This is a genomic window from Streptomyces seoulensis, assembly GCF_004328625.1.
Classification (GTDB): Bacteria; Actinomycetota; Actinomycetes; order Streptomycetales; family Streptomycetaceae; genus Streptomyces; species Streptomyces seoulensis.
Window position 1 is genome coordinate 5,334,947 of the sequence record NZ_CP032229.1, and the last position, 113,232, is coordinate 5,448,178.

Genomic DNA, 113,232 nt, shown 5'->3' on the forward strand with positions numbered 1-113,232 from the left:
CCGGGGCTCCACCGCGCAAGCGCCGCGCGACTGAGCGCAGCGGAGAGCCGTTCGTCTGTCAAATAATTACAGATTCTGCGCGACATCTTGCGGCCAGGTGTCGTCGGTGCTTGAGTGTGCGGCGCCCACCGCTCCTGCCTTGAGGGGTCCACCGATGAGAAGCACCGGGTTCCGCCGCACCGTCGCCGCGATCGGCGTCTGTTCCTCGCTCGCCCTCACCGCAGCAGCCTGCGGTGAGGGCGACGACAGCTCCGCGGGCGGCAAGACCCGCATCACCGTCAACTGCGAACCGCCGAAAAGCGCCAAGGTCGACCGCCGGTTCTTCGACGAGGACACCGCCTCCTTCGAGAAGACCCACCCGGACATCGACGTGGTCGCGCACGACGCGTTCCCCTGCCAGGACCCCAAGACCTTCGACGCGAAGCTCGCCGGCGGTCAGATGGAGGACGTGTTCTACACCTACTTCACCGACGCCCGGCATGTGGTCGACATCCACCAGGCCGCCGACCTCACGCCGTACGTCAAGGAACTCAAGAGCTACGGCACCCTCCAGAAGCAGCTCCGGGACATCTACACCGTCGACGGCAAGGTCTACGGCATCCCGCGCACCGGCTACTCGATGGGCCTGATCTACAACCGCGCCCTGTTCAAGAAGGCCGGCCTGGACCCCGACAAGCCCCCGGCCACCTGGGACGAGGTCCGCGCCGCCGCCAAGAAGATCGCCGGACTCGGCGACGGCACCGTGGGATACGCCGACTACAGCGCCCAGAACCAGGGCGGCTGGCACTTCACCGCCGAGCTGTACTCCCAGGGCGGCGACGTCGTCAGCGCCGACGGCAAGAAGGCCACCGTCGACACCTCCGAGGGCAAGGCGGTGCTGCGGAACCTGCACGACATGCGCTGGACGGACGACTCCATGGGCAGCAAGCAGCTCCTGGTCATCAACGACGCCCAGCAGATGATGGGTTCGGGCAAGCTCGGCATGTACCTCTCGGCGCCGGACAACATCCCGATCCTGGTCAAGGAGAAGGGCGGCTCGTACAAGGACCTGGCGCTCGCCCCGATGCCCGGCGGCAAGGGCACGCTCATCGGCGGCGACGGCTACATGTTCAACAAGAAGGCCAGCCCCGCCCAGATCCGCGCCGGCCTCAAGTGGCTCGACCACATGTTCCTCACCCCCGGAGCCGGCTTCCTCGGCGACTACGCCCGCGCCAAGAAGAACGACGCACCGGTCGGCCTGCCCGAGCCGCGCCTGTTCACCGGCGCCGCCGACGCCAAGGACCAGCAGGTCAAGAAGGCCAACGCCAACGTCCCGGTGGAGAACTACCAGTCCTTCCTGGACGGCAACCAGAGCCTGGAGATGAAGATCGAGCCTCCGCACGCCCAGCAGATCTACTCGGTGCTCGACGGCGTCGTCTCCGCCGTCCTCACCAAGAAGGACGCGGACGTCGACCAGCTCCTCAAGGACGCCGGCGGCAAGATCGACAGCATCCTGGCCCGGGGCTGACCACCATGACCAAGACGGCCGAGCGGCTGCCCACGGCCGCCACGCCCCCGGCCCCGCCCCCCGCCCCGGCGGGCGGCGGCCGGGGCCGCCGGGCCCTCGTCGACCAGGTCCGCGCCTACGGCTTCCTCCTCGGCGGTCTGATCTGCTTCGCCCTGTTCTCCTGGTACCCGGCGATCCGCGCCGTCGTCATCGCCTTCCAGCGCTACACCCCGGGCTCCGCGCCCGAGTGGATCGGCACCGCCAACTTCCGCCGGGTGCTGCACGATCCGGAGTTCGGCGCGGCCTGGCGCAACACCCTCACCTTCACCCTGCTCGCCCTCCTCGTCGGCTTCGCCGTCCCCTTCGTGCTCGCCCTCGTCCTCAACGAACTCCGGCACGCCAAGGCGTTCTTCCGGGTCGTGGTCTACCTCCCGGTGATGATCCCGCCGGTGGTCAGCGCCCTGCTGTGGAAGTGGTTCTACGACCCCGGGGCCGGCCTCGCCAACGAGACGCTGCGCGCCCTGCACCTGCCCACCTCGAACTGGTCCAACGGCACCGACACCGCGCTGGTCTCCCTGGTGATCGTGGCCACCTGGGCCAACCTCGGCGGCACCGTCCTCATCTACCTCGCCGCCCTCCAGTCCATCCCCGGCGAGCTGTACGAGGCCGCCGAACTCGACGGGGCCAACCTGCTCCAGCGCATCCGGCACGTCACGGTCCCGCAGACCCGGTTCGTGATCCTGATGCTGATGCTCCTTCAGATCATCGCCACCATGCAGGTGTTCACCGAGCCGTTCGTGATCACCGGCGGCGGCCCGGAGAGCGCGACCGTCACCGTGCTCTACCTGATCTACAAGTACGCCTTCCTCTACAACGACTTCGGCGGGGCCTGTGCCCTCAGCGTGATGCTGCTGGTGCTGCTCGGCGCCTTCTCCGCCCTGTACCTGCGGCTCACCCGCACGGAGGGCGACGCATGAGCACCCGTACCCTCATCTCCCCGGCCACCCTCGCCCGCCCGCGCGGAAAGGCCATCTACTGGACGGTCTTCGGGTCCGTCGTCGTCCTCTTCGCGCTCGCCTTCCTGTTCCCGGTGTACTGGATGGCGTCCGGCGCGATGAAGTCCCCGGACGAGATCGCCCGGACCCCGCCCACGCTCGTCCCCGAGCACTGGCACCTGGACGGCTACACCGACGCCTGGGACCTGATGCAGCTCCCGCAGCACCTGTGGAACACCGTGGTGCAGGCGGCCGGTGCCTGGGCCTTCCAGCTCGTGTTCTGCACGGCCGCCGCGTACGCGCTGTCCAAGCTGAAGCCCGCCTTCGGCAACGTGATCCTCGGCGGCATCCTCGCCACCCTGATGGTCCCGGCGCAGGCGCTCGTCGTACCGAAGTACCTGACCGCGGCCGACCTGCCGCTGATCCACACCAGCCTGCTCAACGACCCGCTCGGCATCTGGCTGCCGGCCGTCGCCAACGCCTTCAACCTGTACCTGCTCAAGCGGTTCTTCGACCAGCTGCCCCGCGATGTGCTGGAGGCCGCCGAGATCGACGGCGCGGGGAAGCTGCGCACCCTGTGGTCGGTCGTGCTGCCCATGTCCCGGCCGGTGCTCGGTGTGGTCTCCATCTTCGCGCTGGTCGCCGTCTGGCAGGACTTCCTCTGGCCGCTGATGGTCTTCTCCGACACCGACAAGCAGCCGATCAGTGTGGCGCTCGTCCAGTTGTCGCAGAACATTCAGCTCACCGTGCTCGTCGCGGCCATGGTGATCGCCAGCATCCCCATGGTGGCGCTCTTCCTCGTGTTCCAGCGGCACATCATCGCCGGGATCAGCGCGGGCAGCACCAAGGGCTGACCCGGCCCCCTCGACACACTCGACAGAAAGGGCACGCACCGTGGCACAGCCCAGCCATGCCCGCAGGCAGGCCGACTGGTGGCGCTCGGCCGTCATCTACCAGGTGTACGTACGCAGCTTCGCGGACGGCGACGGCGACGGCACCGGAGACCTCGCCGGGGTCCGCGCCCGGCTGCCCTACCTCGCCGAACTCGGCGTGGACGCACTGTGGTTCAACCCCTGGTACCTGTCCCCGATGAAGGACGGCGGCTACGACGTCGCCGACTACCGCACCGTCGACCCCGCCTTCGGCACCCTCGCCGAGGCCGAGAAGCTCATCGCGGAGGCCCGTGAGCGGGGCATCCGCACCATCGTCGACATCGTGCCCAACCACGTCTCCGACCAGCACCCCTGGTTCCGGGCCGCGCTCGCGGCCGGCCCCGGCAGCCCGGAGCGCGACCTGTTCCACTTCCGCCCCGGACGCGGCCAGGACGGTGAACTCCCCCCCAACGACTGGCCGTCGCAGTTCGTCGGCTCCACCGAACCGGTGTGGACCCGGCTGCCCGACGGCGACTGGTACCTGCACCTGTTCACCCCCGAGCAGCCCGACCTCAACTGGGCCCACCCGGCCGTCCACCGTGAGCACGAGGACATCCTGCGCTTCTGGTTCGAGCGCGGTGTCGAGGGCGTCCGCATCGACTCCGCCGCCCTGCTCGCCAAGGACCCCGACCTGCCCGACCTCGCCGGTGCCCCCGACCCGCACCCCTTCGTCGACCGCGACGAACTCCACGACGTGTACCGCTCCTGGCGCGCGGTCGCCGACGAGTACGGCGGGGTGTTCGTCGGCGAGGTCTGGCTCCCCGACGCCGAGCGCTTCGCCCGCTACCTCCGCCCCGACGAACTGCACACCGCCTTCAACTTCGCTTTCCTGTCGTGTCCTTGGGACGCGGACCGGCTGCGCGCCGCCATCGACTCCACCCTCGCCGAGCACGCCCCGGTGGGCGCTCCCGCCACCTGGGTGCTGTGCAACCACGACATCACCCGCACGGTCACCCGGTACGGTCGCGCCGACACCGGCTTCGACTTCGCCGCCAAGGCGTTCGGCACCCCCACCGACCTCGCGCTCGGCACCCGCCGCGCCCGCGCCGCCGCCCTGCTCTCCCTCGCCCTGCCCGGCTCGGTCTACCTGTACCAGGGGGAGGAGCTGGGCCTGCCCGAGGCGGACATCCCGGTGGACCGGATCGAGGACCCGATGCACCACCGCTCCGGCGGCACCGACCCCGGCCGCGACGGCTGCCGGGTCCCGCTGCCCTGGTCCGCCGACGCCCCGTACGCCGGCTTCGGCTCGCGCGGGGAGCCCTGGCTGCCGCAGCCGGCGGGCTGGGCGGAGTACGCGGCCGACCGGCAGGAGCGCGACCCGCACTCCATGCTCACCCTGTACCGGGAGGCGCTCGCCGCCCGTCCCGCGTTCGGCGAGGGCCCGCTGACCTGGCTGCCCGCCCCCGAGGGCGTTCTCGCCTTCGCCCGCGCCGACGGCGCCCTGTGCGTGGTGAACCTCGCCGCCACCCCCACCGAACTGCCCGCGCACTCCGAACTCCTGCTAAGCAGCGGCCCCTTGGACGAGTCGGGCCGGCTGCCGCAGGACACGGCGGTCTGGCTGCGCGCCTGAACCGTCCCACCTCCGCACCTGCTATCCCCGGCGCCCCCACCCCTGAAGGGATCAGCACATGCACAGCAGCACCGCCCGACACCTCAAGAGCCTGCCCGCCCTCTGCGCGGCCGTCGCCCTCGCCGCGGGCATGACCCTCGCCCTGGCCCCGGCCGCGCAGGCCGCCTCCGGCGCCGCCCTCCCGTTCACCTCGGTCGAGGCCGAGTCCGCGTCCACGACCGGCACCAAGATCGGCCCCGACTACACCCAGGGCAGCCTCGCCTCCGAGGCGTCCGGACGGCAGGCGGTACGCCTCAACTCCGGTCAGCGCGTGGAGTTCACCGTGCCGCGCGCGGCCAACGCGGTGAACGTCTCCTACAGCGTCCCGGACGGCCAGTCCGGCGCGCTCGCGGTGTACGTGAACGGCGCCCGGATCGCCAAGACGCTTCCCGTGACATCCAAGTACAGCTATGTCGACACCAGTTGGATCGCCGGGGCGAAGAGCCACCACTTCTTCGACAACGCCCGCCTCCTGCTCGGACAGAACGTCCAGGCGGGTGACAAGGTCGCCTTCGAGTCCACCGGCACCCAAGTCACGGTGGACGTGGCCGACTTCGAGCAGGCCGCGGCCGCAGCAACCCAGCCCGCCGGTTCGGTGTCCGTCGTCTCCAAGGGCGCCGATCCCAGTGGCGGTGGCGACTCCACCCAGGCGTTCCGCGACGCGATCGCGGCCGCGCAGGGCGGCACGGTGTGGATTCCGCCGGGCGACTACCGGATCACGTCCTCGCTGAGCGGGGTGCAGAACGTGACGCTGCGCGGCGCGGGGCACTGGTACTCGGTCGTGCACACCTCCCGCTTCATCGACCAGTCCAGCTCCTCCGGCAAGGTCAACCTGCGGGACTTCGCGGTGATCGGCGAGGTCACCGAGCGTGTCGACTCCAGCCCGGACAACTTCGTCAACGGCTCGCTCGGCCCCAACTCGTCGGTGTCCGGCATGTGGGTCCAGCACATGAAGGTCGGCCTGTGGCTGACGGGCGACAACGACAACCTGGTCGTGGAGAACAACCGCATCCTCGACACCACCGCCGACGGCCTCAACCTCAACGGCAACGCCCGAGGGGTCCGCGTCAGCAACAACTTCCTGCGCAACCAGGGCGACGACTCCCTCGCCATGTGGTCCCTCAACGGCCCCGACAGCAACTCCAGCTTCGAGAACAACACCATCTCGCAGCCCAACCTCGCCAACGGCATCGCCATCTACGGCGGCACCGACATCTCGGTGAAGAACAACCTGGTCTCCGACACCAACGCCCTCGGCAGCGGGATCGCCATCTCCAACCAGAAGTTCCTGGACCCCTTCTCCCCGCTGGCCGGCACCATCACCGTCTCGGGCAACACCCTGGTCCGCACGGGCGCCGTCAACCCCAACTGGAACCACCCGATGGGCGCGCTGCGCGTCGACTCCTACGACAGCGCCATCAACGCCACGGTCAACATCACCGACACCACGATCACCGACAGCCCGTACTCCGCCTTCGAGTTCGTCTCCGGCGGCGGACAGGGCTACCCGGTGCGCAACGTCAACGTGACCGGAGCGACGGTGAAGAACACCGGGACCGTGGTCGTGCAGGCCGAGGCGCAGGGCGCGGCCACCTTCAAGAACGTCACCGCCACCCAGGTGGGCGTCGCCGGGATCTACAACTGCCCCTACCCGGCGAACTCCGGCTCCTTCGCGCTCACCGACGGCGGCGGCAACTCCGGCTGGAACAGCACCTGGGCGGACTGCTCGACCTGGCCCCAGCCCGGCCAGGGCAACCCCGACCCCGACCCGGGCCGCAACCTGGCCAAGGGCCGTCCTGCCACCGCGACCGGCTCCCAGGACGTCTACACGCCCGGCAAGGCGGCCGACGGGGACGCCAACACGTACTGGGAGTCGGCCAACAACGCCTTCCCGCAGTCCTGGACGTCCGACCTCGGCTCCGCCTACCCGGTGCGCCGCGTCGTCCTCAAGCTGCCCCCGTCCTCGGCCTGGGGCGCCCGTACCCAGACCATCGCCGTCCAGGGCAGCACCGACGGCTCGAACTTCACCACCCTGTCCGCCGCCAAGGGCTACCGCTTCGATCCGGCGAGCGGCAACACCGTCACCGTCTCCCTCCCCAGCGGCACCAGCCTGCGCCACCTCCGCCTGACCGTCACCGCCAACACCGGCTGGCCGGCGGCCCAGTTCAGCGAGGTGGAGGCGTACCAGACCTCCTGACAGCCCCCATACCGGCCCGCTCCCCAAACGGGGGAGCGGGTTCCGGTGTGTCCGGAACCGTGCCGATTGTCGGCTGAACGCCTATCGTCGTGTCGTGACCTACGCAGCTTCACGGGACGCGGACCCCGAGTCCAACTGGCCGCGCGGCAGCTACCTCGGCCGGCTCACCGAGGCCGCGCTCGGGGATCTGCTGACACTCGGGCGTCCGCGCCGCTTCGGCGCCAGGGACCTGCTGGTCCGCCAGGGCGACACCGACCGGCACACCCTGCTGCTGCTCACCGGCTTCACCAAGGTCACCGCGACCGCGCAGAACGGGCGGGAGTCGCTGCTGGCGATCCGGCTGGGCGGCGACATCATCGGCGAGATGGCGGCGGTCGGCGACATGCCGCGCACGGCCACCGTCACCGCCTGCGGCCCGGTCACCGCGCGGGCCGTGCCCCACGAGACCCTGCGCGCCTTCCTGCTCCGCCGCCCCGACGCCGCCCTGGAGCTGACCGGCATCGTCTCGGAGCGGCTGCGCTGGGCCAACAACCGGCGCCTGGAGTTCCGCGGTTACAACGTGAAGGAGCGGCTGGCCCGCATCCTGGTCGACCTCGCGGCGAGCCACGGACGGCCCGGCCGGGACGGGGTGGAACTCGGATTCACCCTCACCCAGCCGGAGTTGGCGGCCCTCACCGGAGCGGCCGAGCCGACCGTGCACAAGGCGCTCAAGGAGCTGCGGGACGCCGAGCTGATCGCCACCGGTTACCGCACCACCACCGTCCTCGACCTGGACCTGCTGCGCGAGGAGGCCCGGCTGCTGCCCTCGGACCTCGACTGACCCGGCCCCGTCAGCCGGTGAACGCCCGCAGCAGCACACAGAGGCCGGCCGTGATGGCCATCGCCGCCGTGCACGCGATGGCGCCGGCCGCGTAACGGCACTTGGTCACGGTGATCGCCGCCATGAACCGGCACGCCTCCCACAGCTCCGCACTCTGCGGGCCGGGCTGTGCGATCGGCGTGGGCGCGGTGCGCGACAGGGCGCGCACGCTGAACCGGTTGAAGGAGGCCGGGCGCCACAGCCGGGGCCGCAGCACCAGCGCCAGGCACCCCACGCCGGTCACGAAGGCCACCGCGAACAGCACCACCAGCGTGTCCAGCAGCACCCCGCTCGCCGCGTGCTGCGCCCAGGCCGAGCGCGCTGTACGCACCCAGGGTCCGAAGGAGACCACCAGGGCGGCCTGCACCCCGGCGAGCACCCCGGCCTTGCCGTCGGCGAGCTGGTGGGTGGTCTGGAGTGAGGTCAGCATCACGGCCGCGTCCTGCGGTCCGTCCTGCGCCTGGTGGTTCATGCCGTCTCCTCGGTGACGCGCGAGCCCCGAGCCGGGGTGCGACCAGTAACGCGCGCTGGGGCGGAAGCCACCACCTAATTCGACGGGTTCCGGGAAAGGAGCCCGCATCCCGTATTTGTACGGGGTTCCGGGTCGCGCCGGCTGATACGACATATTCCGTGGCGGTCGAAACAACACCGGACCCGAGGCTGTTTCTGTCTCGTTTTCGCAACAGAGGTATCCGTCGATGGGCGGGAATGCAATGCTGCTTGCCCCATCTCGATCGAGGCGTTCCGACGTGCGGGATTCGATCACGTTTCCGAAGGAATAGAACATGAATCGAATGAAAGGATTCTCGCGCCGCCCCCTCTTCTCGGTGGACGCGGAAGGGTACGGCCGGAGCCATCCGAGGCGTCAGCACTGGATGCAGGAAGCCATCCACCAGGTGCTGGGTCAGGCGGCCGTGGAGGTCGGCTTCGAGCGGGAGGCGTGGCAGACGCAGCTCGCGGGGGACTCCGCCTTCAGCGTGCTGGGCGCCGACGAGTCCGAGCCGGTGCTCGTGGACGACTTCGTCCGCCACCTGGACTCCGGTCTGCGCGATGTCAACGACGGCCGCGAGGCCGGGGCCCGGCTGCGGCTGCGGGCCGCGTTCCACTACGGGGTGGCCGTCCCGGCGCGCGGCGGCTTCTCCGACCGGGGCGCGGTGGAGACCGCCCGCATCCTGGACTGCCGGCCGCTGCGGGAGGCGCTGCGGCTCAGCCCGGCCGCGATGCTGGCCACGGCGGTCTCCCGCGAGGTCTTCCACACCGTGATCGGCGGCGCGTACACCACCCTGCGCGCCGAGGAGTTCCGCGAGTTCCGGGTGCGGTCCAAGGAGTTCGACGACGCGGTGTGGATCAGGGTGCCGGGCGGGGACGTGCACGCGCTCCCGCTGCCGGGCGGCGACGAGCCTCCCGCGGCCCCCGCTCCGGCGCCCGCGCGGGCCGACGCCCCGGCGCGGACGCCCGTACCCGGCCAGCACTCCGAAATGGTTTTCGAAGCCCCGGTGCACGGTCCTGTCATCGGCATCATGAATCAGTACCGCCCATGAACAGTGCCGTCCCGTCCCCCGGGAACCCGCCGTCCGGGCCGGCCCCGGACGGGGAAGTGAACAGCTCCATTCCGCCCGCCGCCGGAACCTGGAAAACACCGGGAGCCGAGAGAGAACCCGGCATGGATAAAGTCCAGGGCGCCGATAAAAGGGAATCCGCGCACCCGGTACGCGATACGGAGGCACCGGCCGGGAATTCCGCGACCGCTGGGACTCGGGAGACGGGTGATACCCCCCGAGAGCCGGGAATCCCGGAATCCGCGCAGCCCGGCGCCCGGGAGGTACCGGGCCCGGAACCGGTGGACACCTCAAAAACCCGGGCCCCCGCCGAGGCCGACGAGCAGGTGTCCGCGCTCCACTCCACCTACACCACGGTCAACCAGTACCTGTACGGCAACGTCGGCCGGGGCGGGGTGACCGGGATCGCGGGCGCCGCTGCCGTCCCGATGGGCAGGGCCACCGGGCCCATGCGGCCCGAGGAGATCACCGGGCTGCTCGAACGTTACGCGGAGCCCGAAGCGTTCGCGGACGCCCTCGCCGCCCTCCGCGCGGATCATGTGGTGACCCTGACCGGCGAGTCCGGGACCGGGCGGCGCTCGGGCGCCGTCGCCCTGCTGAAGAAGGCGATGGCCGGAGACGGCCGGGTGATCGTGCTCTCCCCGGACAGCACCCTCGACCAGCTCGCGGACCGCCGCTTCGACGCGGGGAACGGCTATGTGGTGCTGGACCGCGTCCACGACGGCTCCCTCAACGACGCGCAGGCCGACTTCGCCTGGCGCAGGGTGCAGGAACGCGTCCACGACAGTGACGCCCATCTGGTCGTCACCACCCGGCCCCGGCTGGAACGCCGGCTCCCCACGGCGGTCAGCCATGTGCCCTGGGCCGCTCCCGCCACCGAGCAGGTGCTCCGCCTCAGGCTGCGGCTCGGCGGGGTCGCCGAGGAGACGATCGCCGAGGCGGTCAAGCTGATCCGGGTCAACTGCCCTGTCGCCAAGGCCGCCGAGGTCGCCGACGGCATCTGCGCGGGCGGCGCCCCGGAGGAGGTGTGGAACGACTACGACACCGGCACCTACGACACCGTGCGCCGCTGGTTCCACGCGCCCGGCCGCACGATGCGGGAGGTCCTCCAGGTCACCACGGTGGCCTTCGCCGCCGGCAACGGCATCCGTGCCTGCGAGGAGCTGTTCGCGCTGCTCGACGGCCATGTGGGCCGCCAGTTCGCGCGGTCGGCGGCGGGCGGCACGACCAACGCCGTCTCCGTACCGGTCGCCTCCGGCGCCGCGCAGAAGGGGAACGATCTCACCGGGAAGCACGTGAACGGCGCCGAGTCCGCGCTGTACGACAGCCGCCGGGCCATGCTGGACATCGAGCTGCTGACCCTGCGGCAGGTCCCGGTGGGCGCGGTCGTGCGCGAGGTCGTGGAGTTCGCCGCCCCTTCGCACCGGCGCTGGGTGTTCATCGTGCTGTGCTCGCTCTTCGGCTCCGAGTTCTGGAACGGCGTGCAGAAGTGGCTCAGCGGCGTGCTCAGCGAGCCGGACGCGCCCTGCCCGCCGGGCACCGTCTCCGGTGACGAGTTCGAGGTGTCCCTGGCCGCGGGGCTGGCGATGCTCGCCACCAAGGACTTCGAGGAGGTCCTCGGCAAGTACCTGATGCCCTGGGCCCAGGGGCAGGCGGGGCAACGGGGACAGGCCATGGCCGTCTACGTGCTCTGGTACATGTGCCAGAGCGACCTGGGACTGGACACCACCGCCCTCGACATCGCACGCGGCTGGGCACGCTCCACGTCGCCCGAGCTGCGGGGCACCGCCGCGCTGGCCTTCAGCGGCTGGCTCGGAGTGCGGTTCCCCACCGACGCCGTGAAGTGGCTGTGGCACCTCATCGCCAACGAGAACGGTCAGGGTCTGGCCGCCGCCGCGCTGGCGAACCTCTTCGCGCTGCTCGTGTTCCACGACGAGGACACGTCGAGGGTGCTGGGCCTGCTCACCTACCGGCTGGACAAGCACACGAGCAGGTCCGGCCGCTTCCCGCTGAAGACGCTGACCTACGAGGTCGTGGTGATGATCCTCAGCATCCGGGACGCCTCCGGCAGGCCCGTCGCGCTGCGCCACTTCGTGCTGCGGCCCGCTCGGGGGAGTGCGCTCCTGACCCTGTGGGCCAGGGCCTTCTGCTACTGGCCTCTCCGCCCCATGGCCGTCAAGGCGTTCGCCGACCATCTCGGCGCACTCTCGACGCTCACCGATTCGCCCGTGGACATGGGCCGCGCTCTCGGCCGTGGTCTGCGCGAGCGGATGCCCGATCCGAGGGCGCGGCGCGCCCTGTGCATGGACCTGAGGCGGCTCACCGCCAAGAAGCAACCGCAGGACGCGATCCGTGCCCTGCTGGTCGAACTGTGCAAGTGATGAAAGGTGTTCAGATGAGCGACGCCTCGCCCGCACCGTATCCGGTCGTCACGACCCGGACCCTGGAACCACCGGCCGCCCGTGGCTGGCGCGGCATGGGCACCGCCCGGCGCGAGCGCTCGGAGCTGCCCCGCCTCGAACCGCACCAGGTCGCCGTGTACCGGGTGGGGGAGGACTGGGTGGAGAGCCACGGCGACCTCGACCTCCGCTCGGAGACGGCGGTACGGGCCACCTCCGTGGCCGTGGTCGACCGGCGCCGGGACGTGCCGGTGGAAGCCATGATCACCGTGCCCTCGGCCGACGGCACCGACTGCGCCGTACGCGTCCGCTTCCGCTGCACGGCCGAGGACGCCGTGGAGCTGATGCGCGAGGGCGGACCGTCCGACGCCTCCACCGCCCTCGTCTCCTACCTTCAGGGATGCCCGGCGCTGGCCGGGGAGTACGTGCCCCACGGGGACGCGCAGCTCGCCGAGGCCGGGAAGCGGATCTGCGCCAACGTCACCGCCCACGCCCTCACCCAGCCGCCCCGGCTGCCCGGCATGGCGGTCGAGCTGGTCAGCGTCGACCTGCTCAGCCCGGGGCAACTGCGTCAACTCCAGCAGCAGTTGGCGGAACTGGAGTTCACGCGGCAGCGGGACGCCGTGGAGCAGGCGGTCGTCCAGGAGCGCACCCGGCGGAAGCAGGAGCACGAGCAGGAACTCGCCCTGCTGACCCAGCAGCACCAGGAGGAACTCCAGCGGCGCGAGCAGGAGGCCGAGCTGAACCTCGCCGAGCAGCGGGCCGCGTACGAACGCGAGCAGGAGGCGCTCGACGTCGGCCAGGAGGAGCGGTTCGGCTCCCGCTTCGCCCTGTGGCGGGCCTACCGGCGCAAGGAGCTGACGGCCGAGCAGCTCGCCGACCGGCTGGGCAGCGCCGAGCGGGACGTGCGGGATGCCGAGGAGCGCCGGAACGAGACCCAGCGAGCCCTTCAGGAACGGCTGGACAAGCTGCTGCGCGAGGACCTGCGCATCGAGACCGAGCGGGCCGACCGCCGCTGGGAGGTGAAGCGGCAGGAGAAGGCGCGGGAGCTGGAGGCCAACCGCGAGGAGCGGCAGCGGCGCGACCAGCAGCGCCGCGAGGACGCCCTGCGCAAGGAGCGCGACGACCGGCAACGGGTCGATCGCCGCCAGGAGATGAAGTTCGAGCTGTACAAGCGGCTCGTCCACGAGGGCCACACCGCGACCATGCCCATCGACATGCAGCGACTGCTGGAGGAACTGCTCGGCGGCACCCTGGACAGCGTCTCCGGCGATGTCCGCACCGAGGTCGAGGCCGGCGAGCCCACCCCCGACGTTCCTCCGGCGGAGGCCACCACGGACGCGTCCCCTTCCGGGACCGCGAGCGGCGGCGCACGGGACTCCGCCGACGGCGAGCGGTACCCGGAGGACGAGCACGACCCCTACGACGTCGGTCCCGCGGGGAGGGAGGAATATGGCGACTGACCCGGGCACCCGCGGCCCCGGCCGCCTCCTGCGCGCCGGCATAGGCGTCCACGAACCGGTCCTCGACACCGTCCCGTCCGAGCGCCCCGTCTACACCCGATACGGCGGCCTGGTGCTGGCCACCGCGCTGCTGGGCGGGATCTCGGCGGCGGTGGCCCTGGACGCGCTGCTGCAAGGCGCGTCGGTGTGGGCCATGGTGGCGGGCGGGGCGGTGTGGACGGCCTTCGTCTTCCTCGTCGACAGCTGGCTGGTGTCCAGCACCCACGGCAAGACCGGCCGGTCCCGCAACCGGGCCCTGCTGCCGCGCCTCCTGCTGTCCGTCCTGATCGGACTGGCCCTGGCCGAGCCCCTGTTGTTCCAGGTGTTCGCCCCCGAGATGGACAAGTACCTGACCGAGGGCCGGGACCGCGCGGTCGAGACGTACTACGGCCGTCTGCTGGCCTGCAATCCGGTCGACGGCACGACCACCCTGAGCCGGGCGGGCTGCGCCGAGTACCAACTCGGGGTGCGTGGCGCTCCGGTGGCGCTCAAGAACCAGATCGACGCCGTCGAGGCGCAGTTGGGGAAGCTCACCCGGCATGTCGCCGAGGTCGACCGACGGCAGGCGAAGCTGGACGCCGTCTCCAACGAGCTGTGCTCCAAGAAGAACTACAAGCGCGTGCCCGGCGGTCGGGACGTCACCGAGCAGTGCGAGATCGCCCGCAGGCAGGCCGCCGCTTACAGCTCGGGCAACGACATCGACACCGAACGCGCCAAGGCGACGGCGCTGCGCAACCGGATGGACACCCTCACCGACCGGATGAAGCAGTCCACCGAGGAGTACCGCGCCAAGGTGATGGAGAAGGCGCGGGCCGAACGCGCCGACAAGGCGCGGGACTTGCGCGACACCGGACTGCTCGACCGCGCCGAGGCGCTCTGGGCCGTGATGACGAGCGCGTTCTACCCCTGCTATTTCGCCATCGTCCTCCATCTGCTGCTGCTCGTGTTCGACTCCCTGCCGGTCCTGGTGAAGTTCATGGCCGGGGTCAGCGCCTACGACATCGCCCTGCACGACCACCTGGCCGGCGCCCGGCGCGAGCGGGAGGCCGATCGCCGGGCGGACGAGGAGCAGGCGCGGGAGCGGCGGCGCACCGAACTGGCCCTGCTGCGCGCCCGTACCGCGGACGAGCGGGAGGTCGCCGAGCACGAGCTGGCCCAGTCCCGGGTGCGGCGCGAGAAGGAGCGTCGTGCGCTGGTCGAGGAGCTGACCCGCGCCCTCCTCGCCGACCGCCCGGACCGGAATATCCCGGTCCAGGAACAGAATGGTCAGGTACGGATCAAGCCACGGTAAGGTGCCCCGGTGACCACGCAATCGAACATTCCCGCAGGCTCGTACCCCGACGCGGACGGTACGCCCGGCGGCACTCTCTTCACCGAGCCCGTGCTCGTGGTGAACCAGAAGGCCAAGCTCATCGAGCTGACCAACGAGTACAAGGTCATGGACCAGAACGGCCGTGAACTCGGTGCGGTGGTCGAGGTCGGGCAGGGTGTGCTCCGCAAGATCCTGCGGTTCGTCTCCAGCTGGGACCAGTTCCTCACCCACCGGCTGGAGATCCGGGACACCACGGGGCAGCCGCAGCTGCTGCTCACCCGTCCCGCGAAGATCTTCAAGTCGCGGGTGCTGGTGGCCCGTCCGGACGGTTCGCCGGTCGGTGAGATCGTCCAGCGGAACATGATCGGCAAGATCAACTTCGCGATGAACGTGGACGGCCGGCAGGTCGGCGCGATCAAGGCGGAGAACTGGCGGGCCTGGAACTTCGCCATCGTGGACGACGCGGGCACCGAGATCGCCCGGATCACCAAGACCTGGGAAGGTCTGGCGAAGACGCTGTTCACCACGGCGGACAACTACGTCCTCCAGATCCACCGCCCGCTGCCCGAGCCGCTGCGCAGCCTCGTCGTGGCGACCGCGCTCACCGTGGACACCGCGCTGAAGCAGGACTCGCGCGGCCTGGGCTGACAAGGCCGTACATGGGTAGGGGCGGCCGGCGCTTCGAGCGCCGGCCGCCCCTTCGCGTCTACAGCCGCGTCAGCCGTCGTGGCCTCGACCGCCGCCGGGTCAGCCTCGGCTCCCGCGTCGCCGTGCCCGGCTCCAGCGCCAGCACCGCCGCCACCGGATGCTCGTCGTCGTCCGGTCCCGGCGCGGGCGCGGGTACGGGTGCGGCGGCCGGGGTCGCGCGGGTCAGCAGGACCACGCCCCAGGCCGCGAAGGCCGCCCCGGCGAGGGCCAGCAGGATGCCGACGACGCCGCCGTGGAGGCCCTGGCCGAGCAGGGTCAGGCCGATGACCGAGGCGGCCAGCGGGTTGGCCAGGGTGACCACCGCGAGCGGGGCGCCGAGCCCGCCCCGGTAGGCCGTCTGCGACAGCAGCAGGCCACCCGTGGCGAACGCGGCCACCAGCACCGCGACCACGATCACCAGCGGGCTCAGCGCCGGGCCGGTGCCCTCGGTGGCCGCCACCGTCGCGGTCTGGGTGAGTGCGGAGGCGACACCCGAGGCGAACCCGGACGCGGTCGCGTGCCTGAGGCCCGGCCGGGCGCCGGGACGGCTCAGGGCGCCGATCACGGCGAGGGTCGTCGCGGCGACCGCCAGCGCCGAGGGCAGGCTCAGCGCCCGCACCGGCGCCGGACCGGAGGCCGCCATCAGCAGCGCGCCGAGACCGAGCAGCGTCAGCGCCGTACCGCGCCACTCCAGCGCGGTGACCCGGCGGCCGGCCGCCCGTGCGCCGAGCGGCACCGCCGCGACCAGCGTGAGGGCGCCGAGCGGCTGGACCACGGTGAGCGGGCCGTACCGCAGGGCGACGACGTGCAGCAGGGCGGCGCCCGCGTTCAGGCCGACCGCCGACCACCAGGCGCCGGTGCTCAGCATCCGCAGCAGGCCCGCGCCGAGGTTCCGGGAGGCGAGGCGCTCCTGCGCGACGGCCGCCGAGGCGTAGGCGACGGCCGATATCAGGGACAGGCCGACGGCGACCAGCAGCGCGCCGCTCATCGGGCCGGTCCCGCGAGCGCGGTGTCCTGCGGGAGGAGCCGGAGGCGGGGGGTGCCCGCGCTTCCCGGGCCCGCCGTGCGGTGCGGGGAGGGGACCACGGCCAGCGCGGTGACCAGCAGGGCCGTCGCCACGATCGAGTCCAGCCAGTAGTGGTTGGCGGTGCCCACGATCACCGCCAGGGTGATCAGCGGGTGCAGCAGCCACAGCCGGCGCCAGCGGGACCGGGTCGCGGCGATCAGGCCGACGGCCACCATCAGCGCCCAGCCGAAGTGCAGCGAGGGCATCGCGGCGAACTGGTTGGAGAGGTGGTCGCTCGACGGCGGCCCGTACACCGAGGGGCCGTATATCCGGGCCGTGTCCAGCAGGCCGGTGCCGCTCAGCATCCTCGGCGGGGCCAGCGGGAAGGTGAACGCCAGCACCAGCGCCGCGCTCGTCACCAGCGCCAGGACCCGGCGGGCCCAGACGTAGTGGGCGGGGCGGCGCAGATACAGCCAGACCAGGAAGGCGACGGTGGCCGGGAAGTGCACGGTGGCGTAGTAGGTGTTCGCCAGGTGGACCAGGGTGTCGCCGTGCAGCAGCGCGGACTGGACGTCCGTCTCGGCGGGCAGATGGACGGCGCGCTCCAGGTGCCAGACCCGGTGGGCGTCGCGGAAGGCGTCCGAGGTGTGGCCGCCCGCGATCTGTCGCCCGAGCTTGTAGACCAAGAAGAGTCCCGCGACGAGCAGGAACTCCCGCAGAAGCGGAGGCCGGAGCGTTGAGTCCGGTTCCGTTCCGGCGGGCTCGGATCGGGCGTTCATCCCCCGGCCCCCTTCACTGACGGTGGTGCGTGCTGGGTCCGGACGGCTTCCGAACTCAGCGATACGTTTCCGTACCGATACGCCAGTGTACCGATACGGTCGAGTACCGGTACACTGGCGTATCGGTACAGTGCGACACACTGGGATCGGGCAGCACACGCCGGGGACGAGTGAGGGGAAGCCAGGTATGACGTCGCAGGCCGCGGACGAACCGGAGACGGTCGTCGCCTCGCGCCGCTCCAAGCTCACGCCCGAGCGTGAGCAGGAGTTCTTCGACGCCGTGCTCGACCAGATCCGCCACTGCGGCTACGAGTCCGTCACCATGGAGGGCGTCGCCGCCAGCACCCGGTGCAGCAAGTCCACGCTCTACCGGCAGTGGAAGACCAAGCCCCAGTTCGTCGCCGCCGCGCTGCGCGCCAGCCGCAAGGTACGGTTCGCCGGGATTGACACCGGTTCCCTCACCGAGGACCTGCGCCAGGCCGCGCGGGCGGCGGGGGACTGGTCGGGCAAGGACACCCGGCTGCTCCAGTCCCTCGGGCACGCCGTCACCGACGACCGGGAGCTGGCCGAGGCGCTGCGCGAGGCGCTGGTCCACCCGGAGATCGCCGCGCTCCAGGAGATGCTGGAGCGGGGCGTGGCGCGGGGCGAGGTCCCGGCGGGCCACCCCGCGCTGGAGTACGTACCGGCGATGATGTTCGGCGTCCTGCGCGTACGTCCCGTGCTGTGCGGGCAGTACGCCGACTCCGACTACCTGGCCGGGTTCGTGGAGGCCGTCGTGCTTCCCGCGCTCGGTCTGCCGAGAGACACGGCCGAGTAGGCCGGAACAGACCCCAGGCCGCCGTTCACGGGATGACTGAACGGTGACCTGGACGCGCCGCACCGTGGGGACGGGGGCGGCGCACGCCCAGGCCGGGCGGGGTTCCCCTTGAGCGGAGGGGAATTCCGCCCGGCCCGGACTTCTTCAGCGCACTTGTATGGCGGGCCGGGCTCAGACGTCCTGGCCGTTCCCCCCGCCGGACGACACCTTGATCCCCTTGAGGATCTCGTCCATCACCCCCGTGGACTGCCCCACGTCCAGCCCGAAGCGCACCACCAGCATCCGGCTCGGATCGGCGGGCGAGGGGAAGGCGGCCGACTCCACATACCCGTCGGCGCCCTTGCGGGTGACCGCCTTCCAGCGCACCAGATAGCCCTTCTGCCCGGCCACCGTCACCGCCCGCGAGGCCAGCACCTGGTGCGAGGTGATGCCGCCGTAGGAGTTCCCGCTGTACGACTCCTCGGCGCCCGCCGCGACATCCGCCTTGGCGACCGCCTCGGCCGTCTCGCCGCGCGTGCCCAGAGCGCGGGCCGGCGCCGAGTACGCGCCGCCCGCCGTGCAGTTCTTGGAGGTGTCGCCGGGGCACTTGTAGGACTTGTCCGAGGTCACCTGGGCGCCGATGGCGAACGCCTGCCCGGTCCAGCCCTCCGGCACCGGCATGCTGATCCCGTTGACCGGGTCCGGCAGGGTGCCGCCGCCGCGCACCTTGGGCGCGGCCGACCGGTCGGGGGACGGCGACTTTCGAGGTCCGCCCGGTCCCTCCTGCCGGGGCTCCTGTCCCTGCCGGGGCCGCGAGCCGGCCCGGTCGCCGCCGCCGGGGTCCTTGGCCAGCGCGTACACGCCGACCCCGACGCACGCCAGCACCGCGGCCGCCGCCGCGACGGCTATCCCGGTGCGCAGCGCGCGCCGGTTCCCGGCCGGGGGCTGGGCGGGGTACCCGCCGTAGGCGTACGGAGGGTAGGCGGGCGGGGGAGCGGCCTGGGCCGTCCCGGCCGGACGGACCTCGGCCGTCCAGGCGTTGCCGTCCCACCAGCGTTCGGTGGGCGGGGCGTCGTGCGTCTGTCCGGGGTCGGGATACCAGCCGGGAGGAGTCACCTGCGTCATGGGCATACCGTATGAGGAGTCGGTGAAAGCCGGATGAGAGCACCCCGCCGACGGGGCACGCCGCAGGGCCGTACCGATTCAGAGGTTTATCGGAATCGTGGTCAATAAGTGCTCAGCTGAACAGAGTTGACGGATACAAAGGCACAAACCGGCCGGTCGGGTGGGGTGTTCGTCAGCCGGGCCGGAACCCGGCTCACCCAGCGGGGCAACACCTGCCCGGAGCAGGCGCCAATGGCCCGTTCGGGCGGCTACGCTCGTTCTTCGTACGCCGTTCGGACTACCTGTGGAGGTAACGGGATGACGGAGGAGCGGCCACAGGCGGTCGCCTCGGGCTACCTGTGGGAGCGGGAAGCGGAGATCGCCACCGTCACCGAGGCGATCGAGCTGCTGTGCGCCGACCAGTCGTCCGCCGGCAGCCTCCTCCTCTTCCGCGGCGAGGCCGGACTCGGCAAGACCGCCCTGCTCGCCGAGATACGCCGGGTCGCCGAACGCCGGGGCTGCGTGGTCTGGTCGGCCCGCGCGGGCGAGACCCTGGAGTCCGTCCCGTTCCACGTCCTGCGCCAGCTCCTCCAGCCCGCGCTCGCCACCCTCACCCCGGACGAGACCCGCGAACACCTCGCCTCCTGGTACGACATCTCCGGCCCCGCCCTCGGCATCGTGGAACCCGGCGAGGGCAGCCCCGACCCGAGCTACGTGTGCGACGGACTCGTCTACGCGGTGCGCCGCCTCGCCGCCCGCGCCTACCCGCTGGTCCTCCTGATCGACGACGCCCACTGGGCCGACCTGGAGACGCTGCGCTGGCTCGCCGCCTTCGCCCAGCGCATGGCCGACCTGCCCGTGCTCGTGGTGGTCGCCCGCAGGCCCGGCGAGGCCCGGGGCGAGAGCGCCCGCCTGCTGGAGGACATCGCCGCCACCGGGCGTCCCGTCACCAACCTCAGCGCGCTCACCCCGGAGGCCACCGCCGGACTCACCCGCGCCACCGTCGGCCCGCAGGCCGACGACCCGTTCTGCCGCGAGGTCTGGGCCGTCACCGGCGGCAACGCCTACGACACCGTGGAACTCCTCGCCAAGGTCCGCGACCGCGAACTCCAGCCCAGCGAGGACCGCGCCGCCGAACTGCGCGACCTCAACCGCTCCGCGCGCGGCGGCGGACTCGTCAGCCGGCTGCGCGAACTCGGCGTCGAGCCGACCAAGTTCGCCTGGGCGGCCGCCATCCTCGGCACCGGCAGTCCGGTCGGCCTCGTCGCCCGGCTCGCCATGATGGACGCCGGCACCGCCGCCCGCTGCGCCGAGCTGCTCTGCGGCGCCCGTATCCTCGCCGAGGTCGCGCCCGACCCGGCCGCGCCCCAACCGCAGGACACCGCGGTGGAGTTCGTGCACCCGCTGATCGCCTCCGCGGTCTACGACTCCATCACGGACGCGATGCGCACCGCCATGCACGGCATCGCCGCCAACATCGTCACCGAGACCGGCCGCAGCGCCGCCGAGGCCGCCAGGCACCTGCTCAAGGTGCACCCCGAGGGCGACGAGACCCTGGTCGAGCAACTGCGCGAGGCCGCCCGCGAACACCTCGCCGTCGGCGCGCCCGACGCCGCCTGCTCCTGCCTCGAACGCGCCCTGAAGGAACCCCCGTTGCCCGAAGTGCGGGCCCAGGTGCTGTACGAACTCGGCCGCGCCAGGCTGCTGTCGGCACCCGCGCTCACCATCGAGCACCTCCGCGACGCCCTCGCCGCCCCCGGACTCGACAGCGCCCAGCGCGTGGACGCCTCCATCCGGCTCTCCCAAGCCCTCCTGCACAACGACCAGTTGGAGGAGGCCGTCCGCACCGTGGAGGCCGAGGCCAACCGGCACGCGCCGGGCCCGGTGCGGATGCGGCTCCAGGCCGTGCAGTTCACCTGGGAGGCCGTGCACGGCGAGACCGTCTCCCCGGAACGCTCCCGGCGCCTGGCCGAACTCGCCGCCACCTGCGCCGGACGCGACAACTCCGAGCGCGCCCTGCTGATCCTGCGCGGCTTCGACGCCATGACCCACGGCGAGAACGCCGAGCAGGTGGTCGAGCTGTGCGACCGCGCCCTGGTCAACGGCCGCCTCGCGCCCGGCCTCGGCTGGACCGACGACGAGTGGGGCGTCGAACTGCTGATGATGCTCGGCAGCGCCTACGCCCACACCGACCGGCTCGACCGCGCCGAGAGCCTCTTCTCCGAGGCCCTGCGCGCCTACACCCGGGCCGGCTGGCACGGCGGCCACCTCTCGCTGGCCAACGCCTACCTCGGCCTCGCCTACCGCAGGCAGGGCAAGCTCCAGGACGCCGAGGCCGCGCTGCGCGAGGCGCTCCGGCTGGCCGAGCGGGTCGGCCGGGGCCTGCCGCTGTACTGGTCGGCGACCTGCGGCCTGGTCGACACCCTGCTCGCCCGCGGCCATGTCGCCCAGGCGTGGACCGTCGCCGAGAATTACGGCTTCGCCCCGCCCTACCCGTCCACCATCGTGCTGCCCGACATCCGCTCCGTACGCGGACGGCTGCTGCTCGCCGTCGGCCGCACCGAGGAGGGCATCAACGAACTGGAGGCGGCCGAGAAGGCCGCCGCCTCCCGGGGCGGCCACAACCCGGTGCTCGCCCCGTGGGCCGTCGACCTGGCCCGCGCTCTCGCCCCGCACGACCCGGAACGGGCCCGTACCCTCCTCACCGACGCCCGCCGCCAGGCCGAGCGGTTCGGCACCGACACCGCCATAGGAGAGGCCCTGCGCTGCGCCGCCGCTCTGGAGAGCGGCCCGCGCGCCGAACGCCTCGCCGCCAAGGCGGTCGCCTACCTGGAGGCGTCACCCTGCCAGTACGAGCACGCCGCCGCCCGCGTCGAACACGGCATCCTCGCCCGCTCGCGCGCCGAACTCACCCGGGGTCTCGACCTGGCCCAGGCGTGCGGCGCCGACGGACTCGTGGCCCGCGCGAGCGGAGAGCTGGAGCACCTCGGCGACTGAGGCCCCCTCACGCCCCGGGGGCACCGCCCAGGATCTCTGCCAGGTCGTAGCGCACCGGCTCCTCCAGCTGGGCGAACGTACAGCTCTCGGGGGTGCGGTCCGGGCGCCAGCGGCGGAAGCGGGCGGTGTGCCGGAAGCGGCGGCCGTTCTCCATGTGGTCGTACGCCACCTCCGCGACCCTCTCCGGACGCAGCGGCACCCAGGACAGGTCCTTCTTGCCCGACCAGCGGCTCGGCGCCCCCGGCAGCCGGGCCGTCTCGTGCGCCGCCTCCTCCGCCCAGCGCGCCCACGGATGCCCGCTCACGTCGTCCATCCTGAGCGGCGCCAGTTCCTCCACCAGCTCCGCGCGCCGCTTCATCGTGAACGCGGCGGCCACGCCAACGTGCTGGAGCGCGCCCTCGTCGTCGTACAGCCCGAGCAGCAGCGAGCCCACCACCGGGCCGCTCTTGTGCAGGCGGTACCCGGCGACCACCACGTCCGCCGTCCGCTCGTGCTTGACCTTGAACATGGCCCGCTCGTCCTGGAGGTACGGCACCGTCAGCGGCTTGGCCACCACCCCGTCCAGACCGGCGCCCTCGTACTGCTCGAACCAGCGGCGCGCCTCGTCCACGTCCGTCGTCGCGGGCGCCAGGTGCACCGGCGGGCTCACCCCGGCCAGCGCCCGGTCCAGCAGCGCCCGCCGGTCGGTCAGCGGCACGTCCAGCAGGGCGTGGTCGTCCAGCGCCAGCAGGTCGAACGCGACGAAGGACGCCGGGGTCCGCTCGGCCAGGGTGCGCACCCGCGAGTCCGCCGGATGGATGCGCTCGGTCAGCGCGTCGAAGTCCAGATGGCCGTTGCGGGCGATCACGATCTCCCCGTCCACCACGCAGCGGGCCGGCAGCCGCTCCTTCAGCGCCGCCACCAGCTCGGGGAAGTACCTGGTCAGCGGCTTGCCGGTCCGGCTGCCCAGCTCCACCTCGTCGCCGTCGCGGAACACGATCGCCCGGAAGCCGTCCCACTTCGCCTCGTAGTGCATGCCCGGCGGGATCTTCGCCACCGCCTTGGCGAGCATCGGCTTCACGGGCGGCATCACCGGCAGGTCCATACGCCGATTCTGCGCGCCCCCACCCGCCACCGCCCGGTGTGCGGGCCGCCCGGGGTACGCCTACGGTGGCCGCATGGGCGATGCGGTGGAACTTCAGGTGGGCGGCCGGACCGTACGGCTGACCCACCCGGAGCGGGTGTTCTTCCCCGCGCACGGCTACACCAAGCTCGACATCGCCGAGTACTACGCGGCGGTCGGCCCCGGCCTGCTGCGCGCCCTGCGGGACCGCCCCACCACCCTCCAGCGCTACCCGGAGGGCTTGGAGGGGGAGTGGTTCTACCAGAAGCGCGCCCCGAAGAACATGCCGTCCTGGATTCCCACCGCCCACATCACCTTCCCCAGCGGACGCAGCGCCGACGAGATGTGCCCCACCGAGGAGGCGGCCGCGGTGTGGGCCGCCCAGTACGGCACGCTCACCTTCCACCCCTGGCCGGTGCGCCGCGACGACGTCGACCACCCCGACGAACTCCGCCTCGACCTCGACCCGCAGCCCGGCACCGGCTACGAGGACGCGGTCCGCGCCGCCTTCGAACTCCGGGCGGTCCTGGAGGAGTTCGGCGGTCTGCGCGGCTGGCCCAAGACCTCCGGCGGGCGCGGGCTGCACGTCTTCGTGCCCATCGAACCCCGCTGGACCTTCACCCAGGTGCGGCGCGCGGCCATCGCCGCCGGCCGGGAACTGGCCCGCCGGATGCCGGAGCACGTCACGGTGAAGTGGTGGAAGGAGGAGCGGGGCGAGCGTATTTTCCTGGACTACAACCAGACCGCTCGGGACCGCACCATCGCCTCCGCGTACTCCGTCCGCCCGCTGCCCGACGCCACCGTCTCCGCGCCGCTGCGCTGGGACGAGGTCGCCGACGCCCGGCCGCGCGACTTCGACATCGTCACCATGCCGCGCCGGTTCGCCGAACTGGGCGACGTGCACGCCGACATGGACGACCACCGCTACTCCCTCGACGGCCTGCTGGACCTGGCCCGCCGTGACGAGGCCGAGCACGGGCTGGGCGACCTGCCGTATCCGCCGGAGTACCCCAAGATGCCCGGCGAGCCCAAGCGGGTGCAGCCGAGCCGGGCGCGGGGGGACCAGGCGCCCTCCTGAGCCCCGAACGGCGCCGGGCCCCGCGGCTATCCTGATCACAGCCGCCGATGAGGAGCACCGAGTGAGCGAGGCAGTGTCGCGTCCCACGCTGGAGGCAGTGGCCGCGCGGGCCGGGGTCTCCCGCGCCACCGTCTCCCGGGTCGTCAACGGCGGCGACGGCGTACGCGACTCGCTCGTCACCCGCGTCCGCCAGGCGGTCGACGAACTCGGCTACGTCCCCAACCAGGCCGCCCGCAGCCTGGTCACCAAGCGGCACGACGCCGTCGCGGTCGTCATCGCCGAACCCGGCACCCGCGTCTTCGCCGACCCCTTCTTCGCCGCCCAGTTGCGCGGCATCAGCAAGGAACTCACCGCCCACGACAACCAGTTGGTGCTGCTGCTCACCGAGGGCCGGGACGACCACGCCCGGGTCGCCCGCTACCTCGCCGGCGGCCATGTCGACGGCGCCCTGGTCTTCTCCCTCCACCTCGACGACCCGCTGCCCGGCCTGATCCGCGACGCGGGCGTCCGCACGGTCTTCGGCGGCCGCCCCGACTGGGACGACGGGGACAGCGGCGGCGCGGTGTACGTCGACAGCGACAACCGGGGCGGCGCCCGCGACGCGGTACGGCACCTCGTCGGCCTCGGCCGGACCCGGATCGCGCACATCACCGGCGCCCTGGACCAGACCTCCGCCGTCGACCGGCTGGACGGCTACCGGGATGTGATGGGGGACGCCGACCCCGAGCTGGTCGTGGAGAGCGACTTCACCCCGGGCGGCGGCGAACACGCCATGCGCGAACTCCTCACCCGCCGCCCCGACGTCGACGCCGTCTTCGCCGCCAACGACCTCACCGCCCTCGGCGCGCTGCGCGTGCTGCGCGCCGAGGGGCGCCGGGTACCCGAGGACGTCGCAGTGATCGGCTTCGACGACATGGCCCCGGTGGCCGAACAGACCGACCCGCCGCTCACCACGGTCCGCCAGGACATAGAGGAGATGGGCCGCATCATGGCCCGCCTCCTCCTAGGCGGCGGCCCGGCCGGCGGGGTCATCCTGCCGACCACGATCGTCCGCCGGGCGTCCGCCTAGGCGGTCTGCGCCGGGTCGCCCTTGATCACCGCGAACTCGTACCCGTGCGGGTCGGCGAGGCGGGCCAGCCGGCCCACGCCGGGGACGCTGGTGGCGGGGAGGCGGACCGACCCGCCGAGCTCAGCAGCGCGGGCCACCAGGGCGTCGGTGTCGTCCGCGCCGAAGTACGGGAGCCAGGAGGCGGCGGTGTCGGCCGGGTCCTCGAAGGTGGGGACGATGCCGCCGAACATGGCGTCCTCGTCGGCGCCGCCGGGGTACAGCGAGGTGTAGACACCGCCGGGGAACTCGACACCGGAGGTCTCCACGCCGAGCACCCGGTGATAGAAGGCCGCGGCCGCCGCCACGTCCGGGGTGTGCAGCTCGACCCAGCAGAGGGCGCCCGGCTCGGTCGCCACGTCCAGGCCCTCCACCGGGTCCGGCTGCCAGACGCGGAACGCGGCACCCGCGCGGTCCTTCAGGCCCGCCACCCGGCCGAGTCCCAGCAGCTCCGTCGGCCAGAACACCACCGTGCCGTGCGCCACCCCGGCGGCCTCGGCGGTGCCCAGCGCGTCCGCGCAGCGGAAGTACACCGTCCAGCCCGCCCGGCCACGCTCCGGGTCCAGCGCCATCGCCCCGGCGACCGTCCTGCCGTCGCGCTGGAGGAGGACGTAACCGCCCGTCTCCGGGCCCGCGGGCGCGGGCTCCCAGCCGAAGAGGCCGCCGTAGAAGGCGAGGCTCGCGGGCAGATCGGGGGAACCGAGGTCGATCCAGTTGGGAGCGCCGTCGGGGAAACGGGTGGTGAGCATGCGTGCCCTCCTCGGGGACCGTGCCGTCCTTGGCCCCGACGAGTCTTCCACCGGCCGGGGAGGATCGCCCCGCGCGCCGCCGTGCGCGGGCGTGTCCGCCCGGAGGATCATCGGGACGGCCCACACGGCGCTTGTCGACACGGCGTTGATCAAACGTTTTTCGGCACCCGGCACGATCCTCGCCATGCACATCGAGACGATCACACCGGCCGATCCGGCCTGGCAGGGCCAGGCCCTGTGCGCGCAGACCGGGGCGGACTTCTTCTTCCCCGAGCCCGGCAGTTCGGTGCGCGAGGCCAAACGGATCTGCGCCCTGTGCGAGATCCGCCCCGCCTGCCTCGACTACGCCCTCGCCCACGACGAGCGCTTCGGCGTCTGGGGCGGCCTCTCCGAACGCGAACGGCTCGCCCTGCGCCGTACGGCCCGCTGAAGCACGGGCCGTACGGGTTTCAGGGCCGGCCTCAGCCGGCCGCCCGCGCCGCCATGCGCGCCTTGCGGGCCGCGAGGCGCTCGTCGAACTTGGCGGCCTCCGAGTCCAGTCCGCCCATGTACACGCCCAGCTCCTCCTGGGCCTTCAGGCCCTCCGGGCCGAGGCCGTCGATCTCCATGATCTTCAGGAAGCGCAGGACCGGCTGGAGCACGTCGTCGTGGTGGATACGGAGGTTGTAGACCTCTCCTATGGCCATCTGCGCGGCAGCGCGCTCGAAGCCGGGGATGCCGTGGCCCGGCATGCGGAAGTCGACCACGACGTCACGGACCGCCTGCATGGTCAGGTCGGGCGCCAGCTCGAACGCTGCCTTCAGCAGGTTCCGGTAGAAGACCATGTGCAGGTTCTCGTCGGTGGCGATGCGGGCCAGCATGCGGTCGCAGACCGGATCGCCGGACTGGTGGCCGGTGTTGCGGTGCGAGATCCGGGTGGCCAGCTCCTGGAAGGCGACGTAGGCGACCGAGTGCAGCATCGAGTGCCGGTTGTCGGACTCGAAGCCCTCGCTCATGTGCGACATCCGGAACCGCTCCAGCGCGTCCGGGTCGACCGCGCGCGAGGCGAGCAGGTAGTCGCGCATCACGATGCCGTGCCGGCCCTCCTCGGCGGTCCAGCGGTGCACCCAGGTGCCCCAGGCGCCGTCCCGGCCGAACAGCGAGGCGATCTCGTGGTGGTAGCTCGGCAGGTTGTCCTCGGTCAGCAGGTTGACGACCAGCGCGACCCGGCCGATGTCGGTGACCTTGGACTGCTCCTTGCCCCACGCCTCGCCGTCCTCGAAGAGGCCCGGGAAGTTGCGCCCGTCGCTCCACGGCACGTACTCGTGCGGCATCCAGTCCTTGGCGACCTTCAGGTGCCGGTTCAGCTCGGTCTCGACCACCTCTTCCAGCGCGAACAGCAGCCGCGCGTCGGTCCAGGCGGACGGGCTGCCGAGGTGAGGGGAGGTGATCGTCACGGGGGTACTCCAAAAAACGGCCGAGCAGAAAAGGGAGATTCGTCGACATAGCCACCCAGAAGGACGGCGTCACGAACCTACGGCTTCGTAGCCTACGTGTCCGTAGGTTACGAAGCCGTAGGTTAAGGCGGGCGTAAGGACCGCCGCCGGTCAGCCGATCTCCTCCCGCGCGGCGTCCCGCAACTCCCCGTCGGCCACCAGCAGCCAGCGGGTGATGCCGATCGAGTCCAGGAACGGCAGATCGTGCCCGGCGACGATCAGCGCACCCTCGTACGACTCCAGCGCCGAGGTCAGCTGGCGCACGCTCGCCATGTCCAGGTTGTTGGTCGGCTCGTCCAGCAGCAGCAGTTGCGGGGCGGGTTCGGCCAGCAGCAGCGCGGCGAGCGCGGCCCGGAAGCGTTCGCCGCCGGAGAGGGTGCCGGCCAGCTGATCGGCCCGTTTGCCCCGGAACAGGAAGCGGGCGAGCCGGGCGCGGACCCGGTTGGGGGTGGCGCCCGGCGCGAACCGGGCCACGTTCTCCGCGACCGTCGCCCCGTCGTCCAGCACGTCCAGCCGCTGGGGCAGGAAGCGCAGCGGCACATGGGCCTCGGCCAGCCCGGCCACCGGGGGCAGCTCCCCGGCGATCGTCCGCAACAGGGTCGTCTTCCCGGCCCCGTTGCGCCCGACGAGCGCGATCCGCTCCGGGCCCCGCAGATCCAACAGGCCCGGCACGCCCGGACCGTGGACCGTCTTCAGCTTCTCCAGCGTGAGCACCTGCCGGCCGGGCGGCACCGCGGTGTACGGCAGGTCGACGCGGATCTCGTCGTCGTCCCGGACCGCCTCCACCGCCTCGTCCAGCCGCTCCCGGGCCTCCGCGAGGCGCTCCTCGTGCATGATGCGGTGCTTGCCGGCGGACTCCTGGGCGGCGCGTTTGCGGGCGCCCATCACGATCTTCGGCTCGCGCTTGGAGTCGGACATCTTCTGCCCGTACCGCTTGCGGCGGGCCAGCTTCATGTGGGCGTCGGTGAGTTCGCGGCGCTGCTTGCGGACGTCGGCCTCCGCGGCGCGCACCGTCCGTTCGGCCGCTTCCTGCTCGACGGCGAGGGCCTCCTCGTAGGCGGAGTAGTTGCCGCCGTACCAGGCGACCTCGCCGGCCCGGAGGTCGGCGATCTGGTCGACCAGGTCCAGCAGTTCGCGGTCGTGGCTGACCACGACGAGGACGCCGGGCCAGGAGGCCACGGCCGCGTGCAGCCGGCGGCGGGCGTACAGGTCGAGGTTGTTGGTGGGTTCGTCCAGCAGCAGGACGTCGGGGCGGCGCAGCAGCAGCGCGGCCAGCCGGAGCAGTACCGACTCGCCGCCGGAGACCTCGCCGACCGTGCGGTCCAGGCCGATGTGGCCGAGGCCGAGTTCGCCGAGGGTGACCAGGGCGCGCTCCTCCACGTCCCAGTCCTCGTCGAGGGTCTCGAAGTGCTCCTCGGCCGCGTCGCCCGCCTCGATGGCGTGCAGCGCGGCCCGCTTGGCGGCGATGCCCAGGGCATCGTCGACGCGGAGGGCGGTGTCCAGGGTGACGTTCTGCGGGAGCAGGCCGACCTCGCCGGACACCCTGACCGTGCCGCCGGTGGGGACGAGCGCGCCGGAGAGCAGTTTCAGCAGGGTGGACTTGCCCGAACCGTTGGCGCCGACCAGCCCCGTGCGGCCGGGGCCGAAGGAGATGTCGAGGCCGTCCAGGACGGGGGTGCCGTCCGGCCAGGCGAAGGTCAGGGAGGTGGCGGAGAGGGAAGACGCGGGTGATGACATACGGGCCTCACGGGTGCCGGGTGCGGTCTGGTCGGGGGAGCTGACGAGACACCGCGGGGCGGAAACCGGAAGCCTTCAGGCACGGGGGGGCCGGGAAAACTGGGCCCGGAGGCCGAGAAGAAGGGCCTGTGCCAGAGGGACGGCTCGTACGCCGAGGTCGAACGCCACGCACACCTCACCGGTGTGAACGCGATGTCTCATGACCTCAGACGAGCAACGTCCTTCTCCTATCGACGGCAACAGAACCGCCGTACACGCTACGAACGGCTGTGAAGCCTGTCAACGCGATTAACGCGGGACCGGTCAGCCCGAGTCCCGCATCAGCTCGGCCAGCCCCCGGTCCAGGTCGAGCTGCAGATGCTCCAGACCCACCGGCACCAGCTCCCCGGCCGCCCGCAGAAAGCGCCGGATCTCTCCGGAGCGCACATGCACCACGGCGGTGCCCTCCGGCGCGTGGAACTCCAGCACGGTCCGGTCGTAACCGTAGGGCCGCACCCGTACGTCCCCCTCGCCCTGCGGCTCGTGCAGCCCGGCGGACAGCAGCTCGCGGGAGAAGGTCCAGCACACCTCCACGCCCGCCAGGGTGGCCGGGGCGGGGAAGGTCATCCGGACGGCGTAGGGGTCGCGCCGGTCGTAGTGCAGGGCGGCGGGAATGCTCGGCATGCGGGGCGCGGCGGCGACCAGACGCGCCTCCACGATTGCCTCGATCACGGTGGACAAAGCCTGTGCTCCCTCGGACGGCTGGACACTGCTCCTCGGCGGGTGGCGGCCCGACACCGGGAGAGACGTCGGAAGCCCTCGTTCCGTGCACACCCGGCCGGAGTGACCTCGGTCACGGTCCGGGGGTGCGAAACGGGTCCGAATCCGGGTACTCGCGTCCCTACCGGACAGCCCGCGAGGGCCGCAGGGCGACGAAGGGAGCGACCATGCCAGCCGGTTCCAGCCCCAAGCGTGAGCGGCAGTACGAGCACATCAAGGAGAGCGAGCTGGACCAGGGGGCGAGCGAGGACCGCGCCGAGGAGATCGCCGCGCGCACGGTCAACAAGGAGCGCGCCCGCGCCGGTGAGTCCAGGACCGCGAGCCGTTCCTCGACCGAGGACATCTCCTCCGGCCGGCGCGGTGGCCTGCGCTCCGGCAAGGGCCCGCAGGGCCCGACGTACGACCAGCTCTACAACGAGGCGAAGCAGCGCGGCATCCACGGCCGCTCCGACATGAACAAGGAGCAGCTCCGGCGCGCGCTGGACGAGAAGAAGTGAGCGGGAGCGGGGTCAGCCCGCGTTCTGCCGGTACCGCGCCAGCTCGGGCGCCGTCTTGGTGGCGGTGAACTCGGTGACGCGGTACTCGCACACCCCGGCGGTGACGAACGGGTCCGCCGCGACGACCGCCTCGATCTCCGCCCGGCTGTCCGCGGCGGCCAGGATCACCCCGCCGTCGCGGGGGTTCTTGCGGCCGGAGGCGAGGAACAGCCCCTTGTCGTACTGCTCGTCCAGCCAGGCCACATGAGCGCTCAGGGCGGCGTCGACGGCGTCGAGCGGGGCGGTGTACGTCAGCTCCAGTACGAACATGATCGCGAGCCTACCCCGGCGCTCGGTATCGTCGGGGCCACCATGATCACCGCAGAGGTTCCCGCCGACTGGCCCGCCACCGAGGCGGAGGCCCGCGCCGTCCAGGACGCCCTGCGCGGCCGTGTCGTCCTCGACGAGCCCGGTCCGCCGCCCGGCACCGGCCATGTCACCGGCGTGGACGTGGCCTACGACGACGCACGCGATCTGGTCGCGGCGGCGGCCGTGGTCCTGGACGCGGCCACCCTCGCCGTCGTCGCCGAGGCGACCGCCGTGGGCCGGGTCGCCTTCCCCTACGTCCCCGGTCTGCTCGCCTTCCGTGAGCTGCCGGCCGTACGGGCGGCCCTGGACGCGCTGCCCTGCCCGCCCGGCCTGGTCGTCTGCGACGGCTACGGCCTCGCCCATCCCCGCCGCCTCGGCCTCGCCGCCCACCTCGGCGTCCTGACCGGGCTGCCCACGATCGGGGTGGCGAAGAACCCGTTCACCTTCACCCACCCCGCCCTCGCCCCGGCGCGGGGGAGCACGGCTCCGCTGCTCGCGGAGGACGAGGAGGAGGTGGGCGCGGCCCTGCGTACGCGCAGTGAGGTCAAGCCGGTCTATGTGTCGGTCGGACACAGGGTCTCGCTGGAGACCGCCGTCGCCCACACTCTCGCCCTCACCCCGAAGTACCGCCTCCCGGAGACGACGCGCAGGGCGGACGCGTTGTGCCGAAGGGCGCTGCGGGATCTCAGCCCGCCGGCTTGATCAGCGGGGCGTCGCGGGACAGCTCGCGGAACCCCAGCCCGTAGTAGAGCCCGCGTGGCTCGGGGCGCCGAGGCAGACGACCGTCGCATGGGTGGCTCCGGCCGCTCGGGCCAGGTGCATTCCGTGGAGCATCATCGCGTGGGCCAGGCCGAGGCGGCGGTGGGCGGGGTGGGTGCCCACCGGTTCGAACTCGACGGTCTGGTTCATGTGGTCGAGCCACATGATCGTGGAGGCGGCCATGGTGCCGTCGAGGGCCTCCACCAGAACGTGCAGGTCGGCCCGGTAGGCCGCCGTCCGCCGGACGCCCTCGTAGCTCTGGGCCGTGTAGGCCGAGGGGGACCAGGCATCCAGGTGGGCCCGCACTGCGGCCCGGGGCCCCGCCTCTTCGGCGGTGCGGAAGCGGAAGCCGGGCGGCAGGACGGGCTGCTCCAGATCGGTGAGGTCCCGCTGGTTGAGCTGGGTCCAGTCGCCGTCGTCGGCGAGCGCCTGGGCGTCGGGCAGGTAGCCGTGGGCCGCCCAGCGGGTCAGGCCGAACTCGTCGGCGGTCGTCGGCAGGGCGGTGCGCTCCAGGGCGGCCGCCACCGTGTCGTACCAGTCGATCACCTCGTCGACCAGCCCCGCGTGATCGGGATGGACCTGGTGGCTCAGCGAGGCGCCGGTGACATCGGTGACCGACCCGTCGTCGCGCCGGACCCGGTGGGGGAGGAAGGCCCAGGCCCACGCCGCCAGCTCGCCACCGGAGAGCCACAGTCGGCGGCGCCAGGTGGAGCCCTGGTCGGCGTGGCCCTTGCCGTACACCCAGGCCAGTTCGCCGTACGAGGCGCCCGCGCCGATCAGGTCCGGGCGGAGGGCGGTGACGCGCTGCGCCAGGCCCTGCATGAGCGGGATGTCCGAGGCTGCCAGGGGCGCGGAGTCCGTCATGGGGCGCCACTGTGCCAGGCCCGGCGGCGCCCCAGGAACCGGTTTTCGCTCAGACGCTCCGCTCGGCCACCACCCGGAACCCGATCCCGGCCGCGCGCAGCCGCTCCAGCAGCGCGTCGCCCATCGCGGTGGCCGGGGTGAGCTGGCCGGAGCGGCCCGGGAGGTCGTCCGTCGCCAGGGACAGGGCCGCCTCCGCGAACATCTTCGCCGTCTCCCCGTAGCCCGGGTCGCCGCCCGTGACCTCGGTGAACACGCGCCGGCCGCCGCCCTCGCCGACGAAGCGGACGCGGAACCAGCTCCGGGCGCGCTTCTCGGCGTCCGGGCCCTCGCCGGGCTGGAGCCGGCCGGAGAGCCAGGAGCGGACGGGGGTGAGCTGGGCCGCCACCGCGAGGACGCCCACGCCCGCGAGCCCCGCCGCCGCGACCGGGAGGTGCTCGACCGCCGCGTAGTGCCGGTAGCGGAAGTCGGGGCCGTAGCGGTCCAGGGACTTGGCGGAGCGGTACACGATCTGCGGGTCGATGGTGGGCAGCGGCAGCGCCCAGGCGCCGACCTCCCCGGCGAACCGGGGCGCGCCCGTCGGGGCGGAGACCCGGCGGTCCATCAGGCGCGGTTCGTGCCGGGCCCGGTCGCGGGCCGCCGCCCACATGCTCCCGGCCCGCGCGAACTGGTTCAGCGCCGAGGCGAGCGTGCCCCCGGAGAAGGTGGCGTTCGCCGTGACGAACCCGTCCACCCGCAGCGGCACCCCCTCGGGAAGCTGCCGCACCGTGAAGTAGGCGCCGAGGTCGTGCGGTACGGAGTCGAAGCCGCAGGCGTGCACCAGCCGGGCCCCGGTCTCGCGGGCGCGGGCGTCGTGGCGGATGAACATCAGGTCCACGAACTCGGGCTCGCCGGTGAGGTCGAGGTAGTCCGTGCCGCTGTCGGCGCAGGCGGCGACCAGTTCCTCGCCGTAGGTGATGTACGGGCCGACGGTCGAGGCCACCACGCGGGACTGTTCCGCGAGCGCCCGCAGGGTGGCGGGCTCGCTCACGTCGGCGCGGAGCACTCCGATGGCCGAGCCGCCGGGCAGTCGCTCGCGCAGCGCCTCCAGCCTGCCGGTGTCCCGGCCAGCGACGGCCCAGCGCAGGCCCTCGGGCGCGTGCGCGGCGAGATACTCCGCCGTCAGCGTGCCGACGAAGCCGGTGGCGCCGAACAGCACGATGTCGTAGGGGCGGTCCGTGTCGGAGGGACGGTCCGTCGATTTCAGCCTGCTCATGACACTCCTTGCCGTGCAGCCCGCGCGACTGTCGGGGGCCGAGGCTAGCGTGAACGGTGCGGGGCCCGGCAGGCGCCCCGTGCGGTGTGCCCGGGGAATCGGGGCGCACCGGGGCACTTCGCTAAGCGCCCGCTCGTTCAGGTCTTGTGCCGGGTGCCCGGTGTTCCTAGCATCACCGGTGTTACATCGTTTGTGTCATACGCGCTTGGGGGCATGACGGCATGACGACGGCAACGACGCCGGGGCAGGGCCCGCTCAGCGGGGTGCGGGTGGTCGAGCTGGCCGGGATCGGCCCCGGCCCCTTCGCCGCGATGCTCCTGGCCGACCTGGGCGCCGACGTGGTCCGGGTGGACCGCCCCGACGGCCCCGGCCTCGGCATCGACCCCGCGCGGGACGTCACCAACCGCAACAAGCGCTCCGTCGTCGTCGACCTCAAGGCCTCCGACGGCCCCGCCCGGGTGCTCGACCTCGCCGAGCGCGCCGACGTCCTGATCGAGGGCTACCGCCCCGGTGTCGCCGAGCGCCTCGGCGTCGGCCCCGCCGACTGCCACGCCCGCAACCCCCGCCTGGTGTATGGCCGGATGACCGGCTGGGGCCAGGATGGACCGCTCGCCGACCGCGCCGGGCACGACGCCTCCTACATCGCCGTCACCGGCACCCTCGGCATGATCGGCCGCCCCGGCGAACCCCCGGCCCTGCCCGCCAACCTCCTCGGGGACTACGCGGGCGGCTCCCTCTATCTCGTCGTCGGCGTCCTCGCCGCCCTGCACCACGCCCGCGCCACCGGCACCGGCCAGGTGGTGGACGCCGCCATCGTGGACGGCACCGCCCACCTCTCCGCCATGATCCACGGCATGCTCGCCGCCGGCGCCTGGCAGGACCGCCGCGCCGCCAACCTCCTGGACGGCGGTTGCCCCTACTACGGCACCTACGAGACCGCCGACGGCGAGTACATGGCGGTCGGCGCCCTGGAACCCCGGTTCTACGCCGAGTTCCTCCGCCTCCTCGGCCTCGACGGCCTGGCCGGCGCCCACCACGACCCGGCCCGCTGGCCCGAGCTGCGCGAACGGATCGCCGCCCGCTTCAAGTCCGGTACGCGCGACGACTGGACCGCCCGCTTCGAGGGCACCGACGCCTGCGTGGCCCCCGTACTGAGCCTGCGCGAGGCCCCACACCATCCCCACCTGGCCGCCCGCGCCACCTTCACCGAGCACGACGGGCTGGTGCAGCCCGCCCCCGCCCCGCGTTTCTCCGCCACCCCCACCCGCGTCCGCACCGGCCCCGCCCTGCCCGGCACCGGCGCCCAGGACGTGGCCCGCGACTGGGACCTCCCCGAAGCCACCGCCTGACACCCTCCCGAAAGGCACACCAGTGACCACCGAAGCGTTTGTGTACGACGCGATCCGCACCCCGCGCGGCCGAGGCAAGGCCAACGGCGGGCTGCACGGCACCAAGCCGGTCGACCTGGTCGTCGGCCTGATCCACGAGATCCGCGCCCGCTTCCCCGGTCTGGACCCGGCCGCCATCGACGACATCGTGCTCGGCGTCGTCGGCCCGGTCGGCGACCAGGGCTCCGACATCGCCCGTATCGCCGCCGTCGCCGCCGGGCTGCCGGACACCGTGGCGGGCGTACAGGAGAACCGCTTCTGCGCCTCGGGTCTGGAGGCCGTCAACACCGCCGCCGCCAAGGTCCGTTCCGGCTGGGAGGACCTGGTGCTGGCGGGCGGTGTCGAGTCGATGTCCCGGGTGCCGATGGCCTCGGACGGCGGCGCCTGGTTCAACGACCCGATGACCAACCTCGCCACCAACTTCGTCCCGCAGGGCATCGGCGCCGACCTCATCGCGACCATCGAGGGCTTCAGCCGCCGGGACGTCGACGAGTACGCGGCCCTGTCCCAGGAGCGCGCCGCCCATGCCTGGAAGGAGGGCCGCTTCGCGCGCTCGGTCGTCCCGGTCAGGGACCGCGCGGGCCTGACCGTCCTCGACCACGACGAGCACCCCCGCCCCGGCACCACCGCCGACTCCCTCGCGGGTCTGAAGCCGTCCTTCGCCGACATCGGCGAGCTGGGCGGGTTCGACGCGGTCGCGCTGCAGAAGTACCACTGGGTGGAGAAGATCGACCACGTCCACCACGCGGGCAACTCCTCCGGCATCGTCGACGGCGCCTCCCTGGTCGCCATCGGCTCCCGCGAGGTGGGGGAGCGGTACGGGCTCACCCCCCGCGCCCGGATCGTCTCCGCCGCCGTCTCCGGCTCCGAGCCCACCATCATGCTCACCGGCCCGGCCCCGGCCACCCGCAAGGCGCTCGCCAAGGCCGGGCTGACCATCGACGACATCGACCTGGTCGAGATCAACGAGGCGTTCGCCGCCGTCGTCCTGCGCTTCGTCAAGGACATGGGCCTGTCCCTGGACAAGGTCAACGTCAACGGCGGCGCCATCGCGCTCGGCCACCCCCTCGGCGCCACCGGCGCGATGATCCTCGGCACCCTCGTGGACGAACTGGAGCGCCAGGACAAGCGGTACGGCCTGGCCACCCTGTGCGTCGGCGGCGGCATGGGCATCGCCACGATCATCGAACGCGTCTGAACTCCCAGCGGAAACAAGCGACTTCTACGGAGACGACTGTCATGACCGAGAGCACCACCATCCGCTGGGAACAGGACGACACCGGTGTCGTCACCCTCGTCCTCGACGACCCCGGCCAGTCCGCGAACACCATGAACCAGGCGTTCCGCGAGTCCCTCGCCGTGATCACCGACCGGCTGGAGGCCGAGAAGGACTCGATCCGGGGCATCATCCTCACCTCCGCGAAGAAGACCTTCTTCGCGGGCGGCGACCTGCGCGACCTGATCCGGGTCACCCCCGACACCGCCCAGGACCTCTTCGACGGCGGCCTCGCCATCAAGCGGAACCTGCGCCGCATCGAGACCCTCGGCGTACCCGTGGTCGCCGCCATCAACGGCGCGGCCCTCGGCGGCGGCTTCGAGATCGCCCTCGCCTGCCACCACCGGATCGCCCTCGACGCCCCCGGCTCCAAGATCGGCTGCCCCGAGGTCACCCTCGGCCTGCTCCCCGGCGGTGGCGGCGTCGCCCGTACCGTCCGGCTGCTCGGCATCACCGACGCGCTGCTGAAGGTGCTGCTCCAGGGCACCCAGTACAACCCGCGCCGCGCCCTGGACAACGGGCTCGTGCACGAGGTGGTCCGGACGCCGGAGGAACTGACCGCGCGGGCCCGCGACTTCATCGACGCCCACCCCGAGTCCCAGCAGCCCTGGGACAAGCCCGGCTACAAGATCCCCGGCGGCACCCCGGCCACCCCGAAGTTCGCCGCCAACCTGCCCGCCTTCCCGGCCTCGCTGCGCAAGCAGACAGGCGGCGCGCCCTACCCCGCGCCGCGCAACATCCTCGCCGCCGCCGTCGAGGGCGCCCAGGTCGACTTCGAGACCGCGCAGGTCATCGAGGCGCGGTACTTCGTGGAGCTGGCCGCCGGGCAGACCGCGAAGAACATGATCCAGGCGTTCTTCTTCGACCTCCAGGCCGTCAACTCCGGCGTCAGCCGCCCGGGGGGCGTCGAGCCGCGCAAGGTCCGCAAGGTGGCCGTGCTCGGCGCGGGCATGATGGGCGCCGGGATCGCCTACTCCTGCGCCCGCGCGGGCATCGAGGTCGTCCTCAAGGACGTCTCGCTGGAGGCGGCGGCCAAGGGCAAGGGCTACTCCGAGCAGTTGTGCGCCAAGGCCGTCGCCAAGGGCCGCACCAGCCAGGAGAAGGCCGACGCCCTGCTGGCCCGGATCACCCCGGCCGCCGACGCGGCCGACCTCGCGGGCTGCGACGCGGTGATCGAGGCGGTCTTCGAGGACACCGCGCTCAAGCACAAGGTGTTCCAGGAGATCCAGTCCGTCGTCGAACCCGACGCGCTGCTCTGCTCCAACACCTCCACGCTGCCCATCACCGCGCTGGCCGAGGGCGTCGAGCGCCAGGGCGACTTCATCGGGCTGCACTTCTTCTCGCCGGTCGACAAGATGCCGCTGGTCGAGATCATCAAGGGCGAGCGCACCGGGGACGAGGCGCTGGCCCGCGCCTTCGACCTGGTCCGGCAGATCAACAAGACGCCGATCGTGGTCAACGACTCGCGCGGCTTCTTCACCTCGCGGGTGATCGGCCACTTCATCAACGAGGGCGTCGCCATGGTCGGCGAGGGGCTGGAGCCCGCGTCGGTGGAGCAGGCGGCGGCCCAGGCGGGCTACCCGGCCAAGGTCCTCTCCCTGATGGACGAGCTGACCCTCACCCTCCCGCGCAAGATCCGCGCCGAGACCCGCCGTGCCGTGGAGGAGGCGGGCGGCACCTGGACCCCGCACCCCGCCGACGAGGTGGTGGACCGCCTGGTCGACGAGTTCGGCCGCCCCGGCCGCAGCGGCGGCGCCGGCTTCTACGACTACGAGGACGGCAAGCGCGCCGCCCTCTGGCCGGGCCTGCGCGAGCACTTCACCAAGCCGGGGTACGAGATCCCGTTCGAGGACATGCAGGAGCGCATGCTCTTCGCCGAAGCCCTGGACACCGTACGGCTGTTGGAGGAGGGCGTCCTCACCTCCGTCGCCGACGCCAACATCGGCTCCATCCTCGGCATCGGCTTCCCCGGCTGGACCGGCGGCGTCCTCCAGTACATCAACGGCTACGAGGGCGGCCTGCCCGGCTTCGTGGCCCGTTCGCGCGAGCTGGCCGAGCGGTACGGGGAGCGGTTCACGCCTCCGGCGCTGCTGGTGGAGAAGGCGGAGAAGGGCGAGACCTTCACCGACGCGCGCTGACGCCTTCCGCAAGGTGCGCCCTCCGGGGAGCCAGGCCCCCCGGAGGGCGCCCCTTGCCGCTCACGCGAACGTGCGCCGGTAGGTCTGGGGGCTGACGCCGGTGGTGCGCTTGAAACGGTCGCGGAAGGTGGTGGGGGAGGCGAAGCCGACCTGATGGCCGATGCGTTCGACGGAGTGGGCCGTGGTCTCCAGCAGGTGCTGCGCCTGGCGGACGCGGGCGCGGTGCAGCCATTGCAGCGGGGTGGTGCCGGTCTGGTCGCGGAAGCGCCGGATCAGGGTGCGCGTGCTGGTCCCCGCGCGCTCCGCGATGTCGGCGAGGGTGAGGTCGCGGGCCAGGTTCTCCCGCAGCCAGGCGAGCAGCGTCTCCCACTCGGAGCCCTGCGGGGTGGGAACGTGGTCGTGGACGATGAACTGGGCCTGGCCGCCCTCGCGTTCCAGCGGCATCACCGACAGGCGGGCCGCGTCGGCGGCGACGGCCGAGCCGTAGTCACGGCGGATCATGTGCAGGCACAGGTCCAGGCCGGCGGCCGCGCCCGCCGAGGTGAGGAACTGCCCGTTGTCGACATAGAGGACGTCCGGGTCGACGTCGACGGCCGGGTAGGTGGCGGCCAGGAGGGCGGCCGCACGCCAGTGGGTCGTGGCGCGCAGGCCGTCCAGCAGACCGGTGGCGGCCAGGGGGAAGGTGCCCACGCAGACGGAGGCGATCCGCGTGCCGTCGGCGGCGGCCGCGCGCAGCGCGTCCCGTACGGCGGGGGAGAGCGGGGCGGTGGGTTCCGCGACACCCGGCACGATGATCGTGTCCGCGCCGTCGAGACCCGCCAGCCCCCAGGGGGCGCGTACGGCGAAGGCCCCGGCGTCGATCTCCTCGCGCTCGGCGCACACCCGGACCTGGTAGCCGGGCCGCCCGTCCGGCAGACGGGACCGGGAGAACACCTCGATCGGCGTCGACAGGTCGAACGGGATCACCCGGTCCAGGGCCAGGACGGCGACGGTGTGCATGGCAAGAACGTACCTCTCCGCAGCCTGGACGGTGTCGCTGCCTTCTCGGACAACCCATGTTCAGCGCCCTGAGGAGCCCGCCGAAAGCCTTTGGCGTTTTCCCGTCGAACCTTGTCATTAGTGCCACTGGGCGATCACGGCGGCGACCGGTTGACTTCGGGTGTCCGAAGGAGAACGACCCGAGGGGACCCCCCATGCACGCCCAGATCGTCCTGTTCGACGGCTTCGATCCGCTCGACGTCATCGCCCCCTACGAGGTGCTGTACGCCGGCGGCACGGCGTCGGACGGCGCGGTGACCGTCGAGCTGGTCTCCGCCGAGGGTCCCCGCGAGGTGGTCAGCGGCACCGGAGGGCTGACCCTGCGCGCCACCGGAGCCGTCGACCTCGAACGCGCGGACCTGCTCCTGGTACCCGGCGCCTCCGGGCGCGTGGGCGAACCCGGCGAGGTGCCGGACGAGGAGTCGGCCGAGGAGAGGGCCGCCGGTGAACCGGAGCGGGACGAACTGAGCGCCGTACTGCTGGCCCGCACGCTGACCACCGGGCTCCCCGCGCTCCTCGGGCGCGCGATGGACGATCCGGGCATCACCGTGGCCACCGTCTGCGGCGGCTCGCTGGTCCTGGCCATGGCGGGCCTGCTGGAGGGGCGGCACGCGACCACCCACCACCTGGGCCTCGACCTGCTGGACGCCACCGGCGCCCACATGGTCCGCGCCCGCGTCGTGGACGACGGCGACCTGATCACCGGCGCCGGGGTCACCTCCGGGCTCGACCTGAGCCTGTACCTGCTGGAGCGCGAGGTGGGCCCCCGCATCGCGCACGCCGTCGAGGAACTCTTCGCCCACGAGCGGCGCGGCACCGTCTGGCGGGCCAAGGGGCCGACCCCCGCCGCGCTCTGAGCTTCGCCCTCCCCGCACCATCAGAAGGAACATCAGCATGTCCGTAGCAGGCACCTGGCATCTGTCCGTCTCCACACCCGTCGGCCGGATCAAGGCCGTGGTGGACCTCCACGAGCGGGACGGACTCCTGACCGGCGTCGCCCGGGGAGCCGGCGAGGAAGTGCCGCTCCGTGACGTCACGCTCGACGGCGACCGGCTCACCTGGAAGCAGGCCGTCACCCAGCCCCTGCGGCTGAACCTGGCGTTCGACGTCACGGTCGACGGCGACACCCTCCGGGGCACCTCGCGGGCCGGCCGCCTCCCCTCCTCGAAGGTCACCGGCGAGCGCCGTCCGGACGGGGAGCAGCCGGCATGACCAAGGTGCTCCTCTCCCTGCACGTCCTGGCCGCACTCCTCGCCGTGGGGCCGGTCGCCGTCGCCGCGAGCATGTTCCCCCCGACGCTGCGCCGTGCCCTCGCGGGCCCCGACGACGGCGAGGGCACCGCCCGGACGACCCTGCGGACCCTGCACCGCATCTGCCGCGTCTACGCGGGCATCGGCGCCGCCGTCCCGCTCTTCGGCTTCGCCACGGCGGGCAGCCTCGGTGTCCTCGGCGACGGCTGGCTGATCGCCTCGATCGCGCTGACCGCGGCGGCCGCCGCACTCCTGGCCCTGTTGATCCTGCCCGCCCAGGACCGTGCGCTGGACGGGGACCCGAACCCCGTGGCCCCGGGCCGGCTCGCCATGCTCACCGGCGTCTTCAACCTGCTGTGGGCCACGGTCACCGTCCTGATGATCATCCGCCCCGGCTCCACCACGGGCGCGTGAGCCGGGCCGGCGCCTAGGGGGTGTCCGGAAAGTCGTTGAGCCAGAGGCGGAGGCAGGCAAGGGTGACCATGGCCCGGTAGTGAATGGCTCGTTTGTCGTAGCGTGTGGCCAGGGCCCGGTTCTGCTTGAGGCGGCTGAAGCAGCGCTCGATGACGTTGCGCCGCCGGTAAGCGGCTTTGTCGAGGCGGCAGCGGCTCTCGCCGCGGCGGATGCGTCCGTTGATCTGGTCGATGCGTTCCGGGATCGCTGCCGCGATGCCGCGTCGTCGCAGGTAGGCGCGGATCTTGCGGGCCGAGTAGCCTTTGTCCGCGACGACGCGGCCGGGCCGGGTGCGCGGCCGGCCCGGCCCAGGACGCGCGATCTTGATCTGGTCCATGACCGGCTCGAGCTGAGTGCAGTCGTTCACGTTCCCGCCCGTCAGCGTGAACGCCAGGGGCCGGCCCAGGCCGTCGCAGGCCAGGTGGATCTTGCTGGTCAGGCCGCCCCGCGACCGGCCGAGCGCCTCGCCTTCCCAGGGCCCCCTTTTCGGGCCCCGGCGGCGTGCTGATGGGCCCGGACCGTGGTCGAGTCCACGCACACAACCGTCCAGTCGACCCGCCCGACGGCGTCGGAGTGCTGCTGGACGTGGGCCAGCAGACGGTCCCACGTGCCGTCGGCGGACCAGTTCCGGAACCGTTCGTAGACCGTCTTCCAGGGCCCGTACCGCTCGGGCAGGTCACGCCAGGCAGCCCCGGTGGACAGCTTCCACAAGATCCCGTTCACCACCTGCCGCCGGTCCCGACCAGGCCTGCCCATCCGACCCGGCGCCAGCAACGGAGCGATCAACGCCCACGACTCATCGGTCAGTTCATGCCTACGCACCACGAACGGACCAACGAGCCACCGACTTTCCGGACACCCCCTAGGGGGTGTCGTTTGGATCAGGTCGGCCGAGACTGACTGCGCCTCTCGGCATGATCCAGCGACAGGCCCTAGGTGTATTGACCCGCAGCGTTGTTGACGCGGCTGATCGGTGGGTGGCCTCCGAGTGCGGTGTGGCAGCGGTGGTGGTTGTCGGTGTGGAGGAAGTCTGCCAGGGCGTCGGTGCGTTCGGTGTTGGTGGTGTAGGGCCGCTGGTAGGCCCATTCGTCGAGCAGGGTGCGGTTGAAGCGTTCGACCTTGCCGTTGGTCTGCGGCCGGTAGGGGCGAGTCAGCTTGCCGGCCGCACCGATCTCGGTGAGCACCTTTTTCCAGGCCAGGCCCTTGCGGTAGGCCCAGGCGTTGTCGGTCAGGACCCGCTCGATCCGGTCGATGCCCTGGGCGTGGAAGAAGGCGGCCGCGCGGGTCAGGAAGCCCGCGCAGGTCGCGGCTTTCTCGTCGGGGTGGATCTCGCTGTAGGCCAGGCGGGAGTGGTCGTCGACGGCGGAGTGGACGTAGTCGAAGCCCATGCCGCGGATCGGGCGGCCGGCCTCGCGGCCGTTGGTCTTGTGGCCGCCGCCGTCGGGGATCCGGCCCAGCTTCTTCACGTCCACGTGGATCAGCTCGCCCGGCCGGTCACGCTCGTAACGGCGGATGACGGTGCCGGTCGGCCGGTCGATCCAGGCCAGCCGGTTGAGGCGGTGGCGGGTCAGGATCCGGTGCACGGTCGAGGTGGGAAGGCCCACGATCGGGCCGATCCGGGCCGGGCCCAGCTTGCGGCTCTGCCGCAGGTCGCAGACGCGGTCTTCCACCGCGGACGCGGTCCGGTGCGGTGTCGTGTGAGGCCGGCTGGAGCGGTCCTGCAGTCCCGCCTCGCCCTCGGTCCGCCACCGGCGGATCCATTTATGGGCGGTGGCGCGGGAGATACCCATCTCGGCGGCCACATGAGCGACCGGACGGCCTGAGCGGACACGTTCGACCAGCAGCCTCCTACCGAAGACGGTCAGCCGGGCATTACGGTGGGGCACGAAGACCTCCGTGCGGTGAGTTCCTAGACAGCTCCCACCACACCGGAGGTCTTCGCCATGTTCAAGACCACAGCCGTGTCAACAACGCTCGTGATCAATACACCTAGGGGGTGTCCGGAAAGTCGGTGGCTCGTTGGTCCGTTCGTGGTGCGTAGGCATGAACTGACCGATGAGTCGTGGGCGTTGATCGCTCCGTTGCTGGCGCCGGGTCGGATGGGCAGGCCTGGTCGGGACCGGCGGCAGGTGGTGAACGGGATCTTGTGGAAGCTGTCCACCGGGGCTGCCTGGCGTGACCTGCCCGAGCGGTACGGGCCCTGGAAGACGGTCTACGAACGGTTCCGGAACTGGTCCGCCGACGGCACGTGGGACCGTCTGCTGGCCCACGTCCAGCAGCACTCCGACGCCGTCGGGCGGGTCGACTGGACGGTTGTGTGCGTGGACTCGACCACGGTCCGGGCCCATCAGCACGCCGCCGGGGCCCGAAAAGGGGGCCCTGGGAAGGCGAGGCGCTCGGCCGGTCGCGGGGCGGCCTGACCAGCAAGATCCACCTGGCCTGCGACGGCCTGGGCCGGCCCCTGGCGTTCACGCTGACGGGCGGGAACGTGAACGACTGCACTCAGCTCGAGCCGGTCATGGACCAGATCAAGATCGCGCGTCCTGGGCCGGGCCGGCCGCGCACCCGGCCCGGCCGCGTCGTCGCGGACAAAGGCTACTCGGCCCGCAAGATCCGCGCCTACCTGCGACGACGCGGCATCGCGGCAGCGATCCCGGAACGCATCGACCAGATCAACGGACGCATCCGCCGCGGCGAGAGCCGCTGCCGCCTCGACAAAGCCGCTTACCGGCGGCGCAACGTCATCGAGCGCTGCTTCAGCCGCCTCAAGCAGAACCGGGCCCTGGCCACACGCTACGACAAACGAGCCATTCACTACCGGGCCATGGTCACCCTTGCCTGCCTCCGCCTCTGGCTCAACGACTTTCCGGACACCCCCTAGGGGGTGTCTTGTCGATCACGCCGGGCTCGCGACGCCTGGCACCGCACCTCGCCGCGTTGTCGTCGGTCCCCGATGCTCCGCATCGACTCCCTCCTCCGCCTTGCGATGCACGGCACCAGACGCCGCTCCCTGATCCGGCCTGATCGACAAGACACCCCCTAGTCCTCCGAGGTGTGCTCCTCGTCGTCCCCCAGCCACTCCCGCACCTCTTGTCGCAGCGACCGCTGGAACGTGGTCAGGAGGGCCTGGATGACCAGGGGCTGCATGTGGGCGGAGAGGGTGCGGACGTCCTTCGGGGTGTGTTCGGGGACCGCGTCGCGCAGGAGGGAGGAGAGTTCGCGGGCGGCGGCGCGGGAGTGGTCGAGGAGGGTGGTGCGGGCGGCGAGGATGACCTCCTGGGAGAAGGGGAGGTCGAGGAGCTGCACGGCGAGCCGCAGCAGGCCGGTGTCCACCCGCCAGTCGTCCCCCTCGGCGGCCAGCACGTCCATCGCCGCCAGCCGCCGTACGTCCTCCTCGGTCAGCCGGCGCCCCGCGCGGCGGTCCAGCTCGGCGCGGCCGACCGTCTCCACCGCCTCCGGGGCCCAGGAGGAGACGACCGCCCGGTGCACCGCGAGATCCTGGGCGGTGAGGCCGGCCGGGAGCCGGTTGATGTACCGCTCGATCGCCGCCAGCGTCATGCCCTGGAGCCGCAGCTCCTCGATCAGCGCCAGCCGGGACAGGTGCGCACTGCCGTACCGGCCGACCCGCCGGGGGCCGATCTCCGGCGGCGGGAGCAGACCGCGGGTGCCGTAGAAACGCACCGTGCGCACGGTGACGCCGGACCGCGCGGCCAGCTCGTCGATGGTGAGGGTGGGGTCCTCGGCCTCGGTCGTCATCGCAGCAGTATCGCTGTCGCAGCAGGAGTGTGAAACCCGCGAAGGTCATGTGAGAAGTGCCGCTCTGTGACGTGGACCACCGCATATCGGGTGATCTCTCTGGGAAGCTGCTGCCTTGGTCTGTACCGCGACATGATCGTGCGGCGCGGGCCGCCCTGTAAGGAACCGGCCCCTCGTGGTCCGGGAGTACCAGAGAGTGGAACGACCCGTGAGCAAGGACGCCGTTGACTCGGCCCCGGCCGCTGCCACCACGCAAGCGGCCCAGACGCCCGCGGACGCGGGCGACGCCGGTTACAGCAAGGACCTCAAGGCCCGCCACATCAACATGATCGCCATCGGCGGCGCCATCGGCACCGGCCTGTTCCTAGGAGCGGGCGGCCGCCTGCACAACGCGGGCCCCGCGCTCGCCCTGGCCTATCTGGTCTGCGGAGTCTTCGCCTTCTTCGTGGTGCGGGCGCTGGGCGAGCTGGTCCTGTACCGCCCGTCCTCCGGGTCCTTCGTGTCGTACGCGCGCGAGTTCCTCGGTGAGAAGGGCGCCTATGTCGCCGGCTGGATGTACTTCCTGAACTGGTCGACGACCGGCATCGCCGACATCACCGCGATCGCGCTCTACACGCACTACTGGAGCATGTTCACGTCCATACCGCAGTGGGTGCTGGCACTCGTCGCGCTGGCCGTGGTGCTCGCCGTGAACCTGATCTCGGTGAAGATCTTCGGCGAGATGGAGTTCTGGTTCGCGATCATCAAGGTCGCCACCCTGGTGGGCTTCATGCTCATCGGCATCTTCCTGCTGGCCACCCAGCACGACGTGGGCGGTCACCAGCCGGGCGTCAGCCTCATCACCGACCACGGCGGGATCTTCCCGCACGGCATGATGCCGGTCGTCCTGGTGATGCAGGGCGTGATCTTCGCGTACGCCGCGCTCGAACTGGTCGGCGTCGCCGCCGGTGAGACCGCCGAGCCGGAGAAGGTCGTCCCGCGCGCGGTGAACTCGATCATGTGGCGCGTCGGCGTGTTCTACGTCGGCTCCGTCGTGCTGCTCGCCCTGCTGCTGCCCGGCTCGGTGTACTCCGCCGACCAGAGCCCCTTCGTGACCGTCCTGTCCAAGGTCGGCATCCCGGCGGCCGGCGACGTGATGAACCTCGTGGTGCTCACCGCCGCCATGTCCTCGCTGAACTCCGGCCTGTACTCCACCGGCCGCATCCTGCGCTCCATGGCGACGGCCGGTTCCGCGCCGAAGTTCACCGCCCGGATGAACCGCAGCCAGGTCCCCTACGGCGGCATCCTGCTGACCTGCGCGGTCTGCGTGCTCGGCGTCGGCCTGAACTACCTCGTGCCCAGCCAGGCGTTCGAGATCGTGCTGAACGTGGCCTCGCTCGGCATCATCAGCACCTGGGTGATCATCATGGTCTGCCACATGATCTTCGTCCGCCGTGCCCGCGAGGGCCAGGTCACCCGGCCGCACTTCCAGCTCAAGTTCAGCCCGGTCACCGAGATCGTCACGATCGCCTTCCTGCTGGTCTGTCTCGGCATGATGTGGAACGACCCCGAGGTCGGCCGCCGCACCCTCTACCTGATCCCGCTGATCGCCGTCCTGCTGGTCGCCGGCTGGTTCGGCGTCCGCCGCCGGGTCACCGCGAACACGGACCGGGAGCTGACCGACCTCACGAAGTAGCAGCTCGGGGCCACTGTCAGTGGCTGCCCCTACGGTGGCGTCATGTCGGAGATCCTTTACATCCGGGATGACGCCACCGTTCCGTGTGCGGAGGGCCCCAAGGTGATCGCCCATGTCTGCAACGACATCGGCGGCTGGGGGAGGGGCTTCGTCTCCGCGCTGTCCGCGCGCTGGCCGGAGCCGGAGGCGGCCTACCGGGCCTGGTACCGGGGCCGCGCGGCGAACGACTTCGGTCTGGGCGCCGTCCAGCTCGTCGAGGTGGGCCCGCGCCTGTGGGTGGCCAACATGATCGGCCAGCACGGCATCAGGGTGCGCGGCAAGGGCGTCCCGGTGCGGTACGAGGCGATCGACACCGCGCTCGGACGGCTCGCCGACCAAGTGATCGAACTCGGTGCCTCCGTGCACATGCCCCGCATAGGCTGCGGTCTGGCGGGCGGCGAGTGGCCGCGCGTGGAGCCGCTCGTGCGCGGGCGGCTGCTGGGCCGGGGCATCCCGGTGACCGTGTACGACCACGGGGAGGGCGGCGCATGACCGACGTGCTGGTGCTGGGCGGAGCCGGGGTGGACACCATCGTCCGGGTGCCCGAGCTGCCATTGCCCTTTGCCGACAGTTATCCCGTCGACACCGGTGTGCACACCCGCGCCGGGCAGACCGGTGACTTCGTCGCGCTGGGCCTGGCCGCGCTGGGCCTCGACGTGCACCACCTCGACCTGATCGGCGACGACCCCGAGGGCGACCTCGTGCGGGCCCTGCACCGGGAGCGCGGCATCGCCCTGACCGCGCTGCCCCAGCCCGCCGGCACCAAGCGCGCCGTCAATCTGGTCGGCCCCGACGGCCGCCGCCTCTCCCTGTACGACACCAGCCGCGCCCGCCCCGGCGACCGCTTCCCCGACGATGTGCTGCGCCCCCTCGCCAAGGCCGCCCGGCACGTCCACGTGACCATCACCCAGCCCTGCGCCGAGGCCCTGCCCCTGCTCCGGGAGACGGGCGTGCCCCTTTCCACCGACCTGCACGACTGGGACGGCGAGAACCCGTACCACGAGCCGTACGCCCTCGCCGCCGACGTGGTCTTCCTCTCCGCCACCGCCCTCACCGACCCCGAGCGCACCATGCGCCGGACAGCGGAGCGCGGCCGGGCCCGGATCGTCGTCGCCACGGCGGGCGCCGAGGGCGCGTATCTGCTGGCCGACGGCGAGCTGACCCACGTCCCGCCCATGACCCCGCCCGCCCCGGTGGTCGACTCCAACGGCGCGGGCGACGCCTTCGCCGCCGCCTTCCTCTACGGCCGCCTCGCCGGGGAGACACCCGAGCGCTGCGCCCGCTACGGCGCGGCGGCGGGCGCGTACGCCTGCACCGTCCCGGCCACCCGCACGGACGCGATAGGCCGCGACGGCCTCCTCGGAGAGGGCGCCGTCACGGCCTAGGCCTAGGACGAGGCTCAGTGCGCGTGCACGTCGTTCGTCGCCTCGATCTTCTTCCACGACTTCGGCTGGGCGGCCTTCGCCGTCAGTGACCGGGCCGACGAGGCCGAGCCCCGCGCCTCCGGCTTGGACGGCTGGAACAGCCAGGTGTCGAAGAGCGCGGCCAGCGGCTTGCCGGACACCTGCTCGGCGTACTTCTGGAAGTCGGCCACCGAGGCGTTGCCGTAGGCGTGCTCCTTCGGCCAGCCCTTCAGCAGGGCGAAGAAGGCGTCGTCGCCGATCTTCTCGCGCAGCGCCTGCACGGCCAGCGCGCCCCGGTCGTAGACCGCGAGGTCGAACTGCGCGTCCGGGCCCGGGTCACCGGGCTTGACGGTCCAGAACGGGTCGTCCGCCGGGTGCGAGGCGTACACGTAGTCCGCCAGCTCGCGCGTGGTGCCCTCGCCCTCGTGCTCGGACCAGAGCCACTGCGCGTACCGGGCGAAGCCCTCGTTGATCCAGATGTCCTTCCAGCCCTTGAGCGACACGTCGTCGCCGTACCACTGGTGGGCCAGCTCGTGCACGACCACCGAGGTGTTGGAGCCGGCCGCGAACTGCTTGGGGCTGTAGTAGACGCGGGTCTGGGTCTCCAGCGCGTACCCGGTGGTGGTGTTCGGGACGTACCCGCCCGCCGAGGAGAACGGATACGGCCCGAAATAGCCGCTCAGCCAGTCCACCAGCTCACCGGTGCGTTCCACGCTGGCCCGCGCCGCGCCGTCGTTCGCGCCGAGGTCCTTGCTGTACGCGTTGACGACCGGCACCCCGCCCTCGGAGGTGGACGTGGTGATGTCGAACCGGCCGAGCGCGAGGGTGGCCAGATAGGTCGCCTGCGGCTTGTCCTGGCGCCAGTTGTAACGGGTCCAGCCCAGCTTCGAACTGGTCGACGCCAGCGTGCCGTTGGAGATCGCCTGGGTGCCGTCCGGCACCGCCACCGACACGTCGTAGGTGGCCTTGTCGCTGGGGTGGTCGTTGCTCGGGAACCACCACCAGGCCGCCTCGGGTTCGTCCGCCGCGACGGCGCCGTCCGGGGTGCGGTGCCAGGTGTTGAAGCCGTACGCGCTCTTCGTGGACGGCACCCCGCTGTAGCGGACGACCACGGTGACCTGCGTGCCCTTGGCCAGCGGGGTCTTCGGCGTGACCACCAGCTCGTGCTCGCCGGACCTGGTGAACGCGGCCTTGACGCCGCCCACCCGCACCTCGCTGACGTCCAGCAGGAAGTCCAGGTCGAAGCTGGACAGGTCCTGCGTGGCCTTGGCCAGGATGGTCGCGGTGCCCTGCAGCTCGTCCGTCTTCGGCTGGTACTGGAGCCTCAGGTCGTAGTGCGAGACGTCGTAGCCGCCATTGCCGTACTGCGGGTAGTAGGGGTCGCCGATGCCCGGGGCGCCGGGGGCGGACGACGCGGCCGATGCCGGGATCGCCAGCAGGAGGGAGGCCGCGGCCAGGGCGCCCGGCGCGAGGATTCTGCGGTGCACGTCAGCTCCAAGTCTTCTGGACAGGAAGTCTGTTCGGAGCCTATTCAGTCCCGGCCGCTCCTGGCGTGTCCACGACCGCTGCTGTCACACGATCGCCATTCAGCCGTCACGCGTCCCGGTGACCACCGAAAGGCCCTCTTCTGTACGGGAGTTGCCGGAGGTAGCGTCCGCCCATGCCGATTCGCTCGCTCTGGAGAACCCTCGCGGTCCTGGCCGTCGGTGCGCTGACGGCCGTCCTGCTCGCCCCGACCGCCGCCCAGGCGGCACCGCGCGAGAGCAGGCCCGTCTACTCGTACGCCGACGCCGTCCGTGAGTCCGTCTGGGTGGACACCGGCCTGGACGAGGACGGCGACGGCCGCACCGACCGCGTCGCCGCCGACATCGTCCGCCCCTCCGAACCCGCCCGCGCGGGCCGCAAGGTGCCCGTCATCATGGACGCCAGCCCCTACTACTCCTGCTGCGGACGCGGCAACGAGAGCCAGCTCAAGACGTACGACGCGCAAGGCCACGTCGTGCAGATGCCGCTCTTCTACGACAACTACTTCGTGCCGCGCGGCTACGCGTTCGTCGGGGTCGACCTGGCCGGCACCAACCGGAGCGACGGCTGCGTGGACGTCGGCGGCCGCTCCGACATCGGCTCCGCCAAGGCCGTCGTGGACTGGCTCGGCGGCCGGGCCCGCGCCTACACCAGCCGCACCGGAGGGACCCGGGTCAAGGCGAGCTGGACCACCGGCGCCACCGGCATGATCGGCAAGAGCTGGGACGCCACCATCGCCAACGGCGTCGCCGCCACCGGCGTCAAGAACCTCAAGACCATCGTCCCGATCAGCGGCATCTCCTCCTGGTACGACTACTACTTCGCCCAGGGCGCCCAGCTCTACGACGGCGGCCCCGACGACCTCGCCGGGTACGTGGAGCGCGAGGGCGTCCACTGCGCGGCCGTGCAGAAGAAGCTCGCCGACGGCAGCCCCGAATCCGGCGACTGGACCCGGCTGTGGACCGAGCGGGACTACGTGAAGGACGCCGGGAAGGTCCGCGCCAGCGTCTTCCTGGTGCACGGCATGCAGGACCTCAACGTCCGCACCAAGCATTTCGGACAGTGGTGGGACGCGCTGGCGAAGCACGGCGTGGAGCGCAAGATCTGGCTCTCCCAGACCGGCCACGTCGACCCCTTCGACTACCGGCGCGCCGCCTGGGTCGACACCCTGCACCGCTGGTTCGACCACGAGCTTCTCGGCTACGACAACGGCATCGACCGCGAGCCCATGGCCGACATCGAGCGCCACCCCGACCGGTGGACCACCTCCGCCGTCTGGCCCCCGCGCGACACCCGGACCACCACGCTGTACCCGGCCCGTGGCAGCGCGCCCGGCGTCGGCGCCCTGGGCCTCCACCGCGCCCCCGGCACCGAGACCTTAACCGACGACCCGAGCCGGAGCGATACCGACTGGGCGGCCGACCTCACCAGGTCCACGCCCGACAAGGCCGCCTTCATCACCCCGGCCCTCACCGGCCCGCTGCGGATCTCCGGCTCCTCCCGGGTGACCGTCACCGTCACCCCGAGCACCGCCTCGGCCCACCTGTCCGCCGTCCTGGTCGACCTCGGCCCGGACACCATCCGCGACTACGCCGACGGCGGCGAGGGCATCACCACCCTCACCGACCGCACCTGCTTCGGGGAGAGCACGGCCGGGGACAGCGCCTGCTTCAAGGCGACCGCCGCGAAGACGGCCGCCGTGGGCGCCACCGTCGTCAGCCGGGGCTGGGCCGACCTCGGCCACCACGCCTCGCTCGCCAAGGGCGTCCCGCTCACCCCCGGCCGCGCCTACACGATGACCCTCGACCTCGCCGCCACCGACCACGTCGTCCCCAAGGGCCACCGGCTGGCCCTGGTCGTCGCGGGCACCGACAAGGACCTCATCGAACCGCCCTCCACCCGCCCCACCCTCACCCTGGACCTCGCCCGCACCACCGCCCGGCTCCCGCTCACCGGCGGCCCGGCCGCCCTGGACCGCGCCACCACCGCACCGCCCGCCGGGCGCACCCTCACCGTCGTCGGCACCCCGCGCTGCCTCACCGGCCACGGCGACGGCTGCGCCGGGGGCCGGCAGAGGTAGACACCGGACCGGGCGAGGGTGCGACGATGGCACCCTCGCCCAGGTCACCGGTCGGTCGGAGTGCTCATGCCAGTCGTCACCGAGCTGACGTACTACCCCGTCAAGGGCTGCGCCGGCGTACCCGTCGACCAGGCGCGGCTGACGCCCGCCGGGCTCGCGCACGACCGCAGCTTCATGGTGGTCAGCGAGGAGGGCGTGTTCCGTACCCAGCGGCGCGACCCCCGGCTGACCCTGATCCGGCCGGGCGTCACCCACGACGGCGCTCGACTCACGTTCCACGCGGACGACTTCGAGCCGCTCACCATTGATGTCGACGCGTCCGGCGCCGCCCGGGCCGTCGAGCTGTTCGGCACCGCCTACCGGGGGATCGACCAGGGTGACACGGTGGCCGGCTGGCTCTCCTCGGTGCTCGGCGCACCCAGCCGGCTGGTGCGGGTACCGCCCGACCACGACCGGGTGACCGACGGCCGCACACCGGGCACCTCCGGGTACGCCGACAGTTCCGCCGTGCACCTCATCTCCCGCGCCACGCTCGCCCTGCTGAACCGGAAGCTCGGGGAACGCGGCGCGGAGCCGCTGCCGATGAACCGCTTCCGCCCCAACATCGTCGTCGACGGCTGGCCCGAGCCGCACACCGAGGACCGCGCCCACCACCTCACCCTCGGCTCGGCCGAACTCGGCTACACCAAGCTCGCCGTCCGCTGCGCCGTCACCATGGTCGACCAGGACACCGCCGCCCGCTCCGGCCCCGAGCCCCTGCGCACCCTCGCCGGCTACCGCCGCGCGGACCGGGGCGGGGTCGTCTTCGGCGCCAAGTACGCCGTGCTGCGCCCCGGCAAGGTGTCCGTGGGGGACGAGGTGGTCGTCGGGGAGTGGGGAGAGCCGGAGAGGTAAGCGGCGGTACGGCCCGTACGCCCTCGACCACGCGTACGCCCGCCCGCCGGAGGGGGCCGGTCCCGGGCGGGCCGGGGCGGGGAGGCGAGCGCCTGTGCGGACCGCTGCCCGTGCCGTACGCGGGAATACTCATCTCATGTCACCCGTCTACGCCACCTTCGGACTGGAACCGGCGACCCGCGTCGGCGCCGTGCTCGCCGACGGCGGTTACCAGGTCCACCGCGACTTCGTGGACTTCGTCGTCGACGGCAGCCCGCTGCTGTTCCGGCTCGCCGACCTCGACGCCGTGTCGCCGCTCGCCTCCGACCTCCCGCCCGCCGTGCTCGACGCCCAGGTGCGCGCCCTGCTGCTGGAGGACGAACCCCCGCTGCCCGGCGGCCGGTTCGTGCTCTACGGCTGCCCGGAGTGCGCCGACCTGGGGTGCGGTGCCGTCACCGTCGTCATCGAGCGGGACGGCGACGACTACCGCTGGCGGGACTTCGCCTGGCAGACCGGCGAACACGTCGACCTCGACCGCGACGGCTACCACGGCACCGGCCCCTATCGCTTCCACGGCCCGGCCTACCGTGCCGCCCTCACCGCCCTGTTGGACGGCACCCCCGCCGGCCCGTCGCACCGGGTACTGCTCATCGGCCCCCGCGTCGGCCTCCTCGCCAAGCTCGCGGCCGCGCTGCGCGGGATCGGCATCGGCGCCGACATCGCCCCGGACGCCACCGACGTCCCCGACGAGGAACTCCGCTCGTACGGAGCCGCATTGACCGTCTCGGGGGCTCAACGGGAGGCCCTGCGCGAGACGTTCGCGCGGACCGGTACCGCCCTCGTGGACGCGCCCGCCCCGGTCCTCCCGGTCCTCGTCGCCCAGCTCCAACAGGCCCTCGACCGGGCCCCGGGAGAGCGCCGCCGCCTCACCGCGCTGACCGCGACCCCGGACGCCGCCGAGGTCGAGGTGAGCGCGCCGGGCCGCGTCCAGCTCACCGCGTACCGGGTCGACCGGCTCCGCCGCACCCAGGCCCGTACCGTGCTGGACGCCGTGCTCGGTCCCGGGCACCACCGGCTGCCGCTGGACCCGAGGACCGTCAGGGGCGAGGCGTACCTCGTGGCCCGCACCTCCGGCGGGGTGCTGGTGACTGCGGTCCGGGGCACGTCGGCCCGCGACTAAAATCGGCGTCCTGATGACTGCCACCCTCGTCGCCAAGAACCTCGCCGCCGGCCACGGCGACCGCTCCCTCTTCACCGGGCTCGACCTCGTCGTCGCCCCCGGGGACGTGATCGGGCTGGTCGGCGCCAACGGCGCGGGCAAGTCCACGCTGCTCAGGCTCCTCGCCGGGCTCACCGCGCCCGAGGAGGGCGAGCTGCGGCTCTCCCCGCCGACCGCGACCGTCGGCCACCTCCCGCAGGAGCCGGAGCGCAGGGAGGGCGAGACCGTGGGCGGGTTCCTGGCCCGCCGCACCGGCGTCGCCGAGGCCCAGCGCACCATGGACGAGGCCACCCAGGCCCTGGTCGACGGCGCGCCCGGCGCCGACGACGCGTACGCCACCGCGCTGGACCGCTGGCTTGGCCTGGGCGGCGCCGACCTGGAGGAACGTGCCCAGGACGTGACCGGCACCCTCGGTCTCGCCGTCGGCCTGGACCGGCCCATGACCTCCCTGTCCGGCGGCCAGGCCGCCCGCGCCGGACTCGCCTCCCTGCTGCTCTCCCGCTACGACGTCTTCCTGCTGGACGAGCCCACCAACGACCTCGACCTCGACGGCCTGGAGCGGCTGGAGCGCTTCGTCGGCTGCCTGCGCGCGGGCACCGTCGTCGTCAGCCACGACCGCGAGTTCCTCACCCGCACCGTCACCAAGGTCCTCGAACTCGACCTGGCCCAGGGGCAGATCAACCTCTACGGCGGCGGCTACGCGGCCTATCTGGAGGAGCGGGACGTGGCCCGCAGGCACGCCCGCGACGACTACGAGGAGTACGCCGACAGGCGCGCCGCCCTCCAGGACCGGGCGCAGACCCAGCGCTCCTGGATGGACAAGGGCGTCAAGAACGCCCGGCGCAAGGCGGGCGGCGACAACGACAAGGTCGGCCGCAAGTTCCGCAGCGAGTCCAGCGAGAAGCAGGCCGCCAAGGCCCGGCAGACCCAGCGCATGATCGAGCGCCTGGACGTGGTGGAGGAGCCGCGCAAGGAGTGGGAGCTGCGCATGGAGATCGCCGCCGCCCCGCGCTCCGGCGCCGTGGTGGCGACGCTGCGGGACGCCGAGGTCCGGCGCGGTGACTTCACCTTCGGCCCGGTCTCGCTCCAGATCGACTGGGCCGACCGGATCGCGGTCACCGGGGCCAACGGCGCGGGCAAGTCCACCCTGCTGGGCGCGCTGCTCGGCCGGGTCCCGCTGGACTCCGGTGACGCCACGCTGGGCTCCGGGGTGCTGGTCGGCGAGGTCGACCAGGCCCGCAAGCTGTTCCACGGCTCCGAGTCGCTGCTCGACGCCTTCCAGGCCGCCGTCCCGGACACCGAGCCGGTCGAAGTACGCACCCTGCTGGCCAAGTTCGGGCTCAAGTCCGACCACGTACTGCGCCCCGCCGCGTCCCTCTCGCCGGGCGAGCGCACCCGTGCCGCCCTCGCCCTGCTCCAGGGCCGGGGCGTCAACCTGCTGGTGCTGGACGAGCCGACCAACCACCTCGACCTGCCCGCCATCGAGCAGCTGGAGTCGGCGCTCGACGCCTACGAGGGCACGCTCCTGCTGGTCACCCACGACCGGCGGATGCTGGACGCGATCAAGGTGACCCGCCGCCTGGAGGTCGCGGACGGCAAGGTGACCGAACGCTGAACCCCGCTTCCGGCCCGGCGTCGACGCCGGGCCGGAAGCGGGGCAGGGGTCAGCGGCGGCCCTTCTTCGGGTCGACCAGACCGGCGCGGCGCAGCGCGTCCGCCATGGCGCTGTTGGCCGGCGCGGGGGCGGGGCGGCCGCCCCGGTCCTTGCCGCCGCCGTTCCCACGGCCCTGGCCGCCCTGACCGCCTTGGCGCCGGCCCTGACCGCTCTGGCCCTGACCGCCCTGGCCCTGGCGCTGCTTGGGCGGGCGCGCGCCGCCGCGCTCCTGCGGGGCCGCCTCGTCGTCCAGCCGCAGCGTCAGCGCGATCCGCTTGCGCGGGATGTCCACGTCCAGGACCTTCACCTTGACGATGTCACCCGGCTTGGCGACGTCGCGCGGGTCCTTGACGAACGTCTTCGACATCGCGGACACATGCACCAGGCCGTCCTGGTGGACGCCGATGTCCACGAACGCGCCGAAGGCGGCCACGTTCGTCACCACGCCCTCCAGCACCATCCCGGCGGACAGGTCGGAGATCTTCTCCACGCCCTCCTTGAAGGTGGCCGTCCTGAACGCCGGACGGGGGTCGCGCCCCGGCTTCTCCAGCTCCTTCAGGATGTCGGACACGGTCGGCAGACCGAAGGTGTCGTCCACGAAGTCGTCGGCCCGCAGCGAGCGCAGCACACCGGTGTTGCCGACCAGCGAGGCCACATCCTGCCCCGTGGTCTTCACCATCCGGCGCACCACCGGGTACGCCTCCGGGTGCACGCTGGAGGAGTCCAGCGGGTCGGTGCCGCCCCGGATGCGCAGGAAGCCCGCACACTGCTCGTACGCCTTCGGGCCCAGCCGGGACACCTTCTTCAGCTGCGCGCGCGAGGTGAACGGGCCGTTCTCGTCGCGGTGCGTCACGATGTTCTCCGCCAGCGTGGCGGAGATGCCGGACACCCGCGAAAGCAGCGGCACGGACGCGGTGTTGACGTCCACGCCGACGCCGTTCACACAGTCCTCGACCACCGCGTCCAGCGAGCGGGACAGCTTCACCTCGGAGAGGTCGTGCTGGTACTGGCCGACTCCGATCGACTTCGGGTCGATCTTCACCAGCTCGGCCAGCGGGTCCTGCAGACGCCGGGCGATGGAGACCGCGCCGCGCAACGACACGTCCATGCCGGGCAGTTCACGCGAGGCGTACTCCGACGCCGAGTACACCGACGCGCCCGCCTCGGAGACCATCACCTTGGTGAGGTTCAACTCCGGGTGCTTGGCGATGAGTTCGGTGGCCAGCTTGTCGGTCTCGCGGGAGGCGGTGCCGTTGCCGATGGCGACCAGGTCGACCGTGTACTCCTTGGCCAGCCGGGCCAGCTTGGCGATCGCCTCGTCCCACTTGTTGGCGGGCACGTGCGGGTGGATCACATCGGTGGCGACGGCCTTGCCGGTCGCGTCGACCACGGCGACCTTCACCCCGGTACGGAAACCGGGGTCCAGGCCCAGCGTGGCACGGGTGCCGGCCGGGGCGGCCAGCAGCAGGTCGCGCAGGTTGGCGGCGAACACGTCCACCGCCTCGTCCTCGGCGGCCGTACGCAGCCGCAGCCTGAGGTCGATGCCGAGGTGCACCAGCAGCCGGGTGCGCCAGGCCCAACGGACCGTGTCGCCAAGCCACTTGTCACCGGGCCGGCCCCGGTCCGCGATGCCGAACCGGTTCGCGACGATGCCCTCGTACGAGGACCTGCCCTCCGTGGGCTCCTCCGGCTCCAGGACGAGGTCGAGGACCTCCTCCTTCTCGCCGCGCAGCATCGCCAGAACGCGGTGCGAGGGAAGCGCGGTGAACGGCTCGGTGAAGTCGAAGTAGTCGGCGAACTTGGCGCCCGCCTCCTCCTTGCCGGCCCGCACCTTGGCGGCCAGCCGGCCGCGCGTCCACATCCGCTCGCGCAGCTCACCGATCAGGTCGGCGTCCTCGGAGAACCGCTCCGTCAGGATCGCCCGCGCGCCCTCCAGCGCGGCCTGCGCGTCCGCGACGCCCTTGTCCGCGTCCACGAACGCGGCCGCGGCGGCCGCCGGTTCCACCGACGGATCGCTCAGCAGCCCCTCGGCCAGCGGCTCCAGCCCGGCCTCCCGCGCGATCTGCGCCTTGGTGCGCCGCTTCGGCTTGTACGGCAGGTAGATGTCCTCCAGGCGCGCCTTGGTCTCGGCACCCCGGATGCGCTCCTCCAACTCGCCGGTGAGCTTGCCCTGCTCGCGCACCGACTCCAGGATCGCGCTCCGGCGCTCCTCCAGCTCGCGCAGATACCGCAGCCGCTCCTCGAGGGTACGCAGCTGCGCGTCGTCCAGGAGTTCGGTCGCCTCCTTGCGGTAGCGGGCGATGAAGGGCACCGTCGAACCGCCGTCCAGCAGCTCCACCGCGGCCTTCACCTGCCGCTCCCGTACGCCGAGTTCCCCGGCGATCCTGCTTTCGATGGACCCTGTGAGGGGTGTCGTCACGATCCCGTACCGCCTTCTGACGCCGAACGTTGCGCGGCAATTGTGGCAGGTGGCGCGGAGATGCGGACGACAGGGCGCACCGGGCGCCCCGTGTCAGGCCCGGCCGCTGGAGGCCCCGCCGAACAGTCGGGCGAGCGCCCGGAACGGCAGGGTGACGACAGTGGCGATCGCCCCGCCTATCTGGCGCAGCACATCGGCGATGGCACGGAACATGAGAGAACTCCAATCCACCCGGCGGGGTTGCCCGGTCCGCCCCGGGTACCCCGGCACTGTTTCCGTACGCCGGATGCGTCCGGCCGATCTCACAGCTGGTTCCGGCCGGCGGATCGGTCGGCGGACACGGGTGGCAGGAAAGGTGGGGTGTCCGTCATTGCGGCCACGCCGGGGCCCGCCGAAGAATTGTCCGTATGCCGAAGCCCCCGCGCACCGTGCGGCCCGGTGCGCACCTCCAGCGGCCTGATGCTGGTACCCGATCTGGCACTCACCTCCGCACCCGACCCGCACGCCCTGCTGGTTCCCGGCGGTGCGGGCACCCGCCGTCCGGATCCGGCGCTCGTGGAGTGGCTGCGCGCCCGCGCACCGGGAGCGACGCGCCTGGTCTCCGTGTGCACCGGCGCCCTCCTGCTCGCCGCCGCCGGACTGCTCGACGGCCGCCGCGCCACCACACACTGGGCGTACTGCGACCGGCTGGCCCGCGACCACCCGGCCGTCACGGTGGAACCGGAGCCGATCTATGTGCGCGACGCACATGTGGCCACCTCGGCCGGCGTCACCTCGGGCATCGACCTGGCACTGGCGCTGGTGCAGGAGGACCTGGACCGGGAGACCGCGCTCACCGTCGCCCGCCACCTCGTGGTCTTCCTGCGCAGACCCGGCAACCAGGCGCAGTTCAGCGCCCAGCTCGCCGCGCAGACCGCCTCCCGCGAGCCGCTGCGGGAGGTCCAGCGCTGGATCACCGAGCACCCCGAAGCCGACCTCTCCGTCGACGCCCTCGCCATCCGCGCCAGGCTCTCCCCGCGCCACTTCGCGCGCGCCTTCACCGCCGAGACCGGCACCACACCGGGCCGCTACGTCGACCGGGTCGGGCTGGAGCACGCCCGCAGGCTCCTGGAGGACACCTCCGCCTCGGTCGAGAAGGTCGCCCGCGCGAGCGGCTACGGCACCCCCGAAGCCATGCGCCGCGCCTTCGTCAAGGCACTCGGCACCGCCGCGACGGAGTACCGCCGCCGCTTCCACCCCGTGCTCCCGCGCTGACCTCGGCGCACCCGTCGAAAGGACCGTCATGCAGATCGCCGTCGTCCTCTACGACCGTTTCACCGCCCTGGACGCGGTCGGACCGTACGAGATGCTGGCCCGCACACCGGACACGGAGACCGTGTTCGTCGCCGAGCAGGCCGGGCCTGTGCGCACCGACACCGGCAAGCTCGCCCTGGTCGCCGACCGTTCCCTGGCCGAGGTGACCAGCCCCGACGTGCTGGTGGTGCCGGGCGGGCCGGGCCAGAGCGCGCTGATGGAGCACGGCCCGCTCCTGGACTGGCTGCGCGAGGTGGACGCCACCAGCACCTGGACCACCTCGGTGTGCACCGGCTCGCTGCTGCTGGGGGCCGCCGGACTGCTTCAGGGCCGCCGCGCCACCTCGCACTGGCTGGCCGTCGGGGAACTGACGCGCCTGGGCGCCGAACCCGTGAGGGAGCGCGTGGTGACCGACGGCAAGTACGTCACGGCCGCCGTGGTGTCCGCCGGGATCGACATGGGCCTCACCCTGCTCGGCCGGCTCGCGGGCGACGAGTACGCCCAGGCCGTGCAGCTCGCCAACGAGTACGACCCGCACCCGCCCTACGACGCCGGTTCACCGGACAAGGCGCCCGCCCACCTGGTCGACGCCCTGCGCGAGCGGAGCCGGTTCATCCTGTCTTAGGCACGCCCCAGGTGAAGCGGGGTTCCCGGCGCTCCAGGAAGGCGGTCACGCCCTCCTCGGTGTCGGGGGAGGCGAGGGACTGGGCGGTCCAGTGGGCGTCGCGGCCGGTGCGGCCGTCGGCGTACTCCTTGGCGGCGGCCTGGGTGAGGAGGGAGCGGGTGGCCAGGGTGGCGGTGAGGGCGGCGACGCGCTTGTCCAGGTCGCCCTCCGGCAGCACCTCGTCCACCAGGCCGGTGCGCAGCGCGCGGTCGGTGCCGATCAGCTCGGCCGAGAACAGGAGGTACTTCGCGGTGGCCGGGCCGACCAGGGACACCAGACGGCGGGTGGAGGAGGCGGGGTAGACGATGCCGAGCCGCGCCGGGGTGACGCCGAACAGCGCGCCCTCCTCGGCCAGCCGGAGATCGCAGGCGGCCGCGAGCTGGGCCCCGCCGCCCACGCAGTGCCCCTTGACCGCGGCGAGCGTCGGCTTGGGGAACGCGGCCAGCGCCTCCTCGGCGGCCACCGCGAGACCCTGCGCCTCGGTGGGCGAACCCCGCAGCGTGGAGATGTCCGCGCCCGCGCAGAAGGTCCCGCCCGCCCCGGTGAGCACCAGCGCGCGCACCCCGGGATCGACGGCCAGTTCCGCCAGCAGCAGGGGCAGCGCCCGCCACATCGCGGCCGTCATGGCGTTGCGCTTGGCCGGGTGGCGGATGACGACGGTGGCGACGCGGTCGGCGACCTCGTGCGACAGCTCGGGCTCCATGCGGCGGATGCTATCCGCGGGCGCCGGTCCCGGCCGGGTGAGTTAGCTCGCACCACCCGAGGGACAAAAGGAGAGAAGAACAGCAAACAGGGGCGATCAAGGAGGCGGCGATGGCCAGATCCGGCAAGACCGGGGCGAGGGGCGCGAGGGGACTGAGCCGGAGTTTCAGCTGGCTCGCGGTGCTCGGGGTGATCCTGGTGATCGCCGGGATCGTCGGCCTGGTGTACACCGGGGTGGCCACCCTGACCTCGATGATCCTCTTCGGCTGGCTGCTGCTGATCGGCGGCGTGGTGGGCCTGCTGCACGCGGTGCAGGCGCGCGGCACCAACTTCTTCTGGCTCGGTGTCATCGTGGCCGCGCTGAACATCGCCGCCGGGATCGTCGTCATCCGGATGCCGCACGCGGCCGCCGACGCCCTGACCATGTTCGCCGCGCTGCTGTTCCTCGCGGCCGGCCTGTTCCGGCTGGCCGGCAGCCTGATCGTGCGCGGCCCGCAGTTCGGCTGGACCCTGCTGCTCGGCGCCTTCGACCTGCTGCTCGGCATCCTGGTGCTGGTCAGCTGGCCGGGCAGCAGCCAGTACGTCATCGGCTGCTTCTTCTCGCTGGCCCTGCTCTTCGACGGCCTCGGCCTGATCGCCGCCGGGTACGGGGGCCGCCGGGTGGTCGGCATGATGGGCGAAGGGACCACCGCCTGAGACTCCGCCGTCCCGGCGCCCCGTACAGACTTGACCAACCCGTACAACCTGAATAGTTCTCGAACCGGACGCCGGGGCGACAGATACGGTCATCGGCGCGACCGCACCGTACGGATGCGGTCGTAACCGTTCGATACCCGCTGACTTGTGTTCAGTCCTCCGGTGCGGACCCCAGCGTTACCAACACTCGACGTGTGGTGACAATCGAGCGCGAGGGTGGCGACCGGACGATGGACAACCACGGGCGCGGAGGTGTGCCGCGCCCCTCGGAGGGCGCCGAGCGCCCGCCCGGACCCCTGCCGTACGAGGGAGTGTGGCGGTTCACCGCCCCCGCCGTGGACGCCTCGGTCCCGCAGGCCCGGCACGCCGTACGGGATCTGCTGCTGCGCCAGGGCGTACCGGTCGCGGACGAAGTGGTGGACGGGCTGCTGCTGATCGTCTCCGAGCTGGTCACGAACGCGGTCAAGCACGCGGCGCTGCTCTCCCCGATGCTCGGGGTCGAGGTGGCCGTCGGCGCCGAGTGGGTCCGGATCTCGGTGGAGGACAACCACCCCTACCGGCCCACCGCGCTGGAGGCCGACCACGGCCAGACCGGCGGCCGGGGCCTGCTGCTGGTGCGCGAGGTGGCGCGCGAGGCGGGCGGCGCGGTCGACGTGGAGCACACGGCGAGCGGCGGCAAGGTGATCTGGGCCGCCCTGCCGCTCAAACCCGCGCTGCCCGGATGAGGGTCCCGCCGGGGCCTACCAGCCCGCGGCAGACCCCGTCAGCTCCTTGATCGCCGGACGCGCCGCGTCCAGCACCGTCATGAACCACGCGGAGAACGGCTCCCGCTCGTGCCGCTCCGCCAGCTCGGCCGCCGTCACGAAGGCGGTCCCGCCGACCTCCTCCGGGTCCGGCGCGAGCGTCTGCTGCACCAGGCCGACGAAGAGGTGGTTGTACTCCTGCTCCACCAGGCCCGACGCCGGGTCCGGGTGGTTGTAGCGCACGGTGCCCGCCTGGGCCAGCAGCGAGGGCGAGACCCCCAGCTCCTCGTGGGTGCGCCGGGCCGCCGCCGCGAACGGCGCCTCACCGGGGTAGGGGTGGCCGCAGCAGGTGTTGGACCAGACACCGGGGGAGTGGTACTTGCCGAGCGCCCGCTGCTGCAGCAGCAGCCGGCCGCGCTCGTCGAAGAGGAACACCGAGAACGCCCGGTGCAGTTGGCCCGGCGGCTGGTGGGCGGCCAGCTTCTCCGCGGTGCCGGTCGTCACGCCGTTCTCGTCCACGAGTTCCAGCAGAATCGGCTCCGCGGTGCCGTTCGGCGAGCTGTGCGTCTCGGTGGCTGGTGTGATCGGCATACCCATCCTTCACGTCGGTCTTCGCACCCCAAGTCTGCCGTACGAAACCGGCACTCCCGGCACTTCGCGGCCCGTCCGCATGTCCTGTACCCGTACGAGTACCTCAGTGACAGAGCCGCGCCTCGTGCTCCGCGTGCCCGCCCGGTTCCAGCTGGAAGGTGCAGTGCTCCACGTCGAAGTGGTCGCCCAGACACCCTTGCAGCTCGTGCAGCATCTTCTCGTGGCCGATGGCGTTCAGCACATCCGTACTCACCACCACATGTGCGGAGAGCACAGGCATGCCCGAGGTGATCGTCCAGGCGTGGAGGTCATGTACGTCCTCCACACCGTCCAGCGCCAGGATGTGTGCCCGCACCTCGGTCATGTCGACGTCCTTGGGCGCCGCCTCCAGGAGCACGTCCAGCGTCTCGCGCAGCAGCCGCAGCGTCCTCGGTACGATCATCAGCCCGATGAGCAGCGAGGCGATCGGGTCAGCGGCCTGCCAGCCGGTGGCCAGGATCACGGCGGCGGAGATGATCACCGCGACCGAGCCCAGCGCGTCCGCGGCGACCTCCAGGAAGGCCCCGCGCACATTGAGGCTCTCCTTCTGCCCGCGCATCAGCAGCAGGAGCGAGACGGAGTTCGCCACCAGGCCGATCGCGCCGAACACCACCATCAGCCCGCCGTGCGTCTCGGCCGGCCGCAGGAACCGCTCCACCGCCTCGACCAGCACATAGCCGCCCACCCCGAGCAGCAGCACACAGTTGGCGAGCGCGGCCAGGATCTCGGCGCGGGCGAAGCCGAAGGTGCGGTGGGTGCTCGGCGGCCGGGCCGCGAAGTGGATCGCCAGCAGCGCCATGACCAGGCCCACCGCGTCGGTCGCCATGTGGGCGGCGTCCGCGATCAGCGCCAGCGAGTCCGCGACCAGACCGCCGATGATCTCGACCACCATGATGGTGAGCGTGATGCCCAGCGCCGCGCGCAGCCTGCCCCGGTACGCGGCCGCAGCCGTACCCGTGGACGGCACATGGCTGTGCGCATGCCCGTGGTCGTGCCCTGCCCCCATGAGAGAACCGCCCTTCAGCGCCGCGCGCCGGCTCGCAAACGAACGCACCGGCTCACAGTGAACAACGGCCGACGGTCACCGGGCAACGCGGCACTGAACACCGTTGTCATATGCTCTGACCTGCGGAAACGATCCGCAGGTCAGAGCCGTACGGTGTCCCTACAGGCCGTGGTGGCGCTGCCAGCCCGCCCACGCCGAGGCGACCATCTCCGGCACTCCGAGCCGGGCCCGCCAGCCCAGTTCGGCCGCCGCCCGCTCGGCGGAGGCGACCGCGCGCGGCGCGTCCCCCGGGCGGCGGTCCTCGGTCACCGGCTCCCGCCGGTCCCCGGTGACCTCGCCGATCAGCGTGATCAGCTCGCGCACCGACACCCCCTCGCCCCGGCCGACGTTCAGCGTCAGATCACCGGCCGGCGCGTCCTTCGAGAGCCGCCGGGCCGCCGCGAGATGGGCCTCGGCGAGGTCGGCCACATGGATGTAGTCGCGGACACAGGTGCCGTCCGGCGTCGGGTAGTCGGCGCCGAAGATCCGGGGCGCCTCGCCGCGGGTGAGCCGGTCGAAGACCATCGGGACGATGTTGAACACCCCCGTGTCGGCCAGCTCCGGCGCGGCCGCGCCCGCCACGTTGAAGTAGCGCAGGCACACCGTGGAGATGCCGTGCGCCCGCCCGGCCGCTCGGACCAGCCACTCACCGGCCAGCTTGGTCTCGCCGTAGGGGTTCACCGGGAGGCACGGGGTGTCCTCGGTGATCAGGTCCACGTCCGGGTTGCCGTACACGGCCGCCGAGGAGGAGAAGACCAGGCGCCGTACGCCCGCGTCCGCGATCGCGTCCAGCAGGGTCGCCAGGCCGCCGATGTTCTCCCGGTAGTAGCGGACGGGCTCCGCCACCGACTCCCCGACCTGCTTGCGCGCCGCGAGATGCACCACACCGGTGATCCCGTGGTCGGCGAAGACCCGCTTCAGCAGGTCCCCGTCCAGCGTCGAGCCCTCGACGAGCGGCACGCCCCCGGGCAGCCGCTCGGGCACCGCCGCCGACAGGTCGTCCAGGACGACCACGTCCTCCCCGGCACCGTGCATGGCCCGCGCCACGTGGGCCCCGATGTATCCGGCTCCGCCGGTGATCAACCACGTCATGCCCGCAGACCCTACGCCGCGCCCCGCCGGACGTCCCCGATGCCCGGATGATCCCCGGATCGCGCGCCGCCCGCCGGGACGCGGTTTGTGGGCCGGCCCTCCGATCCCCGATGATGATCGCGGCACAGGCGGGCGCGGCCCCGGTGGACCGGGCCTGAACGCCCGGTGAACGGGTACACCGGCCCATCCGATAGCCTCTGCCGACATGCCGCCCCGGCGAGCCGCCGGCGAGGGGCGCCCCCCATCACGCAAGCGACGGCGCCGACGCGCCGGACCCAGGGAGTGAATTCGGTTGCCGACCGCCATCGTCACCGGTCAGCCGGTCCCCGGATCGTCCCTAGAAGGCGATCTGCGGTCCCTCGGCTTCGACGTGCGCATGGCCGCCGACACCGCCGAGGCCCGGAACCTGATCGCGGCCGCCCCCGCCGACGGGCGCGTGGCCCTGGTCGACGCCCGCTTCGTCGGCCACCCGCACGCCCTGCGCCTCGGCCTCACCGACCCCCGCTTCCCGCTCGCCGCCGTGCCCGGCGCCGTCACCGCCCAGGGCAGCGCCCGGCAGACGCTGAGCCGGGCCCTGGAGGGGCAGGAGCAGGGCCAGGACGAGACCGGCGGCGGCACCGCCGTCGCCGTGGACAGCCTGCCCGACCGCCTGGTCACCGCCCTCGACGCGGGCGGCACCCCGGTGCACCGCCCCGAGCTGGGCAGCCTGGTCGCCGCCGTCCCCGCCGACCCGCAAGGCCGCAACGAGGCCCGGCAGGCCGTCCTCGCCGTCGACGAGGAGGACGTCCGCCTCAAGTCGGCGGTGAAGTCCCGCGACGGCTTCTTCACCACCTTCTGCATCAGCCCCTACTCGCGCTACCTCGCGCGCTGGTGCGCCCGCCGGGGTCTCACCCCGAACCAGGTCACCACCGCCTCCCTGCTCACCGCGCTGATAGCGGCGGGCTGCGCGGCCACCGGCACCCGCCCCGGCTTCGTCGCGGCCGGCGTGCTGCTGATCGCCTCCTTCGTGCTGGACTGCACCGACGGCCAGCTCGCCCGCTACTCCCTGCAGTACTCCACGCTCGGCGCCTGGCTCGACGCCACCTTCGACCGGGCCAAGGAGTACGCCTACTACGCCGGACTCGCGCTCGGCGCGGCCCGCGGCGGCGATGACGTGTGGGCCCTCGCGCTCGGCGCGATGATCCTCCAGACCTGCCGGCACGTCGTGGACTTCTCCTTCAACGAGGCCAACCACGACGCCACCGCCAACACCAGCCCCACCGCCGCCCTCTCCGACAAGCTGGACAGCGTCGGCTGGACGGTCTGGGTCCGCCGGATGATCGTCCTGCCCATCGGCGAACGCTGGGCCATGATCGCCGTCCTCACCGCGGTCACCACCCCCCGCATCACCTTCTACGTGCTGCTGATCGGCTGCGCGCTGGCGGCGACGTACACCACGGCGGGCCGCGTCCTGCGCTCGCTGACCCGCAAGGCCCGCCGCACCGACCGCGCCGCCCGCGCGCTCGCCGACCTCGCGGACACCGGCCCGCTCGGCGGGGCCCTCGGCCGCGTGCTCAAGCGGGGCCTGCCCGGCCTCGCCGTCCCGGCCGTCGCCTTCCTCGGCGGTGCCGCCGTGGTCGCCTGCTCGGCGCTGACCGGCTTCGGCGGCTGGCTCCCGGTGGTGGGCGCGCTCGTCTACGTCCTCACCTCGGCGCTCGCCACGGCCCGCCCGCTCAAGGGCTCGCTGGACTGGCTCGTCCCGCCGTTCTTCCGCGCCGCCGAGTACGGCACGGTGCTCGCGCTGGCCGCCCGCGCCGACGTCCACGGCGCCCTTCCGGCGGCGTTCGGGCTGGTCGCGGCGGTCGCCTACCATCACTACGACACGGTGTACCGCATCCGCGGCGACGCCGGAGCGCCGCCGGCCTGGCTGGTGCGCGCCATCGGGGGGCAGGAGGGGCGCACGCTGCTCGTCACCGTGCTTGCCGCGCTGCTGACCGCCTCCCAGTTCACCGTCGCGCTCACGGTCATCGCCGTGTGCGTCGCTCTGCTGGTGCTCGTGGAGAGCATCCGCTTCTGGGTGTCCGCTGGGGCGCCCGCCGTCCACGACGAAGGAGAAACCGCATGATCGGCCTTGTGCTGGCGGCCGGCGCCGGACGGCGTCTGCGCCCCTACACCGACACCCTCCCCAAGGCGCTGGTGCCGGTGGGCCCGGAGGGCGACGAGGAGTCGCTCACCGTCCTCGACCTCACCCTCGGCAACTTCGCCGAGGTCGGCCTGACCGAGGTCGGCGTCATCGTCGGCTACCGCAAGGAGGCCGTGTACGAGCGTCGGGCGGCTCTTGAGGCCAAGTACGGCCTGAAGATCACGCTGATCGACAACGACAAGGCCGAGGAGTGGAACAACGCCTACTCCCTGTGGTGCGGCCGGGACGCCCTCAAGGACGGCGTGATCCTCGCCAACGGCGACACCGTGCACCCGGTCTCCGTCGAGAAGACCCTGCTCGCGGCCCGTGGCGACGGCAAGAGGATCATCCTCGCGCTGGACACCGTGAAGTCCCTGGCGGACGAGGAGATGAAGGTCGTCGTGGACCCCGACAAGGGCGTCCAGAGGATCACCAAGCTGATGGACCCGGCCGAGGCGACCGGTGAGTACATCGGCGTGACCCTCATCGAGGGCGACGCGGCCGAGGAGCTGGCCGACGCGCTGCGCGCCACCTTCGAGCGCGACCCGCAGCTGTACTACGAGGACGGTTACCAGGAGCTGGTGAACCGGGGCTTCAAGATCGACGTCCAGCCCATCGGCGACGTCTCCTGGGTCGAGATCGACAACCACGACGACCTCGCCAAGGGACGGGAGATCGCGTGCCAGTACTGACCCGGCTCATCCCCTCGCCGGTCGTCGTCGACATCCGCCCGGGTGCTCTCGCCGACCTGGCGAGCATCCTCGCCGACGAGCGCATCTCGCACTCCGGCCGCCTCGCCGTCGCCGTCAGCGGCGGTTCCGGGGCCAAGCTGAAGGAGCGGGTCGCCCCGCAGCTGCCGGGCGCCACCTGGTACGAGGTGGACGGCGGCACGCTCGACGACGCCGTGCGCCTCGCGGACGACATCCGCGCCGGGCACTTCGACGCGCTGGTCGGCCTAGGCGGCGGCAAGATCATCGACTGCGCCAAGTACGCCGCGGCGCGGGTCGGCCTGCCCCTGGTCGCCGTGCCGACCAACCTCGCGCACGACGGCCTGTGCTCGCCGGTCGCCACGCTGGACAACGACGCGGGCCGGGGCTCCTACGGGGTGCCCAACCCGATCGCCGTCCTGATCGACCTGGACGTCATCCGGGCCGCCCCGACGCGCTTCGTGCGCTCCGGCATCGGCGACGCGGTGTCCAACGTGTCCGCCATCGCGGACTGGGAGCTGGCCAACCGGGTCAACGGCGAGAAGATCGACGGTCTCGCCGCCGCCATGGCCCGCCAGGCCGGCGAGGCCGTGCTCCGGCACCCCGGCGGGATCGAGGACAACGACTTCCTCCAGGTCCTCGCCGAGGCGCTGGTGCTGTCCGGCATCGCCATGTCGGTCTCCGGCGACTCGCGGCCGTCCTCGGGCGCCTGCCACGAGATCAACCACGCCTTCGACCTGCTCTTCCCGCAGCGCGCGGCCAGCCACGGCGAGCAGTGCGGCCTCGGCGCCGCCTTCGCCATGTACCTGCGCGGGGCGCACGAGGAGTCGGCGCACATGGCCGGCGTACTGCGCCGCCACGGGCTGCCGGTGCTGGCCGAGGACATCGGCTTCACCGTGGACGAGTTCGTCCGCGTCGTGGAGTTCGCCCCGGAGACCCGGCCCGGCCGCTACACGATCCTCGAACACCTCGACCTCAAGACTGACCAGATCAAGGACATCTACGCCGACTATGTCAAGGCCATCGGTAGCTGAACTCCGTCCGGTCGTCCACCCCGCGGGGGTGAAGGACCGGCGCAGCGGTGAGCACTGGGCGGGACGCCTCTACATGCGCGAGGTGTCCCTGCGCATCGACCGCTACCTGGTGAACACCAGGATCTCGCCCAACCAGCTCACGTACCTGATGACCGTCTGCGGTGTGCTCGCCGCCCCGGCCCTGCTGGTGCCGGGGATCACGGGCGCCGTGCTCGGCATCGTCGCCACCCAGCTCTATCTGCTGCTGGACTGCGTCGACGGCGAGATCGCCCGCTGGCGCAAGCAGTACTCGCTGGGCGGCGTCTACCTCGACCGGGTCGGTGCCTACCTCACCGACGCGGCGGTGCTGGTCGGCCTCGGGCTGCGCGCCGCCGACCTGTTCGGCAGCGGCCGTATCGACTGGCTGTGGGCGTTCCTCGGCACGCTGGCGGCGCTCGGCGCGATCCTGATCAAGGCGGAGACCGACCTCGTCGGGGTCGCCCGGCACCAGACCGGACTGCCCCCGGTGAAGGAGTCGGCCGCCGAGCCGCGTTCCTCCGGGATGGCACTGGCCCGGCGTGCCGCCGCCGCGCTCAAGTTCCACCGGCTGATCCTCGGTATCGAGGCGTCGTTGCTGATCCTGGTGCTGGCCATCGTGGACCAGGTACGCGGCGACCTGTTCTTCACCCGGCTCGGCACCGCCGTGCTGGCGGGCATCGCGCTGCTCCAGACCCTGCTGCACCTGGTGTCCATTCTCGCGTCGAGCAGGCTGAGGTGAACGGCATGAAGGTCGGCGCGGTCATCATCACCATGGGCAACCGCCCCGAGGAGCTGCGGGCGCTCATCGACTCCGTCGCCAAGCAGGACGGCGACAAGGTCTCGGTGGTCGTCGTCGGCAACGGCTCGCCCGTGCCCGACGTGCCCGAGGGCGTACGCACCGTCGAGCTGCCGGAGAACCTCGGCATCCCCGGCGGCCGCAACGTCGGCATCGAGGCGTTCGGGCCCGGCGGCAGTGACGTCGACATCCTGCTGTTCCTGGACGACGACGGTCTGCTCGCCCGGCAGGACACCGCCGAGCTGTGCCGGGAGGCGTTCGCCGCCGACCCGGAGCTGGGCATCATCAGCTTCCGTATCGCGGACCCGGAGACCGGCGAGACCCAGCGCCGGCACGTGCCCCGGCTGCGCGCCTCGGACCCGATGCGCTCCTCCCGCGTGACCACCTTCCTCGGCGGCGCCAACGCGGTGCGCACCAAGGTGCTCGGCGAGGTCGGCGGGCTGCCGGACGAGTTCTTCTACGCCCACGAGGAGACCGACCTCGCCTGGCGTGCGCTGGACGCCGACTGGATGATCGACTACCGGTCGGACATGGTGCTGTACCACCCGACGACCGCGCCCTCGCGGCACGCGGTGTACCACCGCATGGTGGCCCGCAACCGCGTCTGGCTGGCCCGTCGCAACCTTCCCCTGCCGCTCGTCCCGGTCTACCTCGGCGTCTGGCTGCTGCTCACGCTGGCCCGCCGCCCCTCCGGCCCGGCGCTGAAGGCGTGGCTGGGCGGCTTCAAGGAGGGCTGGACCACCCCGTGCGGCCCCCGCCGCCCGATGCGCTGGCGTACGGTGTGGCGGCTGACCCGGCTGGGCCGTCCCCCGGTGATCTGAGAAGCTCGGGTGGGGCCGCGCGAGCGGCCCCGCCGAGACGAACCGGACGATGTACTCGAAGACGAAAGTTTCCCCCTGTGAGTGAGAGAACCCATGACGGCGGTGTCGCGGTGACCGCGGCCCCGTCGCCCGACGAGAGCCTGCCGGCGGCAGACCTCGCCGCCAAGTACGGGCTCGCGGTGAGCGGTGCCCGCCCCTCGCTCGTCGAGTACGTCCGGCAGCTCTGGGGCCGCCGCCACTTCATCCTCGCCTTCTCCCAGGCGAAGCTGACGGCCCAGTACAGCCAGGCCAAGCTGGGCCAGCTCTGGCAGGTGGCCACCCCGCTGCTGAACGCGGCCGTGTACTACGCGATCTTCGGCCTGATCCTCGACGCCAGCCGGGGCATGTCGCACGACACCTACGTGCCCTTCCTGGTCACCGGCGTGTTCGTGTTCACCTTCACGCAGAGCTCGCTGATGTCGGGCGTCCGCGCGATCTCCGGCAACCTCGGCCTGGTGCGCGCCCTGCACTTCCCGCGCGCCGCGCTGCCGATCTCGTTCTCGCTGCAACAGCTCCAGCAGCTGCTGTTCTCGATGATCGTCGTGTTCCTGGTGGTCATCGGGTTCGGCAACTATCCGCGGCTGTCCTGGCTGCTGATCCTCCCGGCGCTGGTGCTGCAGTTCCTGTTCAACACCGGGCTCGCGCTGATCGTGGCCCGCATGGGCGCCAAGACGCCGGACCTCGCACAGCTGATGCCGTTCATCCTGCGGACCTGGATGTACGCGTCCGGCGTGATGTTCTCCATCAACCACATGCTGGAGGGCAGGCCCGAGTGGATCGTCCGGGTGCTCCAGGCGAACCCGGCAGCCGTCTACATGGACCTGATGCGCTACGCGCTGATCGACGGCTACGGCGCCGTGAACCTGCCCCCGCACGTGTGGGCCCTGGCCCTGGGCTGGGCCGTGGTCGTCTTCTGCGGCGGCTTCGTGTACTTCTGGAAGGCTGAGGAGCGGTACGGCCGTGGCTGAGCAGAGCACCGGCGACCGCCGGCCCACCGTCATCGCGGACGAGCTGCACATCGTCTACCGGGTCAACGGCGCCAAGACCGGCAAGGGCAGCGCCACCGCCGCCCTGAGCCGCATCATCAAGCGCGGCGAGCCGCGCGGGGTGCGCAAGGTGCACGCCGTGCGCGGGGTGTCCTTCACCGCCTACCGGGGCGAGGCCATCGGCCTGATCGGCTCCAACGGCTCCGGCAAGTCCACCCTGCTGCGGGCCATCGCCGGTCTGCTCCCGGCGGAGAAGGGCAAGGTCTACACCGACGGCCAGCCCTCCCTGCTGGGCGTCAACGCGGCCCTGATGAGCGACCTGACCGGCGAGCGGAACGTCATCCTGGGCGGTCTCGCCATGGGTATGTCCCGCGAGCAGATCAAGGAGCGCTACCAGAAGATCGTCGACTTCTCGGGGATCAACGACAAGGGCGACTTCATCACGCTGCCCATGCGCACGTACTCCTCGGGCATGGCGGCCCGGCTGCGGTTCTCCATCGCCGCCGCCAAGGACCACGACGTGCTCATGATCGACGAGGCGCTCGCGACCGGCGACCGCGCCTTCCAGAAGCGTTCCGAGGAGCGCATCCGGGAACTGCGCAAGGAGGCCGGCACGGTCTTCCTGGTGAGCCACAACAACAAGTCGATCCGCGACACCTGCGACCGCGTCCTGTGGCTGGAACGCGGCGAACTCCGCATGGACGGACCCACCGAAGAGGTCCTCAAGGAGTACGAGAAGTTCACGGGCAAGTAGCGGCACGCGGCGGCACGTGACGCGGACTCCGTCGGGGCCCTGCCGGAGTGTTCCTCCGGCGGGGCCCGGCGTCTGCAAAGGATGCGTCAACTCCGGTGGTGCGTAGGAATCTTGGCGTCCATCGGTGTGTTGTTGTGATGCGCCGGACACCCCGGGGGACCCTGTCGCGTTGTACAACGTAAGCTGTACCGGTGCCGGAAACCGGCAATCGGGGCGATAATGCGCGACACCCTCCGCCGGGACGCCCCCCGGAGGGTCGGCGGCGTGTCCGAAATAGTGTGTATCGGGTCGGCAGTGTAGAACGGGAGATGTGACGGCAATGGCTACGGAAACTCCCCAGCTCAACGCGAGCCGCGCCGTCCTTGCACCGGGCAGCGCGCAGTGACGGGAACCGACACGGCGACGGCACTGGAACGCGCCACGCTGGACAAGGCCGCGCGCGAGAACTTCCCCGTGGCCCCCTTCTTCCTGCCCCGCGCCTGGCGCACCGACCTCATGGCCGTCTACGGCTTCGCCCGCCTGGTCGACGACATCGGCGACGGCGACCTGGCCCCCGGCGGCGCCGACGCCCGCGCCCTCGGCGTCCCCGAGGAGCGCGCCGGTGACCGCCTCGCCCTGCTCGACGCCTTCGAGACCGACCTCGGACGGGTCTTCGACGGCACCCCGCACCACCCCCTGCTGCGCCGCCTTCAGCCCACCGTGCGCCGCCGCGGTCTCACCCCCGAGCCCTTCCTCGGCCTGATCGCCGCCAACCGCCAGGACCAGCTCGTCACCCGGTACGAGACCTACGACGACCTGCTCGCGTACTGCGCGCTCTCCGCCAACCCGGTCGGCCGCCTGGTGCTCGGCGTCACCGGCACCGCGACCCCGGAGCGCGTCCGGCGCTCCGACGCCGTGTGCACCGCGCTGCAGATCGTCGAGCACCTCCAGGACGTCGCCGAGGACCTCGGCCGCGACCGCATCTACCTGCCCGCCCAGGACATGAAGCGTTTCCATGTCCAGGAGAGCGACCTCGCCGCCCCGAGCGCCGGCGCGTCCGTACGCGCCCTGGTCGCCTTCGAAGCCCGACGCGCACACGATCTGCTGAATGAAGGCGCCCCCCTCGTGGGTAGCGTCCACGGCAGACTGAAGCTGCTGCTCGCGGGATTCGTGGCGGGAGGAAAGGCGGCGGTCCGGGCGATCGCGGCCGCCGATTTCGACGTACTTCCCGGCCCGCCCAAGCCCGGCAAGCTCCAGCTGCTGCGTGAGGCGGGCACGACCCTGCGAGGAGAGGGGTGATCCGGGCAGTGGAGGCTTCGCAAGCCGTGTCCGCACCGGTACTCGCCGCCTATCGCTACTGCGAGACGGTCACCGGCCAGCAGGCCCGCAACTTCGCCTACGGCATCCGGCTGCTGCCGACGCCCGAGCGCCGCGCGATGTCGGCGCTCTACGCCTTCTCCCGGCGCGTCGACGACATCGGCGACGGCGAGCTGCCCGGCGCGGTGAAGGTGGAGCGCCTGGAGGACACCCGGGCGCTGCTCGGCCGGGTCCAGGCGGGCGAGGTCGAGGAGGACGACACCGACCCGGTGGCCGTCGCCCTCGCCCACGCCTCCGGGGTCTTCCCGATCCCGCTCGGCGGCCTGGACGAGCTGATCGACGGCGTCCAGATGGACCTGCGCGGTGCGACCTACGAGACCTGGGACGACCTCAAGGTCTACTGCCGCTGCGTGGCCGGTGCCATCGGACGCCTCTCGCTGGGCATCTTCGGCACCGAACCCGGCGCACGCGGCGTCGAGCGCGCCCCCGAGTACGCGGACACACTGGGGCTCGCCCTCCAGCTCACCAACATCCTGCGGGACGTGCGCGAGGACGCCGAGGGCGGCCGCACCTACCTGCCCGCCGACGACCTGGCCAAGTTCGGCTGCTCGGCCGGGTTCGCCGGACCCACTCCGCCCGAGGGCTCCGACTTCGCGGGCCTGGTGCACTTCGAGGTCCGCCGCGCCCGCGCCCTGTTCGCCGAGGGCTACCGGCTGCTGCCCATGCTGGACCGCCGCAGCGGCGCCTGCGTCGCCGCCATGGCCGGGATCTACCGCCGGCTGCTCGACCGCATCGAGCGCGACCCGGAGGCCGTGCTGCGCGGCCGAGTCTCGCTGCCCGGCCGCGAGAAGGCGTACGTCGCCGTGCGGGGCCTGTCCGGCCTCGACACCCGGCACGTCTCGCGGCAGACGCTCAGGGGGCGCGCCTGATGACGGCCGAGGCCCAGGAGGCGGCTCCGGCGGCCCGGCCGCGGCGGGCAACCCTCGCCCGCGGCGTGGCGTCCCTGACAGCGACGACCGAACGTGCACGGTTCAACCAGCACGCGCGGCACGCACGGAAGGACGCGGCATGAGCGAGGCCCCCCGCCCGGCACGGGCGCACACCGGCTCCACCGGCCGGGACGCCGTCGTGGTCGGCGGCGGACTCGCCGGGGTCACCGCCGCCCTCGCGCTCGCCGACGCGGGCGTGCGCGTCACCCTGCTCGAAGGCAGGCCCCGGCTCGGCGGGCTCGCCTTCTCCTTCCAGCGCGGCGACCTCACCGTGGACAACGGCCAGCACGTCTACCTGCGCTGCTGCACCGCCTACCGCTGGTTCCTCGACCGGATCGAGGGCTCCGCGCTGGCCCCGCTGCAGAACCGGCTCGACGTCCCCGTGGTCGACGTCGACAAGCCCGAGGGGCGGCGGCTCGGCCGGCTGCGGCGCGACCCGCTGCCCGTACCGCTGCACCTGGGGCGGAGCCTGGCCGCGTACCCGCACCTCTCGCTCGCCGAGCGGGCCTCGGTGGGGCGGGCGGCGCTCGCGCTCAAGGGGCTCGACCCCACCGACCCGGCCCTCGACGACCAGGACTTCGGCACCTGGCTGGCCCGGCACGGCCAGTCGGCGCGCGCCATCGAGGCGCTGTGGGACCTCGTCGGAGTCGCCACCCTCAACGCGGTCGCGGGCGACGCCTCGCTCGGACTCGCCGCGATGGTGTTCAGGACCGGTCTGCTGTCCGAGCCCGGCGCGGCCGACATCGGCTGGGCGCACGTCCCGCTGGGCGACCTGCACGACAAGCTGGCCCGCAAGGCCCTCGACTCCGCCGGTGTCCGTACCGAGCTGCGCACCCGCGTCACCTCCCTCTCTCAGAACGCGGACGGCCGCTGGAGCGTTCAGACCCCCGGCGAGACCATCGACACCGACGCCGTCGTCCTCGCCGTACCCCAGCGCGAGACCCACGACCTGCTCCCCGCCGGCGCGCTCGACGACCCCGGCCGGCTGCTGCGCATCGGCACCGCGCCGATCCTCAACGTGCACGTGGTGTACGACCGCCCGGTGCTCGCCCGGCCCTTCCTCGCCGCGCTCGGCACGCCCGTGCAGTGGGTGTTCGACCGCACCGCCGCCTCCGGGCTGCGCGAGGGCCAGTACCTGGCGCTGTCCCAGTCGGCCGCCCAGGACGACATCGACGCCCCCGTCGCCGACCTGCGCGAGCGCTATCTGCCCGAGCTGGAACGGCTGATCCCCGGCGCCCGCACCGCGCGGGTACGGGACTTCTTCGTCACCCGCGAGCGCACCGCGACGTTCGCCCCCACCCCGGGCGTCGGGCGGCTGCGCCCCGGCGCCCGCACCGAGGCTCCCGGCCTGTACCTGGCCGGCGCGTGGACCGCCACCGGCTGGCCCGCGACCATGGAGAGCGCGGTCCGCAGTGGCGTGAGCGCGGCCGACGCCGCGCTGGACGCCCTGGGCCGGCCCCGCCCCCGCCACCTCTTCCAAGTCGAGGAGGCGGCCTGATGCTCGTTCAGCACAGCCCGGAGGGGCCCCGCACCCCCGGTACCGCAACAAGAGGAGAGACTGTGCCCACTGTGCCGCCCCCGGCCTCGACAGCCGCCGCAGCGGTGGACGTGACCGCACTGCTGGAGCGCGGCCGGACCCTGGCCACCCCGGTCCTGCGCGCCGCCGTCGACCGGCTGGCGCCCCCCATGGACACCGTCGCCGCCTACCACTTCGGCTGGATCGACGCCGCCGGGAACCCGGCCGCCGGTGACGGCGGCAAGGCCGTGCGCCCCGCCCTCGCCGTGCTCTCCGCCGAGGTCACCGGCGCCGCCCCCGAGGCGGGCGTGCCCGGCGCGGTCGCCGTCGAGCTGGTGCACAACTTCTCGCTGTTGCACGACGACCTGATGGACGGCGACGAGCAGCGCCGCCACCGTGACACCGTCTGGAAGGTGCACGGCCCCGCCCAGGCCATCCTGGTCGGCGACGCCCTGTTCGCCCTCGGCAACGAGGTGCTGCTGGAACTGGGCACCGTCGAGGCCGGCCGCGCCACCCGCCGGCTGACCACCGCCACCCGCGCCCTGATCGACGGCCAGGCCCAGGACATCTCCTACGAGCACCGCGACCGCGTCAGTGTCGAGGAGTGCCTGGAGATGGAGGGCAACAAGACCGGCGCCCTGCTGGCCTGCGCCTCCTCCATCGGCGCCGTCCTCGGCGGCGCCGACGACCGCACCGCCGACGCGCTGGAGCGCTACGGCTACCACCTCGGCCTGGCCTTCCAGGCCGTCGACGACCTCCTCGGCATCTGGGGCGACCCGGAGTCCACCGGCAAGCAGACCTGGAGCGACCTGCGCCAGCGCAAGAAGTCCCTGCCCGTGGTGGCGGCCCTGGCCGCCGGGGGCCCGGCCTCCGAGCGGCTCGGCGAGATCCTCGCCGCCGACGCCAAGAGCAGCGACTTCGCCGCGTTCTCCGAGGAGGAGTTCGCGGCCCGCGCCGCCCTCATCGAGGCGGCGGGCGGCCGCGAGTGGACGGCGGACGAGGCACGGCGTCAGCACGCCGTCGCCATCGAGGCCCTGCACGCCGTCGACATGCCCGACCGGGTGCGGGACGCCTTCACGGCGCTCGCCGACTTCGTCGTCGTCAGGAAGAGATGATCACTATCGGCCGAATAACCCTCGCGTAGTCGCCGGCCGGTGCGACGCGATCAGCGGCACACCGGCCGACGGCGGACCCACAGCAGCACGACTCGAACGACTGCACAAAGGGGAAGCCATGACAGCGACGACCGACGGAAGCACCGGGGCCGCCATCCCGCCCCGCGCTGCCGCGGCCAGCGACACCGACAGCACCGACCCCCTGGCGGCCGGGGTACCCGAGGCCACCGAACGCGCCGTCGCGCGCGCCACCGAGTACCTGCTGGCCCTGCAGGACCCCGAGGGCTGGTGGAAGGGCGACCTGGAGACCAACGTCACCATGGACGCCGAGGACCTCCTGCTGCGCCAGTTCCTCGGCATCCGCGACGAGGCGACCACCCGCGCCGCCGCCCTGTTCATCCGGGGCGAGCAGCGCGAGGACGGCGCCTGGGCCACCTTCTACGGCGGACCCGGCGAACTGTCCGCCACCGTCGAGGCGTACGTCGCGCTGCGGCTCGCCGGTGACGCACCGGACGCCCCGCACATGGCGCGCGCCTCGGCCTGGGTGCGCGAGCGGGGCGGCATCGCCTCCGCCCGCGTCTTCACCCGGATCTGGCTCGCGCTGTTCGGCTGGTGGAAGTGGGAGGACCTGCCCGAACTCCCCCCGGAACTCATCTGGTTCCCCACCTGGCTGCCGCTCAACATCTATGACTTCGGCTGCTGGGCCCGGCAGACCATCGTGCCGCTGACCATCGTCTCGGCCAAGCGTCCGGTGCGCCCCGCGCCCTTCCCGCTCGACGAGCTGCACACCGACCCGGCGAACCCCAACCCGCCCAAACCGCTTGCCCCGCTGGCCAGTTGGGATGGCGCCTTCGAGCGGCTCGACCGGGTGGTGCACCGGCTGCGCGGGGCGGTACCGCGCCGGGTGCGCCGGGCCGCGATGAACGCGGCCGCCCGCTGGATCGTCGAACGCCAGGAGAACGACGGCTGCTGGGGCGGTATCCAGCCCCCGGCCGTGTACTCGGTCATCGCGCTGCATCTGATGGGCTACGACCTCAAACACCCGGTGATGCGGGCCGGGTTGGACTCGCTGGACCGGTTCGCGGTCTGGCGGGACGACGGGTCCCGGATGATCGAGGCGTGCCAGTCCCCGGTGTGGGACACCTGCCTCGCCGTCATCGCGCTGGCCGACGCCGGAGTCCCCGCCGATCACCCGAAGCTGCTCAAGGCGGCCGACTGGATGCTGGCCGAGGAGATCCGCCGGCCCGGCGACTGGTCCGTCAAGCGTCCCGAACTCCCGCCGGGCGGCTGGGCGTTCGAGTTCCACAACGACAACTACCCCGACATCGACGACACCGCCGAGGTCGCGCTGGCCCTGCGCCGGGTCAGTCATCCCGTCCCCGACCGGGTGGACGGGGCGATCGCGCGGGCCGTGCGCTGGAACTTCGGGATGCAGTCGAAGAACGGCGCCTGGGGCGCCTTCGACGTCGACAACACCAGCCCCTTCCCCAACCGGCTGCCGTTCTGCGACTTCGGCGAGGTCATCGACCCGCCGTCCGCCGATGTCACCGCGCACGTCGTGGAGATGATGGCGGCCGAGGGGCTCGCCCACGATCCGCGCACCCGGCGCGGCATCACCTGGCTGCTCGCCGAACAGGAGGCGGACGGCTCCTGGTTCGGCCGCTGGGGCGTCAACTACGTATACGGCACCGGCTCGGTGGTGCCCGCGCTGACGGCGGCCGGACTGCCCACCTCGCACCCCGCGATCCGCCGCGCCACGCACTGGCTCCAGCAGGCGCAGAACGACGACGGCGGCTGGGGCGAGGACCTGCGCTCGTACAAGTACGCCCGGGAGTGGAGCGGCCGGGGCGCCTCCACCGCCTCCCAGACCGCCTGGGCGCTGATGGCGCTGCTCGCGGCGGGGGAGCGGGACTCCGAGGCCGTCGAGCGCGGAGTGCGCTGGCTCACCGACACCCAGCGGGACGACGGCTCCTGGGACGAGCCGTACTTCACCGGCACCGGCTTCCCCTGGGACTTCTCCATCAACTACCACCTCTACCGGCAGGTGTTCCCGCTCACCGCGCTCGGCCGGTACCTGCACGGCGACCCCTTCGACAAGGCGCCGCTGGCCACCCGCAGAGGCGTCCGCGCCACGGCCGAAGGGAGCTGAATGAGATCCCGGCCCGCCTCGGCACCGCTGCTGATCGTCTGCGCGCTCGGCATCGAGCACCTCGCCCTGCGCACCGGCGACCGCGGCGGGGCCGGGGGACTGCCCGTCGTCCTGCGTACCGGCATGGGCCCCAGGGCGGCGGAGCGGTCCGTCGCCGAACGGCTCGCCGGTCCGGGGATGGCCGAGGCCGCCGTGCTGGCCACCGGCTTCTGCGCCGGGCTGGCACCGGGCATGCACCCCGGTGACCTGGTGGTCGCCGAGGAGACCCGTGACGCGCGGGGGACCGTCCCCTGCGCGGGCACCGACCTGCTGGTGAAGGAGCTGAGGCGCGCCGTCCCCGGCCGCACCGTCCACACCGGCCCTCTGACCGGCTCCGACCACGTGGTCCGTGGCCCGGAGCGGTCCGCTCTGCTGTCGACCGGCGCGATCGCGGTCGACATGGAATCGGCGGCCACCCTGCGCACCGCCGTCGGCACGGGCGACCGCCCGGTTGCGGCCGTACGGGTGGTCGTGGACGCTCCTGAACATGAACTTGTCCGGATCGGAACGGTACGCGGTGGAATATCGGCCTTCCGCGTCCTTCGTTCCGTTCTTCCCGCGTTTTTCGAATGGCACCGTTCCTTGCCGCTCCCCCGGAGGTGAGCCAGATGGCCATGCCGTTGCGTCAGTCCATCAAGGTCGCTACATACCTGGCCGAACAGAAGCTCCGCAAGCGGGACAAGTTCCCGCTGATCGTCGAGCTGGAACCGCTGTTCGCCTGCAACCTCAAGTGCGAGGGCTGCGGGAAGATCCAGCACCCCGCCGGGGTGCTCAAGCAGCGCATGCCGGTCGCCCAGGCGGTGGGCGCGGTGCTGGAGTCCGGTGCGCCCATGGTGTCCATCGCCGGCGGTGAGCCGCTGATGCACCCGCAGATCGACGAGATCGTGCGCCAGCTCGTCGCCAAGCGCAAATACGTCTTCCTGTGCACCAACGCCATGCTGCTGCGCAAGAAGATGGACAAGTTCACCCCCTCCCCGTACTTCGCGTTCGCGGTGCACATCGACGGGCTGCGCGAGCGGCACGACGAGTCCGTGGCCAAGGAGGGCGTGTTCGACGAGGCGGTGGCGGCGATCAAGGAGGCCAAGCAGCGCGGCTTCCGGGTCACCACCAACTCGACCTTCTTCAACACCGACACCCCGCAGACCATCGTCGAGGTGCTGAACTTCCTCAACGACGACCTGGAGGTGGACGAGATGATGATCTCGCCCGCCTACGCCTACGAGAAGGCGCCCGACCAGGAGCACTTCCTCGGCGTCGAGCAGACCCGCGAGCTGTTCAAGAAGGCGTTCTCCGGCGGCAACCGCAGGCGGTGGCGGCTCAACCACTCCCCACTGTTCCTGGACTTCCTCGAGGGCAAGGTCGACTTCCCCTGCACCGCCTGGGCCATCCCGAACTACTCCCTCTTCGGCTGGCAGCGCCCCTGCTACCTGATGAGCGACGGGTACGTGCCGACCTACCGCGAGCTGGTCGAGGACACCGACTGGGACAAGTACGGCCGGGGCAAGGACCCGCGCTGCGCCAACTGCATGGCGCACTGCGGCTACGAGCCGACCGCCGTCCTCGCCACCATGGGCTCCCTGAAGGAGTCGCTGCGGGCCATGCGCGAGACCGTCTCCGGAAACCGGGAGTGAGGCCATGAGCGCCGTCTCCCTGGGCGTCCCCGAGGTACCGGCCCGCCCTGGCGCCACCCGCCGGGTGTCGCGGCAGATCCAGGTGGGTCCGGTGCCGGTCGGGGGCGGGGCGCCCGTGTCGGTGCAGTCGATGACGACGACGCGTACGTCGGACATCGGGTCGACGTTGCAGCAGATCGCGGAGCTGACGGCGTCGGGCTGCCAGATCGTGCGGGTGGCCTGTCCGACGCAGGACGACGCGGACGCGTTGGCGACCATCGCGCGGAAGTCGCAAATTCCGGTGATCGCGGACATTCACTTCCAGCCGAAGTACGTGTTCGCCGCGATCGAGGCGGGCTGTGCGGCGGTCCGTGTGAACCCGGGCAACATCAAGCAGTTCGACGACAAGGTCCGGGAGATCGCCAAGGCGGCCAGGGACCACGGCACCCCGATCCGGATCGGCGTGAACGCGGGCTCGCTGGACCGCCGCCTGCTCCAGAAGTACGGCAAGGCCACCCCGGAGGCGCTGGTCGAGTCCGCCCTCTGGGAGGCGTCCCTCTTCGAGGAGCACGACTTCCGGGACATCAAGATCTCGGTGAAGCACAACGACCCGGTCGTGATGATCGAGGCGTACCGGCAGCTCGCCGCCCAGTGCGACTACCCGCTCCACCTCGGCGTGACCGAGGCGGGTCCGGCGTTCCAGGGCACGATCAAGTCGGCCGTCGCCTTCGGCGCGCTGCTCTCCGAGGGCATCGGTGACACCATCCGTGTCTCGCTGTCGGCGCCGCCGGTGGAGGAGGTCAAGGTCGGCAACCAGATCCTGGAGTCGCTGAACCTGAGGCAGCGCGGGCTGGAGATCGTGTCCTGCCCGTCCTGCGGGCGCGCACAGGTCGACGTCTACAAGCTGGCCGAGGAAGTCACGGCGGGCCTGACCGGCATGGAGGTCCCGCTCCGTGTCGCCGTCATGGGCTGCGTCGTGAACGGCCCCGGCGAGGCCCGCGAGGCCGACCTCGGCGTGGCCTCCGGCAACGGCAAGGGGCAGATCTTCGTGAAGGGCGAGGTCATCAAGACCGTCCCCGAGTCGAAGATCGTGGAGACCCTCATCGAGGAGGCCATGCGGCTCGCCCAGGAGACCGGCGCCGCTGATCAGGTGAGTTGAGTCAGAGCACGGCACGGACCGAGAGGGGGCCGGCGTGACGATTCTGGAGAGCATCCGGGGACCACGCGACCTGAAGGCGCTGTCGCAGGAAGACTTGGGCGAACTGTCCGGTGAGGTACGCGAGTTCCTGGTGGAGGCGGTGTCCAGGACCGGGGGGCACCTCGGCCCCAACCTGGGCGTGGTGGAACTGACCATCGCCCTGCACCGGGTCTTCGAGTCCCCGACGGACCGCATCGTCTGGGACACCGGACACCAGAGCTATGTGCACAAGCTGCTGACGGGACGTCAGGACTTCAGCAAGCTGCGCGGCAAGGGCGGCCTGTCCGGCTATCCCTCGCGGGAGGAGTCCGAGCACGACATCGTGGAGAACAGTCACGCCTCCACCTCCCTCGGCTGGGCCGACGGCCTCGCCAAGGCGCACCAGGTGCTCGGGGAGCGCGGGCATGTCGTCGCGGTCGTCGGGGACGGCGCGCTGACCGGCGGTATGGCATGGGAGGCGCTGAACAACATCGCCGCCGCCAAGGACCGCCCGCTGATCATCGTCGTCAACGACAACGAGCGGTCCTACGCGCCCACCATCGGCGGCCTCGCCAACCACCTCGCCACCCTGCGCACCACCGACGGCTACGAACAGGTCCTCGCCTGGGGCAAGGAGGCGCTCCAGCGCACCCCGGTCGTGGGCGGCCTGCTGTACGAGGCCGCGCACGGAGCCAAGAAGGGGTTCAAGGACGCCTTCGCCCCGCAGGGCATGTTCGAGGACCTGGGGCTGAAGTACGTGGGCCCCATCGACGGGCACGACATCGGCGCCGTCGAGTCCGCGCTGCGCCGGGCCAAGCGGTTCCACGGGCCGGTGCTGGTGCACTGCCTCACCGAGAAGGGGCGCGGATATCCGCCGGCCCTGGCGCACGAGGAGGACCACTTCCACACCGTGGGCGTGATGGACCCGCTGACCTGCGCCCCGCTCAGCCCCGTCGGCGGGCCCTCGTGGACCTCGGTGTTCGGCGAGGAGATCGTCCGGATCGGGGAGGAGCGCGAGGACGTCGTCGCCATCACGGCGGCCATGCTGCACCCGGTCGGCCTCGGCCCGTTCGCCGCGCGCTTCCCCGACCGGGTCTGGGACGTCGGGATCGCCGAGCAGCACGCGGCCGTCTCCGCGGCGGGCCTGGCCACCGGGGGAGCGCACCCGGTCGTCGCCGTCTACGCGACCTTCCTGAACCGCGCCTTCGACCAGCTGCTGATGGACGTGGCCCTGCACCGCTGCGGGGTGACCTTCGTACTCGACCGGGCCGGGGTCACCGGCGTCGACGGCGCCTCGCACAACGGCATGTGGGACATGTCCATCCTCCAGGTCGTCCCCGGCCTCAGGATCGCCGCCCCACGCGACGCGGCCCAGCTCCGCGCCCAACTGCGCGAGGCGGTCGCCGTGGACGACGCGCCCACCCTGATCCGCTTCCCCAAGGAGTCCGTCGGCCCCGAGATCCCCGCCCTCGGCCACATCGGCGGCATGGACGTGCTCCACCGGGACGACGAGCCCGGCGTACTCCTCGTCGCCGTCGGCGTGATGGCGCCGGTCTGCCTCCAGGTCGCCTCGCTCCTCGGCGCCCGGGGCATCGACTGCACGGTGGTGGACCCGCGTTGGGTCAAGCCCGTCGACCCCGCCCTGCCCGAACTCGCCGCCCGGCACCGGCTCGTGGCCGTTGTCGAGGACAACTCCCGTGCGGCGGGCGTGGGTTCGGCGGTGGCGCTGGCCCTCGGGGACGCCGATGTGGACGTGCCCGTACGGCGGTTCGGCATCCCGGACCAGTTCCTCGCGCACGCCAAGCGGAGCGAGGTGCTGGCCGACATCGGTCTCACGCCGGTGGAGATCGCCGGGCGGATCAGTGCGAGCCTCGCCGTCCAGGACGCCGGCGCCCGGCAGAACCAGGAGAGCTGAATGAGCACGGAGTTCGACCTCGGAGCCCTCCTCGCCGCGCGTGGAGCCGAGCGCTACGACCTGCACACGCGCCATCTCAACCCCCAACTCCCGCGCATGCTGCACACCATCGGCTTCGACAAGGTCTACGAACGCGCCGAGGGCGCCCACTTCTTCGACGCCGAGGGCAACGACTACCTCGACATGCTCGCCGGGTTCGGCGTGATGGGCCTCGGGCGGCACCACCCCGTCGTGCGCAAGGCCCTGCACGACGTGCTCGACCTGAACCTCGCCGACCTCACCCGCTTCGACTGCCAGCCGCTGCCCGGCCTGCTCGCCGAGCGCCTGCTGGCCCACAGCCCGCACCTGGACCGGGTGTTCTTCGGCAACAGCGGCACCGAGGCCGTCGAGACCGCGCTGAAGTTCGCCCGCTTCGCCACCGGCCGCCCCCGCGTCCTGTACTGCGACCACGCCTTCCACGGCCTCACCACCGGCTCCCTGTCGGTCAACGGCGAGAACGGCTTCCGTGACGGCTTCGCCCCGCTGCTCCCCGACACCGCCGTACCGCTCGGCGATCTCGACGCGCTGGCAAGGGAGTTGAAGAACGGCGACGTCGCCGCGCTCATCGTCGAACCGATCCAGGGCAAGGGCGTGCACGAGAGCCCGCCCGGGTATCTCCGCGCCGCGCAGGAGCTGTTGCACCGGCACAAGGCGCTGCTCATCGCCGACGAGGTGCAGACCGGGCTCGGCCGTACCGGCGACTTCTACGCCTACCAGCACGAGGACGGCGTCGAGCCCGATCTGGTGTGCGTCGCCAAGTCGCTCTCCGGCGGCTATGTCCCGGTCAGCGCCACGCTGGGCAAGGACTGGATCTTCAAGAAGGTCTACTCGTCCATGGACCGGGTCCTGGTGCACTCCGCGAGCTTCGGTGCCAACGCCCAGGCCATGGCGGCCGGGCTCGCGGTGCTGTCCGTCATGGAGGACGAGCAGATCGTCGCCCGCGCCCGGACCATGGGCGAGCTGCTGAAGTCCCGGCTGGCCGCGCTCATCGGGAAGTACGAGCTGCTGGCAGACGTGCGCGGGCGGGGGCTGATGATCGGCATCGAGTTCGGGCGCCCCGACTCGCTGAAGCTGCGCGGCCGCTGGACCATGCTCCAGGCCGCCCGCAAGGGGCTGTTCGCGCAGATGGTCGTCGTCCCGCTGCTCCAGCGGCACCGGATTCTCACCCAGGTCTCCGGCGACCACCTGGAGGTGATCAAGCTGATCCCGCCGCTGGTGATCGACGAGGCGGACGTGGAGCGGTTCGTGGACGCCTTCACCGCCGTCATGGACGACGCGCACAGCGGGGGCGGGCTGATGTGGGACTTCGGGCGGACCCTGATCAAGCAGGCGGTCGCCGGACGCTGACCAGTTACTCCGGGCTTTTTGCCTCTGAGGCAAGAAGATTGCCCGACAGGCAAAAGTCGGGCTCAATGGAGGCATGAACGCCTCCGAAGCGGCCTCTCCGGCGGGCCAGGGCGACGACCTGCCCGCCGTGGCGCCGCAACTGCGCGCCCTGCGCCGCCGGGCCGGCCTCACCCTGGAGGCCGCGGCCGGGTCCGCCGGGCTCTCCCCGGCGCACCTCTCCCGGCTGGAGACCGGGCACCGCCAGCCCTCGCTGCCGATGCTCCTGGCCCTCGCCCGTATCTACGGTACGACGGTCTCCGACCTGCTCGGTGAGACGGCCGCCGACCGGGACGCCATCGTGCGCGCCGCCGACATGGAACCCACCCGCGCCGCCGGCTGGACCTACTTCCAGGCCGGCGCCCCCGGCCGCGGCATGCAGGCCCTGCGGGTCCGGGTGCCCTACCGCGCCCAGGGCGACATCGTGCGCGTCCACCCCGGCGAGGAGTGGCTGTACGTCCTCAGCGGCCGGCTGCGGCTGCGCCTCGGGGACGGCGCGCACCTGCTCGCCCCCGGGGACAGCGCCCACTTCGACTCGCTGACCCCGCACCGCCTCAACGCCGACGACCCGGGCGGCGTGGAGCTGCTGTTCGTCCACACCCTGCTGCAGAGCCCCACGGCCACCCTGTGCCTGGGCCATCCGACCGGAGAGCCGTCATGAGTGACATGGAAGAGAAGCTGCCGCGCTCCCTGTGGGTCCGGCTCGTCGTGTACGTCGCCCTCGGCCACGTCCTGGCCGCCTTCCTGTTCCTGCTGTTCTCGCTGGGCGCCAAGAGCTGACGGCCGTGGCGCCCCGCACAGCGGGTCAGTCGACCAGGCGCTCGCGCAGCCGCTCCCGCGCCTGGTCCGAGAGCCTCAGCCCCCGCTCCAGGTAGGCGTCCACCCCGCCCCAGGTGTCCTCGATGCTGTCGAAGGCCGCCGCCAGGTACTCCGCGCGGGCGTCGAACAGCGGGCTCAGCAGCTCCATCACCTCGGGCGTGTACGCGCCGGCCTGGTCACCGCTGCGGCGGACCTTGTAGCGCCGGTGCTTGGCGTTGGACTCCAGGTAGTCGGCGGTGATCGCGTCCCGCTCCACGCCCACCGCCAGCAGCGTCACCGCCACCGAGATACCGGCGCGGTCCTTGCCGGCCGCGCAGTGCATCAGCGCGGGCACGCTGTCCTCGGCCAGCGCGTGCAGCACGCGGGAGTGCTCGGCGGTGCGCTCGGTGACGATCCGCCGGTACGACTCGATCATGCGGCCCGCGGCCTTGCCGTCCGACAGGATCTCCCGCAGCTGGTCCAGGTCGCCGTCGCGCACCATCCGCCAGAACTCGGCACCGTCGGCCGGGTCGCTCAGCGGCACGTTCACATTGCGCACGCCGGGCAGCTCGACGTCGGGACCCTCCAGGCGCTGGTCGGCCGAATTCCGGAAGTCGAAGACCGTGTGCAGGCCCAGGGAGGAGAGGAAGGCCGCGTCCTCCTCGGTCGCGTGCGCCAGATGTCCGCTGCGGAACAGCACCCCGTGCCGCACCTTGCGGCCGTCCACCGTCGGAAGGCCGCCCACGTCACGGAAGTTGCGGACGGCGGACAGCTCGGGTTCGGTCGACGGGACCTGCTGCGTCACGGGTGCTCCTTGAGGGCTCCGCCCCGCCACGCGGCTCGTCGACGGGCGCACCGCTGACGATACGACATCGGATTTCCGCCACTGAGACCCCGTGATCGCCCGTTCAACAGGGTGGCCGCCGGTGCTATTCCACGATTGGCAAATTCTTTAAGCGTGGCTTATCTCACCGTCCGTCAACCCCTGCTTACGGTCGCGTAGGTCACATCCCGGGGTGAATCATGGTCCGACGTGGCAGACGATATGGAGAATGACAACAGGACAGTGATCGGGTCGTACGTGGCGGTGGGGGACAGCTTCACCGAAGGCGTCGGCGACCCCGGCCCCGACGGGGCGTTCGTCGGCTGGGCCGACCGGCTCGCGGTGCTCCTCGCCGACCGGCGCCCCGAAGGCGACTTCAGGTACACCAACCTCGCGGTGCGGGGGAAGCTGCTCGACCAGATCGCGGCTGACCAGGTGCCCAGGGCGGCGGCGCTCGCCCCGGACCTCGTGTCCATCTGCGCGGGGGGCAACGACATCATCCGCCCCGGCACCGACCCGGACGAGACGGCCGAGCGCTTCGAACGCGCCGTGGCCCAGCTCGCGGCGGGCGCCGGCACCGTGCTGGTGGCGACCGGCTTCGACACCCGCGGCGTCCCGCTGCTGAAGCATCTGCGCGGCAAGATCGCCACGTACAACGGGCATGTACGGGCCATCGCCGACCGGTACAACTGCCCCGTGCTCGACCTGTGGTCCCTGAAGTCCGTGCAGGACCGCCGGGCGTGGGACCTCGACCGGCTGCATCTCTCGCCCGAGGGTCACACCCGGGTCGCGCTGCGCGCGGGCCAGGCACTCGGCCTGGAGATCCCGGCCGACCCCGAGCAGGAGTGGCCGGTGCTGCCGCCGCGCGGCACGCTGGAGATCCGGCGCGACGACGTGCACTGGGCGCGTACGCATCTGGTGCCGTGGATCGGGCGCCGGCTGCGCGGCGAGTCCTCCGGGGACCATGTGGTGGCCAAGGGCGCGCTGTCGCCGAGCGACATCAGGATGCGGATCGCGTCGGTGGCGTGAGGTTCGCCGCCGTCCCTGCGACGTGGGGGCGGCGGAACCCGCTTTCATCGTCCGGACGTCGCCTGGACGTCGTCCGGACGCAACGGGGGCGACCCCGCCCGGTGGGGTGAATCCGGAACACTGTTCGGGAACAGTGAGGGCCGCGTGGGCGTTGGGACTTGTGGCCGGGCTCGCCGGCCCTCGGCGGCTCGGGGCCGCCGTAGTCGCCGTCGACCATGGAGCCCTTGAGCGACTCCATCTGGAGGTACCGTGTCCGGTCTGCGTTCCCTGAGCTCCGGGCTCCGCGCGCTACAGCCCGAAGCCTTCGGCGCGGAACCGAGCGGTGAGCGCCTGGCCCGCATCCAGCGCTCCCCGCACTTCAAGGACGGCGTCTTCCAGAACCCCGGCGGCACCGCCCGTACCCGGCCCTCCGGCTCCACGCTGGACCTCGCCAAGGCGTTCTTCGACAAGGACACCCGTCCCGTCCGCGCTCCGCAGGGCACGATCCCGGTGCACCCCACCACGGTGGCCGATCTGGCCAAGCCGCCGGTGAGCGGCGTGCGGGTGACATGGCTCGGACATTCCAGCGTGCTGGTGGAGATCGACGGGCGCCGGGTGCTGTTCGACCCGGTCTGGGGTGAGCGCTGTTCGCCGTTCCCCTTCGCCGGGCCCAAGCGGCTGCACCCCGCCCCGCTGCCGCTGGCCGCGCTCGGCCCGGTCGACGTGGTGGTCATCTCCCACGACCACTACGACCACCTGGACCTGCCCACCATCAAGGCGCTGGCCGGCACGGACACCCTGTTCGCCGTCCCGCTGGGCGTGGGCGCGCACTTGGAGCACTGGGGAGTGTCCCCGGACCGGCTGCGCGAGCTGGACTGGCACGAATCGACCGAGGTCGGCGGGGTGACGCTGACCGCGACCCCGGCCCGCCACTTCTGCGGGCGCGGCCTGCGCAACACCCAGCACACCCTCTGGGCCTCCTGGGTCGTCGCGGGCGAGCGGCACCGCGTCTACCACAGCGGCGACACCGGCTACTTCGACGGCTTCAAGGACATCGGCGCGGCCCACGGCCCCTTCGACATCACGATGATCCAGATCGGCGCTTACAGCCCCTACTGGCCCGACATCCACATGACCCCCGAGGAGGGCGTCCGCGCCCACCTCGACCTCCAGTCCGACACCCCCCACGGCGTCCTCCTCCCCATCCACTGGGGCACCTTCAACCTCGCGATGCACCCCTGGGCGGAACCGGGCGAGTGGACGAAGGAAGCAGGCGAAGCGGCCGGCCAGACCGTGGCCTCCCCCCGCCCGGGCGAGCCCTTCGAACCGGGCGGGCGGGTGCCGACGGACACGTGGTGGAGGTCGGTCTCCGGGCCGATCGCGCGCCCGTGGGACGCGCAGGAGCCGGTGGCGCCCCCGGAGCGGCGCAGCGACGACCTCAACTACAGCGGCTCGTAGAGAAGTCCAAGCGGGCCCCCTCCGAACGGTCGTCAGAAACCGTACGGAGGGGGCCCTTTGGCGTTGCCCTCAACTCGACGGCACCGCCGACTCGATCGCCCTCGGCATCGTGTGGGTGATTTCGTCGCCGAGGCGTTCGAACTCGTTGCGGAGGAAGGGGTCGGCGAGGCGGGCGAGGCCGTGGAACTGGATGGTGGCGTCGTAGGTGATCTCGGTGCCGTCGGGGGTGGGGCGGAGGGTGATGTCGTCGGTGGAGGTCGCTGTCTTGTTGGTGCCGGTGAAGGTGAGGCGGTCCTCGGAGCGGTGGTCGAGGCGGTACTCGAGTTCGGTGCTGCGGCCACGGAACTCGGAGACGTTGTGCCAGGTGGCGCCCTCGGCGGGGGTGCCCGTGCCGCTGGTGCGGGCGCACTCCTGGGTGCCGGGGTCCCAGTCCACGGCGTTCGCGAAGTCGGCCAGGTAGGCGTTCACCGCGGGCAGGGGGCGGGGGACGGTGAAGGAACGTCGGACGTGGACCATGATCGATCTCCAGAGGTCGGGCAGCGGGTCGCCGCTAGGGCCGGGTACCCCCGGACGGCCCGGAACCGACCTCCGGCAGCGTTTCGCCCGAGGTCAGCCTGGCCCGGACCTGGGTGGAGGCGTCCTTGGGTGCCCGTACCGCCAGGGTGTGGCCGTCGCGGGTGGCGCGCACGTCGCCGGTGAGGGCGAGCGAGGTGATGTGGCGGCTGCCCGCCGCCAGGACGTACCAGTGTCCGCGCGGGGACTTCCAGTGCGTCCGCGCCACCACGTGCCGGCCGAACCTGCTGCACACGGCCGTCGACCGCACCCGCGTCACCACCTGCGCGTCCTCGCCCGGCCGGCGCAGGGAGACGGTGATGTTCCCCGGACCCTGCCAGGTGTCCGCCCGCGCGCAGGTCCACACGGCGTGGCCCCCGCCGTCCGGGAGGTCCTGCTCGGCGAAGTCCCAGGCGTTGACCGCCCGCACCCCCGGGCCGCCCGCCGAGTCCAGGTCGCAGCCCGTCTGCCCCCACGCCACCAGCGCGGCCGGCCCGGTGGCCTCGCGCGGCTGCCTGGCGGGCGGGGAGCCATGGCCCGGCAGCGGGGTGTACGTCAGATGCGCGGGCGTGAGTCCGCCGAGGTCGGCCAGGAGGAACGCGTGGTGCTCGGCGATCGCCGGGGACGAGCGCAACTGGAGCGCCGGACGACGCCCGCAGCCGCCGCCCGTCCACCGGGGCACCGGCGCGGTGACCCCGTCCCGCGCCACCGAGAGGGGCCGCGCGGGGGAGTCCGGCCTGGTCAGATCGCGTACCGAGGACTCCGCCACCCACGGCGCCAGCAGATACCGCACCGCGCCGCCCCGCTCGTCCAGCACCACGGCCGCGGCGGTCGTCACGTCGGCGTCGTCCACGCGGGCCAGACTGAGCCGCTCACCGGTGCCCGACTCGGCGTACCGCACCAGGCGTTGGCCGTCGTGGAACACCACCACCGCGTGCCCGCCCACCGACCCGGCGTACAGCAGGCGCGGCGCGCGCGGCGGGGGATCGGCCGGGGTGCCGGGGGCGCGGTCGACCCGCGTGCCGGACGGCGGGTCGGCCCAGACGGCCAGCGCCCGGTCCAGCAGCGCGCGGTCGCGCACCCGGTCCCCGCGCGCGGGCCAGGCGGTGAAGTCCACCCGCGAGGTGTCCGCCCACTCACCGGGCCCGACCCTGACCAGATCGGCCGACCGGGGCTTGCGCGCCGACGTCTCGGACGTGTCCGGCGCCGAGTGCGTGACGGCTGCCAGGCCGCCCACCGTGAGGGCGCCCGCCAGCACGGCGAGCGCGGCCAGCCGCACCCGGCGCCGGCGGCGGACCAGATCGGTGGGGCGGGCGCGCAGGGTGCAGGCGTCGAACTCGTCCGAGGTGAGCACCGCCCCGGCCGCCGCGCCCAGCGAGGCGTCGAGCCGGGCCGCCTGCCGTACCGCCACCTGGGCGTTCGCCACCCCGGCCGCCTCCAGGACCCCGCGCGCGTGGTCGGCGGTGAGGCCCTCCACACGGAGGAGGACGAAGGCGGCGCGGGCCGGGGCGGAGAGGTCGGAGAGGGCCTGGCCGAGCGCCATCTCCTCGGCCCCGCCCGAGCGCGGCGCCAGCCGCAGCCCGAGCACCACCGGCAGCCGGGGCACCAGCAGCCGGGGCGGCCGCGTCCCCTCCGGCCACAGCCGGGGCCGTCGGCACTGGGCCAGCGCCCCGCGCACCACCGCCACCCGCAGCGACCGGTCCGGGTCGGCCCCTGGCACACGGGGCGCCGGTACGGCGGGCGTTGCGTCGGGCAGGCTGCGCTGCACCAGGGAGTGCGCGGCGAGCACCCGGCGGTGCCGGCCGAGGGAGGCCGGGAGGACGAGGTAGGCGAGGCGGACCAGCTCGGTGTACCGCTCGGCGAGTCTGCGCTCGGCGTGCAGCAGGCGGCCGTGCGGGGAACGACTGAGCGAGGACAGGACCATCGGGCGACTGCCTTCCGTGACCGGGGGCGTTCGGAGCTGGTGCTACGGCAAACGAGTGAACGCCGCTCGGGTCACCGTGCGTCTCGGCGGCCCTGTCCAGGCAGAGCGTTTCTCCCGACGGCCTCTCGTGGTGTCCCGTCGCACCCTCGTTCTCACCCTGTGGTCCACTTCGTGGACACCTCTTGGTGGTCAGGCCCGGCTGGGGTAGAAAAGGGCCCCATGAATCCCATGCCGCTGGTGCGACGCCTGGTCATCGACCTGTGCCGACGCCCGGCCGCGTGTTGTCGCTGACCGCCGCTGTCCGCGCGTCTCTGACGGTCCGCTTCGCCCGGTGAGGTGACCCGGCGCGGTCTCCCGGCGAGTTGTGTCTCGCAGGATCGATAACTCCCGCTGCGCAGGCGGCACTTCGCCATACCCGTTCATCCCCGTCACGAGGCCCATGGAGGCCGCCCGTGTCCATTTCCCTGCGCCCGGAGAAGGCCGACCCGCTCCCGGCCGCCGCCGCACCCCGCCCCGCCCGCTCCTCAAGTGCCGTGAAACGCGCGGCACTTCCACTCGGCTCGCTCGTCCTCTTCCTCCTCCTGTGGCAGCTCCTCGCGGTGAGCGGCACCTGGAGCGAGACACTGGTGCCGCCGCCGGCCAAGGTGTGGCGGGCCTTCATCGACGTGTCGACCACGCACGACGGGGTCCGGGGCTACAACGGCACCTATCTGATCGAGCACTTGGACATCAGCCTGCGCCGCATCGCGTTCGGCGCCGGTATCGGCATCGTCGCCGGGGTGGTGTTCGGGCTGCTGATGGGCACCGCCGGCTGGGTGCGCTCGCTGTTCGAGCCCTGGATCACCTTCCTGCGCACCCTGCCCCCGCTGGCGTACTTCTCCCTGCTGATCATCTGGCTCGGCATCAACGAGGAGCCCAAGATCACCCTGCTGGCCGTGGCCGCGTTCCCGCCGGTCGCCGTCTCCACCACCGCGGCCGTGGCCGCCGTACCGAAGGCGCTCACCGAAGCCGCCCGCGCACTCGGCGCCTCGCGCTGGGACGTCGTACGGGACGTGGTCATCCCCTCCGCCCTGCCGGAGACGCTGACCGGTGTCCGGCTGGCCGTCGGGGTCGCCTACTCCTCCCTGGTGGCCGCCGAGTTGGTCAACGGACTGCCCGGCATCGGCGGCATGGTCAAGGACGCCGCCAACTACAACAACACCCCGGTCGTGCTCGTCGGCATCATCGCCATCGGCATCTCCGGCCTGATCATCGACGGCCTGCTGCTACGCCTGGAACGGGCCGTCGTGCCCTGGCGTGGCCGCACCTGAGACACCTTCCAACTCCCGCTAGAGAAACGGCACTTCCATGTCCCACGCTCCGCTCCGCCCGTCCCGCCGCCAGCTGCTCGCGGGGGCGCTCGCCGTCGCCGCCACCGCGGCGGTCACCGGCTGCTCCACCGACAGCTCCGCCTCGGGCTCCGGCTCCGGCAAACGGCTGCGCATCGGCTATTTCGCCTTTCCCAGCGGCGACTTGATCGTGAAGAACAGAAAGCTGCTGGAGAAGGCGCTGCCGGACCACACCGTCACCTGGATCAAGTTCGACTCCGGGGCCAGCGTCAACCAGGCGTTCCTCGGCAAGTCCCTCGACATCGCCGCGCTCGGGTCGAGCCCGTTCGCGCGCGGGATATCCGGGTCCTCGCCGATCCCGTACAAGGTCGCCTGGATCCTCGACGTGGCAGGGGAGAACGAGGCGCTGCTGGCGCGGAAGAGCACCGGTATCTCCGACGTGGCCGGGCTGAAGGGGCGTACCGTCGCCACGCCGTTCGCGTCGACCTCGCACTACAGCCTGCTGGCCGCGCTGGACAAGGCCGGGCTGAAGCCGTCCGACGTCAAGCTGATCGACCTCCAGCCGCAGGCGATCCTCGCCGCCTGGCAGCGGGGCGACATCGACGCCGCGTACGTCTGGCTGCCGACGCTGGACGAGCTGCGCAAGACGGGGAAGCAGCTCACCAGCAGCAAGCAGGTGGCCGGTTCGGGCAAGCCGACGCTGGATCTCGCCGTCGTCTCGGACGAGTTGATCGCCCGCGACCCGAAGGCGATCGACGCCTGGCGCAAGGCCGAGGCGGAGGCGCTGCGGCTGCTGAAGTCCGACCACGAGGGGTCGGTGAAGGCGGTCGCGGCCGAGCTGAACATCAGCGCCGCCGACGCCCGCGCCCAGCTCGCGCAGGGCGTGTTCCTCACCCCGGAGCAGGTGACCTCCGCCGAGTGGCTGGGCACCGACGGCAAGCCCGGCAAGCTGCTGACGTACGTCGGCGACACCGGCCGCTTCCTGGCCGGCCAGAAGCAGATCGACGCGGCGCCCTCCGCGGCCTCCGTCGAGAAGGCGTTCTACCTCAAGGGGCTGCCCGATGTCCTCAAGTGAGCTGACGGAGAAGAAGGTTGAGCCGGACGCGGTCGCGGGCGGTGCCGTCCGGCTCGATCGGGTCACCCATCGGTACGGCGCCGTGACCGCCGTCGGCCCGGTCGATCTCACCGTGCCCACCGGGGAGTTCCTCGTCCTGGTCGGCGCCTCCGGCTGCGGCAAGAGCACCCTGCTGCGGCTGATCGCCGGGTTCGAGCGGCCCAGCGAGGGCACGGTGAAGGTCTCCGGCACCGACCCCCGCCCCGGCGACACGGCGGGGGTGGTGTTCCAGACACCGAGGCTCTTCCCGTGGCGTACCGTGCGCGGAAACCTCGACCTGGCTCTCCGGTACGCGGGCGTCGAACGTGCCCAATGGCCGCAGCGACGGGCCGAGTTGCTGGCGCGGGTCGGTCTGGAGGGCACCGAGGAGCGCCGGGTCTGGGAGATCTCCGGCGGCCAGCAGCAGCGCGTCGCCATCGCCCGCGCGCTCGCCGCCGAGAACCCGCTGCTGCTGCTCGACGAGCCGTTCGCCGCGCTGGACGCGCTCACCCGGGAGCGGCTCCAGGAGGACGTACGCCGGATGGCCGCCCAGGCGGGGCGCACCACGGTGTTCGTGACGCACTCGGCCGAGGAGGCGGTGTTCCTCGGCTCCCGGATCGTGGTACTGACCAAGAGCCCGGGGACCGTCGCGCTCGACCTGCCGATCACCCTGCCGCGCGGTGAGGTGGACGCCGAAGCACTGCGCGGCTCACCGGAGTTCGGGGAACTGCGGGCCGAGGTGGCGCACGCCGTCAAGAGCGCCGCCGCGGCCTGACCGCCGTACGCGACAAGAATCGAGGTCCCGGACGGGGCCCTACCGGAAAGGACACCTGTATGAGCATCCTCAGCGACCGGCCCGTGGCGACGCGGCTGCCGCTCACCGAGCTGGGCCCGAACATCGGCGCCGAGATCGACGGCATCGAGCTGGCCCACCTGGACGACGACGGCGTGCTCGCGCTCCGCGAGGCCCTGGTGCGCCACAAGGTCCTCTTCGTACGGGGACAGCATCTGCTCGACGACGCCGGGCAGATCGAGCTGGGCCGCCGGCTGGGCGAGGTCACGGTCGGGCACCCGGTGCACGACTCCGGCGACGTGGCGCCCGAGGTGTACGCGCTGGACAGCCAGGACAACGGGTTCGCCGACGTGTGGCACACCGACGTCACCTTCGTGCCGCGTCCGCCCGCCATCTCCGTGCTGCGCGCGGTGGTGCTGCCGCCCACCGGGGGAGACACCAACTGGGCCGACAGCCAGGCCGCGTACGAGTCGCTGTCGCCGGGGCTGCGGGCGCACATCGACACCCTCACCGCCGTGCACGACGGCTCCCGCGAGTTCGGGTACTACCTTGCCCAGCGCCGCCAGGGGAAGGGCAACCTGTGGGAGGGCGAGGTGTTCACGCAGCTCACCCCGGTGGAGCATCCGGTGGTGCGGGTGCACCCGGAGAGCGGGCGCAAGGGGCTGTTCGTGAACCCCGGCTTCACCTCGCACATCGTCGGCGTCTCCGAGCACGAGAGCCGGGGCCTGCTCGACATTCTCTACGCACACCTCACCAAGCCGGAACATGTGGTCCGGCACCGGTGGCAGCCGGGTGACGTGGCCCTGTGGGACAACCGCAGCACCTCGCACTACGCCAACCGCGACTACGGAGACCAGCACCGGGTGATGCACCGGATCACCCTGCGCGGGGACATCCCGGTGGGGCCGGGGGCGTAAGCGCACGGGGAGGGGGCTGGCCGGTCGTGGTCCGGGCAGCCCCCTCGTACGTCAGGTACCGACCCGCGCGCAGTCGACCGGTTTCGCCACATCGGCCTCCGGCATATGGGCCTCGGCCACATGGGTCTCGGCCACATGTGGCTCCCGCACATGTGGCCCGTGCCCTCCCACATGTGGCTCCCGCACATGTGGTCCTCCCACATGTGGCTCCCATCCCGCGTCCAGCGCCCGCAGCACCGCCCTCGCCACCGTGTCGTTCTGCCGGAAGGCGGGCGCGTTGGTGCGTGGGCGGGCGAAGGCGGCGATGGCCCGGCTGTCGGTCGGTGCGCCCAGGGCGATCCGGCGCGGGTGCGGCCGGCCCAGGCCGGGGTCGATCAGATGGCCGTCGGCGAGGGACACGGTGATCCGCCCGGACCGGTGCCGGTGCGTGTCGTCGACGACCACCTCCTCCGCCAGCGCCCCGGCGCGGTGCAGGTGCCGCAGCAGCGGGTCCTCGGTGCGGTCCAGGTTCGGACCCGGCAGATATGCCTCGATCAGCGCGGTCGCGTGCACGGTGTGCCCCGGCACCGTGGGACTGGTCGCCGTGAAGGTGCCGGTGGCCTCGTCCGTACCGACCCTGATGTCCGCGCCGAGGAAGCGCACCACACCGGCGCGTGACAGCGCGTCCAGCTCGCGCAGCCGGAAGCCGGGCGGACCGGAGGCGAGGAAGTTGAAGAACCCCTGCCACCAGCCGTCCAGCCCGTCCGCCAGCGAGCGTGCCGTCAGCCGTCCGGAGGCGACCAGGCCGGGCAACTGGCCGTACAGGGAGAGCAGCGCCAGGAACGCGCCCAGGTCGGCGCTGTGCTCCGGGTCCTCGCGGCGGGCCAGGTCCTCGCGGAAGTAGGCGCGCAGGTGCTCCTGGAAGGCGTCCGGGGTGTCGAAGACGAGCCCGTCCAGCGGCCGGTCCAGCGTCTCGAAGTCCAGCCGGTCGGCCGGCTCGGGCACAGCGGTGGCCACCAGCCCGGCCAACTGTGCCGAATACCAGCCGAATTGGTCGTAGGCGGCCAGGAACTCCGGCCAGGGCATGGCGGTGCGCTCGGGGTGGGCGTGGAACAGCTCGTGGTAGTGGCCGAACCCGATCTCCTTGGCCATCAGCGGCCACACATCGCGCCGCAGGTCCAGCGGCTCGCCCCCGGCGGTCAGCGCGTCGACCGCCTCCGGGCCGAAGTAGCGGGGGAGTGGCGGCCGGGGTCCCTGGAGCTGGTAGCCGGTCTTGGCGTGGTACGGCACCCCGCGCCGCGACCCGACGTGCAGCACGGGTTCGCGGCCCGAGGGCAGGTAGGTCAGCGTGCCGTCCGGCTCGGTCCGGTAGGCGCCGCCCCGGCCCTCGGTGAGCAGCACCGTCAGGTCGACGAACGCCAGCCCGAAGCCGCGCAGCACGACGTCCTCACCGGGCCGCAGCCCCGACAGATCGGCGTCGGCGGAGAAGGCGGGCGGCAGATGGAAGCGCCCGTGCCGGCGGGCGAAGTCGGTGTGAACCCGGTGCGCCGGTGCGGGAGTCGAGTCCAGATGCCCCTGGGTCAGTATCACCAGGTCGGCGCGGAGCGGGGTGCTGCGGCCGGCCAGCCGGACCTCCTGGGGGCCGTCCGCCGGGCCGGTGACCGAGGTCGCGGTGGTGCGGTGCCACTCGACGGTGACCGTGGGCGGCAGATCGGCCAGCGCCCGCCGGAACACCCAGTCCAGATAGGCGCTTTGGGCGCGCCGGGTCGGGAAGCCGGCCGGGACCAGGGTGCGGAGTTCGGCGAGCACCTCCGGGTCGGCCGGCTCCGCGTACGGGGCGAAGCGCGGCGCGTCCGGCGCGGCGAACTGGGCGGCCCACTCGGCCAGCGAGGGACCCGGGCGCACCGGGCCGTCCACGGTGGAGCTCTCGTCGGTGAACATGGTGACGTCCTCGGCCATGGAGTTCATCCGCAGCAGCGACGACTGTTCGTCCCGCCAGACCCGGCCCGGACCGGGCGGATGGGGGTCCACCAGATGGACGCGCAACTCATGTGCGCCGGACCAGAGTTCGGGTGCGTTGGCGCCGATGCGCTCCAGCAGTCCGGTGGCGCGCGGTCCCGCGCCGACGATCACCAGGGTGCGGGTGCTCACCGGTCACCGCCGAGGGAGGCGCGGCGGGTCCGGGCACGCAGCACGGTCAGCCAGGGGCCGAGCCGGGCGAGCGGGGCGGGCGCCTGGTCGCGGGCCGCGCCCCGCCCGTAGTACCGCTCGACGTGGTACTGGCCCACGCTGAGCACGGAGGTCACCACGATGTACCAGACGGTGGCGACCAGCAGCAGCGGGATGACCTGATAGGTCCGGTTGTAGATCAACTGGACCGAGAACAGCAGGTCGTGGACGGCCAGCACGCTGACGATGCTGGTGCCCTTCAGGGTGCCGATCAGCATGTTCCCGGCCGTCGGCACGATGGAGCGCATCGCCTGGGGCACGACGATCCGGCGCAGGGTGCGCACTCTGCCGAGGCCCAGCGCCTGCGCCGCCTCGGTCTGCCCGGCGTCCACGGAGAGGATGCCGCCCCGGATCACCTCGGCCGCGTACGCCGTCTCGTGCAGAGTGAGGCCGATCAGCGCGGTCAGGGTCGGCCCGAGCAAGTTCACGGTCTTGACGGTGACGAACTCGGGGCCGAACGGGATGCCGACGCCGAGCGTCGGGTACAGCGCGCCGATGTTGAACCAGAACAGCAGCTGCACCAGCAGCGGGGTCGAGCGGAAGATCCACACATAGCCCCAGCTCAGGGTGCGCAGCACGGGGTTGGCGGAGAGGCGGAGCACCGCGATGCCGGTGCCGAGCAGGAACGCCAGCACCATCACGGCGGCCGTCAGCCACAGGGTGAGCAGCAGCCCGTCGAGCACGGCGGCGGTGGTGAAGTACTGCCCCACCGCCTGCCACTGGAAGGCGTCGTTGCGCACCACGGAGTTCAGCACCATGGCCAGGACCAGCAGCGCGACGGCCGCGGCGATCCAGCGGCCCAGGTGCCGGCGCGGCACGATCCGGGGCAGCTCGGCGTCGTCGGAGGGCGGCGCGGCCGCCGGGGGCTTCAGCAGGGAAGGGGAGGTGACATCGGAAGGCGTGGCCATCGGTAGACGCTCCGGGAGGGAGGTGCGGACGTGGGCGACCGTCCGGTGGCACACGTACTCGCGTACGGTGCGGCCGGTGGCCTGCGTCGTCACGTGCCGCGTCCCTCAACGCGACCGGAGGAGCCCGCCGCGTGGCAGGCCCGTCCGCCGTCGATCGTATGGGTGTACCGCACATGTCTGTCAACCACACAGGAAGCGGTGCCGGTTGTGGTCCGGCATTCGGTCATGGGTTGACGAAAAGCGAGATGCGCTGCTCAATTGACGGCATGGATGCCCAGCAGCGCTTGGTCACGCGCGATCACATCGACTTCGGTCGAGTGTGGTCGTCCTCGTGTTGCGTCTGACTCGGCAGCGGGCCGTCTGACCGGCCCTTTCCCTCCGCCGGCGCAACCCCGGCGCGGGCCGATGCCCACCCTTCCGCGCGCTGCCGCCGCACCGTTCCACCCGACGCCCGTCGTCGTCACGCCGCATTTCTGACGTCACAGATCTGACGTTTCATCAATTTAGTTGTCGAGCACGGCAGTTCAGTCCTGCACGCCTGCGCTCCTCCGCCGGAAAGGCACACTCATGCCCGTGGAGTTCCTCGGCATAGCCGCGACCAACGACGGCTCCGAAACCACCCCGCGCTCGGGCGCGGCCTTCGACAAGGACTACACCCTCCGCCTCGCCCGAGCCCACGAGGACCACGGCTGGGACCGGGTGCTGTTCGCCTACGGCTCCGGCTCCCCGGACCCCGCGCCCGCCGCCGCGTACATCGCCGCCCGCACTGAGCGGCTCCAGCTCCTGCTCGCCCACCGGCCCAACGTCTCGTACCCCACCTTCGCCGCCAAGACCTTCGCCACCCTGGACCAGATCAGCGACGGCCGGCTCACCGTCCACTTCATCACCGGCGGCAACGACCACGAGCAGGGCCGCGAGGGCGACACCCTGACCAAGGACGAGCGGTACACCCGTACCCGCGAGTACATCGGCATCGTCAAGAAGATCTGGACCACCCGCGAGGCGTTCGACCACGAGGGTGAGCACTACCGGTTCCACGACTTCGTCAGCGACGTCTTCCCCGTCCAACAGCCGCGCCCCGGGGTCTCGTTCGGTGGGTCCTCGTCCGCCGCGTACGCCGCCGGAGGTGCCGAGGCCGACATCTACTGCCTGTGGGGCGAGCCGCTGGCCGAGACCGCCGCGCAGATCGAGAAGGTCAAGGCCGCCGCCCGCGAGGCCGGCCGCACCGATGTGCCCCGTATTCAGGTCGCCTTCCGTCCGATCATCGCCCCCACCGAGGAGCTGGCCTGGGAGAAGGCGCACCGCACGGTCGGCGCGATCAAGCAGCGCCGCGAGGCCGGCCTCGTCCGCCACCGCCGGGGCGGCGCCCCCGAGAACGCCGGCTCGCAGCGCCTGATCGCCATCGCCGAGGCCGGCGAGCGCTACGACCGCGCCCTGTGGACGCCGACCGCCGCCGCGACCGGCGGCGCGGGCAACTCGAACGCCCTGGTCGGCACCCCGGAGACGGTCGCCCAGGCCCTGCTCGACTACTACGACCTCGGCGTCGACATCCTCTCCGCGCGCGGCTACGACCTGCTCGGCGACGCCATCGACTTCGGCCGCCACGTCATCCCGATCGTCCGCGAGGAGGTCGCCAAGCGGGACGCCGCCCGCGCGGCCGGCACCGGCCCGCTCACGGCGGTGGGCGAGTGAGCCTGCCCGCCCTCTCCGAGCGGTCGGTCGTCCAGGTGACCGTCGCCGACCCACGGGTACGCCCCCTGCTGCGCGAACTCGGCGAGGAGTACTCCGCCCGCTACGGCAAGGACGCGCACGCGGAACTCGCCCGCTACCCCGACGAGGAGTTCACCGCGCCGCACGGCGGTGTCCTGCTGCTCCTCCTGGAGGGCGGCGAACCCGTCGCGGGCGGCGCCTTCCGCCGGTACGACGCGGGCACCGCCGAACTGAAGCGGATCTGGACCCACTCCGGCCACCGCCGCCGGGGTCTGGCCCGCGAGGTCGTCGCCGAGCTGGAACGCGAGGCGCGCGCCCGCGGCTACCGGCGGATCTACCTGACCACCGGACCCCGCCAGCCCGAGGCCCGCGCGCTGTACCTCAACACCGGCTACCGCCCGCTGTTCGACACCGAGGCCGACCCGGAGTCCATCGGCCCGCTGCCCTTCGAGAAGCACCTCCCGAGACACCCCGACCCCGGGACAGACCTCCGCACCGGAAAGGCCACCGCCCAGTGAAGCTCCCCGGCATCCCCGGCCGCCCGCGCCCGCTCGTGGCCGCCGCCGCGCTCCTGCCCCTGCTGGCCCTGACCGGATGCGGCTCCGGCGACCCCGCCGACGCGACCGCCGCCGGCGGCTCGCCCGCCCCGACCGCCGACCCGGTCGCCGCCGTCCACAAGGTCGGCTCCGCCGCGGCGCTGCTGCCCGCCGACGTACGCGCGGCCGGCACCCTGCGCATCGGCAGCTCGGTCGGCGCGCCGCCCTCCGCGTACTACCCGAACGGCTCCCGCACCCCCCAGGGCCAGGACATCGACATCGCGTCGGCGGTCGCCAAGGTGCTCGGGATCAGGCTGGAGCGGCAGGACGCCTCCTTCGAGACCATCCTCCCCGCCCTCGGCAGCGGCAAGTACGACGTGGGCACCGGCAACTTCGGCGTCACCACCGAGCGTCTGAAGACCATCGACTTCGTCACCTACATCGACGACGGCCAGGGCTTCGCCGTCAAGCAGGGTGACACCTCCTTCGGCAAGAAGATCACCGAACTCACCCAGCTCTGCGGCCGCACCGTCGGCATCAACGCCGGCACCACCTTCGAGGCCACCCTCGCCGCGCGGAAGAGCGTGTGCGCCAAGGCCGGCAAGAAGCCGTACGAGGTGAAGGTGTACTCGGAGAACGGCGCGACGATCACCGCGCTCCAGCAGGGCCGTATCGACGTGATCATGTCGACCATCAACGGACTGCGCTACCAGGCCGCCCAGCCCGCCGCGCACACCGCGTTCCTCGGCGAGTACCACCGGCTCGACGTCGGCTTCGCCTTCAAGAAGGGCTCGAAGCTGACCAAGGCGTTCCAGGCGGCCGTCAACGAGCTGATCAAGAACGGCACTTACGACCGCATCCTCAAGAAGTGGGGCACCACCGGCTCCGCCATCGACAGCTCGCGGATCAGCCCGCCCGAGCACGCCTGAGAAGCGACGGAACCCACCATGACCACCGCCGCCCCCGACACCGCCCCGGCCGCGCCCCGCGTGCCGCCCGCCGCCGCTGACCCGGCCGCCCTCAAGGTCGTCCCCGCCCGGCACCCCGCACGCTGGGCCGGCGCCGCCGCCGTCCTCGTGCTGGTCGCCCAGTTCGCCCACGGGCTCGCCACCAACCCGGTATGGGAATGGCGGGTGTTCGGCGACTACGTGCTGTCCGAGACGATCGTCCAGGCCGTCTGGGTCACCCTCCAGCTCACCGCCTACGCGACCGTACTGGGCTTCCTCCTCGGCACGGTGCTCGCCTTCATGCGGCTCTCGCACAGCCCGGTGCTGCAAACTGTCGCCTGGACCTACATCTGGGTGTTCCGGTCCATCCCGATGATCGTGCAGCTCGTGTTCTGGTTCAATCTGAGCGCCCTGTACGAACGCCTCGGCGTCGGCGTCCCGTTCGGGCCCGTCTTCTGGTCCGTCGACAGCGACAGCCTGATCGGCACCATCGGCGCCGCCGTCATCGGCCTCACCCTGCACCAGGCCGCCTACGCCGCCGAGATCGTCCGGGGCGGAGTCCTCTCCGTCGACTCCGGACAGCGCGAGGCCGCCGCCGCGCTCGGCCTGCCCCGGCTGCGGCAGATCCGCCGGATCGTGCTGCCCCAGGCCATGCGCGCCGTCCTGCCCACCGCGGGCAACGAGATCATCGGCCTCCTCAAGGGCACCTCGGTGGTCTACGTGATGGCGATCGGCGAGCTGTTCTACCAGGTCCAGGTCGTCTACGGCCGCAACGGCCGGGTCATCCCGCTGCTGCTCGTCGCCACCGCCTGGTACGTCCTGCTGACCTCACTGCTGTCGGTCGCCCAGTACCACGTGGAGCGCCGCTACGCCCGGGGCGCCGACCGCACCCCGCCGCCCACCCCGCTCCAGCGGGCCCGCCGTTTCCTGCGCGACCTGCGCGCGGCCGCCGCCCGGCGCGAGGCACCCGTCACCGCACTTCACCTCGGGGGAGAGAGCCGATGAACGACGTCATGGTGGACGTGCGCGGCGTCCACAAGAGCTTCGGCCCGCTGGAAGTCCTGCGCGGCGTCGACCTGACCGTACGGACGGGCGAGGTCACCGTGATCCTCGGCCCCTCCGGCTCCGGCAAATCCACGCTGCTGCGGACCATCAACCATCTGGAGAAGGTCGACAGCGGCTGGATCAGCATCGACGGCGAACTCATCGGCTACCGCCGCGCCGGCAACAAGCTGCACGAACTCAAGGAACGCGACGTCCTCAAGCAGCGCACCCACATCGGCTTCGTGTTCCAGAACTTCAACCTGTTCCCGCACCTCACCGTGCTGGACAACCTCCTCGAAGCCCCCGTCTCCGCACTGCGCCGCCCGAGGAAGGAGGCCGAGGCGACCGCGCGCCGCCTGCTGGACCGGGTCGGCCTCGCCGACAAGGCAGGCGCCTACCCGCGCCAGCTCTCCGGCGGCCAGCAGCAGCGCGTCGCCATCGCCCGCGCGCTCGCCCTGGAGCCCAAGGTGCTCCTGTTCGACGAGCCCACCTCCGCGCTCGACCCCGAGCTGGTCGGCGAGGTCCTGGACGTCATCAAGGACCTGGCCCGCACCGGCACCACCATGATCGTCGTCACCCACGAGATCGGCTTCGCCCGCGAGGTCGCCGACACCGTGGTCTTCATGGACGACGGCACGGTGGTCGAACAGGGGCCGCCCGCAGCCGTGTTGGACGAGCCCCAGCGCGAACGCACCCGCGCCTTCCTCGCCAAGGTCCTCTGACCTCCCCAACTCTTCGTTCCCCCAGGAGATTTCCGCGTGTCCACCACCGCCCGCCGTATCGCCCTCCCCGCACTCGGCCTCGCCTCCGCCCTCGTCCTGGCCGCCTGCGCCAACCCCACCGACGGCGGCACGGCCGAGGTCGCGGCCGGCAAGGGCACCACCACGAAGATCAATCTCAGCCCCGACCAGCACCGGGTCACCACCGGCCGGGTCGCCGCCATCGCCGCCGAGGTCCCGGAGAAGATCCGCAAGAGAGGCACCCTGGAGATCGTCGACTCCTCCAACTCGGCCGCGCCACTGGGCTTCCACGCCACGGACAACAAGACCGTCATCGGCGTCGAACCCGATCTCGCGTACCTCGTCGCCGGAGTCCTCGGGCTCAAGCCGCACCTCGACACCGTCTCCTGGGAGAACATCTTCGTCGGCCTCGACAGCGCCAAGTACGACGTGGGCTTCAGCAACATCACGGTCACCGAGGAACGCAAGGAGAAGTACGACTTCGCCACCTACCGCGAGGACAACCTCGGCTTCGCGACCAAGAAGGGCAGCGGGCTGAAGGTCACCGGCCCCGCCGCCCTCGCCGGGCGGAACGTCGCCGTCTCCAGCGGCACCAACCAGGAGAAGCTCCTGGTCGAGTGGAGCAAGGAGAACGAGAAGGCGGGCCGGGGGCCCATCCACATCAAGTACTACCAGGACGAGAGCGACACCTACCTCGCCCTCCGCTCCGGCCGTATCGACGTCTACGTCGGCCCCAACCCGACCGCCGCCTACCACGCGGCGACCACCGGACAGACCGAGGTCGTCGGCACCTGCTCCGGTGCCGGTGCCACCCTCCAGGGCCTCATCGCGGCCACCACCAAGAAGGACAGCGGACTCGCCAAGCCGCTTGCCGACGCCCTCAACCACGTGATCCAGAACGGTACTTACGCGAAGGTGCTCAAGCGTTGGGGGCTGTCCGACGAGGCCGTGACCAAGTCCGAGATCAACCCGCCCGGCCTGCCCAAGGCCGGGAAGTAGGCGAGGAGGACAGCATGACCCGCGAACTCCATCTCTCCGTCGCCCTCGGCAGCGCCGGGCCCCGGTCCGCCGCCCACTGGACCGGCCTGGTCCAGCTCGCCGAACTCGGCGCCCTCGACTTCGTCACCCTCGACGACTCCCTGGACCCCGCCGACGGCGACGGCCGCCTCGACGCCGTCGCCGTACTGGCCTACGCCGCCGCCCGGACCAGCCGCATCGGCCTGATCCCCACGGTCACCACCACCCATACCGAGCCCTTCCACACCTCCAGCGCCCTCGCCACCCTGGACTTCGTCAGCGAGGGCCGGGCGGGCTGGCTGGTCGACGTCTCCACCACCGGGGAAGCGGCCCGCGCCGTCGGCCGCCGCGACCCCGCCCCCGCCCCCGAGCTGTGGGCGGAGGCGGCCGACGCCGCCGAGGTCGCCGCCCGGCTCTGGGACAGCTGGGAGGACGACGCCGAGATCCGGGACGCGGGGACCGGCCGCTTCATCGACCGGGACAAGCTGCACTACATCGACTTCGAGGGGCCGCGCTTCTCGGTCCGGGGACCGTCGATCGTGCCCCGGCCACCGCAGGGGCGGCCACCCATCGCCGTCGTACTCGACGCACAAGGGCGCGACGGCCGCTGGGAGTTGGCCGCCCGCCACGCCGAGATCGTCCTGCTGGACGCCGCCGGCCCGGCCGCCGCCCGCGAGGCCCGCACCGAACTGCTGAAGCGTGCCGGCCGGAATGACCTGCGAGTGCTGATACGGGTCACCGAAAGCCCGGACAGGCTGCCGGAGTTGCTCGCCGACTGGCACGCCGAGGCCGGTACGGACGGCTTCCACCTCGTCACCACCGACCCCACGGAGGAACTGCCCGCCGTGATCCACGACGTCGTACCCGCCCTGCGCGCCCGCGGGCTGTTCCGCGCCACCCACTCCGGCCGCACCCTGCGCGACCATCTCGGCCTGATTCGCCCCGACAGCCGCTACGCCGTACGGACGGAGACCGCGCTGTGAGCGCCTCAACTCCCGCCGGAAGGAGGCAGATTCATCTCGCCGCCCACTTCCCCGGCGTCAACAGCACCACCGTGTGGCGGGACCCCGGCTCCCGCAGCCAGATCGACTTCTCCTCCTTCCAGCACCTGGCCCGGACCGCCGAGCGCGGCCGGTTCGACTTCTTCTTCCTCGCCGAGGGCCTGCGGCTGCGCGAACGCAAGGGCCGGATCCACGACTTGGACGTGGTCGGGCGCCCCGAGTCGCTGACCGTGCTGAACGCGCTCGCCGCCGTCACCGAGCACCTCGGACTGGCCGCCACCGTCAATGCCACGTTCAACGAGCCCTACGAACTCGCGCGCAGATTCGCCACGTTGGACCACCTGTCCGGGGGCCGGGCCGCCTGGAACATCGTCACGTCCTCCGACGCGTTCACCGGTGAGAACTTCCGGCGCGGCGGCTACCTCGACCGCGCCGACCGCTACACCCGCGCCGCCGAGTTCGTGGAGGTGGCCCGCGCCCTGTGGGACTCCTGGCCGAGCGGCGGTACCCCGCGCACCGTCCGGCACAGCGGGCCCCAGTTCGACATCACCGCCCGCGCCACACTGCCCCACTCGCCCCAGGTGCACCCCGTCCTCATCCAGGCCGGGGACTCCGACGAGGGCCGGGAGTTCGCCGCGCGCACCGCCGACATCGTCTTCAGCCGGCACGGCACCCCGGAGGCGGGCCGCACATTCCACGCCGACGTCAAGGGCCGCCTCGCCCGGTACGGGCGCACCCCGGACCAGCTCAAGATCCTGCCCGCCGCGACCGTCGTCCTCGGCGACAGCGAGGCCGACGCGCAGGAACGCGCCGCGCACATCCGGCGGCAACAGGTCAGCCCGCAGACCGCCATCGCCACGCTGGAGAACGTCTGGGGCCGCGACCTCACCGGCTATGACCCGGACGGACCGCTCCCGGACGTCGAACCGGTGCCGGACGGCGAACTCGCCCAGGGCTGGGCCCACATGGCCGACCGCTTCGGCATCGCGGCCCGCTGGCGGTCCCTCGCCGAGGAGAAGCACCTCTCCATCCGCGAACTGGCCGTCGAACTCACCGCCCGCCAGTCCTTCATCGGCACCCCCGCCTCGGTCGCCGCCGCCATGGACGAACACGTCCAGACCGACGCGGCCGACGGCTTCATCCTCGTGCCCCACCTCACCCCGGGCGGACTCGACGAGTTCGTCGACCGGGTCGTGCCGCTGCTCCAGGAACGCGGCGTGCTGCGCACCGAGTACCAGGGGCGCACCCTGCGCGACCACCTCGGCCTTCCCGCACCGCGTCAGGAGGAGTCGGCATGAGGTTCCAGGTCCTCACCATCGGCGGCCACGCCCCGCACCCCCTGACCGGTGAGCAGGTGCCCGCCGCCGACCGGTTGGCCGAGATCGTGGAGACCGGGGCCGTCGCCGAGGAGCTGGGCTTCGACGCGTACGCGATCGGGGAGCGGCACGCCGGGCCCTTCCTCTCCTCCAGCCCCACCGTGCTGCTCGGCGCGCTCGCCGCCCGCACCTCCCGCATCCGGCTGCTCACCGGCGTCACCGTCCTCGCCATCCTCGACCCCGTACGCGTCGCCGAGGACTACGCCACCCTCCATCAGCTCTCCCGTGGCCGTCTCGAACTCGTCATCGGCAAGGGCGCCGAGGCCGGCCACTTCGACCTCTTCGGCCTGGACGAGGGCCTCCAGTGGGACTACCAGGCCGAGAAGTACGAGCTGCTGCGCAGGCTCTGGTGTGAGGAGGACGTCACCTGGCAGGGCAAGTTCCGCCCGCCCCTGACCGGCGTCACCACCCTCCCGCGCCCGTACGAGGGACGGCCGCCCCGCGTCTGGCACGGCTCCGCCACCAGCCTCAACTCACCCGAGCTGGCCGCCCGTCACGGTGACCCGCTGTTCAGCGCCAACGCCATCCAGCCCCGCGAGGCGTACACCCGGCTCATCGAGCACTACCGGGAACGCTTCGCCGCCCACGGCCACGACCCGGCCGGCGCCTACGTCGGCGCGGGCTCCGGCGGCCTGTTCATCGCGCGCACCAGCCAGCAGGCCGTCGCCGAGTTCAAGGACTTCTACGAGGCCCGCGTCCGCCAGTCGTACAAGCCGCACCTGGCCGGCAAGCCGGGGTACAACACGCCGTTCCGGACCGTGGAGGAGGCCATCGCGGACGGGCCGCACCTCATCGGCAGCCCGCAGCAGGTCATCGACAAGATCCTCGGCTTCCACGCGGCCTACCGGCACGACCTCCAGTCCGTCACCGTCGACGGCTCCGGCCTCTCCCTGCCCCGGCAGACCGACCAGCTCCGCTGGTTCGCCGAGGAGATCGCACCCGTCGTGCGGACGGAAGCGCCCACCACCCTGTGGCAGCAGGCGTAGGGGGTCGCCGCAGCGAGACACCCCCTGGCCGCCCATCGAACCCCGCTTGAAAGGTCCCCCCATGGCAACCGTCCTGTCCATCTCCGGCAGCCCCTCCGCCACCTCCCGCACCGGCCGTCTGCTGCGCCACCTGGACGAGCGGCTGAGCCGCCAGGGCCATCAGGTGGTCCCGCTGGACGTGCGCCGGCTGCCCGCCGAGGCCCTGCTCGGCGCCGATGTCAGGCACCCCGCCATCGCGGCCGCCGCCGAACTGGTCGACCGGGCCGACGGCGTCGTGATCGGCACCCCCGTGTATAAGGCCGCCTACTCCGGGCTGCTGAAGTCCTTCCTGGACCTGCTCCCGCAGTACGCGCTCACCGGCAAGACGGTGCTGCCGCTCGCCACCGGCGGTACCACCGCCCATGTCCTCGCCATCGACTACGCCCTGCGGCCGGTGCTCAGCTCCATGGGTGCCGCCCATATAGTTCAGGGCTGGTTCACCCTCGACAAGGACATAGTGGTGCGTGAGGACGGCACCCTGACCGTCGCCCCCGGCACCGCCGAGGCACTGGCCCAGATCACCGACCAGTTCTCCGTCGCCCTCGGCGGCCGCACCCTGCTGGCCGCGACCGGGTGACGGGTCGGCGCCCACACGGGTCCGTTCAGCCCTTGCCCGCCAGTTCGCCGGTCAGCGTGCTGTGCAGGCGGGCGCTGCGCTCGTCCAGGCCGGTGATCTCGACCGCCGCACCGTGCTCGGCGTACCGCGTCTCCACCGCGTCCAGCGCGGCGACGGACGAGGCGTCCCACACGTGGGCGGCGGACAGGTCGATCACCACCCGGCAGGGATCGGTGGCGTAGGCGAAACGGTCCGCCAGGTCGTCCGCCGAGGCGAAGAACAGGTTGCCGGTCACCCGGTAGACCACCGTCGAGCCGTCCTGGTCCAGGACCGAGGTGACCTCGGCGGACCGGGCGACCCGGCGGGCGAACACGGTCAGGGCGACCAGCGAGCCGACCACCACACCGATCGCCAGGTTCTGGGTGGCCACCACGACCACCACCGTGAGCACCATGACCGCGATCTCCCCGGCCGGCATCCGCCGCAGCGTGCGCGGCGCGACCGAGTGCCAGTCGAAGGTCGCCACCGACACCATCACCATCACGGCGACCAGCGCGGCCATCGGGATCTTCGACACCGCGGGCCCGCAGACGATGCACAGCACCATCAGGAACACCCCGGCCAGGAACGTCGACAACCGGGTACGGGCGCCCGACACCCGGACGTTGATCATGGTCTGGCCGATCATCGCGCAGCCGCCCATGCCGCCGAAGAGCCCGGTCACGATGTTGGCGACGCCCTGCCCGACCGACTCCCGCGTCTTGGAGGAACGGGTGTCGGTGATGTCGTCCACCAGCCGCGCCGTCATCAGCGACTCCATCAGCCCGACCAGCGCCATGGCCAGCGCGTACGGCGCGATCGTGGTCAGCGTGTCCAGGGTGAACGGCACGTCCGGCAGACCCGGCACCGGCAGCGCCGAGGGCAGCGCGCCCCGGTCGCCGACCGTCGGCACCGCGATGCCCGCCGCCACGGTGACCGCCGTGAGCGCCACGATCGACACCAGCGGCGCCGGTACCGCCCGGGTGACCTTGGGGAACAGCGCCAGCAACGCCACCCCGGCCGCGAACAGCGGATACACCGGCCACGGCACCCCGGTCAGCTCCTTGAGCTGGGTCAGGAAGATCAGTACCGCCAGCGCGTTCACGAAGCCGACCATCACACTGCGCGGCACGAACCGCAGCAGCCGCGCCACCCCCAGCGCGCCCAGCACGATCTGGCAGACGCCCGCCAGGATCACCGTGGCGATCAGATACCCGAAGCCGTGCTCCCGGTTCACCGGGGCGATCACCAGCGCCACGGCGCCGGTCGCGGCGGAGATCATCGCCGGGCGCCCGCCCACGAACGCGAGGGTCACCGCCATGGTGAACGACGCGAACAGCCCGATCGCCGGGTCCACCCCGGCGATCACCGAGAACGAGATCGCCTCCGGGATCAGCGCCAGGGCGACCACCAGCCCGCCCAGCACCTCGGTGCGCAGCACCCTCGGATCGGACAGCCAGGAGGGGCGGCGGAAACGGCGCGAGGGCGCGGAGATGCTCAAGACGCGGGGTACCTGTCGGGCTCGGGCGCGCCCGGTACGGCTCCGGGCACAAAGGGGAGAGCCTACCGTGGCGGCCGGTCAAGCCCGTCCGGGCCCGGCCGGGCGGACCTGCGGACCCGATCCGGCCGGGGCATGATGGGTGGACCGACGCAATCCCGGACCCCGAAGGCGGTGCCGACATGCCCGCAGCCACCCTCGCCGAGGTCGTCCACCAGGCCGGCTGGAAGGTCATCCCGCTCGACCTCGCCGGCGTCACGGACCAGGCCGGATTCATGGACCGCGCCACCAAGGCCCTCGACCTGCCCGAGTTCGCCGGACGCAACTGGCAGGCGTTCCAGGACGCCTGCGGCGACATCGGCTGGGGCCCCGAGGTGCCGGGCCGCCTCCTCGTCGTCGTCGGCTGGCGCGACTACGCCAAGGCCCAGCCCGAGCAGTGGGAGAGCGCCCAGCAGGTCCTCGAATCGGTCGCGGGCCGCCAGCAGAAGTACGACTCGACGCTCGCGGTGGTCCTGACCCTGATCTGAGGCCCTCTGATCTGAGGCCCCCTGATCCGAGGCTTCAGTTCTCCACCGGTGCGGGGCCGGTCGCCGGCCGCAGCACCGCGGCGGCCACCGCGCCCGCGACCAGGCCCCAGAGCAGCGCGGCCGGGAGGCCGACCCCCAGGTTGGTGACGATGTACCGCAGCCCCCACTTCGGGCCGCCGTCGACCGTCGCCGCCCGCACCAGCTGCCCCGCGCCCAGTCCCAGGACGGTCGCACAGACCGTGCCGACCGCCATCGCCGGGACCGTGGCCCTGGTGAGCAGGCCGGGCAGCAGCCGGAGCGCCCACCACACCACTACGAGCACCAGCACGTCGGACAACCGGGCGAGCAGCCAGTCCATGACCGGTGTGCCCGAGGGGCCCGACCAGGCGCCGAGCAGCAGCAACTGGCGCAGCAGGTCACCCGGTTCGGAGAAGAACCCACCGCCGTAGGGCGCCGTCTGGATCGCGGCGGCGATCCCCTGGTACGACAACACCAGCAGCGAGAACGCGATCACCGCCGTGCCGGCCGTGGCCGCCCGTCGCGCGCCCCGCGCCGGAACTTCCCGCCGGGGCAGCGGGCCGGCCCCCTTGGCGGCGGCGCGCCCCACCAGCACCGTCGCGGCCGCCGCGACCAGCCCGGCCGGCACCGCGAGTTGGCCACCCTGGGTCATCACGCCCGACAGATTGGGCAGGAAGCGGTAGCCGCCGTGCCCGTACGCGGCGATCTGCCACGGCGCCGAAATCGTCACCGCGAGCATGGCGGACACCTGCGCCCAGGCCCACAACGCGAGCAGCGCGGCGGGCACCCGCCCCGCGACCGGCGGCAGCCACCGCGTCAGCAGCAGCGCCCCGGTGGTGAAGAACACGAAGAGAGCCCCGAACCGGATCTGCCTCCCGGTGTGAAACAGGTCGAGGTAGTGCGTTCCGTCGCCGTCCGGCGCGAACTGCGGCGGGTCGTACGCCCAGGGGCCGAGCCACTGCTGCAGATCGGACACCGCCTCGCCGCCCAGCAGATCGGTACTCCCCTGTAGGCGCAGCGCGTCCGTGCTCGCCCCCGCCCACCACAGCAACGCCGTCAGCAGTACTCCGCCGACCAGCGCCGGTATCGCCGCACGTCCCCAAGTCATCGTTCATCCCCCGTAGTTGTGGCGTGCTCGTGCACACCGGTCAGGCGGGAGCGTACGCGGTGCCGATCACGTACGGATCACGGGGAATGATTTCTTCTGATCGAGGGGGACCGTTTCCTTTTCTCTCTGACGCGTAAATTCACCGGCTTTATCGATCGAATGTACGACGCCTCATACCAGAGCGGGAAGCGAGCCGGGAGACTTTGTCAACTGCCCGCCGCACCTACCGCACAGGCAACTAACGTGAATTCCCGTCGGACACCTCAGGGCCCCTTTCCTTCCCCCTTCTTTCTTTCCGACGTCAGGCCCGCCGGACCAGTACGAGGACGCAGATGTCTCACCTCCGCGCACCGGCCGCCCGTGCCGACCGCCGAGAGGGCGGCCGGCACGGCAGACCGGTCGCCCGACCCGCTCCCGCACTGCCCGAGACGCTCATTCGGCCCCAGCTCATGCGGCTCGCCGTACTCCCGCCCGTCGCGGTCGCCCTCGCCGCCATCGCGGCCGTCGTCCTCACCGACCGGGCCGGCGCGCACACCGGCCCGGTCCTCTGGGCGGTGCTCGCCCTCACCGTCGTGGTCGCCGGGGCCGCCATCGGCGTCGCCGCCGTGGCCGCCGACCGCGCCGCCCGTTCCGTCGGCGACCGCGTCGGCGCCCTGCGCCGCAACACCGCCCGCGGCGAGGCCGACCTGCGCGCCCTGGTCGACGCGCTGCGCCGGGGCGAACCGCCGCCCCGCGGCAAGCC

Annotated in this window: 103 protein-coding genes and 2 pseudogenes (2 of these 105 only partly in view); 75 read left to right on the plus strand and 30 right to left on the minus strand. The window is 72.2% G+C overall.

What is annotated here, in order from left to right; all coding sequences use genetic code 11:
• From D0Z67_RS24465 to D0Z67_RS24495, 7 genes are all read left to right on the plus strand, one after another.
• Positions 1–34: the 3' end of a LacI family DNA-binding transcriptional regulator gene (locus D0Z67_RS24465; RefSeq protein WP_031183567.1), read on the plus strand. It extends 965 nt beyond the left edge of the window; only the last 34 of its 999 coding nucleotides appear in the window; its start codon lies beyond the left edge, outside the window; the stop codon is at positions 32–34.
• 120 nt (positions 35–154) lie between these two features.
• Positions 155–1,507, plus strand: a complete 1,353-nt coding sequence (locus tag D0Z67_RS24470; RefSeq protein WP_031183568.1) for an ABC transporter substrate-binding protein — start codon at positions 155–157, stop codon at positions 1,505–1,507.
• 5 nt (positions 1,508–1,512) lie between these two features.
• Positions 1,513–2,463, plus strand: a complete 951-nt coding sequence (locus D0Z67_RS24475) for a carbohydrate ABC transporter permease (protein ID WP_031183569.1) — start codon at positions 1,513–1,515, stop codon at positions 2,461–2,463.
• A complete protein-coding gene (locus D0Z67_RS24480) occupies positions 2,460–3,335 on the plus strand; it encodes a carbohydrate ABC transporter permease (RefSeq protein WP_031183570.1) in 876 nt (291 codons plus the stop codon). Before D0Z67_RS24475 ends, D0Z67_RS24480 begins: the two co-directional genes overlap by 4 nt.
• A gap of 40 nt (positions 3,336–3,375) precedes the next feature.
• A complete protein-coding gene (locus tag D0Z67_RS24485) occupies positions 3,376–4,983 on the plus strand; it encodes a glycoside hydrolase family 13 protein (RefSeq protein ID WP_031183571.1) in 1,608 nt (535 codons plus the stop codon).
• 58 nt (positions 4,984–5,041) lie between these two features.
• Positions 5,042–7,219, plus strand: a complete 2,178-nt coding sequence (locus D0Z67_RS24490; protein WP_031183572.1) for a discoidin domain-containing protein — start codon at positions 5,042–5,044, stop codon at positions 7,217–7,219.
• A 94-nt stretch (positions 7,220–7,313) separates the two neighbouring features.
• Complete coding sequence (locus D0Z67_RS24495; protein WP_031183573.1) at positions 7,314–8,039, plus strand: Crp/Fnr family transcriptional regulator; 726 nt, start codon at positions 7,314–7,316, stop codon at positions 8,037–8,039.
• A 10-nt stretch (positions 8,040–8,049) separates the two neighbouring features.
• Here D0Z67_RS24495 and D0Z67_RS24500 read toward each other — a convergent pair whose 3' ends face one another.
• Positions 8,050–8,550 carry a Pycsar system effector family protein gene (locus D0Z67_RS24500; protein ID WP_031183574.1) on the minus strand — a complete coding sequence of 167 codons (501 nt, stop codon included), beginning with the start codon at positions 8,548–8,550 and terminating at the stop codon, positions 8,050–8,052.
• Between the two features lie 313 nt (positions 8,551–8,863).
• On the opposite strand from D0Z67_RS24500, the gene D0Z67_RS24505 reads away from it, so the two are divergent.
• The 5 genes from D0Z67_RS24505 to D0Z67_RS24520 all read left to right on the plus strand — a co-directional run bounded on the left by D0Z67_RS24505 (position 8,864) and on the right by D0Z67_RS24520 (position 15,498).
• Positions 8,864–9,619, plus strand: coding sequence for a hypothetical protein (locus tag D0Z67_RS24505; protein WP_131589705.1), 756 nt, complete (start codon positions 8,864–8,866; stop codon positions 9,617–9,619).
• A gap of 299 nt (positions 9,620–9,918) precedes the next feature.
• The gene (locus D0Z67_RS24510) at positions 9,919–12,018 is read left to right on the plus strand and encodes a hypothetical protein (RefSeq protein WP_031183576.1); all 2,100 of its coding nucleotides are present in this window, start codon (positions 9,919–9,921) and stop codon (positions 12,016–12,018) included.
• A 14-nt stretch (positions 12,019–12,032) separates the two neighbouring features.
• Positions 12,033–13,499 (plus strand): hypothetical protein, encoded by a 1,467-nt coding sequence (locus D0Z67_RS29760; RefSeq protein WP_031183577.1) that lies wholly within the window; start codon positions 12,033–12,035, stop codon positions 13,497–13,499.
• Positions 13,489–14,829, plus strand: coding sequence for a DUF4407 domain-containing protein (locus D0Z67_RS24515; RefSeq protein WP_031183578.1), 1,341 nt, complete (start codon positions 13,489–13,491; stop codon positions 14,827–14,829). The genes D0Z67_RS29760 and D0Z67_RS24515 overlap by 11 nt, the downstream gene beginning before the upstream one ends.
• Before the next feature lie 9 nt (positions 14,830–14,838).
• On the plus strand, positions 14,839–15,498 hold the full coding sequence (locus tag D0Z67_RS24520) for an LURP-one-related/scramblase family protein (protein WP_051888142.1): 660 nt from the start codon (positions 14,839–14,841) through the stop codon (positions 15,496–15,498).
• Between the two features lie 58 nt (positions 15,499–15,556).
• Here D0Z67_RS24520 and D0Z67_RS24525 read toward each other — a convergent pair whose 3' ends face one another.
• Together D0Z67_RS24525 and D0Z67_RS24530 are read right to left on the minus strand one after the other, a co-directional pair.
• Entirely contained in the window at positions 15,557–16,525 is a 969-nt protein-coding gene (locus tag D0Z67_RS24525; RefSeq protein WP_031183580.1) for a DMT family protein, read from the minus strand.
• Positions 16,522–17,322 carry a phosphatase PAP2 family protein gene (locus D0Z67_RS24530; RefSeq protein WP_031183581.1) on the minus strand — a complete coding sequence of 267 codons (801 nt, stop codon included), beginning with the start codon at positions 17,320–17,322 and terminating at the stop codon, positions 16,522–16,524. Before D0Z67_RS24530 ends, D0Z67_RS24525 begins: the two co-directional genes overlap by 4 nt.
• 187 nt (positions 17,323–17,509) lie before the next feature.
• On the opposite strand from D0Z67_RS24530, the gene D0Z67_RS24535 reads away from it, so the two are divergent.
• A complete protein-coding gene (locus tag D0Z67_RS24535) occupies positions 17,510–18,139 on the plus strand; it encodes a TetR/AcrR family transcriptional regulator (RefSeq protein WP_031183582.1) in 630 nt (209 codons plus the stop codon).
• A 171-nt stretch (positions 18,140–18,310) separates the two neighbouring features.
• Here the strand turns inward: D0Z67_RS24535 and D0Z67_RS24540 are convergent, their stop codons facing one another.
• Positions 18,311–19,243 (minus strand): DUF2510 domain-containing protein, encoded by a 933-nt coding sequence (locus tag D0Z67_RS24540; RefSeq protein ID WP_031183583.1) that lies wholly within the window; start codon positions 19,241–19,243, stop codon positions 18,311–18,313.
• A gap of 297 nt (positions 19,244–19,540) precedes the next feature.
• Between D0Z67_RS24540 and D0Z67_RS24545 the strand changes: the two genes are divergently transcribed.
• The gene (locus D0Z67_RS24545; RefSeq protein ID WP_031183584.1) at positions 19,541–22,219 is read left to right on the plus strand and encodes an ATP-binding protein; all 2,679 of its coding nucleotides are present in this window, start codon (positions 19,541–19,543) and stop codon (positions 22,217–22,219) included.
• A 7-nt stretch (positions 22,220–22,226) separates the two neighbouring features.
• Here D0Z67_RS24545 and D0Z67_RS24550 read toward each other — a convergent pair whose 3' ends face one another.
• The gene (locus D0Z67_RS24550) at positions 22,227–23,303 is read right to left on the minus strand and encodes an ATP-dependent DNA ligase (RefSeq protein WP_031183585.1); all 1,077 of its coding nucleotides are present in this window, start codon (positions 23,301–23,303) and stop codon (positions 22,227–22,229) included.
• A 73-nt stretch (positions 23,304–23,376) separates the two neighbouring features.
• Between D0Z67_RS24550 and ligD the strand changes: the two genes are divergently transcribed.
• Both ligD and D0Z67_RS24560 read left to right on the plus strand, forming a co-directional pair.
• Positions 23,377–24,399: a non-homologous end-joining DNA ligase gene (gene ligD / locus D0Z67_RS24555; RefSeq protein ID WP_031183586.1), complete on the plus strand. Its 1,023-nt coding sequence runs from the start codon at positions 23,377–23,379 to the stop codon at positions 24,397–24,399.
• 61 nt (positions 24,400–24,460) lie between these two features.
• The gene (locus D0Z67_RS24560) at positions 24,461–25,468 is read left to right on the plus strand and encodes a LacI family DNA-binding transcriptional regulator (RefSeq protein WP_031183587.1); all 1,008 of its coding nucleotides are present in this window, start codon (positions 24,461–24,463) and stop codon (positions 25,466–25,468) included.
• Here D0Z67_RS24560 and D0Z67_RS24565 read toward each other — a convergent pair.
• A complete protein-coding gene (locus tag D0Z67_RS24565; protein ID WP_031183588.1) occupies positions 25,465–26,253 on the minus strand; it encodes a VOC family protein in 789 nt (262 codons plus the stop codon). The genes D0Z67_RS24560 and D0Z67_RS24565 overlap by 4 nt on opposite strands.
• Before the next feature lie 184 nt (positions 26,254–26,437).
• Between D0Z67_RS24565 and D0Z67_RS24570 the strand changes: the two genes are divergently transcribed.
• A complete protein-coding gene (locus tag D0Z67_RS24570; protein WP_031183589.1) occupies positions 26,438–26,683 on the plus strand; it encodes a WhiB family transcriptional regulator in 246 nt (81 codons plus the stop codon).
• A gap of 31 nt (positions 26,684–26,714) precedes the next feature.
• On the opposite strand, the gene D0Z67_RS24575 is transcribed toward D0Z67_RS24570, so the two are convergent.
• The 3 genes from D0Z67_RS24575 to ssgD all read right to left on the minus strand — a co-directional run bounded on the left by D0Z67_RS24575 (position 26,715) and on the right by ssgD (position 30,185).
• Complete coding sequence (locus D0Z67_RS24575; RefSeq protein WP_031183590.1) at positions 26,715–27,689, minus strand: acyl-ACP desaturase; 975 nt, start codon at positions 27,687–27,689, stop codon at positions 26,715–26,717.
• 150 nt (positions 27,690–27,839) lie between these two features.
• Positions 27,840–29,465, minus strand: a complete 1,626-nt coding sequence (locus tag D0Z67_RS24580; RefSeq protein WP_031183591.1) for an ABC-F family ATP-binding cassette domain-containing protein — start codon at positions 29,463–29,465, stop codon at positions 27,840–27,842.
• A gap of 303 nt (positions 29,466–29,768) precedes the next feature.
• Complete coding sequence (ssgD, locus tag D0Z67_RS24585) at positions 29,769–30,185, minus strand: spore wall synthesis regulator SsgD (protein ID WP_031183592.1); 417 nt, start codon at positions 30,183–30,185, stop codon at positions 29,769–29,771.
• Between the two features lie 206 nt (positions 30,186–30,391).
• On the opposite strand from ssgD, the gene D0Z67_RS24590 reads away from it, so the two are divergent.
• Complete coding sequence (locus D0Z67_RS24590; protein ID WP_031183593.1) at positions 30,392–30,721, plus strand: hypothetical protein; 330 nt, start codon at positions 30,392–30,394, stop codon at positions 30,719–30,721.
• A 12-nt stretch (positions 30,722–30,733) separates the two neighbouring features.
• On the opposite strand, the gene D0Z67_RS24595 is transcribed toward D0Z67_RS24590, so the two are convergent.
• Complete coding sequence (locus tag D0Z67_RS24595; protein WP_031183594.1) at positions 30,734–31,030, minus strand: YciI family protein; 297 nt, start codon at positions 31,028–31,030, stop codon at positions 30,734–30,736.
• Between the two features lie 42 nt (positions 31,031–31,072).
• Between D0Z67_RS24595 and D0Z67_RS24600 the strand changes: the two genes are divergently transcribed.
• Positions 31,073–31,771: an endonuclease V gene (locus D0Z67_RS24600; protein WP_031183595.1), complete on the plus strand. Its 699-nt coding sequence runs from the start codon at positions 31,073–31,075 to the stop codon at positions 31,769–31,771.
• On the opposite strand, the gene D0Z67_RS24605 is transcribed toward D0Z67_RS24600, so the two are convergent.
• Both D0Z67_RS24605 and D0Z67_RS24610 read right to left on the minus strand, forming a co-directional pair.
• Complete coding sequence (locus D0Z67_RS24605) at positions 31,772–32,692, minus strand: GNAT family N-acetyltransferase (RefSeq protein ID WP_234312916.1); 921 nt, start codon at positions 32,690–32,692, stop codon at positions 31,772–31,774. It abuts the gene before it with no gap.
• A gap of 49 nt (positions 32,693–32,741) precedes the next feature.
• The gene (locus D0Z67_RS24610; protein WP_031183596.1) at positions 32,742–33,944 is read right to left on the minus strand and encodes a saccharopine dehydrogenase family protein; all 1,203 of its coding nucleotides are present in this window, start codon (positions 33,942–33,944) and stop codon (positions 32,742–32,744) included.
• Positions 33,945–34,165: 221 nt separating this feature from the next.
• Between D0Z67_RS24610 and D0Z67_RS24615 the strand changes: the two genes are divergently transcribed.
• From D0Z67_RS24615 to D0Z67_RS24625, 3 genes are read left to right on the plus strand one after another with little or no spacing between them, the layout of a single operon-like run.
• The gene (locus tag D0Z67_RS24615; protein WP_031183597.1) at positions 34,166–35,293 is read left to right on the plus strand and encodes a CaiB/BaiF CoA transferase family protein; all 1,128 of its coding nucleotides are present in this window, start codon (positions 34,166–34,168) and stop codon (positions 35,291–35,293) included.
• A gap of 22 nt (positions 35,294–35,315) precedes the next feature.
• Positions 35,316–36,530: an acetyl-CoA C-acetyltransferase gene (locus D0Z67_RS24620; RefSeq protein ID WP_031183598.1), complete on the plus strand. Its 1,215-nt coding sequence runs from the start codon at positions 35,316–35,318 to the stop codon at positions 36,528–36,530.
• A gap of 41 nt (positions 36,531–36,571) precedes the next feature.
• Positions 36,572–38,746, plus strand: a complete 2,175-nt coding sequence (locus D0Z67_RS24625) for a 3-hydroxyacyl-CoA dehydrogenase NAD-binding domain-containing protein (RefSeq protein ID WP_031183599.1) — start codon at positions 36,572–36,574, stop codon at positions 38,744–38,746.
• A 60-nt stretch (positions 38,747–38,806) separates the two neighbouring features.
• Here the strand turns inward: D0Z67_RS24625 and D0Z67_RS24630 are convergent, their stop codons facing one another.
• Entirely contained in the window at positions 38,807–39,745 is a 939-nt protein-coding gene (locus D0Z67_RS24630) for a GlxA family transcriptional regulator (protein ID WP_031183600.1), read from the minus strand.
• A 194-nt stretch (positions 39,746–39,939) separates the two neighbouring features.
• Between D0Z67_RS24630 and D0Z67_RS24635 the strand changes: the two genes are divergently transcribed.
• The 3 genes from D0Z67_RS24635 to D0Z67_RS24645 are packed head-to-tail and all read left to right on the plus strand — an operon-like array spanning position 39,940 to position 41,448.
• Positions 39,940–40,641 (plus strand): DJ-1/PfpI family protein, encoded by a 702-nt coding sequence (locus D0Z67_RS24635; protein ID WP_031183601.1) that lies wholly within the window; start codon positions 39,940–39,942, stop codon positions 40,639–40,641.
• A 37-nt stretch (positions 40,642–40,678) separates the two neighbouring features.
• Positions 40,679–40,996: a hypothetical protein gene (locus D0Z67_RS24640; protein WP_031183602.1), complete on the plus strand. Its 318-nt coding sequence runs from the start codon at positions 40,679–40,681 to the stop codon at positions 40,994–40,996.
• Complete coding sequence (locus D0Z67_RS24645) at positions 40,993–41,448, plus strand: hypothetical protein (RefSeq protein ID WP_031183603.1); 456 nt, start codon at positions 40,993–40,995, stop codon at positions 41,446–41,448. Before D0Z67_RS24640 ends, D0Z67_RS24645 begins: the two co-directional genes overlap by 4 nt.
• Before the next feature lie 13 nt (positions 41,449–41,461).
• On the opposite strand, the pseudogene D0Z67_RS24650 reads toward D0Z67_RS24645, so the two are convergent.
• Positions 41,462–42,243, minus strand: a pseudogene (locus D0Z67_RS24650) (IS5 family transposase).
• 176 nt (positions 42,244–42,419) lie between these two features.
• Positions 42,420–43,373 carry an IS481 family transposase gene (locus D0Z67_RS24655; RefSeq protein ID WP_131589706.1) on the minus strand — a complete coding sequence of 318 codons (954 nt, stop codon included), beginning with the start codon at positions 43,371–43,373 and terminating at the stop codon, positions 42,420–42,422.
• A 213-nt stretch (positions 43,374–43,586) separates the two neighbouring features.
• Between D0Z67_RS24655 and D0Z67_RS24660 the strand changes: the two are divergent.
• Positions 43,587–44,368, plus strand: a pseudogene (locus D0Z67_RS24660) (IS5 family transposase).
• A 158-nt stretch (positions 44,369–44,526) separates the two neighbouring features.
• Here D0Z67_RS24660 and D0Z67_RS24670 read toward each other — a convergent pair.
• The gene (locus D0Z67_RS24670; RefSeq protein WP_031183830.1) at positions 44,527–45,243 is read right to left on the minus strand and encodes a MerR family transcriptional regulator; all 717 of its coding nucleotides are present in this window, start codon (positions 45,241–45,243) and stop codon (positions 44,527–44,529) included.
• Positions 45,244–45,451: 208 nt separating this feature from the next.
• On the opposite strand from D0Z67_RS24670, the gene D0Z67_RS24675 reads away from it, so the two are divergent.
• From D0Z67_RS24675 to D0Z67_RS24685, 3 genes are read left to right on the plus strand one after another with little or no spacing between them, the layout of a single operon-like run.
• Positions 45,452–46,918: an amino acid permease gene (locus D0Z67_RS24675; protein ID WP_031183829.1), complete on the plus strand. Its 1,467-nt coding sequence runs from the start codon at positions 45,452–45,454 to the stop codon at positions 46,916–46,918.
• Between the two features lie 42 nt (positions 46,919–46,960).
• A complete protein-coding gene (locus D0Z67_RS24680; protein ID WP_031183828.1) occupies positions 46,961–47,449 on the plus strand; it encodes a macro domain-containing protein in 489 nt (162 codons plus the stop codon).
• A complete protein-coding gene (locus tag D0Z67_RS24685) occupies positions 47,446–48,342 on the plus strand; it encodes a PfkB family carbohydrate kinase (protein WP_031183827.1) in 897 nt (298 codons plus the stop codon). The genes D0Z67_RS24680 and D0Z67_RS24685 overlap by 4 nt, the downstream gene beginning before the upstream one ends.
• A gap of 14 nt (positions 48,343–48,356) precedes the next feature.
• Here D0Z67_RS24685 and D0Z67_RS24690 read toward each other — a convergent pair whose 3' ends face one another.
• Positions 48,357–49,847 (minus strand): M1 family metallopeptidase, encoded by a 1,491-nt coding sequence (locus tag D0Z67_RS24690; RefSeq protein WP_031183826.1) that lies wholly within the window; start codon positions 49,845–49,847, stop codon positions 48,357–48,359.
• Between the two features lie 173 nt (positions 49,848–50,020).
• Between D0Z67_RS24690 and D0Z67_RS24695 the strand changes: the two genes are divergently transcribed.
• The 4 genes from D0Z67_RS24695 (at position 50,021) to D0Z67_RS24710 (ending at position 55,671) form a co-directional block, all read left to right on the plus strand.
• Complete coding sequence (locus tag D0Z67_RS24695; protein ID WP_031183825.1) at positions 50,021–51,964, plus strand: Xaa-Pro dipeptidyl-peptidase; 1,944 nt, start codon at positions 50,021–50,023, stop codon at positions 51,962–51,964.
• A 66-nt stretch (positions 51,965–52,030) separates the two neighbouring features.
• Positions 52,031–52,858 (plus strand): MOSC domain-containing protein, encoded by an 828-nt coding sequence (locus D0Z67_RS24700; RefSeq protein ID WP_031183824.1) that lies wholly within the window; start codon positions 52,031–52,033, stop codon positions 52,856–52,858.
• A gap of 136 nt (positions 52,859–52,994) precedes the next feature.
• Entirely contained in the window at positions 52,995–54,017 is a 1,023-nt protein-coding gene (locus D0Z67_RS24705; protein ID WP_031183823.1) for a hypothetical protein, read from the plus strand.
• 13 nt (positions 54,018–54,030) lie between these two features.
• Positions 54,031–55,671 (plus strand): ABC-F family ATP-binding cassette domain-containing protein, encoded by a 1,641-nt coding sequence (locus tag D0Z67_RS24710; RefSeq protein WP_031183822.1) that lies wholly within the window; start codon positions 54,031–54,033, stop codon positions 55,669–55,671.
• Positions 55,672–55,720: 49 nt separating this feature from the next.
• On the opposite strand, the gene D0Z67_RS24715 is transcribed toward D0Z67_RS24710, so the two are convergent.
• Together D0Z67_RS24715 and D0Z67_RS30445 are read right to left on the minus strand one after the other, a co-directional pair.
• Positions 55,721–58,129, minus strand: a complete 2,409-nt coding sequence (locus tag D0Z67_RS24715) for a Tex family protein (protein ID WP_031183821.1) — start codon at positions 58,127–58,129, stop codon at positions 55,721–55,723.
• A 93-nt stretch (positions 58,130–58,222) separates the two neighbouring features.
• A complete protein-coding gene (locus D0Z67_RS30445; RefSeq protein ID WP_254641675.1) occupies positions 58,223–58,342 on the minus strand; it encodes an LPFR motif small protein in 120 nt (39 codons plus the stop codon).
• 147 nt (positions 58,343–58,489) lie between these two features.
• Here D0Z67_RS30445 and D0Z67_RS24720 point away from each other — a divergent pair, with 147 nt between their 5' ends.
• Positions 58,490–59,383: a GlxA family transcriptional regulator gene (locus D0Z67_RS24720; RefSeq protein WP_078873677.1), complete on the plus strand. Its 894-nt coding sequence runs from the start codon at positions 58,490–58,492 to the stop codon at positions 59,381–59,383.
• A 28-nt stretch (positions 59,384–59,411) separates the two neighbouring features.
• Positions 59,412–60,047, plus strand: a complete 636-nt coding sequence (locus tag D0Z67_RS24725) for a DJ-1/PfpI family protein (protein ID WP_031183819.1) — start codon at positions 59,412–59,414, stop codon at positions 60,045–60,047.
• Here D0Z67_RS24725 and D0Z67_RS24730 read toward each other — a convergent pair.
• Positions 60,034–60,789, minus strand: coding sequence for an enoyl-CoA hydratase/isomerase family protein (locus tag D0Z67_RS24730; protein WP_031183818.1), 756 nt, complete (start codon positions 60,787–60,789; stop codon positions 60,034–60,036). The two genes, D0Z67_RS24725 and D0Z67_RS24730, sit on opposite strands and share 14 nt — an antisense overlap.
• A gap of 110 nt (positions 60,790–60,899) precedes the next feature.
• On the opposite strand from D0Z67_RS24730, the gene D0Z67_RS24735 reads away from it, so the two are divergent.
• Both D0Z67_RS24735 and D0Z67_RS24740 read left to right on the plus strand, forming a co-directional pair.
• Positions 60,900–61,484 (plus strand): HdeD family acid-resistance protein, encoded by a 585-nt coding sequence (locus D0Z67_RS24735; RefSeq protein ID WP_031183817.1) that lies wholly within the window; start codon positions 60,900–60,902, stop codon positions 61,482–61,484.
• A gap of 230 nt (positions 61,485–61,714) precedes the next feature.
• Positions 61,715–62,209, plus strand: coding sequence for an ATP-binding protein (locus D0Z67_RS24740; protein WP_031183816.1), 495 nt, complete (start codon positions 61,715–61,717; stop codon positions 62,207–62,209).
• Between the two features lie 15 nt (positions 62,210–62,224).
• Here the strand turns inward: D0Z67_RS24740 and idi are convergent, their stop codons facing one another.
• The 3 genes from idi to galE all read right to left on the minus strand — a co-directional run bounded on the left by idi (position 62,225) and on the right by galE (position 64,994).
• Entirely contained in the window at positions 62,225–62,818 is a 594-nt protein-coding gene (gene idi, locus D0Z67_RS24745) for an isopentenyl-diphosphate Delta-isomerase (protein WP_031183815.1), read from the minus strand.
• 103 nt (positions 62,819–62,921) lie between these two features.
• Positions 62,922–63,863: a cation diffusion facilitator family transporter gene (locus tag D0Z67_RS24750; protein ID WP_031183814.1), complete on the minus strand. Its 942-nt coding sequence runs from the start codon at positions 63,861–63,863 to the stop codon at positions 62,922–62,924.
• A 159-nt stretch (positions 63,864–64,022) separates the two neighbouring features.
• Positions 64,023–64,994, minus strand: a complete 972-nt coding sequence (galE, locus tag D0Z67_RS24755; protein ID WP_031183813.1) for a UDP-glucose 4-epimerase GalE — start codon at positions 64,992–64,994, stop codon at positions 64,023–64,025.
• Between the two features lie 292 nt (positions 64,995–65,286).
• On the opposite strand from galE, the gene D0Z67_RS24760 reads away from it, so the two are divergent.
• The 20 genes from D0Z67_RS24760 to D0Z67_RS24850 all read left to right on the plus strand — a co-directional run bounded on the left by D0Z67_RS24760 (position 65,287) and on the right by D0Z67_RS24850 (position 86,318).
• Positions 65,287–67,098, plus strand: a complete 1,812-nt coding sequence (locus tag D0Z67_RS24760; RefSeq protein ID WP_031183812.1) for a DUF5941 domain-containing protein — start codon at positions 65,287–65,289, stop codon at positions 67,096–67,098.
• Positions 67,095–67,847, plus strand: a complete 753-nt coding sequence (locus tag D0Z67_RS24765) for a phosphocholine cytidylyltransferase family protein (protein WP_131589707.1) — start codon at positions 67,095–67,097, stop codon at positions 67,845–67,847. Before D0Z67_RS24760 ends, D0Z67_RS24765 begins: the two co-directional genes overlap by 4 nt.
• Positions 67,835–68,896: an iron-containing alcohol dehydrogenase family protein gene (locus tag D0Z67_RS24770; RefSeq protein ID WP_031183885.1), complete on the plus strand. Its 1,062-nt coding sequence runs from the start codon at positions 67,835–67,837 to the stop codon at positions 68,894–68,896. Before D0Z67_RS24765 ends, D0Z67_RS24770 begins: the two co-directional genes overlap by 13 nt.
• The gene (locus tag D0Z67_RS24775) at positions 68,874–69,653 is read left to right on the plus strand and encodes a CDP-alcohol phosphatidyltransferase family protein (protein ID WP_078873695.1); all 780 of its coding nucleotides are present in this window, start codon (positions 68,874–68,876) and stop codon (positions 69,651–69,653) included. The genes D0Z67_RS24770 and D0Z67_RS24775 overlap by 23 nt, the downstream gene beginning before the upstream one ends.
• A gap of 5 nt (positions 69,654–69,658) precedes the next feature.
• Positions 69,659–70,531, plus strand: a complete 873-nt coding sequence (locus D0Z67_RS24780) for a glycosyltransferase family 2 protein (RefSeq protein ID WP_031183883.1) — start codon at positions 69,659–69,661, stop codon at positions 70,529–70,531.
• A 77-nt stretch (positions 70,532–70,608) separates the two neighbouring features.
• The gene (locus D0Z67_RS24785) at positions 70,609–71,538 is read left to right on the plus strand and encodes an ABC transporter permease (RefSeq protein ID WP_031183882.1); all 930 of its coding nucleotides are present in this window, start codon (positions 70,609–70,611) and stop codon (positions 71,536–71,538) included.
• A complete protein-coding gene (locus D0Z67_RS24790; protein WP_031183881.1) occupies positions 71,531–72,310 on the plus strand; it encodes an ABC transporter ATP-binding protein in 780 nt (259 codons plus the stop codon). Before D0Z67_RS24785 ends, D0Z67_RS24790 begins: the two co-directional genes overlap by 8 nt.
• Positions 72,311–72,691: 381 nt before the next feature.
• Positions 72,692–73,588, plus strand: a complete 897-nt coding sequence (gene hpnC, locus D0Z67_RS24795) for a squalene synthase HpnC (RefSeq protein ID WP_031183880.1) — start codon at positions 72,692–72,694, stop codon at positions 73,586–73,588.
• Positions 73,585–74,535: a presqualene diphosphate synthase HpnD gene (gene hpnD / locus D0Z67_RS24800; protein ID WP_031183879.1), complete on the plus strand. Its 951-nt coding sequence runs from the start codon at positions 73,585–73,587 to the stop codon at positions 74,533–74,535. Before hpnC ends, hpnD begins: the two co-directional genes overlap by 4 nt.
• Entirely contained in the window at positions 74,535–74,678 is a 144-nt protein-coding gene (locus D0Z67_RS30615; protein ID WP_382845414.1) for a DUF6380 family protein, read from the plus strand. Before hpnD ends, D0Z67_RS30615 begins: the two co-directional genes overlap by 1 nt.
• Positions 74,675–76,093: a hydroxysqualene dehydroxylase HpnE gene (gene hpnE / locus D0Z67_RS24805; protein ID WP_031183878.1), complete on the plus strand. Its 1,419-nt coding sequence runs from the start codon at positions 74,675–74,677 to the stop codon at positions 76,091–76,093. The genes D0Z67_RS30615 and hpnE overlap by 4 nt, the downstream gene beginning before the upstream one ends.
• On the plus strand, positions 76,093–77,226 hold the full coding sequence (locus tag D0Z67_RS24810) for a polyprenyl synthetase family protein (protein WP_031183877.1): 1,134 nt from the start codon (positions 76,093–76,095) through the stop codon (positions 77,224–77,226). Before hpnE ends, D0Z67_RS24810 begins: the two co-directional genes overlap by 1 nt.
• A 118-nt stretch (positions 77,227–77,344) precedes the next feature.
• The gene (shc, locus tag D0Z67_RS24815; RefSeq protein ID WP_031183876.1) at positions 77,345–79,375 is read left to right on the plus strand and encodes a squalene--hopene cyclase; all 2,031 of its coding nucleotides are present in this window, start codon (positions 77,345–77,347) and stop codon (positions 79,373–79,375) included.
• On the plus strand, positions 79,376–80,017 hold the full coding sequence (locus tag D0Z67_RS24820; RefSeq protein WP_031183875.1) for a phosphorylase family protein: 642 nt from the start codon (positions 79,376–79,378) through the stop codon (positions 80,015–80,017).
• 5 nt (positions 80,018–80,022) lie between these two features.
• Positions 80,023–81,045: an adenosyl-hopene transferase HpnH gene (gene hpnH / locus D0Z67_RS24825; RefSeq protein WP_031183874.1), complete on the plus strand. Its 1,023-nt coding sequence runs from the start codon at positions 80,023–80,025 to the stop codon at positions 81,043–81,045.
• A gap of 4 nt (positions 81,046–81,049) precedes the next feature.
• The gene (gene ispG / locus D0Z67_RS24830; protein WP_131589708.1) at positions 81,050–82,183 is read left to right on the plus strand and encodes a flavodoxin-dependent (E)-4-hydroxy-3-methylbut-2-enyl-diphosphate synthase; all 1,134 of its coding nucleotides are present in this window, start codon (positions 81,050–81,052) and stop codon (positions 82,181–82,183) included.
• Positions 82,184–82,217: 34 nt separating this feature from the next.
• Positions 82,218–84,116, plus strand: a complete 1,899-nt coding sequence (gene dxs, locus D0Z67_RS24835) for a 1-deoxy-D-xylulose-5-phosphate synthase (RefSeq protein ID WP_031181551.1) — start codon at positions 82,218–82,220, stop codon at positions 84,114–84,116.
• Complete coding sequence (locus D0Z67_RS24840) at positions 84,117–85,502, plus strand: aspartate aminotransferase family protein (RefSeq protein WP_031181550.1); 1,386 nt, start codon at positions 84,117–84,119, stop codon at positions 85,500–85,502.
• Positions 85,503–85,575: 73 nt separating this feature from the next.
• Positions 85,576–86,199 carry a helix-turn-helix domain-containing protein gene (locus D0Z67_RS24845; RefSeq protein WP_031181549.1) on the plus strand — a complete coding sequence of 208 codons (624 nt, stop codon included), beginning with the start codon at positions 85,576–85,578 and terminating at the stop codon, positions 86,197–86,199.
• A complete protein-coding gene (locus tag D0Z67_RS24850; protein ID WP_037775127.1) occupies positions 86,196–86,318 on the plus strand; it encodes a DUF6126 family protein in 123 nt (40 codons plus the stop codon). Before D0Z67_RS24845 ends, D0Z67_RS24850 begins: the two co-directional genes overlap by 4 nt.
• 25 nt (positions 86,319–86,343) lie before the next feature.
• On the opposite strand, the gene D0Z67_RS24855 is transcribed toward D0Z67_RS24850, so the two are convergent.
• Positions 86,344–87,141: a tyrosine-protein phosphatase gene (locus D0Z67_RS24855; protein WP_031181548.1), complete on the minus strand. Its 798-nt coding sequence runs from the start codon at positions 87,139–87,141 to the stop codon at positions 86,344–86,346.
• Positions 87,142–87,402: 261 nt separating this feature from the next.
• Between D0Z67_RS24855 and D0Z67_RS24860 the strand changes: the two genes are divergently transcribed.
• On the plus strand, positions 87,403–88,188 hold the full coding sequence (locus D0Z67_RS24860; RefSeq protein WP_031181547.1) for an SGNH/GDSL hydrolase family protein: 786 nt from the start codon (positions 87,403–87,405) through the stop codon (positions 88,186–88,188).
• Positions 88,189–88,437: 249 nt separating this feature from the next.
• Positions 88,438–89,625: an MBL fold metallo-hydrolase gene (locus D0Z67_RS24865; RefSeq protein ID WP_031181546.1), complete on the plus strand. Its 1,188-nt coding sequence runs from the start codon at positions 88,438–88,440 to the stop codon at positions 89,623–89,625.
• A gap of 69 nt (positions 89,626–89,694) precedes the next feature.
• Here the strand turns inward: D0Z67_RS24865 and D0Z67_RS24870 are convergent, their stop codons facing one another.
• Both D0Z67_RS24870 and D0Z67_RS24875 read right to left on the minus strand, forming a co-directional pair.
• Positions 89,695–90,141, minus strand: coding sequence for an SRPBCC family protein (locus tag D0Z67_RS24870; RefSeq protein ID WP_031181545.1), 447 nt, complete (start codon positions 90,139–90,141; stop codon positions 89,695–89,697).
• A gap of 34 nt (positions 90,142–90,175) precedes the next feature.
• Positions 90,176–92,101 carry a hypothetical protein gene (locus tag D0Z67_RS24875; RefSeq protein ID WP_051887740.1) on the minus strand — a complete coding sequence of 642 codons (1,926 nt, stop codon included), beginning with the start codon at positions 92,099–92,101 and terminating at the stop codon, positions 90,176–90,178.
• 458 nt (positions 92,102–92,559) lie between these two features.
• Here D0Z67_RS24875 and D0Z67_RS24880 point away from each other — a divergent pair, with 458 nt between their 5' ends.
• From D0Z67_RS24880 to D0Z67_RS24895, 4 genes are read left to right on the plus strand one after another with little or no spacing between them, the layout of a single operon-like run.
• Positions 92,560–93,411: an ABC transporter permease gene (locus D0Z67_RS24880; protein WP_051887765.1), complete on the plus strand. Its 852-nt coding sequence runs from the start codon at positions 92,560–92,562 to the stop codon at positions 93,409–93,411.
• A 37-nt stretch (positions 93,412–93,448) separates the two neighbouring features.
• Complete coding sequence (locus D0Z67_RS24885; protein ID WP_031181542.1) at positions 93,449–94,504, plus strand: taurine ABC transporter substrate-binding protein; 1,056 nt, start codon at positions 93,449–93,451, stop codon at positions 94,502–94,504.
• Positions 94,491–95,297 (plus strand): ABC transporter ATP-binding protein, encoded by an 807-nt coding sequence (locus D0Z67_RS24890; RefSeq protein WP_031181541.1) that lies wholly within the window; start codon positions 94,491–94,493, stop codon positions 95,295–95,297. The genes D0Z67_RS24885 and D0Z67_RS24890 overlap by 14 nt, the downstream gene beginning before the upstream one ends.
• Before the next feature lie 59 nt (positions 95,298–95,356).
• Positions 95,357–96,232 (plus strand): TauD/TfdA dioxygenase family protein, encoded by an 876-nt coding sequence (locus D0Z67_RS24895; RefSeq protein WP_031181540.1) that lies wholly within the window; start codon positions 95,357–95,359, stop codon positions 96,230–96,232.
• A gap of 51 nt (positions 96,233–96,283) precedes the next feature.
• Here the strand turns inward: D0Z67_RS24895 and D0Z67_RS24900 are convergent, their stop codons facing one another.
• Together D0Z67_RS24900 and D0Z67_RS24905 are read right to left on the minus strand one after the other, a co-directional pair.
• Positions 96,284–98,362 (minus strand): FAD/NAD(P)-binding protein, encoded by a 2,079-nt coding sequence (locus tag D0Z67_RS24900; RefSeq protein WP_234312777.1) that lies wholly within the window; start codon positions 98,360–98,362, stop codon positions 96,284–96,286.
• On the minus strand, positions 98,359–99,348 hold the full coding sequence (locus tag D0Z67_RS24905) for an amino acid ABC transporter permease (RefSeq protein ID WP_031181538.1): 990 nt from the start codon (positions 99,346–99,348) through the stop codon (positions 98,359–98,361). Before D0Z67_RS24905 ends, D0Z67_RS24900 begins: the two co-directional genes overlap by 4 nt.
• Positions 99,349–99,915: 567 nt before the next feature.
• Here D0Z67_RS24905 and D0Z67_RS24910 point away from each other — a divergent pair.
• From D0Z67_RS24910 to ssuE, 10 genes are all read left to right on the plus strand, one after another.
• The gene (locus D0Z67_RS24910; protein ID WP_031181537.1) at positions 99,916–101,040 is read left to right on the plus strand and encodes an LLM class flavin-dependent oxidoreductase; all 1,125 of its coding nucleotides are present in this window, start codon (positions 99,916–99,918) and stop codon (positions 101,038–101,040) included.
• Between the two features lie 2 nt (positions 101,041–101,042).
• Entirely contained in the window at positions 101,043–101,576 is a 534-nt protein-coding gene (locus D0Z67_RS24915; protein ID WP_031181536.1) for a GNAT family N-acetyltransferase, read from the plus strand.
• Positions 101,573–102,523 (plus strand): ABC transporter substrate-binding protein, encoded by a 951-nt coding sequence (locus D0Z67_RS24920; protein WP_234312775.1) that lies wholly within the window; start codon positions 101,573–101,575, stop codon positions 102,521–102,523. The genes D0Z67_RS24915 and D0Z67_RS24920 overlap by 4 nt, the downstream gene beginning before the upstream one ends.
• A gap of 18 nt (positions 102,524–102,541) precedes the next feature.
• Positions 102,542–103,546 (plus strand): amino acid ABC transporter permease, encoded by a 1,005-nt coding sequence (locus tag D0Z67_RS24925; RefSeq protein WP_031181534.1) that lies wholly within the window; start codon positions 102,542–102,544, stop codon positions 103,544–103,546.
• Positions 103,543–104,307, plus strand: a complete 765-nt coding sequence (locus tag D0Z67_RS24930) for an amino acid ABC transporter ATP-binding protein (RefSeq protein WP_031181533.1) — start codon at positions 103,543–103,545, stop codon at positions 104,305–104,307. Before D0Z67_RS24925 ends, D0Z67_RS24930 begins: the two co-directional genes overlap by 4 nt.
• A 36-nt stretch (positions 104,308–104,343) precedes the next feature.
• Positions 104,344–105,324, plus strand: coding sequence for an ABC transporter substrate-binding protein (locus tag D0Z67_RS24935; RefSeq protein WP_031181532.1), 981 nt, complete (start codon positions 104,344–104,346; stop codon positions 105,322–105,324).
• 14 nt (positions 105,325–105,338) lie between these two features.
• Complete coding sequence (locus D0Z67_RS24940) at positions 105,339–106,325, plus strand: LLM class flavin-dependent oxidoreductase (protein WP_031181531.1); 987 nt, start codon at positions 105,339–105,341, stop codon at positions 106,323–106,325.
• Positions 106,322–107,641: an NtaA/DmoA family FMN-dependent monooxygenase gene (locus D0Z67_RS24945; protein WP_031181530.1), complete on the plus strand. Its 1,320-nt coding sequence runs from the start codon at positions 106,322–106,324 to the stop codon at positions 107,639–107,641. Before D0Z67_RS24940 ends, D0Z67_RS24945 begins: the two co-directional genes overlap by 4 nt.
• The gene (locus D0Z67_RS24950; protein WP_031181529.1) at positions 107,638–108,705 is read left to right on the plus strand and encodes an LLM class flavin-dependent oxidoreductase; all 1,068 of its coding nucleotides are present in this window, start codon (positions 107,638–107,640) and stop codon (positions 108,703–108,705) included. Before D0Z67_RS24945 ends, D0Z67_RS24950 begins: the two co-directional genes overlap by 4 nt.
• A 61-nt stretch (positions 108,706–108,766) precedes the next feature.
• The gene (gene ssuE, locus D0Z67_RS24955) at positions 108,767–109,321 is read left to right on the plus strand and encodes an NADPH-dependent FMN reductase (protein WP_031181528.1); all 555 of its coding nucleotides are present in this window, start codon (positions 108,767–108,769) and stop codon (positions 109,319–109,321) included.
• Positions 109,322–109,346: 25 nt separating this feature from the next.
• Here ssuE and D0Z67_RS24960 read toward each other — a convergent pair whose 3' ends face one another.
• The gene (locus D0Z67_RS24960; RefSeq protein WP_031181527.1) at positions 109,347–110,840 is read right to left on the minus strand and encodes a SulP family inorganic anion transporter; all 1,494 of its coding nucleotides are present in this window, start codon (positions 110,838–110,840) and stop codon (positions 109,347–109,349) included.
• A 179-nt stretch (positions 110,841–111,019) separates the two neighbouring features.
• On the opposite strand from D0Z67_RS24960, the gene D0Z67_RS24965 reads away from it, so the two are divergent.
• A complete protein-coding gene (locus D0Z67_RS24965; protein ID WP_031181526.1) occupies positions 111,020–111,364 on the plus strand; it encodes a barstar family protein in 345 nt (114 codons plus the stop codon).
• A 34-nt stretch (positions 111,365–111,398) separates the two neighbouring features.
• On the opposite strand, the gene D0Z67_RS24970 is transcribed toward D0Z67_RS24965, so the two are convergent.
• Positions 111,399–112,490: a hypothetical protein gene (locus D0Z67_RS24970; protein ID WP_031181525.1), complete on the minus strand. Its 1,092-nt coding sequence runs from the start codon at positions 112,488–112,490 to the stop codon at positions 111,399–111,401.
• A 332-nt stretch (positions 112,491–112,822) separates the two neighbouring features.
• On the opposite strand from D0Z67_RS24970, the gene D0Z67_RS24980 reads away from it, so the two are divergent.
• A protein-coding gene (locus tag D0Z67_RS24980; protein ID WP_199812183.1) for an ATP-binding protein crosses the window boundary here: on the plus strand, positions 112,823–113,232 show its 5' end (the start). Its footprint extends 1,729 nt past the window's final position; 410 of the gene's 2,139 nt are visible here — the first part of the coding sequence; the start codon lies at positions 112,823–112,825; its stop codon lies off the right edge, out of view.

Excerpts from the sequence above, each read along its gene's own strand:
- D0Z67_RS24490 (WP_031183572.1), top strand. The coding sequence starts at position 5,042 with ATGCACAGCAGCACCGCCCGACACCTCAAGAGCCTGCCCGCCCTCTGC.
- D0Z67_RS24670 (WP_031183830.1), bottom strand. The coding sequence starts at position 45,243 with ATGACGACCGAGGCCGAGGACCCCACCCTCACCATCGACGAGCTGGCC.
- D0Z67_RS24845 (WP_031181549.1), top strand. The coding sequence starts at position 85,576 with ATGAACGCCTCCGAAGCGGCCTCTCCGGCGGGCCAGGGCGACGACCTG.
- galE (WP_031183813.1), bottom strand. The coding sequence starts at position 64,994 with ATGACGTGGTTGATCACCGGCGGAGCCGGATACATCGGGGCCCACGTG.
- D0Z67_RS24635 (WP_031183601.1), top strand. The coding sequence starts at position 39,940 with ATGCACGCCCAGATCGTCCTGTTCGACGGCTTCGATCCGCTCGACGTC.
- D0Z67_RS24535 (WP_031183582.1), top strand. The coding sequence starts at position 17,510 with ATGACGTCGCAGGCCGCGGACGAACCGGAGACGGTCGTCGCCTCGCGC.
- D0Z67_RS24610 (WP_031183596.1), bottom strand. The coding sequence starts at position 33,944 with ATGAGCAGGCTGAAATCGACGGACCGTCCCTCCGACACGGACCGCCCC.
- D0Z67_RS24480 (WP_031183570.1), top strand. The coding sequence starts at position 2,460 with ATGAGCACCCGTACCCTCATCTCCCCGGCCACCCTCGCCCGCCCGCGC.
- D0Z67_RS24925 (WP_031181534.1), top strand. The coding sequence starts at position 102,542 with ATGACCACCGCCGCCCCCGACACCGCCCCGGCCGCGCCCCGCGTGCCG.
- D0Z67_RS24470 (WP_031183568.1), top strand. The coding sequence starts at position 155 with ATGAGAAGCACCGGGTTCCGCCGCACCGTCGCCGCGATCGGCGTCTGT.
- D0Z67_RS24930 (WP_031181533.1), top strand. The coding sequence starts at position 103,543 with ATGAACGACGTCATGGTGGACGTGCGCGGCGTCCACAAGAGCTTCGGC.
- D0Z67_RS24645 (WP_031183603.1), top strand. The coding sequence starts at position 40,993 with ATGACCAAGGTGCTCCTCTCCCTGCACGTCCTGGCCGCACTCCTCGCC.
- shc (WP_031183876.1), top strand. The coding sequence starts at position 77,345 with ATGACAGCGACGACCGACGGAAGCACCGGGGCCGCCATCCCGCCCCGC.
- D0Z67_RS24580 (WP_031183591.1), bottom strand. The coding sequence starts at position 29,465 with ATGTCATCACCCGCGTCTTCCCTCTCCGCCACCTCCCTGACCTTCGCC.
- D0Z67_RS24840 (WP_031181550.1), top strand. The coding sequence starts at position 84,117 with ATGAGCACGGAGTTCGACCTCGGAGCCCTCCTCGCCGCGCGTGGAGCC.
- D0Z67_RS24740 (WP_031183816.1), top strand. The coding sequence starts at position 61,715 with ATGGACAACCACGGGCGCGGAGGTGTGCCGCGCCCCTCGGAGGGCGCC.
- D0Z67_RS24625 (WP_031183599.1), top strand. The coding sequence starts at position 36,572 with ATGACCGAGAGCACCACCATCCGCTGGGAACAGGACGACACCGGTGTC.
- D0Z67_RS24550 (WP_031183585.1), bottom strand. The coding sequence starts at position 23,303 with ATGGACCTGCCGGTGATGCCGCCCGTGAAGCCGATGCTCGCCAAGGCG.
- D0Z67_RS24905 (WP_031181538.1), bottom strand. The coding sequence starts at position 99,348 with ATGGCCACGCCTTCCGATGTCACCTCCCCTTCCCTGCTGAAGCCCCCG.
- D0Z67_RS24870 (WP_031181545.1), bottom strand. The coding sequence starts at position 90,141 with ATGGTCCACGTCCGACGTTCCTTCACCGTCCCCCGCCCCCTGCCCGCG.
- D0Z67_RS24910 (WP_031181537.1), top strand. The coding sequence starts at position 99,916 with ATGCCCGTGGAGTTCCTCGGCATAGCCGCGACCAACGACGGCTCCGAA.
- D0Z67_RS30615 (WP_382845414.1), top strand. The coding sequence starts at position 74,535 with ATGACGGCCGAGGCCCAGGAGGCGGCTCCGGCGGCCCGGCCGCGGCGG.
- D0Z67_RS24680 (WP_031183828.1), top strand. The coding sequence starts at position 46,961 with ATGTCGGAGATCCTTTACATCCGGGATGACGCCACCGTTCCGTGTGCG.
- D0Z67_RS24695 (WP_031183825.1), top strand. The coding sequence starts at position 50,021 with ATGCCGATTCGCTCGCTCTGGAGAACCCTCGCGGTCCTGGCCGTCGGT.
- D0Z67_RS24605 (WP_234312916.1), bottom strand. The coding sequence starts at position 32,692 with ATGACGGACTCCGCGCCCCTGGCAGCCTCGGACATCCCGCTCATGCAG.
- D0Z67_RS24475 (WP_031183569.1), top strand. The coding sequence starts at position 1,513 with ATGACCAAGACGGCCGAGCGGCTGCCCACGGCCGCCACGCCCCCGGCC.
- D0Z67_RS24570 (WP_031183589.1), top strand. The coding sequence starts at position 26,438 with ATGCACATCGAGACGATCACACCGGCCGATCCGGCCTGGCAGGGCCAG.
- D0Z67_RS30445 (WP_254641675.1), bottom strand. The coding sequence starts at position 58,342 with ATGTTCCGTGCCATCGCCGATGTGCTGCGCCAGATAGGCGGGGCGATC.
- D0Z67_RS24630 (WP_031183600.1), bottom strand. The coding sequence starts at position 39,745 with ATGCACACCGTCGCCGTCCTGGCCCTGGACCGGGTGATCCCGTTCGAC.
- D0Z67_RS24500 (WP_031183574.1), bottom strand. The coding sequence starts at position 8,550 with ATGAACCACCAGGCGCAGGACGGACCGCAGGACGCGGCCGTGATGCTG.
- D0Z67_RS24530 (WP_031183581.1), bottom strand. The coding sequence starts at position 17,322 with ATGAACGCCCGATCCGAGCCCGCCGGAACGGAACCGGACTCAACGCTC.
- D0Z67_RS24615 (WP_031183597.1), top strand. The coding sequence starts at position 34,166 with ATGACGACGGCAACGACGCCGGGGCAGGGCCCGCTCAGCGGGGTGCGG.
- D0Z67_RS24730 (WP_031183818.1), bottom strand. The coding sequence starts at position 60,789 with ATGGAGCCCGAGCTGTCGCACGAGGTCGCCGACCGCGTCGCCACCGTC.
- hpnE (WP_031183878.1), top strand. The coding sequence starts at position 74,675 with ATGAGCGAGGCCCCCCGCCCGGCACGGGCGCACACCGGCTCCACCGGC.
- D0Z67_RS24515 (WP_031183578.1), top strand. The coding sequence starts at position 13,489 with ATGGCGACTGACCCGGGCACCCGCGGCCCCGGCCGCCTCCTGCGCGCC.
- D0Z67_RS24775 (WP_078873695.1), top strand. The coding sequence starts at position 68,874 with ATGTCAAGGCCATCGGTAGCTGAACTCCGTCCGGTCGTCCACCCCGCG.
- D0Z67_RS24890 (WP_031181541.1), top strand. The coding sequence starts at position 94,491 with ATGTCCTCAAGTGAGCTGACGGAGAAGAAGGTTGAGCCGGACGCGGTC.
- D0Z67_RS24595 (WP_031183594.1), bottom strand. The coding sequence starts at position 31,030 with ATGTTCGTACTGGAGCTGACGTACACCGCCCCGCTCGACGCCGTCGAC.
- D0Z67_RS24685 (WP_031183827.1), top strand. The coding sequence starts at position 47,446 with ATGACCGACGTGCTGGTGCTGGGCGGAGCCGGGGTGGACACCATCGTC.
- D0Z67_RS24765 (WP_131589707.1), top strand. The coding sequence starts at position 67,095 with ATGATCGGCCTTGTGCTGGCGGCCGGCGCCGGACGGCGTCTGCGCCCC.
- D0Z67_RS24735 (WP_031183817.1), top strand. The coding sequence starts at position 60,900 with ATGGCCAGATCCGGCAAGACCGGGGCGAGGGGCGCGAGGGGACTGAGC.
- D0Z67_RS24820 (WP_031183875.1), top strand. The coding sequence starts at position 79,376 with ATGAGATCCCGGCCCGCCTCGGCACCGCTGCTGATCGTCTGCGCGCTC.
- D0Z67_RS24640 (WP_031183602.1), top strand. The coding sequence starts at position 40,679 with ATGTCCGTAGCAGGCACCTGGCATCTGTCCGTCTCCACACCCGTCGGC.
- D0Z67_RS24505 (WP_131589705.1), top strand. The coding sequence starts at position 8,864 with ATGAATCGAATGAAAGGATTCTCGCGCCGCCCCCTCTTCTCGGTGGAC.
- D0Z67_RS24965 (WP_031181526.1), top strand. The coding sequence starts at position 111,020 with ATGCCCGCAGCCACCCTCGCCGAGGTCGTCCACCAGGCCGGCTGGAAG.
- D0Z67_RS24750 (WP_031183814.1), bottom strand. The coding sequence starts at position 63,863 with ATGGGGGCAGGGCACGACCACGGGCATGCGCACAGCCATGTGCCGTCC.
- D0Z67_RS24875 (WP_051887740.1), bottom strand. The coding sequence starts at position 92,101 with ATGGTCCTGTCCTCGCTCAGTCGTTCCCCGCACGGCCGCCTGCTGCAC.
- ligD (WP_031183586.1), top strand. The coding sequence starts at position 23,377 with ATGGGCGATGCGGTGGAACTTCAGGTGGGCGGCCGGACCGTACGGCTG.
- D0Z67_RS24700 (WP_031183824.1), top strand. The coding sequence starts at position 52,031 with ATGCCAGTCGTCACCGAGCTGACGTACTACCCCGTCAAGGGCTGCGCC.
- D0Z67_RS24600 (WP_031183595.1), top strand. The coding sequence starts at position 31,073 with ATGATCACCGCAGAGGTTCCCGCCGACTGGCCCGCCACCGAGGCGGAG.
- D0Z67_RS24540 (WP_031183583.1), bottom strand. The coding sequence starts at position 19,243 with ATGACGCAGGTGACTCCTCCCGGCTGGTATCCCGACCCCGGACAGACG.
- D0Z67_RS24590 (WP_031183593.1), top strand. The coding sequence starts at position 30,392 with ATGCCAGCCGGTTCCAGCCCCAAGCGTGAGCGGCAGTACGAGCACATC.
- D0Z67_RS24780 (WP_031183883.1), top strand. The coding sequence starts at position 69,659 with ATGAAGGTCGGCGCGGTCATCATCACCATGGGCAACCGCCCCGAGGAG.
- D0Z67_RS24950 (WP_031181529.1), top strand. The coding sequence starts at position 107,638 with ATGAGGTTCCAGGTCCTCACCATCGGCGGCCACGCCCCGCACCCCCTG.
- D0Z67_RS24565 (WP_031183588.1), bottom strand. The coding sequence starts at position 26,253 with ATGCTCACCACCCGTTTCCCCGACGGCGCTCCCAACTGGATCGACCTC.
- D0Z67_RS24970 (WP_031181525.1), bottom strand. The coding sequence starts at position 112,490 with ATGACTTGGGGACGTGCGGCGATACCGGCGCTGGTCGGCGGAGTACTG.
- D0Z67_RS24710 (WP_031183822.1), top strand. The coding sequence starts at position 54,031 with ATGACTGCCACCCTCGTCGCCAAGAACCTCGCCGCCGGCCACGGCGAC.
- D0Z67_RS24850 (WP_037775127.1), top strand. The coding sequence starts at position 86,196 with ATGAGTGACATGGAAGAGAAGCTGCCGCGCTCCCTGTGGGTCCGGCTC.
- D0Z67_RS24545 (WP_031183584.1), top strand. The coding sequence starts at position 19,541 with ATGACGGAGGAGCGGCCACAGGCGGTCGCCTCGGGCTACCTGTGGGAG.
- D0Z67_RS29760 (WP_031183577.1), top strand. The coding sequence starts at position 12,033 with ATGAGCGACGCCTCGCCCGCACCGTATCCGGTCGTCACGACCCGGACC.
- D0Z67_RS24725 (WP_031183819.1), top strand. The coding sequence starts at position 59,412 with ATGCAGATCGCCGTCGTCCTCTACGACCGTTTCACCGCCCTGGACGCG.
- D0Z67_RS24705 (WP_031183823.1), top strand. The coding sequence starts at position 52,995 with ATGTCACCCGTCTACGCCACCTTCGGACTGGAACCGGCGACCCGCGTC.
- D0Z67_RS24525 (WP_031183580.1), bottom strand. The coding sequence starts at position 16,525 with ATGAGCGGCGCGCTGCTGGTCGCCGTCGGCCTGTCCCTGATATCGGCC.
- D0Z67_RS24895 (WP_031181540.1), top strand. The coding sequence starts at position 95,357 with ATGAGCATCCTCAGCGACCGGCCCGTGGCGACGCGGCTGCCGCTCACC.
- ssuE (WP_031181528.1), top strand. The coding sequence starts at position 108,767 with ATGGCAACCGTCCTGTCCATCTCCGGCAGCCCCTCCGCCACCTCCCGC.
- hpnH (WP_031183874.1), top strand. The coding sequence starts at position 80,023 with ATGGCCATGCCGTTGCGTCAGTCCATCAAGGTCGCTACATACCTGGCC.
- D0Z67_RS24885 (WP_031181542.1), top strand. The coding sequence starts at position 93,449 with ATGTCCCACGCTCCGCTCCGCCCGTCCCGCCGCCAGCTGCTCGCGGGG.
- idi (WP_031183815.1), bottom strand. The coding sequence starts at position 62,818 with ATGCCGATCACACCAGCCACCGAGACGCACAGCTCGCCGAACGGCACC.
- D0Z67_RS24940 (WP_031181531.1), top strand. The coding sequence starts at position 105,339 with ATGACCCGCGAACTCCATCTCTCCGTCGCCCTCGGCAGCGCCGGGCCC.
- ispG (WP_131589708.1), top strand. The coding sequence starts at position 81,050 with ATGAGCGCCGTCTCCCTGGGCGTCCCCGAGGTACCGGCCCGCCCTGGC.
- D0Z67_RS24810 (WP_031183877.1), top strand. The coding sequence starts at position 76,093 with ATGCTCGTTCAGCACAGCCCGGAGGGGCCCCGCACCCCCGGTACCGCA.